General features: G+C 63.1%; 95 protein-coding genes (2 of these 95 running past the window's edge). 45 read left to right on the forward strand and 50 right to left on the reverse strand.

The annotated features are described in order from the left end of the window. From rodA to IGX34_RS01950, 5 genes are all read right to left on the reverse strand, one after another. On the reverse strand, positions 1-280 hold the beginning of the coding sequence (gene rodA, locus IGX34_RS01930) for a rod shape-determining protein RodA (RefSeq protein ID WP_192553968.1). It extends 836 nt beyond the left edge of the window; only the first 280 of its 1,116 coding nucleotides appear in the window; its start codon is at positions 278-280; its stop codon lies beyond the left edge, outside the window. Then, on the reverse strand, positions 277-2,301 hold the full coding sequence (mrdA, locus tag IGX34_RS01935; protein WP_192553969.1) for a penicillin-binding protein 2: 2,025 nt from the start codon (positions 2,299-2,301) through the stop codon (positions 277-279). Before mrdA ends, rodA begins: the two co-directional genes overlap by 4 nt. Positions 2,302-2,317: 16 nt before the next feature. Next, positions 2,318-2,806 (reverse strand): rod shape-determining protein MreD, encoded by a 489-nt coding sequence (mreD, locus tag IGX34_RS01940; protein ID WP_192553970.1) that lies wholly within the window; start codon positions 2,804-2,806, stop codon positions 2,318-2,320. Further along, complete coding sequence (mreC, locus tag IGX34_RS01945; RefSeq protein WP_192553971.1) at positions 2,803-3,792, reverse strand: rod shape-determining protein MreC; 990 nt, start codon at positions 3,790-3,792, stop codon at positions 2,803-2,805. Before mreC ends, mreD begins: the two co-directional genes overlap by 4 nt. 202 nt (positions 3,793-3,994) lie before the next feature. Continuing rightward, entirely contained in the window at positions 3,995-5,041 is a 1,047-nt protein-coding gene (locus IGX34_RS01950) for a rod shape-determining protein (protein WP_192553972.1), read from the reverse strand. A gap of 258 nt (positions 5,042-5,299) precedes the next feature. On the opposite strand from IGX34_RS01950, the gene IGX34_RS01955 reads away from it, so the two are divergent. The 4 genes from IGX34_RS01955 (at position 5,300) to fusA (ending at position 9,581) form a co-directional block, all read left to right on the forward strand. Further along, entirely contained in the window at positions 5,300-6,235 is a 936-nt protein-coding gene (locus IGX34_RS01955) for a carbohydrate kinase family protein (RefSeq protein ID WP_192553973.1), read from the forward strand. A gap of 20 nt (positions 6,236-6,255) precedes the next feature. Beyond that, positions 6,256-6,615, forward strand: a complete 360-nt coding sequence (locus tag IGX34_RS01960; protein ID WP_192553974.1) for a DUF1304 domain-containing protein — start codon at positions 6,256-6,258, stop codon at positions 6,613-6,615. A gap of 25 nt (positions 6,616-6,640) precedes the next feature. Next, positions 6,641-7,312, forward strand: a complete 672-nt coding sequence (locus IGX34_RS01965; protein ID WP_192553975.1) for a M24 family metallopeptidase — start codon at positions 6,641-6,643, stop codon at positions 7,310-7,312. A gap of 112 nt (positions 7,313-7,424) precedes the next feature. Beyond that, the gene (gene fusA, locus IGX34_RS01970) at positions 7,425-9,581 is read left to right on the forward strand and encodes an elongation factor G (RefSeq protein WP_192553976.1); all 2,157 of its coding nucleotides are present in this window, start codon (positions 7,425-7,427) and stop codon (positions 9,579-9,581) included. 146 nt (positions 9,582-9,727) lie between these two features. Here the strand turns inward: fusA and IGX34_RS01975 are convergent, their stop codons facing one another. Both IGX34_RS01975 and IGX34_RS01980 read right to left on the reverse strand, forming a co-directional pair. After that, positions 9,728-10,033 carry a type II toxin-antitoxin system RelE/ParE family toxin gene (locus IGX34_RS01975; RefSeq protein ID WP_192553977.1) on the reverse strand — a complete coding sequence of 102 codons (306 nt, stop codon included), beginning with the start codon at positions 10,031-10,033 and terminating at the stop codon, positions 9,728-9,730. Further along, entirely contained in the window at positions 10,021-10,278 is a 258-nt protein-coding gene (locus IGX34_RS01980) for a type II toxin-antitoxin system prevent-host-death family antitoxin (protein ID WP_192553978.1), read from the reverse strand. Before IGX34_RS01980 ends, IGX34_RS01975 begins: the two co-directional genes overlap by 13 nt. A gap of 140 nt (positions 10,279-10,418) precedes the next feature. On the opposite strand from IGX34_RS01980, the gene IGX34_RS01985 reads away from it, so the two are divergent. Continuing rightward, positions 10,419-12,020, forward strand: coding sequence for a peptide chain release factor 3 (locus IGX34_RS01985; RefSeq protein ID WP_192553979.1), 1,602 nt, complete (start codon positions 10,419-10,421; stop codon positions 12,018-12,020). Positions 12,021-12,119: 99 nt separating this feature from the next. Then, positions 12,120-13,025 (forward strand): CPBP family intramembrane glutamic endopeptidase, encoded by a 906-nt coding sequence (locus IGX34_RS01990; protein ID WP_192553980.1) that lies wholly within the window; start codon positions 12,120-12,122, stop codon positions 13,023-13,025. On the opposite strand, the gene IGX34_RS01995 is transcribed toward IGX34_RS01990, so the two are convergent. The 3 genes from IGX34_RS01995 to IGX34_RS02005 form a co-directional block, all read right to left on the reverse strand. Beyond that, positions 13,026-13,499 carry a hotdog fold domain-containing protein gene (locus tag IGX34_RS01995; RefSeq protein ID WP_192553981.1) on the reverse strand — a complete coding sequence of 158 codons (474 nt, stop codon included), beginning with the start codon at positions 13,497-13,499 and terminating at the stop codon, positions 13,026-13,028. 66 nt (positions 13,500-13,565) lie between these two features. Beyond that, positions 13,566-16,034, reverse strand: coding sequence for an acyl-CoA dehydrogenase (locus tag IGX34_RS02000; protein WP_192553982.1), 2,469 nt, complete (start codon positions 16,032-16,034; stop codon positions 13,566-13,568). Position 16,035: 1 nt separating this feature from the next. Beyond that, positions 16,036-16,941, reverse strand: a complete 906-nt coding sequence (locus IGX34_RS02005; RefSeq protein WP_192553983.1) for an alpha/beta fold hydrolase — start codon at positions 16,939-16,941, stop codon at positions 16,036-16,038. A 94-nt stretch (positions 16,942-17,035) separates the two neighbouring features. On the opposite strand from IGX34_RS02005, the gene IGX34_RS02010 reads away from it, so the two are divergent. From IGX34_RS02010 to IGX34_RS02030, 5 genes are all read left to right on the forward strand, one after another. After that, positions 17,036-17,614 (forward strand): TetR/AcrR family transcriptional regulator, encoded by a 579-nt coding sequence (locus tag IGX34_RS02010; RefSeq protein ID WP_192553984.1) that lies wholly within the window; start codon positions 17,036-17,038, stop codon positions 17,612-17,614. Between the two features lie 146 nt (positions 17,615-17,760). Further along, positions 17,761-19,539 (forward strand): phosphoenolpyruvate carboxykinase (GTP), encoded by a 1,779-nt coding sequence (locus IGX34_RS02015; protein WP_192553985.1) that lies wholly within the window; start codon positions 17,761-17,763, stop codon positions 19,537-19,539. Between the two features lie 102 nt (positions 19,540-19,641). Then, the gene (locus IGX34_RS02020; protein ID WP_225737139.1) at positions 19,642-20,193 is read left to right on the forward strand and encodes an RNA polymerase sigma factor; all 552 of its coding nucleotides are present in this window, start codon (positions 19,642-19,644) and stop codon (positions 20,191-20,193) included. Next, on the forward strand, positions 20,190-20,636 hold the full coding sequence (locus IGX34_RS02025) for a hypothetical protein (RefSeq protein ID WP_192553987.1): 447 nt from the start codon (positions 20,190-20,192) through the stop codon (positions 20,634-20,636). Before IGX34_RS02020 ends, IGX34_RS02025 begins: the two co-directional genes overlap by 4 nt. 21 nt (positions 20,637-20,657) lie before the next feature. After that, positions 20,658-21,566, forward strand: a complete 909-nt coding sequence (locus IGX34_RS02030) for a DUF4097 family beta strand repeat-containing protein (RefSeq protein WP_192553988.1) — start codon at positions 20,658-20,660, stop codon at positions 21,564-21,566. Positions 21,567-21,660: 94 nt separating this feature from the next. Here IGX34_RS02030 and IGX34_RS02035 read toward each other — a convergent pair whose 3' ends face one another. The 7 genes from IGX34_RS02035 to IGX34_RS02065 form a co-directional block, all read right to left on the reverse strand. Further along, positions 21,661-22,050, reverse strand: a complete 390-nt coding sequence (locus tag IGX34_RS02035) for a GtrA family protein (RefSeq protein ID WP_192553989.1) — start codon at positions 22,048-22,050, stop codon at positions 21,661-21,663. A 48-nt stretch (positions 22,051-22,098) separates the two neighbouring features. Next, positions 22,099-23,619: a hypothetical protein gene (locus IGX34_RS02040; protein ID WP_192553990.1), complete on the reverse strand. Its 1,521-nt coding sequence runs from the start codon at positions 23,617-23,619 to the stop codon at positions 22,099-22,101. A 166-nt stretch (positions 23,620-23,785) separates the two neighbouring features. Then, positions 23,786-24,574, reverse strand: a complete 789-nt coding sequence (gene rfbF, locus IGX34_RS02045; protein ID WP_192553991.1) for a glucose-1-phosphate cytidylyltransferase — start codon at positions 24,572-24,574, stop codon at positions 23,786-23,788. Between the two features lie 14 nt (positions 24,575-24,588). Further along, positions 24,589-25,551, reverse strand: a complete 963-nt coding sequence (locus tag IGX34_RS02050) for a glycosyltransferase family 2 protein (RefSeq protein WP_192553992.1) — start codon at positions 25,549-25,551, stop codon at positions 24,589-24,591. Then, positions 25,548-26,402, reverse strand: coding sequence for an NAD-dependent epimerase/dehydratase family protein (locus IGX34_RS02055; RefSeq protein WP_338015395.1), 855 nt, complete (start codon positions 26,400-26,402; stop codon positions 25,548-25,550). Before IGX34_RS02055 ends, IGX34_RS02050 begins: the two co-directional genes overlap by 4 nt. After that, complete coding sequence (rfbG, locus tag IGX34_RS02060; protein WP_192553994.1) at positions 26,399-27,478, reverse strand: CDP-glucose 4,6-dehydratase; 1,080 nt, start codon at positions 27,476-27,478, stop codon at positions 26,399-26,401. Before rfbG ends, IGX34_RS02055 begins: the two co-directional genes overlap by 4 nt. Before the next feature lie 210 nt (positions 27,479-27,688). Continuing rightward, a complete protein-coding gene (locus IGX34_RS02065; protein WP_192553995.1) occupies positions 27,689-28,570 on the reverse strand; it encodes a hypothetical protein in 882 nt (293 codons plus the stop codon). A 285-nt stretch (positions 28,571-28,855) separates the two neighbouring features. Here IGX34_RS02065 and IGX34_RS02070 point away from each other — a divergent pair, with 285 nt between their 5' ends. Further along, positions 28,856-31,744, forward strand: a complete 2,889-nt coding sequence (locus IGX34_RS02070; RefSeq protein WP_192553996.1) for a bifunctional diguanylate cyclase/phosphodiesterase — start codon at positions 28,856-28,858, stop codon at positions 31,742-31,744. Between the two features lie 40 nt (positions 31,745-31,784). Here IGX34_RS02070 and hslO read toward each other — a convergent pair whose 3' ends face one another. Continuing rightward, the gene (gene hslO, locus IGX34_RS02075; RefSeq protein WP_192553997.1) at positions 31,785-32,678 is read right to left on the reverse strand and encodes an Hsp33 family molecular chaperone HslO; all 894 of its coding nucleotides are present in this window, start codon (positions 32,676-32,678) and stop codon (positions 31,785-31,787) included. Between the two features lie 115 nt (positions 32,679-32,793). Here hslO and mtgA point away from each other — a divergent pair, with 115 nt between their 5' ends. From mtgA to IGX34_RS02090, 3 genes are all read left to right on the forward strand, one after another. Continuing rightward, positions 32,794-33,540 carry a monofunctional biosynthetic peptidoglycan transglycosylase gene (gene mtgA / locus IGX34_RS02080; protein WP_192553998.1) on the forward strand — a complete coding sequence of 249 codons (747 nt, stop codon included), beginning with the start codon at positions 32,794-32,796 and terminating at the stop codon, positions 33,538-33,540. Positions 33,541-33,607: 67 nt separating this feature from the next. Then, complete coding sequence (locus IGX34_RS02085) at positions 33,608-34,576, forward strand: glycosyltransferase family 2 protein (RefSeq protein ID WP_192553999.1); 969 nt, start codon at positions 33,608-33,610, stop codon at positions 34,574-34,576. A 44-nt stretch (positions 34,577-34,620) separates the two neighbouring features. Continuing rightward, complete coding sequence (locus IGX34_RS02090) at positions 34,621-35,049, forward strand: CBS domain-containing protein (protein ID WP_192554000.1); 429 nt, start codon at positions 34,621-34,623, stop codon at positions 35,047-35,049. Between the two features lie 19 nt (positions 35,050-35,068). Here the strand turns inward: IGX34_RS02090 and IGX34_RS02095 are convergent, their stop codons facing one another. Further along, the gene (locus tag IGX34_RS02095; RefSeq protein ID WP_192554493.1) at positions 35,069-36,328 is read right to left on the reverse strand and encodes an NTP/NDP exchange transporter; all 1,260 of its coding nucleotides are present in this window, start codon (positions 36,326-36,328) and stop codon (positions 35,069-35,071) included. 120 nt (positions 36,329-36,448) lie between these two features. Between IGX34_RS02095 and IGX34_RS02100 the strand changes: the two genes are divergently transcribed. Together IGX34_RS02100 and IGX34_RS02105 are read left to right on the forward strand one after the other, a co-directional pair. Continuing rightward, positions 36,449-38,071 (forward strand): GMC family oxidoreductase, encoded by a 1,623-nt coding sequence (locus tag IGX34_RS02100; RefSeq protein WP_192554001.1) that lies wholly within the window; start codon positions 36,449-36,451, stop codon positions 38,069-38,071. 131 nt (positions 38,072-38,202) lie between these two features. Next, the gene (locus IGX34_RS02105; RefSeq protein WP_192554002.1) at positions 38,203-39,516 is read left to right on the forward strand and encodes a serine hydrolase domain-containing protein; all 1,314 of its coding nucleotides are present in this window, start codon (positions 38,203-38,205) and stop codon (positions 39,514-39,516) included. A gap of 81 nt (positions 39,517-39,597) precedes the next feature. On the opposite strand, the gene IGX34_RS02110 is transcribed toward IGX34_RS02105, so the two are convergent. The 7 genes from IGX34_RS02110 to IGX34_RS02140 form a co-directional block, all read right to left on the reverse strand. Then, positions 39,598-40,656, reverse strand: a complete 1,059-nt coding sequence (locus IGX34_RS02110; RefSeq protein WP_192554003.1) for an energy transducer TonB — start codon at positions 40,654-40,656, stop codon at positions 39,598-39,600. A 316-nt stretch (positions 40,657-40,972) separates the two neighbouring features. Continuing rightward, on the reverse strand, positions 40,973-41,512 hold the full coding sequence (gene metJ, locus IGX34_RS22460) for a met regulon transcriptional regulator MetJ (RefSeq protein WP_192554004.1): 540 nt from the start codon (positions 41,510-41,512) through the stop codon (positions 40,973-40,975). A gap of 576 nt (positions 41,513-42,088) precedes the next feature. After that, the gene (gene gcvH, locus IGX34_RS02120; RefSeq protein WP_192554005.1) at positions 42,089-42,490 is read right to left on the reverse strand and encodes a glycine cleavage system protein GcvH; all 402 of its coding nucleotides are present in this window, start codon (positions 42,488-42,490) and stop codon (positions 42,089-42,091) included. A 156-nt stretch (positions 42,491-42,646) separates the two neighbouring features. Further along, a complete protein-coding gene (gcvT, locus tag IGX34_RS02125; protein ID WP_192554006.1) occupies positions 42,647-43,747 on the reverse strand; it encodes a glycine cleavage system aminomethyltransferase GcvT in 1,101 nt (366 codons plus the stop codon). Between the two features lie 93 nt (positions 43,748-43,840). Beyond that, a complete protein-coding gene (locus IGX34_RS02130) occupies positions 43,841-44,467 on the reverse strand; it encodes an alpha-ketoglutarate-dependent dioxygenase AlkB family protein (protein WP_192554007.1) in 627 nt (208 codons plus the stop codon). Continuing rightward, positions 44,448-45,035 carry a class I SAM-dependent methyltransferase gene (locus IGX34_RS02135; RefSeq protein ID WP_192554008.1) on the reverse strand — a complete coding sequence of 196 codons (588 nt, stop codon included), beginning with the start codon at positions 45,033-45,035 and terminating at the stop codon, positions 44,448-44,450. Before IGX34_RS02135 ends, IGX34_RS02130 begins: the two co-directional genes overlap by 20 nt. Before the next feature lie 82 nt (positions 45,036-45,117). Next, positions 45,118-46,515: an amidase gene (locus IGX34_RS02140; protein ID WP_192554009.1), complete on the reverse strand. Its 1,398-nt coding sequence runs from the start codon at positions 46,513-46,515 to the stop codon at positions 45,118-45,120. A gap of 179 nt (positions 46,516-46,694) precedes the next feature. On the opposite strand from IGX34_RS02140, the gene IGX34_RS02145 reads away from it, so the two are divergent. From IGX34_RS02145 to IGX34_RS02175, 7 genes are all read left to right on the forward strand, one after another. Beyond that, positions 46,695-48,311, forward strand: coding sequence for an electron transfer flavoprotein-ubiquinone oxidoreductase (locus IGX34_RS02145; protein ID WP_192554010.1), 1,617 nt, complete (start codon positions 46,695-46,697; stop codon positions 48,309-48,311). Then, positions 48,308-49,609 (forward strand): glycosyltransferase, encoded by a 1,302-nt coding sequence (locus tag IGX34_RS22405; protein WP_192554011.1) that lies wholly within the window; start codon positions 48,308-48,310, stop codon positions 49,607-49,609. The genes IGX34_RS02145 and IGX34_RS22405 overlap by 4 nt, the downstream gene beginning before the upstream one ends. Continuing rightward, positions 49,606-49,830 carry a hypothetical protein gene (locus tag IGX34_RS02155; protein ID WP_192554012.1) on the forward strand — a complete coding sequence of 75 codons (225 nt, stop codon included), beginning with the start codon at positions 49,606-49,608 and terminating at the stop codon, positions 49,828-49,830. Before IGX34_RS22405 ends, IGX34_RS02155 begins: the two co-directional genes overlap by 4 nt. Then, on the forward strand, positions 49,827-52,823 hold the full coding sequence (locus IGX34_RS02160; protein WP_192554013.1) for a glycosyltransferase family 4 protein: 2,997 nt from the start codon (positions 49,827-49,829) through the stop codon (positions 52,821-52,823). Before IGX34_RS02155 ends, IGX34_RS02160 begins: the two co-directional genes overlap by 4 nt. Before the next feature lie 106 nt (positions 52,824-52,929). Continuing rightward, positions 52,930-53,676: an electron transfer flavoprotein subunit beta/FixA family protein gene (locus tag IGX34_RS02165; protein WP_192554014.1), complete on the forward strand. Its 747-nt coding sequence runs from the start codon at positions 52,930-52,932 to the stop codon at positions 53,674-53,676. A gap of 27 nt (positions 53,677-53,703) precedes the next feature. After that, positions 53,704-54,648 (forward strand): electron transfer flavoprotein subunit alpha/FixB family protein, encoded by a 945-nt coding sequence (locus tag IGX34_RS02170; protein WP_192554015.1) that lies wholly within the window; start codon positions 53,704-53,706, stop codon positions 54,646-54,648. 203 nt (positions 54,649-54,851) lie between these two features. Then, positions 54,852-56,375 (forward strand): hypothetical protein, encoded by a 1,524-nt coding sequence (locus IGX34_RS02175; RefSeq protein WP_192554016.1) that lies wholly within the window; start codon positions 54,852-54,854, stop codon positions 56,373-56,375. 23 nt (positions 56,376-56,398) lie between these two features. On the opposite strand, the gene IGX34_RS02180 is transcribed toward IGX34_RS02175, so the two are convergent. The 3 genes from IGX34_RS02180 to cysD are packed head-to-tail and all read right to left on the reverse strand — an operon-like array spanning position 56,399 to position 60,359. Then, complete coding sequence (locus IGX34_RS02180) at positions 56,399-57,571, reverse strand: DegT/DnrJ/EryC1/StrS family aminotransferase (RefSeq protein ID WP_192554017.1); 1,173 nt, start codon at positions 57,569-57,571, stop codon at positions 56,399-56,401. A 26-nt stretch (positions 57,572-57,597) separates the two neighbouring features. Beyond that, positions 57,598-59,454 (reverse strand): sulfate adenylyltransferase subunit CysN, encoded by a 1,857-nt coding sequence (gene cysN, locus IGX34_RS02185; protein ID WP_192554018.1) that lies wholly within the window; start codon positions 59,452-59,454, stop codon positions 57,598-57,600. Next, a complete protein-coding gene (gene cysD, locus IGX34_RS02190) occupies positions 59,454-60,359 on the reverse strand; it encodes a sulfate adenylyltransferase subunit CysD (protein WP_238482133.1) in 906 nt (301 codons plus the stop codon). The genes cysN and cysD overlap by 1 nt, the downstream gene beginning before the upstream one ends. 294 nt (positions 60,360-60,653) lie before the next feature. Here cysD and IGX34_RS02195 point away from each other — a divergent pair, with 294 nt between their 5' ends. The 11 genes from IGX34_RS02195 to IGX34_RS02245 all read left to right on the forward strand — a co-directional run bounded on the left by IGX34_RS02195 (position 60,654) and on the right by IGX34_RS02245 (position 74,460). Further along, positions 60,654-61,976 carry a UDP-glucose dehydrogenase family protein gene (locus IGX34_RS02195; RefSeq protein WP_192554020.1) on the forward strand — a complete coding sequence of 441 codons (1,323 nt, stop codon included), beginning with the start codon at positions 60,654-60,656 and terminating at the stop codon, positions 61,974-61,976. Positions 61,977-61,992: 16 nt separating this feature from the next. Continuing rightward, the gene (locus tag IGX34_RS02200; protein ID WP_192554021.1) at positions 61,993-62,946 is read left to right on the forward strand and encodes a UDP-glucuronic acid decarboxylase family protein; all 954 of its coding nucleotides are present in this window, start codon (positions 61,993-61,995) and stop codon (positions 62,944-62,946) included. Continuing rightward, entirely contained in the window at positions 62,943-63,632 is a 690-nt protein-coding gene (locus tag IGX34_RS02205; RefSeq protein ID WP_192554022.1) for a glycosyltransferase family 2 protein, read from the forward strand. The genes IGX34_RS02200 and IGX34_RS02205 overlap by 4 nt, the downstream gene beginning before the upstream one ends. 128 nt (positions 63,633-63,760) lie before the next feature. Then, entirely contained in the window at positions 63,761-65,815 is a 2,055-nt protein-coding gene (locus IGX34_RS02210; RefSeq protein ID WP_192554023.1) for a hypothetical protein, read from the forward strand. A 502-nt stretch (positions 65,816-66,317) separates the two neighbouring features. Then, positions 66,318-67,742: a UbiA family prenyltransferase gene (locus IGX34_RS02215; RefSeq protein ID WP_192554024.1), complete on the forward strand. Its 1,425-nt coding sequence runs from the start codon at positions 66,318-66,320 to the stop codon at positions 67,740-67,742. Between the two features lies 1 nt (position 67,743). Next, complete coding sequence (locus IGX34_RS02220) at positions 67,744-69,042, forward strand: FAD-binding oxidoreductase (RefSeq protein WP_192554494.1); 1,299 nt, start codon at positions 67,744-67,746, stop codon at positions 69,040-69,042. A 14-nt stretch (positions 69,043-69,056) separates the two neighbouring features. Next, positions 69,057-69,800, forward strand: coding sequence for an SDR family NAD(P)-dependent oxidoreductase (locus IGX34_RS02225; RefSeq protein WP_225737141.1), 744 nt, complete (start codon positions 69,057-69,059; stop codon positions 69,798-69,800). Positions 69,801-69,841: 41 nt separating this feature from the next. Continuing rightward, positions 69,842-71,827 carry a hypothetical protein gene (locus tag IGX34_RS02230; protein ID WP_192554026.1) on the forward strand — a complete coding sequence of 662 codons (1,986 nt, stop codon included), beginning with the start codon at positions 69,842-69,844 and terminating at the stop codon, positions 71,825-71,827. After that, the gene (locus tag IGX34_RS02235) at positions 71,802-72,770 is read left to right on the forward strand and encodes an NAD-dependent epimerase/dehydratase family protein (protein WP_192554027.1); all 969 of its coding nucleotides are present in this window, start codon (positions 71,802-71,804) and stop codon (positions 72,768-72,770) included. Before IGX34_RS02230 ends, IGX34_RS02235 begins: the two co-directional genes overlap by 26 nt. Positions 72,771-72,772: 2 nt before the next feature. Further along, positions 72,773-74,059 carry an NAD(P)/FAD-dependent oxidoreductase gene (locus IGX34_RS02240; protein WP_192554028.1) on the forward strand — a complete coding sequence of 429 codons (1,287 nt, stop codon included), beginning with the start codon at positions 72,773-72,775 and terminating at the stop codon, positions 74,057-74,059. Further along, entirely contained in the window at positions 74,056-74,460 is a 405-nt protein-coding gene (locus tag IGX34_RS02245; protein WP_192554029.1) for a GtrA family protein, read from the forward strand. The genes IGX34_RS02240 and IGX34_RS02245 overlap by 4 nt, the downstream gene beginning before the upstream one ends. A 96-nt stretch (positions 74,461-74,556) precedes the next feature. On the opposite strand, the gene IGX34_RS02250 is transcribed toward IGX34_RS02245, so the two are convergent. The 13 genes from IGX34_RS02250 to IGX34_RS02310 all read right to left on the reverse strand — a co-directional run bounded on the left by IGX34_RS02250 (position 74,557) and on the right by IGX34_RS02310 (position 90,376). Continuing rightward, complete coding sequence (locus tag IGX34_RS02250; protein ID WP_192554030.1) at positions 74,557-75,861, reverse strand: glycosyltransferase family 4 protein; 1,305 nt, start codon at positions 75,859-75,861, stop codon at positions 74,557-74,559. Beyond that, positions 75,858-76,892: a glycosyltransferase gene (locus IGX34_RS02255; protein WP_192554031.1), complete on the reverse strand. Its 1,035-nt coding sequence runs from the start codon at positions 76,890-76,892 to the stop codon at positions 75,858-75,860. The genes IGX34_RS02250 and IGX34_RS02255 overlap by 4 nt, the downstream gene beginning before the upstream one ends. After that, positions 76,889-77,923, reverse strand: a complete 1,035-nt coding sequence (locus IGX34_RS02260; RefSeq protein WP_192554032.1) for a glycosyltransferase family 4 protein — start codon at positions 77,921-77,923, stop codon at positions 76,889-76,891. The genes IGX34_RS02255 and IGX34_RS02260 overlap by 4 nt, the downstream gene beginning before the upstream one ends. 3 nt (positions 77,924-77,926) lie before the next feature. Then, the gene (locus tag IGX34_RS02265) at positions 77,927-79,027 is read right to left on the reverse strand and encodes a DegT/DnrJ/EryC1/StrS family aminotransferase (RefSeq protein ID WP_192554033.1); all 1,101 of its coding nucleotides are present in this window, start codon (positions 79,025-79,027) and stop codon (positions 77,927-77,929) included. Positions 79,028-79,036: 9 nt separating this feature from the next. Beyond that, entirely contained in the window at positions 79,037-79,669 is a 633-nt protein-coding gene (locus tag IGX34_RS02270; RefSeq protein ID WP_192554034.1) for a NeuD/PglB/VioB family sugar acetyltransferase, read from the reverse strand. Between the two features lie 109 nt (positions 79,670-79,778). Next, positions 79,779-81,155, reverse strand: coding sequence for an FkbM family methyltransferase (locus IGX34_RS02275; RefSeq protein WP_192554035.1), 1,377 nt, complete (start codon positions 81,153-81,155; stop codon positions 79,779-79,781). Further along, on the reverse strand, positions 81,148-81,900 hold the full coding sequence (locus IGX34_RS02280) for an ABC transporter ATP-binding protein (protein ID WP_192554036.1): 753 nt from the start codon (positions 81,898-81,900) through the stop codon (positions 81,148-81,150). The genes IGX34_RS02275 and IGX34_RS02280 overlap by 8 nt, the downstream gene beginning before the upstream one ends. A 13-nt stretch (positions 81,901-81,913) precedes the next feature. Further along, on the reverse strand, positions 81,914-82,714 hold the full coding sequence (locus IGX34_RS02285; RefSeq protein WP_192554037.1) for an ABC transporter permease: 801 nt from the start codon (positions 82,712-82,714) through the stop codon (positions 81,914-81,916). A gap of 106 nt (positions 82,715-82,820) precedes the next feature. Further along, entirely contained in the window at positions 82,821-84,170 is a 1,350-nt protein-coding gene (locus tag IGX34_RS02290) for a phosphohexomutase domain-containing protein (protein WP_274380811.1), read from the reverse strand. Between the two features lie 303 nt (positions 84,171-84,473). After that, on the reverse strand, positions 84,474-85,379 hold the full coding sequence (locus tag IGX34_RS02295; RefSeq protein WP_192554039.1) for an NAD-dependent epimerase/dehydratase family protein: 906 nt from the start codon (positions 85,377-85,379) through the stop codon (positions 84,474-84,476). Position 85,380: 1 nt separating this feature from the next. Then, a complete protein-coding gene (gene gmd, locus IGX34_RS02300) occupies positions 85,381-86,415 on the reverse strand; it encodes a GDP-mannose 4,6-dehydratase (RefSeq protein WP_192554040.1) in 1,035 nt (344 codons plus the stop codon). 443 nt (positions 86,416-86,858) lie between these two features. Beyond that, entirely contained in the window at positions 86,859-89,195 is a 2,337-nt protein-coding gene (locus tag IGX34_RS02305; protein ID WP_192554041.1) for a glycosyltransferase family 4 protein, read from the reverse strand. A gap of 8 nt (positions 89,196-89,203) precedes the next feature. Further along, positions 89,204-90,376 carry a trans-sulfuration enzyme family protein gene (locus IGX34_RS02310; RefSeq protein ID WP_192554042.1) on the reverse strand — a complete coding sequence of 391 codons (1,173 nt, stop codon included), beginning with the start codon at positions 90,374-90,376 and terminating at the stop codon, positions 89,204-89,206. Between the two features lie 196 nt (positions 90,377-90,572). Between IGX34_RS02310 and IGX34_RS02315 the strand changes: the two genes are divergently transcribed. The 4 genes from IGX34_RS02315 to IGX34_RS02330 all read left to right on the forward strand — a co-directional run bounded on the left by IGX34_RS02315 (position 90,573) and on the right by IGX34_RS02330 (position 95,493). After that, positions 90,573-92,030, forward strand: coding sequence for a glycosyltransferase (locus IGX34_RS02315; RefSeq protein WP_192554043.1), 1,458 nt, complete (start codon positions 90,573-90,575; stop codon positions 92,028-92,030). A gap of 17 nt (positions 92,031-92,047) precedes the next feature. Continuing rightward, positions 92,048-93,364 (forward strand): glycosyltransferase, encoded by a 1,317-nt coding sequence (locus IGX34_RS02320; protein WP_192554044.1) that lies wholly within the window; start codon positions 92,048-92,050, stop codon positions 93,362-93,364. Beyond that, positions 93,361-94,557 (forward strand): acyltransferase family protein, encoded by a 1,197-nt coding sequence (locus IGX34_RS02325; RefSeq protein WP_192554045.1) that lies wholly within the window; start codon positions 93,361-93,363, stop codon positions 94,555-94,557. Before IGX34_RS02320 ends, IGX34_RS02325 begins: the two co-directional genes overlap by 4 nt. Positions 94,558-94,629: 72 nt before the next feature. After that, positions 94,630-95,493, forward strand: a complete 864-nt coding sequence (locus IGX34_RS02330; protein WP_192554046.1) for a class I SAM-dependent methyltransferase — start codon at positions 94,630-94,632, stop codon at positions 95,491-95,493. 41 nt (positions 95,494-95,534) lie between these two features. Here the strand turns inward: IGX34_RS02330 and IGX34_RS02335 are convergent, their stop codons facing one another. Both IGX34_RS02335 and IGX34_RS02340 read right to left on the reverse strand, forming a co-directional pair. Then, positions 95,535-99,269 carry a glycosyltransferase gene (locus tag IGX34_RS02335; protein ID WP_192554047.1) on the reverse strand — a complete coding sequence of 1,245 codons (3,735 nt, stop codon included), beginning with the start codon at positions 99,267-99,269 and terminating at the stop codon, positions 95,535-95,537. A 62-nt stretch (positions 99,270-99,331) separates the two neighbouring features. Next, positions 99,332-99,724: a hypothetical protein gene (locus IGX34_RS02340; protein ID WP_192554048.1), complete on the reverse strand. Its 393-nt coding sequence runs from the start codon at positions 99,722-99,724 to the stop codon at positions 99,332-99,334. 446 nt (positions 99,725-100,170) lie between these two features. Here IGX34_RS02340 and rfbB point away from each other — a divergent pair, with 446 nt between their 5' ends. The 6 genes from rfbB to IGX34_RS02370 all read left to right on the forward strand — a co-directional run bounded on the left by rfbB (position 100,171) and on the right by IGX34_RS02370 (position 106,996). After that, entirely contained in the window at positions 100,171-101,220 is a 1,050-nt protein-coding gene (gene rfbB / locus IGX34_RS02345) for a dTDP-glucose 4,6-dehydratase (RefSeq protein ID WP_192554049.1), read from the forward strand. Next, entirely contained in the window at positions 101,217-102,104 is an 888-nt protein-coding gene (rfbA, locus tag IGX34_RS02350; protein ID WP_192554050.1) for a glucose-1-phosphate thymidylyltransferase RfbA, read from the forward strand. Before rfbB ends, rfbA begins: the two co-directional genes overlap by 4 nt. Further along, positions 102,101-102,658 carry a dTDP-4-dehydrorhamnose 3,5-epimerase gene (gene rfbC, locus IGX34_RS02355; RefSeq protein WP_192554051.1) on the forward strand — a complete coding sequence of 186 codons (558 nt, stop codon included), beginning with the start codon at positions 102,101-102,103 and terminating at the stop codon, positions 102,656-102,658. The genes rfbA and rfbC overlap by 4 nt, the downstream gene beginning before the upstream one ends. After that, a complete protein-coding gene (rfbD, locus tag IGX34_RS02360) occupies positions 102,655-103,590 on the forward strand; it encodes a dTDP-4-dehydrorhamnose reductase (protein WP_192554052.1) in 936 nt (311 codons plus the stop codon). The genes rfbC and rfbD overlap by 4 nt, the downstream gene beginning before the upstream one ends. Before the next feature lie 2 nt (positions 103,591-103,592). Beyond that, positions 103,593-105,005, forward strand: a complete 1,413-nt coding sequence (locus IGX34_RS02365) for a mannose-1-phosphate guanylyltransferase/mannose-6-phosphate isomerase (RefSeq protein WP_192554053.1) — start codon at positions 103,593-103,595, stop codon at positions 105,003-105,005. A 614-nt stretch (positions 105,006-105,619) separates the two neighbouring features. Then, the gene (locus IGX34_RS02370; protein ID WP_192554054.1) at positions 105,620-106,996 is read left to right on the forward strand and encodes an outer membrane protein transport protein; all 1,377 of its coding nucleotides are present in this window, start codon (positions 105,620-105,622) and stop codon (positions 106,994-106,996) included. Between the two features lie 49 nt (positions 106,997-107,045). Here the strand turns inward: IGX34_RS02370 and IGX34_RS02375 are convergent, their stop codons facing one another. The 6 genes from IGX34_RS02375 to IGX34_RS02400 form a co-directional block, all read right to left on the reverse strand. Beyond that, positions 107,046-109,445 carry a TonB-dependent siderophore receptor gene (locus IGX34_RS02375; RefSeq protein ID WP_192554055.1) on the reverse strand — a complete coding sequence of 800 codons (2,400 nt, stop codon included), beginning with the start codon at positions 109,443-109,445 and terminating at the stop codon, positions 107,046-107,048. A gap of 115 nt (positions 109,446-109,560) precedes the next feature. Next, on the reverse strand, positions 109,561-110,565 hold the full coding sequence (locus IGX34_RS02380; RefSeq protein WP_192554056.1) for a FecR family protein: 1,005 nt from the start codon (positions 110,563-110,565) through the stop codon (positions 109,561-109,563). Continuing rightward, positions 110,565-111,095 (reverse strand): RNA polymerase sigma factor, encoded by a 531-nt coding sequence (locus IGX34_RS02385; RefSeq protein WP_192554057.1) that lies wholly within the window; start codon positions 111,093-111,095, stop codon positions 110,565-110,567. The genes IGX34_RS02380 and IGX34_RS02385 overlap by 1 nt, the downstream gene beginning before the upstream one ends. Positions 111,096-111,109: 14 nt before the next feature. Further along, positions 111,110-112,231 carry a VirK/YbjX family protein gene (locus IGX34_RS02390; RefSeq protein WP_192554058.1) on the reverse strand — a complete coding sequence of 374 codons (1,122 nt, stop codon included), beginning with the start codon at positions 112,229-112,231 and terminating at the stop codon, positions 111,110-111,112. Positions 112,232-112,328: 97 nt separating this feature from the next. Further along, positions 112,329-113,783: an efflux transporter outer membrane subunit gene (locus tag IGX34_RS02395; protein ID WP_225737145.1), complete on the reverse strand. Its 1,455-nt coding sequence runs from the start codon at positions 113,781-113,783 to the stop codon at positions 112,329-112,331. After that, positions 113,780-115,343, reverse strand: the 3' end of a protein-coding gene (locus IGX34_RS02400; RefSeq protein ID WP_192554059.1) for an efflux RND transporter permease subunit. 1,613 nt of this gene lie beyond the right edge of the window; 1,564 of the gene's 3,177 nt are visible here — the last part of the coding sequence; the start codon falls outside the window, past its right edge; its stop codon occupies positions 113,780-113,782. Before IGX34_RS02400 ends, IGX34_RS02395 begins: the two co-directional genes overlap by 4 nt.

The raw sequence follows: 115,343 nt of genomic DNA on the forward strand, positions 1-115,343 counted from the left end.
CCACCAGCAGCACGGTGCTGCCGGCATACAGCCACGGCGTCCAGTTGCGCAGCGTGGACGGCGGAATGCGCGACATCAGCATGATGAAAATGGCGCCCAGCAGGAAGCGCGCGGCCTGGCCGCCGACCAGCCCGACATTGGCTTCGCCCGCGCTGTACAGCGTGACCAGGCCGACGCCACTCAGCAGCAGCAGCGCGAAGGCCAGCGGCAGGTCGATGCGCGGACGCCGCCACAGGCGCCGCAGGAATCGATAAACGCGGGTGCGCCAGGTATCGATCATTGGTCGTTGTCTCCGGCACTGGAGCTGTCCGGCGCAGGCGCGTCGCCCTGCGGGGTGTCTTCCGGCATTACTTCGCTGGCGGTGGTGGAGGCCGCTGCGGGTGCCGCGGTCACACCGTTCTCGGGCAGCGGCGTGTCGGGCGGTACCGCGCCGCCCTGCGTGGCCAGCCAGGCGTCGAGAATCTTGCGCGCAATCGGACCGGCATCTTCCGCACCCCAGGCGCCCGCCTCCAGCACCACGGCGACGGCAATGCGCGGATTTTCGGCCGGCGTAAACACTTCGAACCAGGCGCGGTGGCGCGCCGCGAGATAGGCAGTATTGCGGTTCTCGTTATAGGCATCGCTGGTACGCGAGAAGCGTTCGGCAGTACCGCTCTTGCCAGCAAGGCGATAGGGGAAGCCGTCGCCCAGCCGGAATTTGAAACCGGTGGACAGCGGGTCGTTGCTGTAGATCACCAGTTGCATGCCTTCGTTTACCGCATCCCAGTCCTTCATGTTCTTGATCAGCGAAGGGCCGGCGGGCGGATTGGGCAGCGGCGACGGCGTATGGCCGACATCCGCGGTGGACATCACCACGCGCGGCGCATACGGCACGCCGCGACCGGCGAAGGTCGCCAGGGCATGCGCCAATTGCAGAGCGGTCACCGACCAATAACCCTGGCCGATACCTGCAATGACCGTTTCGCCGGGATACCAGGTGCGTTCCTTGGGCGAGTGCTTGGCCTTCCATGCGCGCGACGGCAGGATGCCGGATACCTCGCCCGGCAGGTCGATACCGCTGGGCCGCCCGAAGCCATAGCCACTCATGAACTCGCTGACGCGATCAATGCCCAGGTCCAGCGCGAGCTTGTAGAAGTAAGTGTTTACCGAGGCGTAGATCGCCTTGTAGAGATTCACCGTGCCGGCACCGTAGCGCTGGTCATCGCGGTAGCCGCGCGATTGCCCCGGAATGTAGAACACGCCGGTGGAAAGCACCGAGTCTTCCGGCCTGCGCACGCCATATTCCAGGCCGGCCAGGCCCATGAAGGGCTTCACGGTGGAGCCGGGCGGATAGCCCGCCTTCATCGCGCGATTGATCAGCGGTTTGTCGGGCGAAGTAATCAGCGATTTGTAATCGGCCGTGCTGATGCCGTTGACGAACAGGTTCGGATCGAACGAAGGCACGCTGACCATCGCCAGTACCTGGCCGTTGCGCGGATCGATCGCTACCGCCGCACCCGCACGGCCCTCGAACGCATCCTGGGCTGCTTTCTGCACGCGCGCATCGATGCTCAGATAGAGATTCTTGCCGGGAATCGGCGGATGCGTTTCCAGCACCTGCTGGATGCGTCCGTCGGCATTCACTTCATCGAGCTCGTAGCCGGGCGAGCCGTGCAGCATGTCCTCGTACGAGCGCTCAAGACCGATGCGCCCGATATGCGTGGTGCCCTTGTAGCGCTCCGGATCGAGGCTGTCCAAATCGTCCGCGTCGATGCGGCTGACGTAGCCCACCACATGTGCGAACAGCGATCCCAGCGGGTAGTAGCGGATGAGATACGGCACCACGTCCACGCCAGGGAAACGCCAGCGGCTGACGGCGAAGCGGGCGATATCGTCTTCGGTCAAGCGCATTTTCAACGGCACGCTGTCGAAGCGGCGGCTTTGCTTGAGCTGCTTGCGGAAGGCGTCCAAGTCATCCGGGTCCAGCGGCACCACCTTGCCGAGCTGGGCCAGCATCTGGTTCATGTTCTGCACCTGGTCCGGCCGCACTTCCAGCCGGAAGGCCGGCACGTTGTCGGCCAGCAGTACGCCGTTGCGGTCGTAGATCAGGCCGCGCGCGGGCGGAATGGCGCGCGGCTTGACGCTGTTGTTGACCGAGCGCAGGGCGAATTCATCGTGATGCAGCACCTGCAGGAACACATAGCGCCCGACCAGCGCGCACAAGCCCAGCAGGATCAGCGCAAAGCCGGCCAGCGCGCGACGGCGGAACAGTTCGCCTTCGCCGCGGGTATCCTTGAACTGGCGGCGGATCAGGCGCGGCATGGATGGGTCGCCGCACTCATTGCAACCTCAGCCGCATCCGCAGATCGTCCAGCAACAGGAACAGGAACGGCCACAGCAGCGCGCTCACAAACGGCGAGGCCCACCACAGCGCCGGCGGCGTGGACTCACCCGCGAACGCCCGCACGATCAGCAGCAGGAAACGATCGTTGACCAGCAGCGCCAGCACCGCCAGCGTCTGCTGCCACATCGGGAAAAAGCGCAGCCGCGAGCGGAAGCGCAGCGCGATAAAGGTGAGCACGCACAGACGCAGCGCCTGCTCGCCGAGCAGCACGCCGTTGAACATGTCGGCGCAGACGCCGATCACAAAGGCCAGGCCGAGCGTGACGCGCTGCTCGCCCGACTCCAGCGCCCAATACAGCAGCACCAGCGCTGGCCAGTACGGCTTGAACGGATCCAGCACGCTGGGCAGCGGGATCAGCATCAGCAGCAGCGCCCCAGCCAACGTGCCGACGAACCACCAGAATGACAGTCGCTGCCGGCTCATGTTTGCGGCACTCCCGCGGACGCCGCCGCGGCAGGCGAAACGGCACGCGGCGCCGCGGCGCTGCTGCCGGCTGGTGCAGGCGGGGGTGGCGCCTCGTCGGTCGGCGGGCCGGCCGGCGATGGCGGCGGCGGCGGCCCGGCCGGCTCGGCCAGGTCGTGCAGCACCAGCACTTCGTCGCTGCGGTCGAGATCGGCGCTGGGATTGGCGTGCGCTTCCAGGAACATGCCGCTGGGCGCCGGCCCCACGGTGGCGACTTCACCGACCGGGAAACCTTCCGGGAAACGGCCGCCCAAACCCGAGGTCAGCAGCTTGTCGCCGACATGGATATCGGCCGCCATCGGCACCGTGGGCAAGGTGAGCTGCTCGCCGTTGCGCGAACCGTAGGCGATCGTGCGCAGGCCCGTGCGCTCGACTACGACCGGCAGCGCATGATCCGGATCGGTCACCAGCATCACGGTGGCGGAGTTGGGCAGCACATCGATCACCTGCCCCATCACGCCGTGCGCATCGATCACCGGCTGGCCGGCCTTGACGCCATCGCGCGCGCCGAGGTTGATCATCATGCGATGGCGGAACGCACCCAGGTCGATGCCGATCACGCGCGCCATCTGCACATGCAGCTCCAGGCTGTGCTGGGTATCGAGCAATTCCTTCAGGCGCTGGTTCTGCTCGGCCACCGCGGCCATGCGGTTGAGCTTGGCATTGGCCAGCAGCAGATCTTCGCGCAGGCGCTGGTTCTGCTCCGTGAGCAAACGGCGATCGGCAAAGGCCACGCCCAGCGCATGCATGCCGTCGGCGGGCAGGCTGGCCAGGCGATACACCGGCTCGATCACGATCGCGGTGGCATAGCGCATGCGCCACAACCAGCCGTTGCGGTGATCGAGCACCATCAACACCATCGCGATGGCGAGATAGAAGATCAGCCGCAGGGTGCCGGCCGCGGTGCCGGCGAACAGGGGCGAGGATTCCTCGCGACTCAGTGGCATGCGGGCACTCCGCATGCCATGGGCGTCAGCACCCTCTTGCCCGCTGGCAGAGGGTCGGCGTGAGGGGGCAAGCTCGCGAAAAGCGTCACAGCGAATGCCTGTTTAGATGCGCTTCGAATGAACATGGACGCAAGCCCTGGCCCTTCACCCTGCCCTCTCCCCGCTGGGGAGAGGGAATTGTGTCCTCGCGTTGCGAGGACGCTCACTCTGGGGCGAAGAAATCGCTGCCGTGCTGGTCGATCAGCTCCAGCGCCTTGCCGCCGCCGCGCGCCACGCAGGTCAGCGGATCGTCCGCCACCTGCACGTGCAGACCGGTTTCTTCCGACAGCAGGCGATCCAGATCGCGCAGCAGGGCACCACCGCCGGTGAGCACGATGCCGCGCTCGGCCACGTCGGAGCACAGCTCCGGCGGCGTCTGTTCCAGCGCGGCCTTCACCGCCGCCACGATGCCGGCGAGCGGTTCGTGCAGGGCTTCCAGGATCTCGTTGGAGTTGACCGTGAACATGCGCGGCACGCCCTCGGCCAGGTTTCGGCCGGAGATTTCGATCTCCTTGACCTGGCTCTGCGGGAAGGCGCAGCCGATTTCCAGCTTGATGCGCTCGGCGGTCGATTCGCCGATCAGCGTGCCGTGGTTGCGGCGCACGTAGTTGATGATGGCTTCGTCGAAGCGGTCGCCGCCCACGCGCACGGACTGCGAGTAGACGATGCCGTTGAGCGAGATAACCGCCACTTCCGAGGTGCCGCCGCCGATGTCCAGCACCATCGAGCCGCGCGCCTCATGCACCGGAATGCCGGCGCCGATCGCAGCGGCCATCGGCTCTTCGATCAGGAACACGTCGCGGGCACCGGCGCCTTCGGCCGATTCCTTGATGGCGCGGCGCTCCACCTGGGTGGAACCGCAGGGTACGCAGACCAGCACGCGCGGGCTCGGGCGCAGCAGGCGCGAGCGATGCACCTGGCGGATGAAGTGCTGCAGCATCGCCTCGGTCATGGTGAAGTCGGCGATCACGCCGTCCTTCATCGGGCGAACCGTAGCGATATTGCCTGGCGTACGACCCAGCATGCGCTTGGCATCGCCGCCTACCGCGGCAACCGTGCGGGGACCGCCCGGTCCACGATCCTGACGGATGGCGACCACGGAAGGTTCGTTCAGGACGATGCCCTGGCCCCTGACATAGATAAGCGTATTGGCCGTGCCAAGGTCGATGGAAACATCGTTCGAAAACATTCCGCGAAACTTCTTGAACATGGGTCCGCCGCGTGTCGACTCTGGCTAAAAAGTAAGCGCGCCAGTCTAGTCAGCAAACCCCTTGTTCGCAAGGACAATCTCGTTAAGAAAGGCTTTGTTTTTGCTGGAAACGGCGTGTCAAAAATGAGGCGACCATGGGTCCCGGGCCGAGTCTGCCGGGCGGCTGCCTGTTTCCCGTACTGCTCCTACCAGCTACGATAATGTGTTTGCCGCCAGCGGCCCCGCCGCATTCAGCCAACCCATTGGGACCACTGCCACATGTCTGCCGTTATCTGCGGATCGCTTGCCTACGACACCATCATGGTCTTCCAGGACCAGTTCAAGAACCACATCATTCCGGACCAGGTGCACATCCTGAACGTGTCGTTCCTGGTGCCGCGCATGCGCCGCGAATTCGGCGGCTGCGCCGGCAACATCGCCTATAACCTCAAGCTGCTGGGCGGCGATCCGCTGCCGGTGGCCGCCGTGGGCCAGGATTTCGCGCCGTACCGCGAGCACTTGGAAAAATGCGGTATCCGCATGGACTGCATCCGCGTATTCGAGGACCAGTTCACGCCGCAGTGCTTCATCACCACCGACCTGGACAACAACCAGATCACCGCCTTCCATCCGGGCGCGATGTCCAGCGCGCATGCCAACCACGTGCGCAATATCCCCCAGATCAGCTTCGGCATCGTGGCGCCGGACGGCCGCGAGGCGATGCTGCAGCACGTGGACGAATTCGCCGCGCGCGGCGTGCCCTTCGTGTTCGACCCGGGCCAGGCGATGCCGCTGTTCAATGGCGACGAGTTCCGCGCCATGATCGAAAAATCCACCTATGTGATCGTCAACGACTACGAATCGCAGCTGCTGCAGCAGCGCACCGGCTGGAGCGCGGCGGACATTGCCTCGCGCGTGAAGGCCTATATCGTGACGCTCGGCCCGCGCGGCTCGCTGATCCACGCCGACGGCACCACCCATGAGATTCCGCCTGCGCGCGAGCGCCAGGTGGTCGATCCCACCGGCTGCGGCGACGCTTATCGCGCCGGCCTGATCTTCGGCATCATGAACGGCCTGGACTGGCCGACCATCGGCCGCATGGCCTCGCTGATGGGCGCGCTGAAGGTGGAACATCCCGGCACGCAGAACCAGCATTTCAGCTACGGCGAGTTCGCGGCCGCGTTCAAGGAACAGTTCGGCTACGCGCTGGCCTGAGCCGGCGCCAGGGGAGCAGCATGTCGATCCTCGTCAACATCGTGGTCGCGGTCATCGCGCTGATGCATGTGTGGTTCCTGGTCCTGGAGATGTTTCTCTGGGACAAGCCCACCGGCCGGCGCGCCTTCGGCCTCACTCCCGAATTCGCCACACAGAGCAAGGTGCTGGCCGCCAACCAGGGGCTGTACAACGGGTTCCTGGCCGCGGGGCTGATCTGGGGCATCCTGCTCGGCGGCCCCGAAGGCACCCACGTAAAGCTGTTTTTCCTGGCCTGCGTGCTGATTGCCGGCCTCTACGGCGGCTTCACCGCCACCCGCAAGGTGCTGTGGATCCAGGGCCTGCCTGCAGCAATTGGCCTGGCATTGGTGCTGCTGGGCTGAGCATGGCAACGCGGATGACGCCCCCGTGACGCAGCACGCCCGCGAAGCCGTCGGCAGCACGTTCGACCCGGCGCGCATGCAGCACGCGCGCCGCCAGAGCTGGGCTGCGCTGCAGGGCATCCGCCAGCGCATGCGGCCGGGCATCAGCGAGGACGAGGCCAAGGCCGAAGCGGCGAAAGTTTTTGCGGAACTGGGCATGGAGCGGCTGTGGCACCCGGTCATCATCCGGATCGGCCCCAATACCATCAAGACCTACCGCCAGCCCTCGGCCCCGGACGTGCGCCTGGGCCAGGACGACATCTATTTCATCGACCTGGGCCTGGTTTTCGATGGCCACGAGGGCGATGTGGGCGATACCTTCACGGTCGGCCATGCCCCGGCCCAGCAGGCCTGCGCCCAGGCGGCACGCGATCTGCACCGGGATGTGGCCGATGCGTGGCACACTCGCGGCCTGAGCGGCCAAGCCCTGTATAATTACGCCGATGCGCGTGCCGAAGCGATGGGATGGCGGTTCAACCACGCCATCAAGGGACATCGCGTCAGCGACTTCCCGCACGCCATACACAAGGGCGGCGACCTGGGTGATTTCGAGCACCGGCCTGGCGAAGGCCTGTGGATCCTCGAGATCCAGATCAGCCACCCGACCGAGCCCTTCGGCGCCTTCTACGAGGACCTGCTGATCCACGCAGCGTCCTGAATGCGCCAGACCGGACCGGACACGCTGGATACACATTGAAAACGTACGCTGCGGGCAGAACTCGCGTCCGCAATTATTTCGCCTAACGAACTTTAATCACGGAACCAAGACTGTGGCCCGCCAAAAACCCCTCAACCTCTATCGCAACATCGGCATCATTGCCCACATCGACGCCGGTAAGACCACCACCACCGAGCGCGTGCTGTATTACACGGGCAAGAAGCATCAGATCGTCGACGTGCATGACACCAAGGACGGCAAGGGCTCGACCACCACCGACTATCTCGAGCAGGAACGCAAGCGCGGCATCACCATTCAGTCCGCCGCTGTGTCCACCGAGTGGAAGGGTCACCAGATCAACGTGATCGACACCCCAGGCCACGTGGACTTCACCATCGAAGTGAACCGCAGCCTGCGCGTGCTCGACGGTGCCGTGGTGGTGTTCGACGGCGTGGCCGGCGTGGAACCGCAGACCGAAACCAACTGGCGCCTGGCCGACCAGTACAACGTGCCGCGCATGTGCTACATCAACAAGATGGACCGCATCGGCGCGAACTTCAAGCACGCCGTGGAAGGCATCAAGAACCGCCTCGGCGCCAACGCCGTGCTGTGCCAGATTCCGCTGGGCAGCCACGACGAATTCGTCGGCATGGTCGACCTGATCACCGGCCAGGGCTACATCTGGAAGGGTCACGACAAGGACAGCCAGTGGGACGTGGTACCGCTGGAAGAAGTTGCCAGCAAGGTGAACTTCACCTCCACCGCCGATCAGGAATGGGTCGCCAACCTCGCCCAGCTGCGCGATGAAACCATCGAAAAAGCACTGGAAATGGACGACGAAGCGTTCGACAAGCTGCTCAATGCCGGCGACGTCGAAACCTTCATCAAGAGCGGCGACTTCAGCATCGAGCTGCTCAAGAAGTGCATCCGCAAGGGTTGCGTGGAAGGCAAGCTGGTGCCGGTGTTCTGCGGCTCCTCCTACCGCAACAAGGGCGTGCAGCAGCTGCTCGACGGCGTGGTCGACTACATGCCCTACCCGGGCGAGAACGGCGGCATCGGCCTGGTGGACGAAGACGGCAATGTGGTTGGCGAACAGGGCGTCGTCGACGACGCACCGGCACGCGCACTGGCGTTCAAGGTGATCAACGACCAGTTCGGCACGCTCACCTTCTGCCGCATCTACTCCGGCGTGATCAAGAAGGGCGACACCCTGCAGAACGTCACCCGCGGCAAGAAAGAGCGCATCGGCCGCATCGTTGAAGTGCAGGCCAACGCCACCAAGGACATCGAAGAAGTGCGCGCCGGCGACATCTGCGCCTTCGTCTCGATGAAGGAAACCGAGACCGGCGACTCGCTCACCGATCCGGCCCATCCGGTGCTGCTGGAGCGCATGCGCTTCCCCGACCCGGTGATCAGCGTGGCAGTGGAACCGAAGAGCCGCAACGACATCGACAAGCTCTCCACCGCGCTCTACAAGATGGTGAAGGCCGATCCGTCGCTGCGCATGGAAGTGGACAAGGAAACCGGACAGACCGTGCTCAAGGGCATGGGCGAACTGCATCTGGAAATCACCATCGACCGCATGCGCACGGAACTGGGCGTGGAAGCCAACATGGGCAAGCCCAAGGTCAGCTTCCGCGAAGCCTTCGGCCAGACCGTCGAGCACACCTACACGCACAAGAAGCAGTCCGGCGGCTCGGGCCAGTTCGCCGAAGTGAAGATGATCTTCGAACCGGGTGAACCGGGCAGCGGCGTGGTGTTCTCCGACGAAATCGTCGGCGGCCGCGTGCCGCGCGAATACATCCCGGCGGTGGAACATGCCATCACGGTGGAATCGCGCCAGGGCCAGGTGGCCGGCTACGAAGTGCTGGATTTCAAGGCACGCCTGATCGACGGCAAGTACCACGACGTCGACTCCTCGGCGCTCGCCTTCGAAATCGCCGGCCGCGCCTGCTTCCGCGAAGCGCAGCGCATGTCCAAGCCCAAGCTGCTGGAGCCGGTGATGAAGCTGGAAGTGGTCACCGAAGCCGACTACCTCGGCGACGTGATCGGCGACATCAACCGTCGCCGCGGCTCGATCAGCGAGCAGGGCCAGAAGGGCACCAACGCCTTCGTGCAGGGCTTCGTGCCGCTGGCGGAAATGTTCGGCTACATCAACTTCCTGCGCTCGGCCACCAGCGGTCGCGGCACCTTCACCATGATCTTCGATCATTACGAAGAAGTGCCGGCGAGCATGGTCGCCAAGCTGATGGAGAAGGAAGCGAAGTAAGCCTTCGCCCGCCACTTGCAAGCCAAAGCCCGGGGAGCGATCCCCGGGCTTTTTTATGCCTTCCGGCGCCGCGTATCCCGGATTCCGGAGCCCGGCAAATACCCGCTGGCCGTATGTGGTTACGCCAACGAAGTGGTCGTTACGCCCTAAGGCTTGCCCCGTAATCGCGATTTCCGCAAAAGCCGCTCGCAGCGCATCACATAGAGAACGACCACCGCGTCTGCGTCGACACGGTAGAAGATCCTGCATGGAGGTTCGACTATTTGCCGATAGCGCGACCCCTTCAGCTCTGGCGGCCTGGACCCACTGACCGGATGATCCGCCAGTTGCGCAACATGCGCGAGAATGCGCTGGACGAGTTCACGTGCAGCCTGCGGGTTGTCCAGCGCGATGTAATCGGCGATTTCGTCGAGCTCGCTGAGCGCGGGCTCGGTCCAGATTATTTCAGCCATCGCTTCAGGCGTGTCCTTGCCTCTGCATGCGTCATGGTGCGCTGCTCCTCCAGCGCACGCTCGCCCCGCGCAATACCTTCCAGCATCCTCATGCGCTGCTGCATGGCATCGAATGACTCCACGTCAACAAGATATGCACTCGGCATGCCGTGCTGCGTGATCAGAATCGGTTCGCGGTCGCGCTCCAGTTCTGCCAGCAGCTCGGTGGCTTGTCGCTTCAGGGTGGTGACCAGTTCAGTGCGCATGAAGTGATACTAAAGTGCCACTATGGCCGGAGCAAGCCACCTCACAAGACCGGCGTCCAAGTGCGCGGAGCCTGTTCACTGGCACTGCCCGGGGGATAGCCACGTTACAATACGCGCTCCACGCTCCAGCCGATCCGCCCATGTCCGCCCATCTCCAAGAAACCCACCGCCGCCGCACCTTCGCCATCGTCAGCCACCCCGACGCGGGCAAGACCACGCTGACGGAAAAGCTGCTGCTGTTCGGCGGCGCGATCCAGATGGCCGGCTCCGTCAAGGGCCGCAAGGCCGCGCGCCATGCCACCTCGGACTGGATGGCGCTGGAAAAGGAGCGCGGCATCTCGGTGACCTCCTCGGTGATGCAGTTCCCCTACGAGGACAAGATCGTCAATCTGCTCGACACCCCAGGTCACGCGGACTTCTCCGAAGACACCTACCGCGTGCTGACCGCGGTGGACTCGGCGCTGATGGTGATCGACTGCGCCAAGGGTGTGGAAGAACGCACCATCAAGCTGATGGAAGTGTGCCGCCTGCGCGATACGCCGATCATGACCTTCATCAACAAGCTCGACCGCGAGGGCCGCTCGCCGATCGAACTGCTGGATGAAGTGGAATCGGTGCTGGGTATTGCCTGCGCGCCGCTGACCTGGCCGATCGGCATGGGCAAGCGCCTGAAGGGCGTATACCACCTGCTGCTGGACGAAGTGCATGTGTTCGAGGCGGGCAAGAATTTCACCCGCCAGGATTCGACCATCTTCAAAGGCCTGAATGCACCCGGCCTGGAAGCCGCGATCGGCGCCGAAGCATTGGGCGAGCTGCGCGACGAGCTGGAGCTGATCGTGGGCGCCTCGCATCCGTTCGATCTGGAGCAATACCTCGCCGGCAAGCTCACCCCGGTATTCTTCGGCTCGGCGGTCAATAACTTCGGCGTGCAACTGCTGCTGGACTTCTTCGTGGAGCATGCGCCTGCGCCGCGCTCGCGCAACACGCTCAACCGCGAGGTGAAGCCGGAAGAAGAAAAACTCACCGGCTTCGTGTTCAAGATCCAGGCGAACATGGATCCGGCGCACCGCGACCGCGTCGCCTTCATGCGCGTGTGCTCCGGCACCTATACCGCCGGCATGAAGATGGTGCAGACGCGCACCAACAAGGAAGTGCGCATCGCCAATGCACTGACCTTTATGGCCAGCGATCGCGAAATCGTGGAAAGCGCCTATCCGGGCGATGTGATCGGTCTGCACAACCACGGCACCATCAGCATCGGCGATACCTTTACCGAAGGCGAGGCGATCAGCTTCACCGGCATTCCCAACTTCGCGCCGGAGCTGTTCCGCCGCGCGCGCCTGCGCGATCCGTTGAAGATGAAGGCGCTGCAGAAGGGCTTGGTGCAGCTGTCCGAAGAAGGCGCCACCCAGTTCTTCCGCCCGCTGATGAGCAACGACCTGATCCTGGGCGCGGTCGGCGTTCTGCAGTTCGACGTAGTCGCCTATCGCCTGAAGGACGAATACGGTGTAGATGCCTCGTTCGAGCCGGTGGGCGTGGTTACCGCGCGCTGGATTCACTGCGACGACGAAAAGAAGCTGGAAGAATTCCGCGAGAAGAACATCATGAACCTCGGCATCGATGCTGCTGGCGAACTGGTCTATCTGGCGCCTTCACGCGTGAATCTGCAGCTGGCGCAGGAGCGCGCTCCGGCAGTGCGCTTCTCCGCCACGCGCGAGCACGCCGCCTCGATCGTGGTTTGATCCACGGCGCCGGCGGCCGTCCGGCGCGCGTGACCTCTGGCACTGCGATGGCGCATTGCGCCGCCCTAGCCTGCTGGTGAGCCGACCAGGGGAGTCCGCATGAGCCAGAGCATCGCTTTCACCACGCCATCCAATGCACCAGCCTGGCAGCGCTGGCTGGTGTTTTCGACGCTGGCGCGCATCGTGATCTTTGCCGCCCTGCTGCTCGGCATCGGTTATCTGATGCATGCGCTGTTGCCGATGACCGGCTGGACGGACAAGAGCGCCGCCCCGACCCTGCGCGCGCTGGCGCATCTGTTGCTGGAACTGGTGCCCAGCGTGGTCGGTTATCTGGTTCTGGTGAAACTGATCGAACGGCGCCGCATGCAGGAGTTTTCCGCGCGCAGCGTCGTCAGCGCCGGCATCCCCGCCTTCCTGGGCGGCTTCGTGCTGTTCAGCACCGTAGTGGGACTGCTGTGGCTGTTCGGCAGCTATCACGTGCTGGGGATCAACACCCAAGTGGACTGGCTGCCGGAGATCCTGGTCGACGGCGTGGCCGCCGGCATCGCCGAAGAGATCGTGACGCGCGGCGTACTGTTCCGTGCCGTCGAAGAGGGCATGGGCACCTGGTGGGCGCTGATCATTTCGGCGCTGTTTTTCGGCGCCGCGCATATCTTCAATCCCGGCGCCACGCTGTGGAGCTCGCTGGCGATCGCGATCGAAGCCGGCATCCTGCTCGCCCTGGTGTTCCACGTCACCCGCTCGCTATGGGCCTGCGTGGGGCTGCATGCGGCGTGGAATATCGCCCAGGGCACCATCTATGGCATCCCGGTCTCCGGCACGCATAGCGACGGCCTGCTGGTTTCCAGCCGCAGCGGCCCGGACTGGCTCAGCGGCGGTGGCTTCGGCGCCGAGGCGTCGGTGGTGGCGCTGGCAACCTGCAGCCTGGTGTCCGCGGCCTTGCTGCTGATTGCGTTGCGCCGCCGCAGCATCGTGGCGCCCAGCTGGCGCAGGAAGAACGCCTGATCAGTGTCGCGTGCGCGGCGACAGCCACATGGTGATGCGCGCACGAAATACTTCCTGTCCGGCGGCATCGCTGACACGCACCGTTACCGGCCACTCATAGCCGGCGGCGGATTCCACCGCCGCTGCGTCCGGCGTAGCAAGGGCATGCATGCTGCCGATGGCCTTGGCGAGATAATCGACCGACATGCCCTTCGGAATCCAGCGCATGCCCGGCGGCATGCTCGCCTCCGCCATCGTACCGGCACTGAGCTCGGCCAGATTGCATAGAGCGATCGCATGCACCGTGCCGAGGTGGTTATGCACGCGACGGCGATCGCGCATGCGCACTTCGCAGCGACCCGGCGCCAATACGACGAAACGCGGCGCAATGGTGGCGAAGTAAGGCGCACGCAAACACACGGCGCGCGAAAACAGCCAATGCCCCGCCGGCCAGCGCGTGATGCGCTGATACAAGGACAATAACGACGCACTCATCAGCCCCTCCTTGCGAAGACGGCGACCGAAGTCGCCGTCTTCCTCGTCAATCGCTTGTATGCGGACTTAGGCCGCGTCGGCCAACTTCTTCGGATCCTTGCGGGTCACCGCCGAACGCAGTTCTTCCGGATCGAAATCGTCCACCGAAATAAACTCGAACACGCCTTCGCGCACGCGCTTGAGCAGGGCCGCTTCGCTCGGATCGATCACGCCGGCCTTCACCGCCTCGTCCAGCTGGCCGAGGTAGTCGTGCGAGGTGAACTGGCCCGCCTTCTGCGCCTTGCCGAACTTGCGCTCGACCGGCTCGGCGGCGATCACGTCCGGCAGCAGCTTGTTCATGCGGCCCACGGTGTTGTTCTGCGTCGGCGTGAGATAGGTCCACTCCAGCAGGCGATCGCGCGCTTCGCCCGGCGCGGTAATGATGGCTGCAACGCGACGCCCCAGGCGATCGGACGGCGGCACTTCGCGGCGGCCGAACGGGAACACCAGCACATACAGCAGCCACGCGACCGGGCGCACCGGGAAGTTGCGGATGGCGCCATCCAGCGCCATCTGCGTACGCCACATGCATTCGTGGAAGGCCCAGGCCAGCAGCGGGCGATCCGCTTCCGGACGGCCGGTGTCTTCGTAGCGTTTGAGCATCGCACTGGCGATATACAGATAGCTCAGCACGTCGCCCAGGCGAGCGGAGAGTTTTTCCTTGAACTTCAGCTTGCCGCCGAGCACACCCATGAAAGTATCGGCGCACAGCGCCAACGCGGCCGAATAGCGATTGAGCTTGCGGTAGTAGCGGCGCGTATACGCATCGCCCGCGGCATCGCCGATGGTCGCCCCGGTGACGCCGAGCACGAAGCTGCGCACGGCGTTGGAAATGCCAAAGCCGATATGGCCGAATAGCGCGCGATCGAAGGTTTTCAGGCGCTCTTTGTAATCGGGAATGCTCAGCGCCTGCATTTCCTTCAGTACGTATGGATGGCAGCGGATCGCCCCCTGGCCGAAGATCATCAAGCTACGCGTCATGATGTTCGCGCCTTCCACCGTGATGGCGATCGGCACGCCCTGCCAGGCGCGGCCCGCGTAGTTCTTCGGGCCCAACTGCACGCCCTTGCCGCCATGCACATCCAGCGCATCGCCGGCGATGGTGCGGCCCCATTCGGTGGCGTGGTACTTGGCGATCGCCGACGGCACGGCCGGCTTCTCGCCGCGATCCACTGCCGCCGCCGTGGCGCGCGACAGGGCTGCGGTGGCGTAAGTGAGACCGCCGATGCGGGCCAACGCTTCCTCGACACCTTCGAAACGCGCCACCGCCAGGCCGAACTGCTTGCGCATGCGTGCATAGGCGCCGGTTGCCGCCACCGCCATGCGCACACCGCCGGTGGCATTGGACGGCAGCGAAATCGCGCGTCCCACCGACAGGCATTCCACCAGCATGCGCCAGCCGTGGCCGGCCATATGCGGGCCGCCGATCAGCGTGGACAGCGGCGCAAAAATATCCTTGCCGCGCACCGGGCCGTTCTGGAACGGAATATTCAACGGGAAGTGGCGACGGCCGATTTCCAGGCCAGGCGTGCTACGCGGCAGCAGCGCCAGCGTGATGCCCAGATCTTCCTTGTCGCCCAGCAGATGTTCCGGGTCGTACAGACGGAAGGCCAGGCCCACCACCGTCGCAATCGGCGCCAGCGTGATGTAGCGCTTGTCGAAGTTGAGCTTCATGCCGATGGTTTCCACCCCATCGACCACCTGCTTGCACACCACGCCGTAGTCGGGAATCGACGTGGCATCGGACCCCGCATACGGACCGGTCAGCGCGAAGCATGGAATCTCCTCGCCGACGGCCAGGCGCGGCAGGTAGAAGTTTTTCTGCTCGTCGCTGCCGTAATGCAGCAGCAGCTCGGCCGGACCGAGCGAGTTGGGCACCGCCACGGTGGAAGCTACCGTCGCCGACATGGTCGCCAGCTTCTGCAACACCGCCGAATGCGCCAGCGCCGAGAAACCCAGGCCGCCGTACTGCTTGGGAATGATCATGCCGAAGAATTTGTGCTTCTTGACGAAGTCCCACACTTCCGGCGGCAGGTCGGCCAGTTCGTGCGTGATCTGCCAGTCGTCGAGCATGCCGCACAGCTGTTCCACCGGGCCGTCCAGGAAGGCCTTTTCTTCCACGCTCAGTTCGGGCTTGGGCTGCTTGATCAGCTCATGCCAGTCCGGCTTGCCGGAGAACAGCTCGCCTTCGAAACCCACCGTGCCGGCTTCCAGCGCCGTCTGCTCGGTATCGGACAGCTTCGGCGTGACCTTGGCGAACATCTTCAGCAGCGGCGCGGTGATCTGCTTGCGCCGGAAATCGACCATCAGCAACGGCACCGCGACCAGCAATTCGAGGATCAGCAGGATCACCGTGGTGATCGGCGCCCCTAGCAGCAGGCCGACCACCAGCGTGACGGCGATCGTCACGATCGCCCACGTGCGCAGGCTGCTGCGGTGGTAAGCGCAGGCGCCGGTCGCAATCAGCGCCGCCAACACAGTCAGTAGTACGGACATCTCAACACCTCGTTGCGGGTTGCTTGATCGCCGCGCCGGCAACGGCATCGGCTGAACTCAGGCTTTGGAGAAAGCCTGCAATCTGGGCCGTGAATGCGTCGTTCGCATCGCCGGCCAGCATATGGGTGGCACCGGGTACTACGGCGTGCCGTGCATGCGGCACCAGGGCCAGGAATTCGTCGACCGTACGATGCGACACCACATCGCTGCGTTCGCCTGAGAGCAGCAGCACCGGCACCTCCACCTTGGCCGCGGCCTGCAGCAGGCGCGGCTGGTAGCGCTCGCTCTCGCCGATCAGGCTGCCGGCGAGCAAGGCCGGATCCCAGTGCCAGCGCAGCCGCCCATCCGCACCCTCGCGCAGGAGCGGGCGCAGTTGCTGCTCGCTCTTGCGCTCGCGCCGTTGCGGCAGGTACGCGGCAATCTGCTCGGCCGCTTCGGCATAGCTGGCGAAACCGTCCGGATGCGCTTGCATGAAAGCAAGAATGCGCTCCACGCCGGAGGTTTCCCAGCGCGGGGTGATATCCACGAGCACCAGCGCACGGAACGGCGTGGGGCGGATTTCACCCGCCGCGACCAGACCGAGCAGGCCACCCATCGAAGCGCCGATCAGAATTGGCGGCTCAGGCTGCGCCTGCGCCATGCCGAGCAGATCATCGACGAACTGCTGCATGTGATATTCGCCGCCCGGCACGCGGCCGCTTTCGCCATGGCCACGGCTGTCGAAACTGACGCAGCGGCAGCCCTGCGCCACCATGGTCGCTGCCGCGGTGTTCCAGGCTCCGCGCGTCTGGCCGAAACCGTGCGCAAACAGCAGGGTCGGGGCGCCGGAGGCGTGGCGCAGGTCTACCGCCAGCGTTAAACCATCGGCGGCGGTGTAGTCGGCTCGTACGGGCGGCGGCGATTCCATACGGGCGAGTATGGATTGCGTCCTGGGACGGCGTCAACCGGCCCGGGGCCGGGGGCCGCCACAGCTCAATCCCGGTCTGGGCTACCATACGGAAATGAATGTCCGCCAAAAACCTGAACGCACGCGCCTTTCCGCCGAAGACTGGGAAGATGCCGCCCTCAACCTGATTGCTGAGCAAGGTGTCGGCGCCCTGGCCGTCGAGGCTCTTGCCCGTCAGCTTGGCGTCACCAAAGGCAGCTTTTACTGGCACTTCCGCACCCGCGAGGCCCTGTTGCAGGCGGCGCTGGAGCGCTGGGAACAGTATGGCGAGCGCGAAATCATCAGCCAGATCGAGGCCATTCCCGATCCGCGCGAACGACTGCCGGAACTGTTCCGTCGGGTGGCGCACGAACTCCACCCGCACCGCGTTTACGCGGCACTGCTGAAGGCGCTGGACCACCCGCTGGTGGTCCCGGTGATGGCGCGCGTCTCCAAGCGGCGCACGGAATTCCTGCACACGGCCTACTCCGAGGCCGGCCTGGAAGCCGAGGAGGCGCTGAACCGCGCCCGCCTTACCTATGCCGCCTATGTCGGCTTTCTGCAGCTGAATTTCACGCTCGGCCTGCCACGCTTGTCGCATGAAGAGTTCGACGCCTACGTCGAACACATGATCGCCACTCTGATCCCCGCCTGAGGCCGCCAGGGCGCCCAGGCGGCGCCCGGCCAGATCCCCCCGCAAGCCCCAGCCGCATGCCGTTTGCTGCATGCCACCTTGCAATGCCAGTTTCCGTAACTTAGCGTCACTACTCCTTTTTGTGGGTAGACCAAGGCGAGGGAAACATGGCGAGCAAGCTGGATTCGCTCGAGCAATGGGTCCATGACGTGGCGGCTATGACCCGCCCCGCGACGATCCATTGGTGTGACGGTTCCGATACCGAATATCGGGCGCTGGTGCAGCAGATGCTGCAGAGCGGAGATCTGATCGAACTCAACCAGCAGACCCATCCGGGCTGCTACCTGCACCGCTCCAGCCCATCCGACGTGGCGCGCGTGGAGCACCTGACCTTCGTCTGCACCAGGGACGAAGCCGACGCAGGCCCGAACAACCATTGGATGGCCCCGGCCGAGGCGCACGCCAAAATGGATGCGCTGTTCGACGGCTGCATGGAAGGCCGCACCATGTATGTGATTCCTTACTGCATGGGGCCGATCGATTCGCCGCTGTCGCGCTGCGGCGTCGAAATCACCGACAGCCCCTACGTGGTGGCGAACATGCGCACCATGACCCGCATGGGTGCCGCGGCGCTGGCTCGCATCGAGCGCGAAGGCCGCTTCGTGAAGGGACTGCACTCCACTGGCGAGCTGGACCCGGAGCGCCGTTTCATCATGCATTTCCCGGAAGAGCTGAGCATCCGCTCCTACGGCTCCGGCTACGGCGGCAACGCCCTGCTGGGCAAGAAATGCCATGCCTTGCGCATCGCCAGCCACCAGGCGCGCAGCGAAGGCTGGCTGGCCGAGCACATGCTGATCGTCGGTATCGAGAATCCGCAGGGCCAGACCCACTACATCGCCGCGGCGTTCCCATCGGCCTGCGGCAAGACCAACCTGGCGATGCTGATTCCGCCAGAGGGCTATCGCAAGGAAGGCTGGCGGGTGTGGACAGTGGGCGACGATATCTGCTGGATGCGCCCCGGTGCGGATGGACGTCTATACGCCATCAACCCGGAAGCCGGCTTCTTCGGCGTAGCGCCGGGCACCAGCGACAGCAGCAATCCGAATGCGCTGGCCAGCATCGCGCGCGACACCATCTTCACCAACGTGGCAGTCACCGCCGACAACCAGCCGTGGTGGGAAGGTCTGCCCGGCACGCCGGTTACCGATTGGCAGGGGCGTCCCTACGATCCGGCCAATGGCCCGGCCGCCCATCCGAACTCACGTTTTACCGTCAGCGCCAGACAATGCCCAACCTGGTCGCCAAAGGCCGAAGACGCGCAGGGAGTGCCGATCAGCGCAATTGTGTTCGGCGGTCGCCGCCCTTCGCTGCTGCCGCTGGTGATGGAGGCTCGCGACTGGACCCATGGCGTGCTGATGGGTGCGGCGATGGGCTCGGAAACCACTGCGGCCGCCACCGGCGCCGTGGGTGTGCTGCGGCGCGATTCGATGGCCATGAAGCCGTTCTGCGGCTACCACTACGGCGATTACTTCACGCATTGGCTGTCGCTCGACCAACCCGGGGCCAAGCTGCCGAAGATCTTCCACGTGAACTGGTTCCGCAAGGGCAAGGACGGCAAGTTCATGTGGCCGGGCTTCGGCGAGAACCTGCGTGTGCTGGAATGGATGATCCAGCGCGTGGAGGGCAACGCGGCCGGCGTGCAGACACCGATCGGCACCCTGCCCGCGCAGGGCGAACTCAAGCTCGACGGACTGAACCTGCCGCGCGAAACGCTGGCTGAGCTGCTTGAGGTCGATACCGCCGGCTGGCAGACCGAACTGCACGCCATCGGCGAATACCTCGACAGCTTCGCCCCGCGCCTGCCCGCCCGCCTGCGGCAGGAGCAACAACGCGTCGCCCAGGCGCTCGAAACACCGGCCTCGCCGCGCAAAGCGGCCAACGCCTAAGGCAGCGCCGCGGGCCAGGCCCGCGGCGCTCTAAACCCTCCGGCCCCTGGCCGCATCCAAGCTGGCAAGATGATTGCTGCTTGCATCGCCAACGGAAGCGCCATGCCACCTGCGCTCGCTGCGGGACCCAACGACGATAAGGATGACGTGCGCGCTGCCGCAGCGGGCGACCGTAAGGCCTTCCAGCGCCTGTACCGCCAGCACGTGGGGCGTATTCATGGCGCCATGCTGCGACTGTCCGGCTACGATCATGCGCGTGCCGAAGATCTTACGCAGGATGCCTTCGTGCGCGCCTGGCAGAAGCTGGACAGCTTCCGTGAGCAGAGCGCCTTCGGCACCTGGCTTTACCGATTGGCGGTGAATGTGGCACTGATGGACATACGGGCGCGGGGCGCCGATCCGGTCGGCTATGTCGACGAAGAAAGCATCCCCGAGCCTGGCGAAACCCCGTTCTGTGCCGCCGAACGCGACGAACTGGAACGCGCAATCGGCAAGCTGCCGCCACGGGCTCGCGCAGTGCTGGTATTGCACGACGTGGAAGGCTGGCGCCATGAGGAAATCGCCGGCGAACTGGAAATGGCAGTAGGGTCGTCCAAGGCGCAACTGCATCGTGCACGTGGCTTGTTGCGCAAAGCGTTGGGAGAAGTGCGATGAACGAATTCGAATGGCTGCGCCAGATGCGCGACTTGAATCAGCCGGCCGCCCCGCGCAACGACTTGTGGGCGCGCATCGATGCCGCGCTCGACGCGCAGGTACCGGCTGAAGAAGCGGTAGTGATTCCCATCCGGCGTGCACGGCATGGCCGGGTCTGGGCGGTAGCCGCCAGCCTCGCCGCCACCTTCGCACTGGCCTGCGGCATCGTGTGGCACGCGCAGTCGATCCAGCCTGCCGCCACGCCTTCCATCGCTGCCAATACGCCGCCCTGGAAACCCAACGACCCGCGCCTGGCCGGCGCCGCCGTCGAATTGGATGCAGCGCGCATGGAATTGCAACAGGCCATCCAGCAAGCTCCCGATTCGCCCGCGCTGCAACGCTTGCTGCAGCGGACCGATGCCCAGCAGACCATGCTGCGCGAACTTGAAAAACATGCCGGCTGAAGCACCCAGGACACCATAACTATGAAAAACGCCCGCTATCTGCCGCTGTTGTACTGCCTGTGCTGGGGAGGACAGGCACTTGCCGACACCCCGCTCGATCTCAGTCATCCGGCGGCACCCACCGCACACATCGACATCACCAACGTCAAAGGCGAGGTCTCCATCACCGCCTGGAATCGCAACGAGGTGCATGTCAGCGGCCAGCTCGGCAACGGTGCCGAACCACTGACCATTGAGGGCAGCGAAAACAATCTGGTGATCAAGGTGCAGGCGCAAGGCCACGACGGCTGGCTTAACTGGGGCGGCGACAAGGCGATGTCTTCGTCCACGCTGGATATCAACGTGCCGCGCGGCGCATCGGTGAAGGTAAACGTGGTGAGCGCACCATTGAGCATCGACGGCATCGACGGCGGCGACATCGCGGTCAATTCAGTCAGCGGCCGCGTGCGCATCAATGCACAGACGCCGATGCTCGACGTGGTAACGGTGAGCGGCAACGTCGCTTTCTCCGGCCATGCCAGGCAGGCCAAGCTGCAGACGGTAAGCGGCGACATCCTGGCCCCTTCGCTGGGACAGTCGGTAGACCTGCAAACCGTATCCGGCCATATCCAGGCCAGCGGCGGCCCGTGGGATCACCTCGGCCTGAGCACCGTATCCGGCGATGTGCAATTGACCGGCGGCCTGGCCCCGAACGGCAACATCAGCATCGACAGCATGAGCGGCGACCTGCAGCTGCAATTCCCGGCCTCGCTGTCCAGCAATCTGCATGCGACCACCTTCAGCGGCGATCTGCGCAGCGACTTCGGTACGCCCACGCGCCCCGAACATGGACCGGGCAGCACGCTCGATACCGTCGCCGGTGGCGGCAACGGCAAGATCAGCGTCGAGACCTTCAGCGGGGACTTGAGAATTCGAAAAGGCAGCGATTGAGCGAAATCGCAATGGCTATGCGCCAGCATAGCCATCGAATTCCACGGCGCATGCTGTGACTTCGCTCCAGCTTGCGCCGCACCTCTTCGGGGTATTACTGCGCAGGTTTCGGGCGAAATACGAAAATACACGCCCCAATGAAACTGACGCCCGTATAGGCGGCCACACCAAACAACTGCGCCAGCCTGTGGTCAATGTGCAATACATCACGGGCCGTCAACATTACCCAGAGATTGACCGCATATGCGCCACCCGCGACGAGCACGAAGCGCACGAATTTAGCCACCGTGGGGCGGTCCTGTTCGAAGGTCCATTTATTGTTGACGAAGAAACTTACGCAGATTCCCACGGCATAGCCAACCGCATTGGACGCGACATCGCTCAGCCCGATCGCCATACACGAATAAATCAGCGTCAGGCCGACCGCCGTGTTCAACAATCCGGTCGCCAGGTATTTAAGAAACTTCAGGTAGATCTGCTGCATGGTCATGATATTCCGGCGGACTGCCGGGATATTCCGGAACTGGCCGGCCTATCCCGCTGCCACCACCTCCAGCGCCCCATCATTCCAGCGCGTGACAAGCACTCCTGCCTTCGGCCCGGACTTGAGCTCAGGCAGATCCTCGCATCGCGGCGTGGACGAAATCGGGAAACGTCGAGCGACCGGATCGATCCTGTCTACAGAAAGCGGCGTACAGATCGTGGCCTCTACCCCCTCGGTTCCCGACGCCCCCAAGGCCTGACTCAAAGTGTGCTGGTAAAGCGTGTAGACGTCACCCAGCTGCCCGGTCATGTCTTCAATGACCAGCGTTCGCGACTTGTGTGCTTTCACCACATTTAATGCCTGAGTTATCACATTTCGCTGCAATACGGCATCTTGCCGTACCGCGTTACCCAGGAAGCCGCAATTAATCAACAAAATCAAGACAACCATTGAACCGTTCACGGCGTTGACCGCCTGCATACGGCGCCGCGAAAAGAAGTTGAGCAGCGCAAAGGCAAGCAAAACTGCGCCCGCCGAAAGTGGGAACGTAATGCGCTGAGGATCGTTCAAATGCAACGCATCTACATAGACCAGACCGAGCAACGGCATCAATACCAGGCAGAGAAGCGCCAGCAGCATCACGCGCCATTGAAGCGAACGTTGCTCGAGTTTTTCCATCCCCGGCCAACACAGCATACCGATGGCGGCAAACAACAACGGCAATACTGTGGGCTGCTTGACGTAGCTGGTCACGACAACCGCCTTGACATGCGCAATGACCGCAGGAAGCGTGAACAGACTGCCCGAGCCGCTAGCGATATTTTCCTCGTACAGATCCGCGCCCAATACGTGGGAAATCACCAGCCAGTAGAGCCCGTAGACCACACCTCCCAACGCAATGGCCGCATACATCCGGACCATGGAATTGATCGTAGTAGCGAATGTTTCGGCCCGACCGTCGACGCCCTCGCCGCGCAGCGAGAGAATGGCAAATGGCGCAACCGCAATGCACAGGAACAAGCCCTGATACGTAGCCAGCAGGAGCAATACGCATAAGGCGCACATGGCGCCCCACCTTACCGACCAGCGTGGGTACAACCGAATAACGCAACCAAAGGCCAGAAAGAAAAAGACCGCCGACAATTGCGAAGGCGCGTAACGCCCAAGCCATGCACCATCCCATGGCACAAGTACTGCGGCCATCGTCGAAATTACCCAGCGGCCATGCCCGGTCAATAGCGGACTCACCGCCCAACGAGCCGCAAAGTAGCGCAATAGCAAAAACACCGCCGTTGCAGCCGCTACGCCAAGCCTCGGATGATGCCCGGCACCCAGCACCCATTGCGTTGCGTACGCAATGAGGTGCAGTGGGCGCATCGTGTGGAAAAAGCCCGTTGCAATATATCCGAGGCCATAATCGTGAAAAGCGAGTAGCAACCCCCACTCTTCAAGCAAAGGACCTACACAAGCAAAAGCGATCACCATGAGCACGCACAATGTCAGCAGCTCCAGCCGCAGCTGACTACGAACCTCGTCCGGTGACGCCGTCATCTTGTTTTCCTCTGCCACTTATATTTCCCCAACGATTTTTAACTCGACCCAATTCAGTGGAACGACTTGAATAATCGAGGCGCCCCAGCAACTCCCCAGCTTCAATTCCGCGACCTTGAATGCCGGCGGGCGAAACAGCACAGACTGGAGATCATGCATCGGCAGCTACGCCGCCTTACCAAGCTCAGACTTTTATCCTGTCAACGCTTTTCAGCCACGGCGCGTCACCGCTTTCCCAAAGCGCCTGCAATTCCCGCTTGTCGCGGAGCGTATCGCAAGGGCGCCAAAAGCCAGCGTGCTGATAGGCGGCAAGCTGCCCGTCTTTCGCCAGATTGGAAAGCGGCTCGCGCTCCCATGACATGGCATCACCTGCCACATAGTCGATGGCAGCAGCTTCAAGCACGAAAAACCCGCCATTGATCCAGCCGATTTCGTCCTGGGGCTTTTCCTCGAAACTCGAGACCAGCTTGCTTTCATTGATACTGAGTACGCCAAACCGCCCCGGAGGCTGCACGGCGCACACGGTGGCAAGCTTCCCGTGCTTGCGATGAAAGGCGATTTCGGCGCCCAGATCGACATCGGACAAGCCGTCGCCATAGGTCATGCAAAATGTTTCGTTGCCGAGATAAGGCGCTACACGCTTCAGCCTTCCGCCAGTCATCGTGTCGGCACCGGTGTCGACCAGCGTAATCCGCCAATCTTCCGATTGACTGTTCAACGTCTCATGTGAACCGGTGCGCAGATCGATGCGCATATCGGACATATGGCGGTAGTAGTTGAAGAAGAACTCCTTGATCACATAGCCCTTGTAGCCGAGGCAGATCACGAAATCGTTGATGCCGTGCGCCGCATACATCTTCATGATGTGCCACAGCAATGGCCGGCCGCCCACTTCAACCATCGGCTTGGGCCGGGCATCCGATTCTTCTGCAATACGCGTACCCAGTCCGCCGGCGAGAATAACTGCTTTCATGACGATTCCTGTTACTACAGTTTGAGGTCGCCAGGCTCAATATTGAGGCTCTGCTCGACGATGGCGATGGGGTCCGCTCGCAAGGTGCGGTAAATTCGCAGAATGTATTCCCCGATTATTCCCAGCAGAAATGCATTCAATCCGATGCCGAACAACAGCAGGAGCTGAATGCTGGTAAAGCCCCTGGGAAGATTGGGATCGATCAACCGTAAACCCACATAATAAATGGCGGCGGCACCGCTCAGAAAAAGAATGAGCACCCCTACGTAGGTCGCCAGGCGCAGCGGCACCGCAGAGTGATTGAACACCGCGGTCAGGCCAAGCCGCAGAAGCCGCACTACATTGAATTTGCTCTCGCCACCCGTGCGAGCATCTCTGTCGTAGACGATGCCGGTCTGCTCGAACCCCATTCCGGCAATCATGCCCCGCAGATAAGGAGTGGCCGAACGAGTGCGTGCAAGCGCATTGATGACTGCACGGTCGACGAGTCGAAAATCGCCAACATCCCGAGGAATGGAGTGTTCGCTGATCTTGTCGATAAACCAGTATCCGCATTTGCGGAACATGTTCAGCAATGCGCTTTCGGGCCGTTTTCTACGAATGCCGTATACAACCTTGTAACCCTGCTGCCAGAGCTCGAAAAACTGTTCGAGCAGCTCCGGCGGATCCTGCAAATCCGCGTCGACCTGCATGACAGCATCGCCACGCGTGTGCAGATAGTTGGCCAGGATCGAATTCTGGAAGCCAAAATTCCGCGAAAAGCGGATCGCCCTTACCCGCGAATCGCTTGCAGCAAGCCCGCGAATGATCGCCCAGGTACGATCTTCGGAATGGTTATCCGTAAAGACGAACTCAAGCTCGCAACGATCCGCCATGCGCTCAGCCAGAGCGCAAAGCCGCGCATACAACGTATCGAGGTTGCTTTCCTCGTTCAAAACGGGAATGGATATGGAAATGAGCGGCTTCTTGTTGGTCATGATCCGATCTTCCCGGCAGCCACCGCCCCGGATGTGCAGCAAGCGCACATATATTCGACAACCCCCTGAATCGCATCACGGAATTCAATCGTATCCAGCATCATCGTCGGCGCAAAGGTTTTGCCGTAATTTTCTTCGCTCGGTTCCGGCAACGCCCCTACGCGAAGCAAATGATTTTTTTCGAGCGCCCCAAATACTGCTTCAGCAAGCGCCCGCAAACTTACGGGCTTGCCGTGACTGAGGTTTGTCACACCGACCATCTCGGGCATCCCGGCAATTAAGCGGACGGCGCGCGCCTCGTCTTCAAAATGGTGATATTCGCGAAGCTGGCGCCCGGAGGTCATCCGGAACGGCTCATTGTTGCGGATGGCAGTCAGCATCTGCCCAAGGAACATGAACGGACTGGGCTGCCCACCGCCATAAAGCGTATGAATTTGCAGATGCAATACGGGCCATGCGGCACTGAGCGCCTCTTCAACGTATTCGCGGAGCCGCTTCTTGCTCTCGACATAGGCATTGCCTACATCCAGCAGGCTTTCCATGATGGTGCCGAAGGTCACTACCTTGATGCCAAGCCGGGCCGCGCCGTCTATCACGTTTCTAGGCAAGCGGTAGTTCACGCTCACCAACTCATCCGTCGCCAAACGGGGATCCAGCAAACCCGACGCAACAAAGACCGTAGCATCGGCGGCATGCGGACTGAAGTAACGGGCAATCCGATCTACCGCATTCGCTCCCGACCAGTCCGCGTAGACCGAACGCTGCAACGATATGATTTCCTGGTTGGCATACTGGCTTGCGATGGCCTGCCCCAGTCGCCCGCCTCCCCCGATCAAATAGTAGGTGCTCACTGGCTGCCCGCACGCCAGGCATTGATCTGGGCAAGCGATATGGCCTGTGCAGCAGCGGGATCTGCGTAATAGTCGCGATACCATCCGGCCGTTTCGCGCACAGCCTGTTCGGTATCCCACACCGGCAGCCATCCCAGCCGATTGCGTGCAAGGGAGCTGTCTAGCGCAAGCGCCTGGGCTTCCGGCAGCGGATTGTTCATGTATTCGAGTGCAGGACGTTTCCAGGACCCGCTCATGAGTTCGAGCACGTCGCGGACGGAATATTGCTTGATATCCTGCGGCCCTAGATTCCACGCTCTGGCGACGGCGCCCGGGTCGTCCGAAGCCAATCCGGCGAGAATCAGCAAATAGCCGTGCACCAGGGCAAGTACGTGCTGCCACGGCCGCGTGGCATCGGGATAGCGCAAGGTCAGCTCGCCGCCACCCACCACGGCACGGACAAAATCCGGAATCAGGCGATCTTCGGACCAGTCACCGCCACCGATGATGTTGCCGCCACGAGCGGTCGCGATCGCAGGGCCCTTTCCTTCCGACCACGGATAGGAAACGGCATAGCTTTGTATAACCATCTCGGCCGCAGCCTTCGATGCGCTATAGGGATCCTTGCCGCCCAGGGGATCATTCTCCCGATACGGCCAGGGCCACTCGTTGTTCTGATAAACCTTGTCTGTGGTGATGCAAAGCACCCCCTTGACGCTCTTCACCGAACGCGCCGCTTCCAGCACATGCGCCGTACCCTGCGCATTGACCATGAAAGTTCTTGCGGGCTCGCGATACGAACGCCGCACCAGAGGCTGCGCGGCAAGATGCAAGATCAGTTCGGGCTCAAAAGCCGATACGGCATGCCGCACGGCCTCATAGTCCGCCACGTCACCTAAAGTCGTTGCGGTATTTTTGGCCAGGCCGGTCGCCTCGAACATGGAGGGCGATGTCTCCGGCGGCAACGCGTAGCCGGCAATGTCCGCCCCGATCGAATGCAGCCAGAGGCAAGCCCAGCTTCCGGTAAAACCTGTGTGCCCTGTAACAAGAACCTTTTTGCCTGCCAGCAGGTTTTCAAAAGAAGCCATCTCGTCCATTCCAATGAATTCTTCAGCTCAAGCATGACCATTGAGCTTCATTCCGCAAAAGAAACATGCCCACTGCGGACCACCTGATGGCGGCCGTCGATCATGGCAAGCAACAGCTCCCAAGGCACGCTTTTCAGCAAATGCACCTGCCTGGGAAGGCGGAATTGTAATCCAGGTCAGCCCTGCGGGACGCGGGGTGTCTTATGCGGCACAGGGCCGTCAGAGGTCCTGATGATATTGAACGTAAGGCGTGCGCGACTGGTCGGGCTCAGGCGGCCCGGCCGGCGTATTGGTGCTATTGCCGGAAGACCACAGGTTCTGCGCACCGAAGCTCAGCGAACCCTGCCACGGCAGGCGCCAGGTGACGCCCAGATCGATGCTGTTCCAGCGACGATCGGTGGTAAAGCTGGACGGCAGCCCCACGCCCTGCTCGGGCTGCATGGTGCGGCCGATGATGCTGCCACTGACCGAGCCATGCTCGACGCCGAAACTCAGCGCTTTCTGATCCAGCGCATTGAGTCCAAGCAGATTGCCCGGCATCAGGCGGATGCGGCCCATGCTTGCGCCGAGCAATACGCCATTGTTGTTGTTCAACGCGAAACGGCCACGCGCATTGACCTGCGTGCTGCTATCGAAATCCGCCAGCCCGTTTACGCCGGTTACCGCGCCCGGCAATACACGCGGCAGGACCACCGCGCTATTGGGCATCTGGTCCTGCGCCACACTCAAGCCCAGGCTGTAGCGGCCGGTGTTGTAGGTGGCGCCGACTTCACTGCCGACAATACGCGGCTGGCTGACCCAGGAGCGCTGGGTTACGTCGGCCTGCGCGGTAACGTTCGGCGTGACGCTGTACTGCAGCCCGCTGGAACTGACCGTACCGCCCGAAAGCGGGTTGAACGACAGATTGGAGTTGTTCTGCGCGCCGGCCGTCGATGCATTTTGCGACTGCACCAGCAGCGAGCCCTGCGGCAGTTGCCCGGACTTGGCAAGCGCGGATTGCTGCAGCCACACCGGGTTGCCCTGCTGATCGCCGTCCAGCGTCTGCCCTGCCGCAAGAAGCGGCACGCAGAGCAGCGGCAATGTGAGCAACAGTCGGCGCATGAGATTGACAAGTGGTATTGCAGACCCAGCCGGCCCTCGATGGAGGGGCGGACTCCCGGGGGCAAGTTTACCCCATTTTACTTTTTACTAACACCCCGGAAAGATCTTTTTTCTATGCAGAATCTGCCAAAACCGTCGACTCGGCGCATACTTGCTGGCACGGTGAATGCATAGGGCTTTCAACCACTCCCAAGCGCTTCCCTGAAGCCCGGACGATGGCGACATGACACGACCAGCAAGCGATATAGTCATCTCCGATACAGCGTATGGACCCGCTCACTGGTCATGAGTTCAGTGCCTGACAGCCCCAATTTCACGTCCACTTCACCCGGAGCCATCCCGGCGGGGTTGCGTGACACCATGGAGCGGCTGTTCCGGGCGGTGGACCCCGGGAGCGTGCTGGAGACCTGCCAGTTGGCCCTGGACCACCTGGGTATCCGCGGCGAGCTGCGCTGGGTGCCGGCAGAGGCGGCCGACCAGCCCCTGCCCGGCCGCCTGAACCTGGCCAAGGATCCGCAGAGCCAGCAGACCCTGACCTTCCTCGGCGACCCGACCGGCATCAACGAGGCGGTCGGCGCGGAACTGAGCTGGCTGGGCCGGCTGGCCGGCACCCGCCTGCGCCAGCTGAGCGAGACCGGGCGCCTGTACGAGGCCATCTCTCGCCTGGCCATGGCCGAGCGGCTGCAGCGCGCCCTGTATGCCATCGCGGAGCTGGCTGGCACCGCGCACAACATGACCGAGATGATGCAGTCCCTGCACGCCATCGTCGGCATGCTGATGTATGCGGAAAATTTCTACATTTTTCTCTACGACGCGGCCACGGACAGCGTGCGCTTCCCGTACTACGTGGACACCGTCGACCAGAAGCCGCCCGCGCCGGAGGAAAATTATCCGCTGCAGGACATGCGCCACAGCCTGACCTGGAATCTGCTGCAGACCGGGCAGCCCATCATGGGTTCGGTGGAAGAACTGGCGCGACAGCTGGAAGGACGCTTCACCCTGGTCGGGCCGGCCTGCGAACACTGGCTGGGCGTGCCGCTCATGCGCGGCAATCAGGTCGTCGGCGGCATTGCAGTGCAGACCTATCGCACCGACACCCGCTACACCCGACACGATCGCGACCTGTTGAGCTATGTCGCCCAGCATATGCAGACCGCCCTGGAACGCCGCGAAGCGCATGCGGAGCTGGAGCGTCGCGTGGCCGATCGCACGGCTGCCCTGCGCGCCACCAATCGCGTGCTGCGCCAGCAAGTGCTGCAGCGGCAACGCGGCGAGCGCCTGCAATCGGCGTTGTTCCGCATCGCCGAACTGGCCAGCGCGCCGGAAAGCCAGCAGAACTTCTACGCTGCTGTACACCGCGTAGTGGGCGGACTGCTGTATGCGCGTAATTTCTATATCGCGCTGCTGGATGAAAGCGCCGAGAACATTACTTTTCCCTACTCGATCGACGAGATCGAACCCCCACGGGTAACCCGCCAGATCCGCAACGGCGCCACCGAGTACGTGCTCAAGCACGGCAAGCCGCTGCTGGCCGACCGCCAGACTTTCGAGCGCCTGGCCGCCAGCGGCGAATGCGCGCAGCTCGGCGCCAAGTCGGTGTGCTGGCTTGGCGTGCCGCTGGTATGGGATGACAAGGTGATGGGCGTGCTGGCGGTGCAGAGCTATTCGCCCAAGCATGTCTATGATACGCGCGACCAGGAATTGCTCACTTTCGTGAGCTATCACATCGCCAATGCGCTGCAGCGCAAGCAGACCAGCGAATCCTTGAAGCAGGCCTATGTGAATCTGGAGCGGCGCGTCACCGAGCGCACGCGTGCGCTGGCGCTGGCCAACCGCGATCTGCGCGAACAGATTGCCGAGCGTGAACGCGTGGAACGCCGGCTGATGTACGAAACCCTGCACGATTCCCTGACCGGACTGCCTAACCGCACACTGCTGCTGCAGCGGCTCGGCCAGGCGCTGCAGGCCTATCACGCCGATCCGCACCGCTTGTTCGCGGTGTTGTTCATCGATCTGGATCGCTTCAAGGTGATCAACGATTCGGTCGGCCATCTGATCGGCGACGATCTGCTGTTCCAGGCCGGCAGCCGCATCCGCGCCTGCCTGAAAACACGTGATCTGGTCGCGCGCCTGGGCGGTGACGAATTCGCAGTGCTGCTGGAAGGCATCAGCGAGCCAAGCAAGGCCAGCGTGGTCGCCGAACGCATCATTGCCGAACTGCACGTGCCGTTCCGGCTTGGCATCAAGGAAATCTTCACCTCGGCCTCGATCGGCATCGCCCTGCCCGGCCCGCATTACCAGCAGCCGGAAGAATTGCTGCGCGACGCTGACGCCGCCATGTACCGGGCCAAGGACGAGGGCCGGCATCGCGCCGCCGTATTCGATGACCGCCTGCGCCGCGAAGTGCTGTCGCTGCTGGAAATGGAAGGCGATCTGCGCCGTGCGCTCAGCCGCAACGAATTCGTGCCGTTCTACCAGCCGATCGTATGCCTCGACGATGGCCGCACCGTGGGCTACGAAGCCTTGCTGCGCTGGCGCCATCCCGATCGCGGCCTGCTATGCCCCGGCGATTTTCTGGCCGTGGCCGAAGAAAACGGCAGCGCGGAAAACATCGACTGGCAGATTTTCGAACAGGTGGCGTCGCAGGCCGGCGCACTCGCCGGCCCGGACGGTTTTGTCAGCCTGAACGTATCGGGCCGCCACTTCCGCCAGCCCGACCTGGACGATCGCCTGCTCGGCCTGCTGCGTGCGCATCGTGTCAATCCGCATTCGCTGCGTATCGAAGTGACCGAGCGCACGCTGCTGGAAAATCCGGCCCAGGTGAAGCGCATTCTCGACAACCTGCGCCAGCACGGCGTAGGCATCGCGCTGGACGACTTCGGCACCGGCTATTCCTCACTCAGCTATCTGCACCAGTATCCGATCGAAACGCTGAAGATCGACCGCAGCTTCATCACCGAGCTCGCCAATCCGGGCAGCCACAGCCAGCCGGTGGTTCGCGCCATCCAGGTGCTGGCCGATTCGCTGCAGATGCAGGTGATCGCCGAAGGCATCGAAGAAGAAGCCCAGCGCAAGACCTTGAGCAACATCGGCTGCCGCTTCGGCCAAGGCTTTTTGTTTGCCCGGGCGCAGGCCGCGGAAGTGTGGCTGGGCCGGGTAAGCGCGGTGAACTGATCGCCGCGCGGGGCGCCTGGGCCGAACCCAGGCGGCGCGTTTACTGCACGGTAGAGCTGCTGGTGGTGCCGCCGCTGAGCAGATGCTCGGCATCGACGCGGTCGAAGGTGTAGGTGCGCGCGCAAAATTCGCAGGTCACTTCGATGGTGCCATGCTGCGATTCCAGCGTCGCCTCGATTTCCTCGCGCCCCAGCGAGCGCAGCATGGCCTCCACGCGCTCACGCGAGCAGCTGCAGCCGAAGGCCAGCGGCCGGGGCTGGAACAGCCGTACGGTTTCTTCGTGGTAGAGGCGATACAGCAGTTGTTCGGGCGGCGTGGCCAGCAGCTCCTCGCTGCCCAGGGTCGCGGTGAGAAGCTCGATGCGCGGCCAGGCGTCGTCGTCCCGTACCGCATCGCGGCCGCCTTCGCCTGGCAGTTTCTGCAGCATCAGACCGACGGCGTGCTGATCGTTGGCCGCCAGCACGATGCGCGCCGGCAACTGTTCGGATTGCCGGAAGTAGTTCTCCAGCGAGCCAGCCAGTTCGGCATGGCCCAGGTCGACCAGGCCCTGATAGCGCTGACCGCGTTCGGCATGACCAATGGTGATGGCCATCACCGCGCTGGGCAGGTCCTTCAACGACAGCTGTTCGGGCAGCTCGCCGTTCCAGCGCGCAAGGCCGCGCAGGCGTCCGGTATCGGAGCATTCCGTGAACAGCAGGCGCAGCGCGCCCGCGCTCTTCAATTCGACCGACAGCGCCCCGTCCAGCTTGATGTTGCCGGTCAGCAGTGCACTGGCCGCCAACGACTGGCCCAGCAGCTCCTGCAGCGGCGCCGGGTATTCCGCCCGCCCGGCCACTTCGCGCCAGGCCGGCCCCAGCCGCACGATAACGCCCCGAACGCCGGCGCGCTCAAGCAAAAAGCGGTGCAACACATCTTCGACAAGCACGGTTTCCACGTGGATCACCTCGCAAAAGCTCAAGCGTGGGGAAATGGGGGCTCACCAGGGATCGGACAATGGTCGACAAGGGGCCAGCGCCTATAATCCGGCGGGCTTTTGCATACGGTGGGCCATGTCGCATCTTCCTCCATTCCGCCGCCTGCTGCGTTACGCCGGCATCGTGGTCCTGTCATGGATCGCCCTGAGCTGGTTCGTGGTGCTGGTGCTGCGCTTCGTGCCGCCCTGGACCTCGGCAGTGATGATGGAGCGCCAGCTCGCTGCGCTGCTCCACGGCGAAAAGGATTTTCACCTGCAGCATCGCTGGGTGCCGTGGTCGCGCATGTCGCCCTGGGTACCGCTGGCGATGGTGGCCGGGGAAGACCAGAAATTCCCGTTCCACCACGGCTTCGATTTTGATTCGATCCAGAACGCCATCGATGCCGCCGACGATGGCCGGCGCCTGCGCGGGGCCAGCACGATCAGCCAGCAGACGGCCAAGAACCTGTTCCTGTGGAACGGGCGCAGTTTCGTGCGCAAGGGGCTGGAGGCGTATTTCACGGTGCTGCTGGAAATCACCTGGCCGAAGCGCCGGATCCTGGAGGTATACGCCAACATCGCCCAGCTCGGTGACGGCATTTACGGGGTCGGCGCTGCCAGCGACGCGTTTTTCCGTCAGTCGCCGGCCCAGCTCGGACCGGCACAGGCCGCACGCCTGGCCGCGGTATTGCCCAGCCCGGATCGCTTCCATGTCGACCGCCCCAGCGCCTACGTCATGGAGCGCAGCCGCTGGATCGAGCAGCAGATGAGCCAGCTCGGCGGCCCGGCCTACCTGGACAGCACGCAAGCACCGCGCGATACCGCACGCGGACGCCGTCGCTGAAGCGCCGCATCTCGCCGCGGCCGCCGCACTTCGCTAGCATTCCGCGCACTCCTTTCGGATTCCTGGCATGCCGCGACTTACGGTAGTTGTTCCCGCCTACAACGAATCAGCCGTGCTGACGGCATTTCACGCGCGCCTGTCCAAGGTGCTCGATCAGCTGCCGCTGGCCTGCGACGTGATGTATGTGGACGACGGCAGCCGCGACGACACCTGGTCGATCATGCAGTCGCTGGCGGCGTCGGATCCGCGTGTCGGCACGCTGAAACTTTCGCGCAATTTCGGCAAGGAAGTGGCGCTCACGGCGGGGCTCGACCATGTGGATGCCGATGCCGCGGTGGTGATCGATGCCGACCTGCAGGATCCGCCCGAGCTGATTCCGCAACTGGTCGAGCAATGGCAGGCCGGCTACGACGTGGTATACGCCACGCGCAGCGCACGGGCCGGCGAAACCGGTCTCAAGCGTTTCACCGCCGCCGCGTTCTACCGCACCATGGAAATGATGTCGGACGTGGCGGTGCCGCGCGATACCGGTGACTTCCGGCTGCTTTCGCGCCGCGCGCTGGCCGCGCTCGGCCAGTTACGCGAGCGGCAGCGCTTTATGAAAGGCTTGTTCGCCTGGATCGGTTACCGCCAGACCTCGATCAAGTACATGCGCGATCCGCGCCTGGCCGGCGCCACCAAGTGGAATTACTGGCGCCTGACCCAGTTTGCGATCGAAGGCATCACCTCGTTTTCCAGCGCACCGTTGAAGCTGGCCACCTGGACCGGCCTGGCCGCGGCGGTGCTGGCGTTCCTGCTCGCGGTGAAAGTGCTGGTGAAGGCGCTGCTGCACGGCGATCCGGTGCCGGGCTATCCGAGCCTGATGGTGGTGGTGCTGTTCCTGGGCGGCATTCAGCTGCTGGCGATCGGCGTGATCGGCGAATACATCGGCCGCAACTACAACGAGAGCAAGCAGCGGCCGCTTTATTTCATCGAGGAAGAACACCGGCCCGGCGCCCGCACGCCGCTTCACACCGAAGCAACGTTGCAGGACTAAACTGTCCCCACGCGGCCATGCTGCGGCCGCTCGGGAGGTTTGGCATGCGTCAGGTCAAGCACTTGCTGGCAATTAAAGGCACCGACATCTTCGCGGTCGCGCCGGAAGCACCTGTACTGGAAGCAATCAAGCACATGGCCGAGCGATGTGTCGGCGCCTTGCTGGTGATCCGCGGCGAGCAACTGGTGGGCATCGTTTCCGAACGCGATTACGCGCGCAAAGTCATCCTGCAGGGACGTTCCTCCGCGCAAACCGCTGTATCGGAAATCATGAGCAGTCCGGTGCTTACGGTGGAGCCGGATACCGATGTATTCGACTGCATGCGCATGTGCACCGATAGCCGCGTGCGCCATCTGCCGGTGGTGCAGGACGGCCGCGTGCTCGGGGTCATTTCGATCGGCGACCTGGTCAAGGAAGTGATCAACGCGCAGGCCGAGCAGATCGACCAGCTGCAACGCTACATCGCCAGCTGAGCGAGCGCGGGACGGCGCCTCAGGCGAGGCTTGCGTTGCCGGTTCCCGCTTTCGGTCTGTCTTGCTCCGGCGCCAGGTCCGGCGCGCTGGCTGCCTGGCGTGCGATCCAGGCGGCGAGCGACGATGCCGCCACCCCGATCAAGGCAATGCTGCCCAGGCCGACACCCCATTTGCCCAGGCCGCTGACGCCGCTGGTGACTACCAGATCGCCGAAACGCCATACCGCCGTTTCCACGAAATTCTTGCCCTTGTAGCGCGTCTCGCGCGGCACCCGGGTATACAGCGCATCGCTGGCCGGCTTGGTCATGCCGTACATGAAACCGCGCGTGCCGATCATCATCAGCGCCAGTAGCGGCACGCTGTAGCCAAACAGCGATAGCTGCGCGTGGCCGCCGATCATCACCATTACCAGCAGGCCAAGATTCACCAGTTGCGGCAGCACCAGCGCCCAGCTCATGCCGCGACGTACCAGCAGCCAGCGCGACCAGGTCAGCTGCAACAGCGCGCCAAGCAGGTTCACGGCCAGATCGATGTGCGCGTAGAACGCGGTACGCACCGGCGCCGAAGTCAAATGGACCTTGGCGTAGTCGGCGACCAGCGCATAGGCCAGCGTGCCCACACCGTCGCCCAGCAGCATCAGGATCGCCATGTAGCGCAGGAACGGCCGCGACCATAGTTCCCTGATGCCGGCCCACAGCGAGCCGCCCACCGGCTGCTCCGCCGCACTGCCTTGCGCATGACTGGCCGACATCTGCAGCAGGAGCAGCAGCGCGATGCCGAGCATGACCGCCGAGACCAGCAGCAAGGGCGCCACGCCGATCAGCGCCACCAGCGAGCTGGTCAAAGCCGGGCCGAAGATCGCACCGGCCATGCCGCCGAGTGCAATCAGCGGAAATACCTCGCGCGCCCGGTGGCTGTCAAATACGTCCGCCATGAAGCTCCAGAACAGCGACACCACGAACAGGTTGAACACGCTGACCCAGATAAAGAACACCACGCCGAGTGCGCGCGCGCCGATGCGATCCTGCGCCAGGAACGCCGGTATGAAGGCGATCAGGCAGAGCATGAAGAAGCTGTAGCTCCAGCCCAGCAGGCGCCGGCGCCGGAACCGCGCCACCAGCGCGCCGAAAATCGGCGTCAGCACCAGCATGGCCAGGAAAGTCGCGGCATAGAACAGCGGCAGCTGGGCGGAACCCACCGCGCCGCCCAACTGGTCGCGTACGGGACGTACGATGTAATACGCCGTCAGCACGAAGAAAAACGCCAGCGCAGCCACCATGGGGGTGCTGTCTTTGCGTGCAGCGTCGGGGATTGGCAAGCTCACTGGCAGCTTCCAGCGTGGGGCGCGGCAAGACTAGCACGCGCCAGTTGCAGCGCAGCACAAAAACTCGGGGGTGACATGGAGTACGACTATGTGATCGTCGGCGCCGGCTCGGCCGGATGCGTACTGGCCCATCGCCTCAGCGCCGACCCCACCACACGCGTGCTGCTGCTCGAAGCCGGCGGCGCCGATTGGCATCCCCTGATCCATATGCCGGCCGGCATTGCGCGGCTGGCCAACAACCGCCAGTTGAATTGGAACTATCACACCGAACCGGAGGCAGCGCTGCAGGGACGCCGGCTGTGGTGGCCGCGTGGCAAGACCCTGGGCGGTTCCAGCTCGATCAATGCGATGTGCTACGTGCGCGGCGTGCCGGCGGACTACGACAGCTGGGCGGCCGCCACCGACGACGCGCGCTGGTCGTGGCCGCAGGTGCTGCCGTGGTTTCTGCACAGCGAAGACAATACGCGTGGCGCCAGCGCCTGGCATGCCAATGGCGGCCTGCTTGGTGTCGCCGACCTGCGTTATCACAATCCGCTTTCCGCGATGCTGATCGACGCCGGCGCCAGCGCAGGCTTCGGCCGCAACGCGGACTTCAACGGCCCAGACCAGGCCGGCTTCGGCTTTTATCAGGTCACCCAGCGCGACGGCGCCCGCTGCTCGACGGCGACTGCGTTCCTGCGTTGCGCACGCAAGCGCGCCAACCTGGAGGTACGCACGCACGCGCCGGTCGCGCGGATACGGATCGAGCGAGGACGCGCCACCGCGGTGGAGCTGCAGCACGCGCGCGGGCGCGAAATCATTCACGCCGGCGAGATCGTGCTTGCCGCCGGTGCGATCAACTCGCCGCAATTGCTGATGCTGTCCGGGATCGGGCCAGCCGATCATTTGCGCGAATCCGGCATTGCGCCACTGCTCGACCTGCCCGGCGTGGGCGAGAACCTGCACGATCATCTGGACATCTGCAGCCTGGTGAGCTGCACGCAGGACATCACCTACGACCACCTCAACGAACTGGCCGCGGGCTGGCGCTATCTGCGCCATCGCGACGGCCCGGGCACTTCCAACGTGGCCGAATCCGGCGGCTTCGTGCGCAGCCGGCTGGCCGAGAACGCGCGCTGCGACATCCAGTTCCACTTCGTACCGGCGCTGCTCGACGATCACGGCCGCCATCGCCTGCCGGGCATCGGCTACACCTTGCATGCCTGCTATCTGCATCCGCATAGCCGCGGCCGGCTGCGTTTGCGTACGGCCGATCCGATGGCGCCGATCGCCATCCATGCCCATTACCTCAGCGATCCGGCCGGCCATGATCTGGCGCGAATGATCGAAGCGGCAAAGCTCTCGCGCGAGATTCTCGCGCAGCCTGCCTTCGATCCGTATCGCGGCCGCCCGGTCTATCCGGAAACCGAGCCGCGCACGGATGGCGAGTGGGAGCAATTCATCCGGCGCAAGGCCGAGACCATTTATCACCCGGCCGGCACCTGCCGCATGGGCCGCGACGAGCGCGCCGTGGTGGATAGCGAGCTGCGCGTGCACGGCGTCGACGGCCTGCGGGTGGTGGACGCCTCGGTGATGCCCACGCTGCCCAGCGGCAATACCAATGCGCCCACCATCATGATCGCTGAACGGGCCGCGGCGCTGCTGCTGGCGCAGCACCAGCCTCCGGTCGGAACATTGGCCTCCACGGAAGGTCCATAGCACCCTGTGCGGACAGCGTTGTGAGCGGCTCCGAAGTACAGGACAATCGACCGTTCACTCCCATGGACGGTCTCCTCCCGCCAGCCACGTGAACCCGGGCAGGCCCCACGCCCCCAGTACCGCGGAGTCGCATGCAGTTTCGTAAGCTTTCTTTGCTGATCGCCGGCGTGCTCGGCATCACCGCCGCGCTGAGCGCCACACCCACGACATGTGCGGCGCCTGCGCCCGCCCATGGGCCGGCCACGGTGCACGACACCACCGATCTGGACAGCGCCACCAGCATTCCGCCGGAGCGCATCAAGAACGCGCTGGACGCCTATTCCCACTGGCTGGACGTGGTCGCCCAGCGCAACGAGGTGGCCGGCCTGGCCACGGCCGTGGTGGTGGACAACAAGGTGGCGTTCGAGCGCGAGATCGGCTACGCCGACGCTTCCACGCAAGCACCGATCACCGCCGATACGGTGTTCCGCCTCGCCTCGCTGTCCAAGGCCTTCGCCACCGCCGTGACCGGGCTGTTGATCGATGATGGCCGTTTCAGCTGGAACACCAAGCTGGCCGACGTACTGCCGTTCTTTCAGTTGAAAGATGCGCAGGCATCCGGCGAAGCCACGGTGAGGGACATCCTCGGACAGCGGCTCGGCCTGCCGCACAACACCTACGATGCGCTGCTGGAAGACAACGTCCCCTACGAGGAACTGGTGCGCCGGCTCGACGAAGTCACGCTCACCTGCAACGTCGGCGAGTGCTATGGCTACCAGAATGTCGCCTTCAGCCTGATCGGCGACCTGATCTATGCCGAGACCGGGGATTTTTTCTATCACCAGGTGGACAAGCGCCTGTTCTTTCCGCTCGGCATGAATTCGGCCAGCTATGGCCGCGACGCGCTGGAAAGCAGCAAGAGCTGGGCGCGCCCGCACCGCCCGCACGGCGCGCATGGCTGGATGTCGTTCGATCCCAAGGAAGCCTATTACCGCGTAGCACCGGCGGCGGGCGTCAACGCCAGCCTGCATGACATGGAGCAGTGGCTGATCGCGCAGATGGGCGGGCGCCCGGACGTGCTGCCGCAAACTCTGCTCGACTATCTGCATACGCCCGGCGTACCCACGCCCAGCGAAATGCATGCGGCGCCCTGGCGCCGTGCCCGGCTCACCTCAGCCAGCTATGCGCTGGGCTGGCGCGTGTTCACCTACGCCGGCGAAACGCTGATCTTCCATGCCGGCGAAGTGGAAGGCTATCGCACCATGATCGCCTTCTTTCCCAAGTACCACGTCGGTATGGTGTCGATGTGGAACTCGCCCGGCGCGATCGGCACCGACCTGATGCCGATGGTGTTCGACAGCATGCTGGGCCTGCCGCATGTGGACTGGGCCGGGGTGGAAGGCGATGCGCCCGCCAATCCGGCCACACCCGGCAGGCCGCATCACAAGCATCGTCGCCAGGGCTGATCCGCAGCGCAGCGGCATCGGCGGAAACGAAAAAGGCGCAGCCATCGCGGCTGCGCCTTTTTGCTTGAGCGACCCGCCCGCTTATTGCGAGCTGGAGAGCTTGAACTCGATCCGCTTCTGCTGCTGGGACGCTACCGCCGCACCGTCGTGCAGTGCTGGCGAGAACTTGGCGCGGCGCAGGGCATCGACAGCAGCGCTGTCGAACACATGGCGCGGCTCGGCGCTCACCACGCTGATATTGCTCACGCTGCCATCCACATTGACGGTGTACTGCACGTCCACCCAGCCTTCCTGGCTGTTGCGCAGCGCGGTCGACGGGTAGCGCGGGCGAATGGTGGAAATCGGAATCGCTTCGCGTGTATCGCCACCGCCGACGCTGGCACTGCCGGTGTTGGTGCTCGGCGCCGCGCTGGCCGACGCCACCCGCTCCTTGGCCGCCTCTTCTTCCTTGGCCTTCTCCTGCTGCGCCAGCAACGCGGCCTGTGCCGCTGCAGCCTTGTCGGCCGCCGCCTTCTGCACCGCCGCCTGATCGGCGGCAGCTTTGTCCGACGCGGCCTTCTGCGCGGCAAGATCGGCCAGACGCTGCTGGTCGAGCTGCTTCTGCTGCTCCTGGTCCAGCGTCTTGCGCTGCGCATCGAGCTTGGAGCGCAGGATGGTCAGCGTGTAATTGGTCGGATCCACCTTGGCCAGCAGATCGATCTCGCGCTGCGCTTCGTTGAAGTCGCGCTGGTTGATCACCTGCTCGACGTTGCTGGCCGCGAACGGAAAGGTTTCGCGCAGCGCATCGGCGGCGGTCTGGTTGCCGGGCTGCTTTTGCAGCACCTTCAGATAGAACTCGAAGGCATTGTTGCCGGCCGGGGAAATCACGCGCTGCTGGTTCATCGCCTTGCGGGCTTCGGCCAGCAGGTCATTGAGGCTGAGCGTTTCCACGTTCACCGGCGCGGCCGCCTGCGGCCCCTGCGTCACCGGCGTGGACGGATGACCGCCGCCATCGGTGCCCACGAGGTCCTCGTGCGGCTTGATGATGAAAATCCAGGACAGCACCGCCAGGCCCACGATGATGGCCAATACGGCAATGGTTACGGGCTTGACAGCCCCGCGCGCACGCGAGCGCGCATGACGACTATTTCGGGTATCCATGATCTCTCACTAACTGCGTGGCATCAGATACCCGCGCTTCCCCCCTGTTATCCAGGAGCGGCTACCCCAGTTCGCCGCGGCGCGGATGGGGGAAAGGTAACCCGATTGCAGCGGCACGGCAAATGCGCGGCGCTTCACGGTGCGGCGCCCCGGTTTGCGCTAACGCGCGGCAGGGCGAAGAAAGGGGCCGGGCAGTTTTTTACGGACCCCAAAATGAAGCGTCCCGGCCAGAAGCCGGGACGAAACGCTTTCGAGACACCTCCCCGCGCTGGGCGTCGCAGGGAGACAAATCGATTCAAGCTAGTTGTTGTTGTGCTTACTTCTTGGCTTTTGCAGTCTTGGTGGCCTTCACCACCTTGGCGGCAGCCGCGGTCTTGCGGGTAGCGCGCTTTGCGGTGCGCTTGCGGGCAGCCTTCTTGGTTGCAGTCTTCTTGGCAACGCGCTTGGCAGTCGCCTTCTTCGCGCCTACGCGCTTGGTGGCAGCCTTCTTGGCAGTCTTGCGCACAGTGCGCTTCTTGGCGGTGGCCTTCTTGGCGACCGGCCGCTTGGCGGCAGTCTTGCGGGTGGTCTTCTTGGCGGCTTTCTTAGCCGATTTCCTAACAGTTTTCTTGGCAGTGGCCATAGTTCGTCTCAGCTCCTCATCAGTTGGCAGTGGTTGCCCAGTAAAAGCATGTAGGAACGCCTCAACCAGCAAATCGCTGTTCGTGGCGTGCCTTAAATTGTTGACCTGTCGGTAAGTGCGCAGATCCGACAGCAGTCGCAGAACGTGCATTGGGATGGAAACAGTGATCTTTCTCACCGCGCCGGCTTTTTCGCCGTGATCTACGTATGGCTTTATGAATTTCGATGCCACCATTGGTGCCGTTCCCCGTTATATGGTGCGAAAGCTATTCCTGAACATTTCAACTGTCAATAAATTTTCGTCATGAAATCAATCTCTTCGATTCCGCCATCGGCTGAAGGACGACAGTTCCAAGGGTTAATTCCAATCACCAAAATGCATTTGGACAGCTAATTGATTGCGCATGGAAACGACTTTGCACATTGCCCGAAAAAGCCAAAAACAAGCTAAAAATTGTAATTTTTCTCATTCACGCTGATACATCCAATGCACCCGCGGCAGGCTTGCCGGCGCCGGCGACACAGCGCCTTTTCGGTCGTCCGAGGGAGGTCATCCGGAGCATGAACGAATTCGGACTGGAACCCGTCCCGGAACTGCCGAAATGTCTCCGCACACCCCCGAACACCCTCGTCGCTCACCCTGGATGCGTCGCCGGGCGGTACCGCGCCGGCGTGTTGCGAACACGTGCCTGGGATGTCTTGCCCGCGTCGATCGCACCATCCGTTCGTGCGATGCCGCGGAAACAGAACGTGCCGCGGAAACGCTGACGGCCGCCTAGGCGGCCGTCAGCGGAAGCAACCGATCGCGCGATCAGTCGTCTTCGTGCTCGATCAGCTCGGCGTAGTCGTCGGCGTTGAGCAGTTCGTCCAGTTCGGCACGGTCGCTGGCCTTGACCACGAACAGCCAACCTTCGCCGTAGGCGTCTTCATTGATCGTCTCGGGCTTGTCGCCGAGGATCTCGTTCACTTCCACCACCTCGCCCGATACCGGGGAATAGATGTCGGAAGCGGCCTTGACCGACTCGACCGTGGCGGCGCCGGTACCGGCCTGCACGCTGGCGCCGATCTCCGGCAGCTCCACGTAGACCAGGTCGCCCAGCTGCTCCTGTGCGTGGTTGGAGATACCCACGCGGATGAGGCCGTTGTCTTCGACACGGGCCCACTCGTGGGACTTGAGGAATTTCAGATCGCCGGGAATCTCGCTCGAGCTCATGGTCAGGTCCAGTCGTCGTTGGTTTCGATCAGGGTGGAGGCGTGGATTCTAACCGCTTCCGCGGCAGCTCCATACCCACAGCCGTGGGGACATTGCCAGGGACAGTTCCGCCCCGCCATGCACGTCGCAGACGGCATGGCAGGGACGGACAAACCGTCAGATACCTTCGCAGGGCTTGCCATCGCGCACGAAGGGAAACTTCACCTGGCGCACCGGCACTTCGCGGCCGCGGATATCCACGCGCAGTTCGACCGTCGCATCGGCAGGCACCCGCGCAAAAGCCACCGACTTGTTCAGTGTGGGCGCGAAGCCGCCCGAGAGAATTTCCCCCTCGCCGCGATCGGTCAGCACTTTCTGGCCGTGCCGCAGCACGCCCTTGTCGTCCAGCACCAGGCCGATCAGCACACGCGGCACGCCCGCCGCCTTCTGCTGTTCGAGCGCCTTGCGGCCGATGAAGTCGCGGCCTTCGTCCAGGGCAATGGTCCAGGCCAGGCCGGCTTCCCACGGCGTCACGTTTTCATCCATGTCCTGGCCATAGAGATTCATGCCGGCCTCCAGGCGCAGCGTGTCGCGCGCACCCAGTCCGCACGGCGCGACGCCGACCGCGGCCAGTTCCTTCCACAAGGTGACGGCCTGGTCTTGCGGCACCAGAATTTCGAAACCGTCCTCGCCGGTGTAGCCGGTGCGCGCGATGAACAACGGCACGCCATGCGGCCCCTGCGCCGCGGCTGCCGCGAAGCGCCTCAGCTTTTCGATGCGGGCACGATCCACTTCATGCAGCAGGCCGATCACCTTGGCGCGCGCATTCGGACCCTGCACGGCGACCATCGCGAAGTCCGGACGCTCCTGCACCGCCACGCCGAACGCCTGCGCCTGTTGCTCGATCCAGGCCAGGTCCTTGGCGCGGGTGGCGGCATTCACCACCAGGCGGAAGAATTCATCGCCCAGGAAATACACGATCAGGTCGTCGATCACCCCGCCCTGCTCGTTCAACATGCAGGTGTACAGCGCCTTGCCCTGCACCTTCAGCTTGTCGACGCTGTTGGCCAGCAGGTGGCGCAGGAAATCCCGCACCTTGGCGCCATGCAAATCCACCACCGTCATGTGCGACACGTCGAACATGCCCGCATCGCGGCGCACCACGTGGTGCTCTTCGAGCTGCGAGCCGTAGCTGATCGGCATGTCCCAGCCGCCAAAATCGACCATGCGGGCACCCAGCTCGCGGTGCGTGGCGTTTAGTACGGTCTTCTCGGTCATTGCATAGCCTGCGCGGGATAAGAAAGGGGAAGAAGCCCGGCATTATCCCCACGCTATCGCGGCAATCCAAGGTGCAGGGCGTCATGCCCGGCGTTACGCCGGCGTATGGATAAAGCGGAAAGTGAGATTTACGCGTGCGTCGGACAGGCCCGATGCCTTGGGCAGATCGTGCTGGTAGTTGCGCTGGGTATCACCCGCCATGCACAGCAGGCTGCCATGCGCCAAAGCCAGGCCCTGCGGCATCGCGCGCACGCCGCGCGGCGATTTGCGGCGCAGCCGGAAGCGGCGTTCCGCCCCCAGGCTCACCGAGGCAATCACCGGTTGCGGCCCCAGCTCCGCTTCGTCGTCGCTATGCCAGCCCATCGAGTCCTGGCCATTGCGATAGAGATTGGCCAGTACGCTGTTGAAGCGCGCGCCACAGGCATCCTCCACCCGCGCACGCAAGGAGCGCAGCGCATCGGTCCAGGGACGCGGCTCGAAACGGCTGCGCGAATACGTGTACACCGCACCGGCATCGCCGATCCAGCAGCTCAATCGTGGCGCATCGAGCTCACGCCCGAACATGTGCAGGCGATGGCGTTCCCAGGCAATTTCGTGCAGCAGCTGCGCGAGCAGCTCATCGGCCTCAGACGGATCCAGCCAGACAGCGGCGTAACGTACCTCGGCATCGCTCAGTGGCAGTGGCTGCCAGCCGCATGCCTCATCGGCCGTCACGAACATAGACGTATACGTTCGCCGGCGGCAGATTGCGCCACACCATGCCGACACGGCGGCAGTGCAATCCCAATTGCTGCTGCACCTCGGGATGCATCGGACTGCGCCAGCCGTAGGTGTACTGCACAAACACGCCACCCGGGCGCAGCACCGCCAGCGCGGCAGCCACGATGTCGCGTTGCAGGGCCGGCGGCATCGCCAGCAGCCCGAGGCTGCTGAGAATGGCATCGGCGCCAGCCGGCGCCAACACGCCCGTGCGTTGCGCCAGTTCGTTGACGTGACGCGCATCTGCGCACAACACCTGCGCCTGCGGGAAACGCCGCCGCAGGATGCCGTGCAAGGTCGCATTCATTTCCAGCACCAGCAGCTGGGCCGGCGAAACGCCGTGATGCAACAGGGCTTCGGTAATCACGCCGGTGCCGGCGCCAAGCTCGATCACGCAACGCGCATCGGTCGGCATGGCGGACACCATCATGCGTGCCAGCGGCCGTCCGGACGGCAGGATCGATGCCATCTGCAGCGGATGCTTGATCCACTCGCGAAAAAACGTGAGTTGTTGCGCATTGGCAGGCATGGGGACGGCGGCCTAGCTAGGTCTCCCCACTTTAGCGGGGCAGGTGTAACAAAATGTTGTCAGCCCCGATCCGCTCAGCCAATCAAGCCATTACGGGATATTCCGGTGCCGCATCGAGGATCGATGACCACACCGCGGCAAGCTCCAGCAGGCGCAGGTCCGAGCCGCGCGGCCCGACCAGTTGCAGGCCGAGCGGGAGACCGTCCGGCGTACGCCCCATCGGGATGCTCACCGCCGGACAGCCCGCCAGATTGGCAAAGCTGGTGAGATCGGCCTGCGAATCCGGCACCGGACCGTGCAGCGGAAAGGCAGCCTGTGGCGTGGTCGGCATCACCAGTACATCGATCTGCGCGAACAGCCGGCGCATTTTCAGCGCAGCGGCATCGAGCACCCGTTCGGCATCGGCGTAGTCAGCCGCCGACTTGTGCCTGGCATAAGCCAGCATGTCGCGAAATTTTGCCGATACCGGCCGCTCGGTATCGGCCAGCTGCGCGGCGAAAGTGCCGAGCATTTCCGCTTCCATCAGCAGCAGGCCGGCGCGGCGGCCGCGGGCGAAATGCCAGTCCTCGAAATCCACGCCGCGCGCTTCACCCAGCTCGTGCTTGAGCGTGGCCAGCGCCGCATCGAACACCTGCACCACCTCAGGCTGCACACCGATGGCAGGAAGCTGGGTCAACACGCCGCAACGCAGTTTGCCCGGCTCCCAGTCGGGCGGCGACAAGGCGACCCGGCGCCGGCGCGAGCGCGGATCGTCGGCGTCGTAGCCGGCCAGCACCTGCAGCAGCACGGTCAGATCGTCCACGCTGCGCGCGAGCAGGCCGACACTGTCCAGCCAGCGCGCCGCAGGCGTCATGCCGCGCGTGGAAATCTCCCCTTGCGTGGGCTTGAGCGCAAACACGCCGCAATAGCTTGCGGGAATGCGGATCGAGCCCAGCGTATCGGAGCCGATCGCGGCCACCGCCAATCCGGCCGCCACCGCCGCGGCCGCTCCACCGGACGAGCCACCCGCCGTATAGCCGTGCCGATGCGGGTTATGCGTCGGACCGAAATGCGGGTTGTCGGTGACGGCGCCCAGCGCGCCTTCATCCATATTGGTCTTGCCGGTCAATACCGCGCCCGATGCACGCAGGCGCGCAACCACGTGCGCATCCTGCCCGGCAGCGCGGCCCGCATCCGGCAGGCCGGCACGGGTGGGCCAGCCGGCAAGATCGAAATTGTCCTTCAGCGCAATCGGAATACCGTCCAGCCGGCCGATGACGCCTTCGCGCCGGCGATGCTCGGCCGAGCGCGCCTGGTCGCGCATCAAGGCCGGACTGAACTCCACATAGGCGTTGAGCTGCGGATTGAGGCGCTCGATCGCCTGCAGATACACCTCGGTGAGCGGCGCCGGCTGCACGCGGCCGGCGGCCAGCCAATGCAGCAGCTGGCACAGCGATGCGCGGCGCAGGTCGGTCTCGGCGATCGGCGGTAACGCGTTCATGCACTCTCCTGCACAGATCCGGCGCGATGATGTCCCAGGCCCGGCAACCACCCGCAAGCAGCTGCCTGTTTGCCGCGCCGTAGGCGAATCCGGAGAATACCGTCCGGGCCGGCGGCCGAACACCTCGCCGCAACACCCGGACCACGCCCTGCAGCCACCAGCCACACGACGGAGCCCCCATGACCGAACGCGAAACGATGGAATACGACGTTATCGTCGTTGGCGCGGGGCCGTCCGGGCTGTCGTTCGCCATCCGCCTCAAGCAGCTCAAGCCCGAGCTGAGCGTGTGCGTGATCGAGAAAGCCTCCACTATCGGCGCGCAGATCCTGTCCGGCGCGGTGATCGAGCCGCAGCCGCTGGACGCCTTGCTGCCCGGCTGGCGCAACAACCCGCCGCCGATCTGCGTGCCGGCAGCCGACGACGAATTCTGGATGCTCAGCAAGACCGGCGGCCGCAAGCTGCCGGTGCCGCCGGGCATGAAGAATCATGGCAACTTCATTGTTTCGCTGGGTGCGCTGTGCGCCTGGCTGGCGCCGCAGGCCGAAGCGCTGGGCGTGGATGTGTTCCCCGGCTTTGCCGCGGCCGACACTGTTTATAACGAAGACGGCTCGGTGGCCGGCGTGCGCATCGGCGACATGGGCGTGGCCAAGGATGGATCGCACAAGCCCGGCTACACCCAGGGCATCGACATCAAGGCCAAGGTCACCGTGCTGGCCGAAGGCGCGCGCGGCAGCCTTACCAAGCAACTGATCAAGCGCTTTGTGCTGGACCGGGACAGCGATCCGCAGGGCTACTCGATCGGCATCAAGGAATTGTGGCAGCTGCCGCCCGGCCGCGTTGCGCCCGGCAAGATCGTGCACAGCTTCGGCTGGCCGGCCGACAGCCACACCTACGGCGGCAGCTTCCTGTATCACCTGGACCAGGACCGCATTGCGCTCGGCTATGTGAGCGGACTCGACTACAGCGATCCGAATTACCAGCCGTGGGAAGCGTTCCAGCAATGGAAGAACCATCCGATGGTGAAGCCGCTGCTGGAAGGCGGCAGCATCGTCTCGGCCGGCGCGCGCGCGATCGTCACCGGCGGCTACCAGTCGCTGCCCAAGCTGGAAATGCCGGGCGCGCTGCTGATCGGCGACACCGCCGGCCTGCTCAACGTGCCCAAGATCAAGGGCACCCACCAGGCGATCAAGAGCGCCATGCTGGCGGCCGAGCACCTGGCCGCGAATGATCTCAATCCGGCCGGCTTTGACGGCAAGTTGCGCAGCTCGGAGGTCATGGCCGAGCTCAAGACGGTGCGCAATATCAAGCCCGGCTTCAAGAAGGGCCTGTGGTTGGGCATGTTCAACGCCGCCTGGGAAACCATCACCAAGGGCAAATCGCCCTGGACCTTGAAGAACAAGGCCGACTGGTCCTCGCTGCATAAACTCGGTGCGCAGGAAGAGCCCAAGCGCGATTACGTGCAACGCGAACTGCCTCCGCGCGATCGCCTGGCGGGCGTCTACTTCGCCGCCACCGAGCACGACGAAGACCAGCCGATCCATCTGCATGTTGCCGACACCTCGGTTTGCGTCAGCCAGTGCGCAGAGGAATACGGCAACCCCTGCACCCGCTTCTGCCCGGCCAGCGTCTACGAAATCGTCAACGAAGCCAAGCCCGACGGCAGCAGCGGCAAGCGCCTGCAGATCAACGCCGCCAACTGCGTCCACTGCAAGACCTGCGACATCAAAGATCCCTACCAGATCATCAACTGGGTCACGCCGGAAGGTGGCTCCGGCCCGAACTACCAGAATCTGTGAACCTCGATCTCGCCTGGCGCCTGGCGCGCCTGCATCAGCTGATCCGCCGCGCCTGGGGCAGCCTTGCGCTGCGCGGTTGGAAAGGCACGCTGCAGCGCGTGGCCGAATCGCTTCGTCCGCAACGCGATGATTCGTCAGCCGCGGCTTGGCCGGCTGCGCCCGATGCTTGGCAGCCCGGCGATGCCGGTCGGCGCCGCCGCATTCTGGCGGTGGATGCCATGGTGCCCAATCCGGCCCGCGATTCCGGTTCGCTGCGCCTGTGCATGCTGTTGCAGATCCTGCATCAGGACGGCTGGCACGTGGACCTGCTCGCCGACGATGGCCATGCCACTGCCGCCGACGCCGCGCAGTTGAGCGCGTATGGCATCCACCTGCATCGCAGCGGCGTGATGCCGTGGCTGCGCCAGCATGGGCAGACCCTGGATGCGGTGCTGCTGTGCCGATTGTCGGTGGCAGCGCAATATCTGTCGCCGAGCAAGCGGCTGGCGCCCAGGGCGATGCGCATCTTCGATACCGTCGACCTGCATTTCCTGCGCGAAAAGCGCGCGGCGGAAATATCCGGCAGCCGCCGCATGCAGCAGCAGTCGGCCGCTTCGCGGCGGCAGGAACTGGCGCTGATCGGCGAGAGCGATATCAGCTTCGTGGTCAGCCCGGTCGAGCTGGAACTGCTGCGTCAGGAGTTGCCGCACAGCCGGGTCGAGCTGGTCAGCAACATCCACGAGATTCATGGCCGCAGTACGCCGTTCGCCGGCCGGCGCGATCTATTGTTCGTCGGTGGCTTCGGCCATCCGCCCAACGAAGATGCGATGCGCTGGTTCGTGGCCGAGATCCTGCCCCTGCTGCGTGCACGCGATGCAAGCCTGTGCCTGCATATCGCCGGGGACATCGCCCCCGCGGCACAACGCAGCCTGTCTCAGCCCGGCGTGGAAATCCATGGCCGGGTCGACGACCTTTCAGCACTGATGAACCAATGCAAGGTCTCGGTGGCACCGCTGCGTTTCGGTGCCGGCGTCAAAGGCAAGGTCAATATGGCGATGAGCTACGGCCTGCCCGTAGTCGTTACGCCGATTGCCGCCGAAGGCATGCATCTGGTCGATGGTGAGGACGCCCTGATCGCCGATAGCGCCGCAGCCTTCGCAGCAGCGATATGGCGCGTCTACCACGACGAAGCATTGTGGCTGCGGCTCTCCGACAACGGCCTGAGCAGCGTCAAACGCCACTTTTCGCCTGAACTGGCGCGCGCCGCCCTGCACCGGGCGCTGCCGGCCGCCGCCGCAACGGAACCGCACGCCCCATGAAGCGCCTGCTCCATTTCGCCAAGCAATTCCTCTCCAGGCATCCCGGCCTGCGCCGCAAAATCGTCAATGCGATCTACCGCATACCGGCGCTCGACATGCGCCTGCGCGCCGTACTTGACCAGCGCGACGAAGCGGCCTGGGCCCGGATCGATCCAGCCGACCTGCCGGACGATGTGCGCACCGTCTGCATGCGCTTGCGCCAGCGCGTGGAACGCCGATGAAGCTGTTGCTGGATCTCCAGGGCGCGCAAAGCCAGAGCAGGCATCGCGGCATTGGGCGACATACGCTGGCACTCACCCGCGCATTTCTGACGCGTGCCGGCGCACATGACATTCGACTGCTGTTCAACGCGCGCTTCGGCGCACCCGCCGACACGCTGATCGCCACGTTGGGCAAGCATGCGCTGCCCGAACGCCGGATCATGCTCGACATGCCCGAAGGCATTCGCGCCCAGCCAGGCGGCAATACGTGGCTACGGCAGGCGGCGGCATGCACGATGCGGCACGCGATCGAGAACCTCGATGCGGACGCCGTCTGGTACAGCAGCCTGCTCGAAGGCTACAACGACGACGCGGTACTGCCGGATGCACCGCCTGCCGGCGTGGCCAGCATCGCCACCCTGTACGACGTGATCCCGCTGCACAATCCGGACGCCTATCTTGGGCATCCGCGTGTGCGCGAATGGTACGAGCAAAGCCTGCAGCTGCTGCGCCGCTGCGACCTGCTGCTGGCCAGTACCGAATGGGTTCGCCAGGACGCGATCGAACGCCTGCAGCTTGCGCCGGAACGCGTCGTCACTGTCGGTGCGGCCGTCGATGAAAGCTTCCGCGCACCCGCGCCGGATCCCGCCGCCAGCGAAGCGTTATACCGACGGCATGGCATTGTGCGTCCGTTCGTGCTCTACAGCGGCGGCTTCGACGAACGGAAAAATGTCGCGGCCTTGATCGAAGCATTCGCCGGACTGCCGGAAACACTTCTTCGCAGCCACCAACTGGTGATCGTCGGGCGTGCCAGCGATGACGAGAAAGCGCGACTGGACGACGCGGCACGCAAGGCCATGCTGCCGGCGGACACGATCATCTATACGGGCTTCGCGCCGGACCAGGAGTTGATCCGGCTGTATGCGGAATGCGCGCTGTTCGTTTTTCCTTCGCTGCTCGAAGGTTTCGGCCTGCCGCCGCTCGAAGCGATGGCCTGCGGCGCACCGGTGATTGCCAGCCATGCCGCCAGCCTGCCGGAAGTGATCGGCCGCGACGATGCGATGTTCGATCCCACTCGCGTGGACAGCATTACCGAAAGGATGGCCGCCGTGCTGGGCAATCCCGCGTTCGCCGCGGAACTTCGCCAGTACGCCCTGGTGCGGGCAGCGCAATTCAACTGGAATACGGTCGCCGGCCGGGTGCTGGACGCGATCCAGGATTGCATGCAACGGCGTACGCCGCGCGCGGCAACGTCCGCGCCCGCAACACCAGCACGCATTACCTGCGTACGTGCCGGCGACACGCCACTGCCAGGCTGGCTCGATGAACTTGCCGCAGAGGTCGTCACCCCGGCGAGTCTGCCCGCAGGCAGCGACACCCAGCAGCTGCTCTATCTGGCGGAAGCCGATACCGCGGCCCAGCTCGAGCCGCTTATGCAGATGCATCCCGGCGTAGTGCTGACGCAAGAGAAACTGCAGCAGGTGACGGCCGCGCCCGCAGCAGCTGTGTTGCAGGCGGCGTATGAAGCCGGCGGATATGCCGCTTTGCTGGCCATGCACAACGGCGGCACGCAGGCGACCGATCCGCGACTGATACCACTGCTCAAACACTCACTGGCCGTGCTGTGCACGGATCCCGCCATCGCGCAGCAGCTGCGTGACCAGGCCAGCGCCATCGCGCTGCCGCCGATCGCCGACTTGCCGGCAGATGGCGCCGCCACGATCTGCGCCGAGCGCGTGGCGCACGCCTATGCCACGCACCCGCTGGCACGCGAAGCGCAACTGTTCGATGCGATTGCAGCGATCGACGGCAAGCCCAATGAGCACGACCTGGCCGCCATCGCCGCCACCATCGTGGCGGCACGTGCCCCCGGGCCCATGCGCCGATGGCTGGTGGATGTCAGCAGCATCGCCGCGCAGGACATTCGCACCGGCGTGCAGCGAGTGGTCCGCAATACGCTGTTGCATTGGCTGAAAACGCCACCCGCCGGCGTGCGCATCGAACCGGTGCGCTTCAGCGGCGGCCGCTACCGCTATGCACGCGGCTACACGCTCGACCTGCTCGGCCTGACCGGCCTTGTGCTGCCGGACGAAGCGGCGGAGATCGCTGCCGGCGACAGCTTCGTCGGTCTCGACTGGGCGATGGATACCATCGCGCAAGCCGAGCCGCAGCTGCGCGACTGGCATCGCCGCGGCGCGAGCCTGCATTTCCTGGTGCACGACCTGCTGCCGATGGCGTTGCCGGACATGTTCCATCCTTACGCGCGCGGCCGCTTCGAAGACTGGCTGCAGCGCATCGCATGCATCGCCGACCAGCTGGTCTGCGTTTCGCGCGCCACCGCCAGCGACCTGCGTCGCTGGCTGGCTGCGCAGGCGCTCGATTACCAATTCGGCGCGGTACCCGTCATCAGCGCATCGCCGCTTGGCGTCGACGCCCTGCTCGGCCAAGGCACGGCAAACCTGCGCCAGCCATTGGCCACTGCCACGCAGACGCGTCCCACGCTGCTGATGGTGGGAACCATCGAACCGCGCAAGGGCTACGACCAGGCGCTGGAAGCCTGCGAAGCGCTGTGGAATGCCGGTGTCGATGTCAATCTGCTGATCGTCGGCAAGTTCGGCTGGCTGATGGAAACGTTTCGGACGAGCGCCGAGAGCCATGCCCAGCGTGGGCAGCGGCTGTTCTGGATCGACGATGCCGGCGATGCGGAGCTGGATGCGATCTATCGCGCAAGCACGCTGTTGCTGGCCGCCTCCTGGGGCGAAGGCTATGGCTTGCCGCTGATCGAGGCGGCGCGGCGCGGACTGCCGGTGATCGCCCGCGACATCCCCGTATTCCGTGAAGTGATGGGCGAACAGGCGCAGTACTTCACTGCACCGACGGCGGCCGAACTCGCGGCCGCATTGCGCCAGGCGCTGGCCTCGCCGCCGTCCGCCGCCGCCACCGTTGCCTGGCCGTCCTGGGCAGAGAGTGCGGCCGGCATGGCCCACACCGTTGCCGCGCTGCCGCGGGCCTGAAGCCGGCCCAACCATGCGCGTCCGCATGGTTGGGCCAATCCGGTTAGAATGCCCGTTTGCACAGCAATCCCATACGCCCGCGGGCGTCCGGTAGAAGGAAACGCAGATGAAGATTCTGGTCGGCTACAAGCGCGTGGTGGACTACAACGTCCGCATCCAGGTCAAACCCGACGGCACCGGCGTGGTGACCGACGGCGTGAAACTCTCGGCAAACCCTTTTGACGACATCGCGCTGGAAGAGGCATTGCGCCTGCGCGAGAAAGGCGTCGCCGAAGAAGTGGTGCTGGTGGGCATCGGCCCCGCCGACCTTACCGCGCATCTGCGCAACGGCCTGGCGATGGGCGCCAACCGCGCCATCCATGTGGTGACCGCCGATGCCGTGCAGCCGCTTACCGCCGCACGCACGCTGTTGAAGCTGGTGGAGAAGGAACAGCCGGGCCTGGTCATTCTGGGCAAGCAGGCCATCGATGATGACGCCAACCAGACCGGCCAGATGCTGGCCGCGCTGTGGGATCGTCCGCAGGCCACCTTTGCCGGCAAGGTCGAGATTGCCGGCGGCAAGGCCACCGTGACGCGCGAAGTCGACGCTGGCCTGGAAACGATCGAAGCCGAACTTCCCGCCGTGATCACCACCGACCTGCGCTTGAACGAGCCGCGCTTTATCAAGCTGCCGGACATCATGAAGGCCAAGTCCAAGCCGATCGACACGATCGAGTTTGCGTCGCTGGGCGTCGATACGCACGACCAGCTCAAGACCACCCACTACGCCGCACCAGCCAAGCGCAGCAAGGGCGTGATGGTGAAGGACGCGGCCGAACTGGTCGCCGCACTCAAGCAGAAAGGTCTGCTCTAAGCAGCCGCCTGGACGAAGGAGACACCCATGAGCAAGATCCTGGTTATCGCCGAACATCTGGACGGCAAGCTGAACCCCTCCACCGCCCGCGCCGTCAGCGCCGCCGTGGCAGTGAAACCCGAAGCCATCGATGTGCTGGTACTCAGCGACAAGGTCGACGCCATCGCCGCCGAAGCCGCCAAGATCGAGGGCGTCAGCCGCGTGCTTACCGTTGCGCGCAGCGAAAACGCACATCCGCTGGCCGCCGTACTGGCCCCGCAGATCGCCAAGGCCGCAGCCGGCTACAGCCACGTCTTCGCGCCCTCCACCACCTTCGGCAAGGACGTCGCACCGCGCGTCGCCGCCCTGCTGGGCGTCGCCCAGCTCAGCGATGTGATGAGCGTGGAAGGCAGCCATACCTTCAAGCGCCCGATCTACGCCGGCAACGCCATCATCACGGTGGAAGTCGATGCCGCGCATGCAGTAGTCGCCACCATCCGCACCGCCTCCTGGCCGGCCGCGGCGAGCGGCGCCGGCAACGCCGCCATCGAAGCGATCAACCTCGATGTGACGCTGCCCAGCCACACGCGCTTCGTCGAGCTCAAGCAGGGCAAGAGCGATCGTCCGGACCTGCAGAGCGCAGGCAAGGTCGTGTCGGGCGGCCGTGGCGTGGGCTCGAAGGAAAACTTCGAGATCATCTACAAGCTGGCCGACAAAATCGGCGCGGCCGTGGGTGCATCGCGCGCCGCGGTGGATGCCGGCTACGTACCCAACGAGCTGCAGGTGGGCCAGACCGGCAAAATCATCGCGCCGGAGCTGTATATGGCGATCGGCATTTCCGGCGCAATCCAGCATCTGACCGGCATCAAGGACGCCGGCACCATCGTGGCCATCAACAAGGACGCCGAAGCGCCGATCTTCGAGATCGCCGACATCGGCCTGGTCGGCGATCTGTTCAAGCTGATTCCCGAGCTGGAACAGGCGATCGGCTGATCTGCCTCCGTGCGCCGGGCCGAAACCCGGCGCACGACGCGCAAGCTTCACGCGGTCGGCACCCGCTGCTCCGAACGTGTTCGCGTTTACGCTACGGAAGGCGGTAGGCGTTAGCCCGAGGTCCGGGATACATCCGGCATCTGGCCGTAATCACGCATACCCTTTATTTTCGCAAACTCGTTTCCAGGCGCCCCATACCAAGCATGCATCGCGGACACCCGAGTCAGCCCGCCACCGCCGCCTCCGTTACCAGGGACATCAGCGCGTTCTGGCTGATCGCCATGGGCGTGCTCGCCGGCGTGGTGTTTCCCCTGACCAGTCTGCTCGCCGCCAAACAGAATGCCGACGGGATTCTGCCCGCGCTGATGTCCACCCAGAAATTGACCTGGTATTACTGGGACCAGGACCGCTTTCTCAATCTGCTCCCCGCACTGGCCTGGCCCATCCCGGACGTGGAATGGAATCTGCGCCTGCAAGTTTTCCTGCGCGCGTTTTTTTCCTTTCTGGCGCCGCTGGGCATTTTGTATTTTTTCAGTCAATCGCGGCGCTTGCTGATTCCCGCGGTTGCGCTGGCAAACTGCATCATGGGGCTGAGCTTTGCTTGGCCGGCCCTGTTCAATCTGTATGTGGAATGCAATCCGTTCGGCACCTCCATGACCTTGCTGGCACTGGCGCTGTTTACCCTGCGCCGCGGCGAGGGGCGAATCGGCTGGCTGCTTTTGTCAGTGTTGATCGGCACCGTGGCATACGCCACCAATATCGCGTTGCTGGCCATGTCCCTGCCGCTGATCGGCCTGAGCTGGGTAACCGGAACGCTGCCGCGCAAGCAGGCGTTTACGTTCCTGCTCATCAACATCGCCAGCATCGTGCTTGCCTACCTGCACTCTAAACACTTCGGCAGCGGCCTGACCCCGATCAACGAGCTGGCCATTTCCTGGGAAGCCATCAAGGCGGGCTATCAATCGGTTGCTGCCAACGTGTCGACGGCGGCGCTGCTGGTGCTGAGCGTATGCGCCATGGCGTGGGGGATCTATGCAAAAGCGCCGCATCGCTATGCCATCGTGTTGCTGGTGCTCGGCTCGGCCGCGCTGGTGGGGGTGCTCTCCTGCTCGATCTGGCCCCAAATAAACACCTATCACATCCGCTATTACATCGTCTTTCTTATCGCCATCGTGGCCGCAGACAGCTATCTCATCGTGCATGGCCTGCTCTCGCTGCGAAAGCTGCCTATTCCCGTGCTACCCGTAGCCGCGGGCCTGCTGTGCGTGGAAATCTTCATCGGCCTGCATGGCTTCTCCAGCAACTATTCCAAACTTGTCGACAATATGTGGCTGCCGCGCTCGCAGGCGGTGGCCCAAACCGCCCATGCGCAGCATGCGCAGCTGATCATCGGCGACTACTGGGAGGCATGGCCTGCCGCGTTCGAAGCGAATGCATTGTTCCCGCAGTGGAAAAACCGCTATGCGCAAACCTATGGCGCCAGCTGGCGGGCTGCCATATTGAGTGCGCGCATCCAGCGGATCGCCGGCCAGCATGGCATTCGCGCACTGTGCATGAAGAACGATCTGGCCTTCTGCCAGAGCATGACCACCATGGCCATGCATGTGCAGGCGACTATCGTGCCCGGCACGGTGCAGGACATCACCGTGGCCGGCGTTCCGATGCTGCTGATGAACGTGACCCTGGCGTCCTTCGATTCCCTGCGCACCACGCCCACGACACATTGAGCGGCCGGCAGCGGCTGGCGGCTTCAGCGGCCGAGTATGCGGCGCACCGCCGCTACGACCCGCTCCACGTCGCCGTCGGCCAGGGCCGGCGACAAGGGCAGGCTGACTGTTTCGCGCCCCAGTTTCAGCGCATGCGGCCATTGCTCCGGACGCCAGCCGAACCGCTCCTGATAATAGGGGTGCTCGGGAATGGACAGGTAATGCACACCCGTGCCGATGCGCGCGGCGTTCATCGCATCGAGGAACGGGTCCCGCTCGATGCCACAGCGCGCTGCATCCACCATCACGGTATACAAATGCCGGCCGTGGCGCGTGTCCGCCGCGGCCGCGGCCGGCAAGCCCAGCGGAAGCTCGGCCAGGGCCTGGTCGTAGCGCTGCCAGATCGCCTCGCGGCGCCGCCAATTCTGCTCGACCCGCGCAAGCTGATGCAGTCCTAGCGCCGCCTGCAGGTCCATCATGTTGTATTTGAAGCCGCACTCGACGACCTGGTAGTGCTTGTAGCCTTTGTCGCCGAAGCGATGCCAGGCGTCCTTGCTCATGCCGTGCAAGGCGAGGATGCGCGCACGCGCGACCTGCTCTTCGCTGCGGCCAAGGATCATGCCGCCCTCGCCGGTCACCACGTTCTTGGTGACATAGAAGCTGTAGCAACCGAAGTCGCCGAAGGTGCCCAGCGACTGGCCCTGGAACTGCGCCTCCACTGCATGCGCACAGTCCTCGATCACCACCAGATCGTGCTTGCGCGCAATCGCCATGATCCGGTCCATCTCGCACGGGCGCCCGGCGAAATGCACCGGCAGGATCGCCCGCGTGCGCGGCGTGATCGCCGCTTCGATGGCGGCCGGATCGATGTTCTGGGTCAGCGGATCGACATCCGCCAGCACCGGCACCAGCCCGGCATGCACGATCGCGTTGACGGTGGCGCAGAAGGTCAGCGGCGTGGTGATGACTTCCGCGCCCGGCTCGATACCTGCCGCCAGCATGCTCACGTGCAGCGCCGCCGTGCACGAATTGACGGCCGCCACGCGCGGCTCCTGCACACCGCGGAATGCGGCGAATTGCTGCTCGAACTGCGCCACCCGCGGCCCGGTGCCAAGCCAGCCGGAACGCAGGCAGGCGACCACTTCCTCGATCTCGGCCTCGCCGATCTGCGGCGCGCCGAACACCAGGAAAGGCAACGATTCGGATTCGGCACTCATAGGCGGCTTGATACACGCATGACGGCTCAGCCCTGCTCTTCCTGCAGCACGCAGGCCACCAGCCGTTCGACCATGGCTTCCAGCGTCAGATCCGGCGTGTGCAGGTGCATCTCCGCGGCCTGCGGTGCTTCATACGGCGAGTCGATGCCGGTGAAGTTGCTGATCTCGCCGGCGCGCACCTTGCGGTACAGCCCCTTCGGATCGCGGCGTTCGCATTCTTCCAGCGGCGTGTCGACGAACACTTCCACGAACTCGTACTCGTCGAACAAGCTGCGGGCGAATTCACGTTCGCTGCGGAACGGCGAGATCACGCACACCAGCACAATCAGGCCGGCATCCACCATCAGATGCGAAACCTCGGCGACACGGCGCACGTTTTCCACGCGCGCCTCCGGCGTAAAGCCGAGATCGCGGTTGAGGCCATGGCGCAGGTTGTCGCCGTCCAACAGATAGGTATGGCAGCCCAGCGCGCTCAGGCGCCGCTCCAGCAAGTTGGCGATGGTCGACTTGCCCGCGCCGGAAAGGCCGGTGAACCACAGGCAGCGCGGGCGCTGGCCCTTGCTGCGCGCGCGCAGGCGCTTGTCGATATCCAGCTGCTGCCAATGCACGTTGGAGGCGCGGTGCAAGGCGAAATCCAGCATGCCGCAGGCCACCGTGGCATGCGTTTGCCGGTCGACCAGGATAAAACCGCCCAGGGCGGGATTGGTCGCGAAGCTTTCGAAGGCCACCGGGTGATCGAGATCGAGATTGGTATAGCCGACCTCGTTCAATTCCAGGCGATGCGCCGCCAGCTTGGCCTGCGTGTTGACATCCACCTTGTGCTTGATCGAGGTGACGCGTGCATTCACCGTCTTGCTGCCGATCTTCAGCCAGTAGCCGCGATTGGGCAGCAGCGGTTCGTCGCCCATCCACAGCAGATGCGCGGCGAACTGGTCGGCTTCCGGGGCGGGGCGCGCGGCATCGGCAATCACATCGCCGCGGCTGGCATCGACTTCCCGATCCAGCGTCAGCGTCACCGCCTGGCCGGCCTGCGCCTGCGGCAGGTCGCCGTCTGCAGTAACGATGCGTGCAATGCGTGCGCGGTGCGTACCGGGCTGCACCACCACTTCATCACCCACCTTCACGTGACCGCCGCGGATCGTGCCCGCATAACCACGGAAGGACTGGTCCGGACGGCTCACCCACTGCACCGGCATGCGGAAATCCACTGCCTGCAGCGGGTCGACCTGTACGGTCTCGAGCAGCTCCAGCAGGCTCGGCCCCTGGTACCAGGGCATCTGCGCCGAATGCTGGCCGACGTTGTCGCCGTGCCGCGCCGCCACCGGCAAGGCATGCACGCTGGCGATGCCGAGCGCGCGCGCCAGCTCCGCATAAGCGTCGCGGATCGTCTCGTAGACGTTCTGGCTGTACTCGACCAGATCCATCTTGTTGACCGCCAGCACTACTTTGCGAATGCCCATCAAGGCGCAGATGTAAGTGTGCCGCCGCGTCTGCGGCAGCAGACCCTTGCGTGCATCGACCAGCACCACCGCCAGATCCGCGTGCGAGGCGCCGGTAGCCATATTGCGCGTGTACTGCTCGTGGCCGGGGCAATCGGCCACCACGAAACTGCGCCGCGCACTATGGAAATAGCGGTAGGCGACGTCGATGGTGATGCCCTGCTCGCGCTCCGCATCGAGCCCATCGGTGAGCAGCGAGAAATCCAGCACCGTTCCATCCGGATGCAGCCGCGCGCTGTCGCGGCGCAGGGCCTCGATCTGGTCGTCCGGCAGCATGCCGGCATCGAAGAGCAGCCGCCCGAGCAGGGTGCTCTTGCCGTCATCGACACTGCCGCAGGTGATGAAACGCAGCAGGCTGCGTGCAGGCGTAGGCATGTCAGCCATCAAAAATAACCTTCCAGCTTCTTGCGCTCCATCGATGCGGCCGGATCCTGATCGATCACCCGCCCCTGCCGCTCCGACGAGCGCGCGGCTTCCATCTCCGCAATGATCTCGTCCAGCGTCGCCGCCTGCGATTCGATCGCACCGGTCAGCGGATAGCAGCCCAACGTGCGGAAACGCACCATGCGCTGCTCGATGGTTTCGCCTGCGCGCAGTACAAAGCGATCGTCATCCACCATGATCAGCGCACCGTCGCGCGCCACCACCGGCCGCGGCTTGGCGTAATACAGCGGCACCACCGGAATGGCTTCACGCCGGATGTAGTGCCATACATCCATCTCGGTCCAGTTCGACAAAGGAAATACGCGCACGTTTTCGCCTTTGTGGATATGCGTGTTGTAGAGATGCCACAACTCCGGGCGCTGACGCTTGGGATCCCAGCGATGCTGCGCATTGCGGAAGGAAAACACGCGCTCCTTCGCGCGCGCCTTCTCCTCGTCGCGCCGTGCACCGCCGACGGCCGCGTCAAAACCGTATTTGTCTAGCGCCTGCTTGAGCGCCACGGTCTTCATCACATCGGTATGTACGGTAGCGCCGTGCACCAGCGGCGAGATGCCCTGGCGGACCCCGTCTTCATTGATATGCACCAGCAGGCGCAGATCGGGTGCTGCCCCTACCTCGTCGCGGAACGCGATCATCTCGCGGAATTTCCAAGTGGTATCCACGTGCAGCAGCGGAATCGGCGGCCGCCCCGGATAGAACGCCTTGCGCAGCAGATGCAGCAGTACCGAGGAATCCTTGCCGATCGAATAGAGCATCACCGGCCGCTGGAAGCTGGCCGCCACCTCGCGAAAGATATGGATGCTTTCGGCTTCAAGCTGGTCCAGGTGACCTGAAAATGAGCTCATCGGGCGGGGTGCTGAATGGTTGACAGTGAATTCTGCCATGACTGGCCGGCCCAGCAGTACGGCCGCCCCTCCCCGGGAGCATGGTTGGCCCAAGCGGACTACCCGTCCCGGCTATCCCTTACCGGTGCCGGCCGCGGCCGCCGCAGGAATTCCCGCCGGCGCCTCACGCCCCCTTCGCAGCGGCCGTCCCGTCCACAGAAATCTGCGAATATGGCATGATTAACAAGTATTTGTGCGGCCAGAGGGGCACGCTGCACATCTGTTGCGCAGCGTCATACAGCACCAGGGAATCAAATGAAAGTAACCGTAATTGGCTCAGGCTATGTTGGCTTGGTGACTGGCGCCTGCCTATCGGAAATGGGAAACGACGTCCTCTGCTTCGACGTCGACCACAGCAAGATCGCGCTGCTCAACAGCGGCGGCGTACCGATTCACGAGCCTGGCCTGGCCGAACTGATTCACCGCAACGTCGCCGCTGGGCGCCTGCGCTTCAGCACCGAGGCGGCCGCCGCGGCGGCTCATGGCGTACTGCAGTTCATCGCCGTCGGCACCCCGCCCGACGAAGACGGCTCGGCCGATCTCAAATATGTGCTGGCGGCGGCCAGGAGCATCGGCCAGCACATGAGCGAGTACAAGGTGGTGGTCGACAAGTCCACCGTGCCGGTCGGCACCGCCGACAAGGTGAGCGCAGCGATCGCCGACGAGCTGGCCCAGCGTGGCGTCGAGCTGCCCTTCACCGTGGTCTCGAACCCGGAGTTCCTCAAGGAAGGCGCGGCCATCGAGGATTTCATGAGTCCCGATCGTGTGGTGATCGGCTCGGAAGAACCGCGCGCGATCGAACTGATGCGCGCCCTGTATGCGCCCTACGTACGCAATCACGAACGCTTCCTGGTAATGAGCACGCGTTCGGCCGAGCTCACCAAATACGCCGCCAACTCGATGCTGGCCACGCGCATCAGCTTCATGAACGAGCTGGCGGAGCTGGCCGAGCACACCGGCGCGGATATCGAATCGGTCCGTCTGGGCATCGGTTCGGATTCGCGTATCGGCTATTCCTTCCTGTATGCCGGTTGCGGCTACGGCGGCTCCTGCTTCCCGAAGGACGTCAAGGCGCTGATCAAGACCGCCAGCGGCCATGGCCAGTCCCTGCGCGTGCTCAGCGCCGTCGAAGAAGTGAACAACCGGCAGAAGCATCTGTTGGCCAAGAAGGCCAAGGCCGCACTTGGCGGAACCTTGAGCGGCAAGCATTTCGCACTGTGGGGCCTGGCTTTCAAGCCCAACACCGACGATATGCGCGAAGCGGCCAGCCGCGAAATCATCGCCGACCTGCTGGCCGAGGGCGCCACCGTCACCGCTTACGACCCGGTCGCCATGGACGAAGCCCGGCGCATCTACCAGGATGAGCAGCGCATCAGCTTCAGCAACCATCCGCTCGCCGCCTGCCAGGACGCCGACGCCCTGCTGATCGCCACGGAGTGGAAGGAATTCCGCAATCCCGACTTCGACGCGATCAAGGACAAGCTGCGCCAGCCGATCATCATCGACGGCCGCAACTTGTACAGTCCCGCCGCGATCCGGCAGCAGGGCTTCACCTATCACTCCATCGGCCGCCATTGAGAACAACGCCACGGACATGAGCTATCAACAAGCCCCCAAAGTACTGGTCACCGGCGGCGCCGGCTTCCTCGGCTCTCATCTTTGCGACCGCCTGATCGCGCGCGGCGAAGACGTGCTGTGCGTGGACAACTTCTATACCGGCAGCAAGCGCAACGTCGACCAGCTGATCGATCATCATCGCTTCGAGCTGATGCGCCACGATGTGACCTTCCCGCTGTACGTGGAAGTGAACCGCATCTTCAACCTGGCCTGCCCGGCCTCGCCGATCCATTACCAGCACGATCCGGTGCAGACCACCAAGACCAGCGTGCATGGCGCGATCAACATGCTGGGCCTGGCCAAGCGGGTCGGCGCACGCATCCTGCAGGCCTCCACCAGCGAGGTCTACGGTGATCCGGAAGTGCATCCGCAGCAGGAAGGCTACTGGGGCCGCGTCAATCCGATCGGCATCCGCAGCTGCTATGACGAAGGCAAGCGCTGTGCCGAAACGTTGTTCTTCGATTACCGCCGCCAGCACAATCTCGAAATCAAGGTGGTGCGCATTTTCAACACCTACGGCCCGCGCATGCATCCGCATGATGGCCGCGTGGTGAGCAACTTCATCGTGCAGGCGCTGCAGGGCGAAGACATCACCATCTACGGCGACGGCAGCCAGACACGCAGCTTCTGCTACGTCGACGACCTGGTCGAAGCGATCCTGCGCACCATGGACACGCCGGCCGAATTCACCGGCCCGGTCAACATCGGCAATCCCGGCGAATTCACCATGATCGAACTCGCCGAGATGGTGCTGCGCCTCACCGGCAGCAAATCCAGGCTGGTGCGCCAGCCGTTGCCGCAGGACGATCCCAAACAACGCCAGCCGGACATCTCCCTCGCCAAGTCCGCTCTCGGCTGGGAGCCCAAGGTGTCGCTGGAAGATGGGCTCAAGGAAACCATCGCTTACTTCAAGAGGCTGCTGCAGGCATGAAGCTCTCCGTCATCATCCCTTGCTATAACGAGGAAAAGACGATTCGAACGATCGTGGACGCGGTGCGCGCCTCGCCCTACGAATCCAAGGAAATCATCGTCGTCGACGATTGCTCCCGCGACAACACGCGCGCCATTCTGAAGAGCGAGATCGCGCCGCTGGTGGACCAGATCCTCTATCACGAGGTGAACCAGGGCAAAGGCGCCGCCTTGCGCACCGGCATCCAGGCCGCCACGGGCGACATCGTGGTGATCCAGGACGCCGACCTGGAATACGACCCGAACGAATACCCGCTGCTGGTCGAGCCGATTCTCCACGACAAGGCCGATGTGGTGTTCGGCTCCCGCTTCATGGGCGGCCATCCGCATCGCGTGCTTTATTACTGGCATCGCCTGGGCAACGGCTTCCTCACGCTGCTGTCGAACATGTTCACCAATCTGGACCTCACCGACATGGAGACCTGCTACAAGGTTTTCCGTAGAGAGATCATCCAGGGCATTGCCATCGAGGAAAATCGCTTCGGCTTCGAGCCGGAGATCACCGCCAAGCTCGCCAAGACGCGCTGCCGCATCTACGAAGTGGGTATTTCCTACTACGGCCGCACGTACGAAGAAGGCAAGAAGATCGGCTGGAAGGACGGCTTCCGCGCGCTGTACTGCATCGTGAAGTACAACGTATTTCGATAAACGCCCCACCCCTGCGGTCGAGCCGGCGCGCCCTGCGCCCTCGACGCAGGAGGCGTAGCCGGCGCGCGGCGCCCTCCCTGGCAAACGCTTGCCGGCGCGCAACTGACCGGACAGCTTGAGGAATGAACATGGCGCACGTGAAAGCTACTGATCGATCCGGGTGGCTGCGCGCGTGGCCGGCTGTGCTGCTCGCCGCGGTAGGTATCTTCGGCTATCTGCTCAATACCACGCACTGGTTCACCATGGTTCCCGGTGACCTGGGCGATCCGCGCTTCAACAGCATCATCCTTGAGCACTTCTACCAATGGCTGCAGGGCAAGAGCGCCAGCCTCTGGTCGCCGGAATTTTTTTACCCCTATGCGGATGCGCTGGCGTTCAGCGACAACCATTTCGGTACGGCATGGATTTATAGCCTGGGGCGTTTTGCCGGGCTTTCGAGAGAAACCGGTTTTGATGCCTGGTTCTGCACCGGCTTTCTGCTGACCTATGTCTGCTCCGTCTATGCCGGACGAAAATTCGGATTCGGCTGGCCGGCAGCGGCTGCCGCCGCTTTCATATTTACCTTTTCGCCTGCCATGCTGGCGCAGGAATCTCACGCGCAACTTATTTACCGCTACGCGATTCCGCTGGCCGTACTGGAGCTTTGGCGCATCGTGGAACAGCGCCAGCGCGAGCGCCTGCCCTGGCTCGGGATCTGGATGGCCGTCCAGTTCTTCTGCTCCATCTATCTCGGCTTCTTCCTGACCATGCTGGTCGGCGCCATCACGGTCGCCAGCATCGCCATGTCCATGCCGCTGCGCCGGCCGTTTTGGGCGGAACCGGCCGAATCCAAACGCCCCCAGCAGATCGGCGCCAAGTTAGTGTCGGCGCTGCTCTGGCTAGGCCTCCTGCTGATGCTTGGGCAATATCACGCGGTCGCGAAGAAATATGGATTCCGCCACGACCCCGGCGAAATCCGCAACATGCTTCCGCACATTGGCAGTTATTTCATTGCGGACGGAACGAAAATCGACGCCTGGATGGGGCGTTGGGTAACCAACATTCCCATGCGCCATGAGCACCAGATGTTTTTTGGCCTGATCGCTTGCATCCTGGCTTTGATCGGTGTGCTGCTCGGCCGCCGAACCAAGCAGTGGTCCCGTCCCGTAAGCATCCTTGGCATTGCCTTGCTGCTGCTCATCGCCCTGACGCTCTCGGTGCACGGAATTTCGCTCTATCGCGTGGTGATGCGGATCCCCGGCTTCAATTCCATCCGCGCCGTTACCCGCATTTCGCTGGTGATGCTGCTGCCCGTGGCCTGGCTTGCGGCAACCGGCATCGAAACGCTGGCAGGCCGTTTTCCGCGTCTGCGGCTGCATGCGTTTCTGGCCATCGCGGTATTGCTCGCCATCGAGCTCGTCAGCTACACAACCATGCACGTTCCCAATGCCGAGTGGAGGGATCGCCTGAGCGCGCTCTACAGCGGCGCGAAGCCTGCGCCGACAACGCAACCGCCGATTATTTTTGCGCTCGAAACTTCACACGAATCCTATCGCCTCATCAACCGGGAACTGGACGGCATGATGCTGGCGCAGGATCTTGGCGCTCCGTCGGCCAATGGGTACTCCGGCAACCTGCCCAGGGATTTCGGCAGCGCCGACTCCTGCATGACCGGTGCATATCGCCTGATCAACGGCGCGGCCTTCCGGCACCTGCCGGCCACGGACGTGTCGAGCATGCTGCGCCGGCTTACCGTGCTGCCCGCCAGCTCCCAATGCCCTGATTTCTCGGCGCTGCAGGTTTATACGGGCCCGCTGCCGGACAACGTCTTCCAACAGGTCTCCCTCAGCGTGGTCGACCAAAAATCGGACGGCTCCGACTATCTCGTCACGGTCGAATTGAAAAATCGCAGCGATCACTATTTGCCTGCGCTATCGACTGACGACAAGCCCGTGCAATTTTCCTGGCAATTTGTCAGCAAAGGCCAGGTGCCCGATAGCGGCGCGTGGACACCCCGATCGCCACTGGCAGCCGACGTTGCTGCAGGCAGCGACTACCGGCAGATCCTGCGAGTCACGCCGCCCAAAGCCGCCGGGCAATACACGCTCGCCCTGACGCTGGTGCAGGACAAAGTCAGTTGGTTTCACGACAAGGGCATGCACATCGCAGTGGGCAACGCGCCCATCCAGGTGCCGAATCCCTGAGTGGGCGCTCCGGCGACCACCACATCTCTTGCGCAACGCCGCCCGCGCAGATCGCCTGACGTCAGCTCGGCCTTCTGTATTCGGATGCCTGTACCAAGCAACCGAATTTAGTTAAAAAAGACGGAGAAACAGGCTTTTACGCGCCTGTAGTCGACAAAGTCCGGATCTCCCTTTGGAGCACAAATTCCTGCGCCGGCGATGAAGCAACCCGCAGGAGACGAAAGATGTCGGAGAGGGTGCCCTGCCCTTCACATATGGATGCCCATCGCCAACTGCGCAGCAGCCGTGGCCATTCACGCCATCGCGACGCCGGGATGGCCTCCTGACGCCCTGGACGCAAGCACACTTGATTCGACGGCCACGGGTAGGACCGCGTCACGATTTTCTACGTCGAACTAGTCTATTTAGCCGCAAATAGCGGGTAAACTTACGAATGACGTGTTTTCTGCCGTCATGAACCTGTGTCTTTGCATTAAGTCCTGCGCAACTGAGGGGAAAACGCTTGACTTCACCGCCACTGGTCGTGGACCTCGACGGGACGCTGATCCATTCGGACATGCTGCACGAGTCCACCTTGAAAGTCCTTCGCGAAAGGCCTCTCGACGTGCTGCGCATTCCGTTCTGGCTGCTGCAGGGCAAGGCCGTTCTAAAAAGCCGCTTGGCTGAACGGATGGCGCTCGATCCCCACTTGCTTCCCTATAACGGCGCATTGCTTGAATGGCTTAAGCAGCAGCGCGCATCCGGGCGCAAGCTGGTGTTGTGCACAGCTTCCGACTCTCGAATAGCGCAGGTCATCGCCGATCACCTGGGCATCTTCGATGAAGTCATCGCCAGCGACGGAGCGACGAACCAGGCCGGACAGCAGAAGGCCGAAACCCTGCAAGCGCGCTTCGGCAAAACAGGCTTCGATTACGCCGGCAACTCGTCCGCCGACCTCAAAGTGTGGAAACACGCTCGCCACGGCATCGTGGTCAACGCATCCGCAGGCCTGGCCACGCAGGCAAAAGCTGTCTGCGAGATAGAACAGGTATTCCCCGCTCCATCGGCGGGGTTGAGCACTTGGAGCAGAGCTCTTCGCGTGCATCAGTGGATGAAGAACGTGCTGCTCTTCATGCCCTTGCTTGCCGCCCACCAGCTGACCAATGTGCAGGCATGGAAGGATCTACTGCTCGCCTTCATCGCGTTCAGTCTCTGTGCGTCATCTGTTTACATCTCCAACGACTTGCTCGACCTCGACAGCGATCGCCAGCATTTACGCAAACGCAAGCGTCCTTTTGCGTCCGGCACGCTTCCTGTCTTCCTGGGTGTGCTGGTTTCGCCGCTATTGCTGGCAGCAAGCCTGGTGCTGGCCGCGCAGATCGGCACGTCGTTCTTCCACTGGCTGCTACTGTATTTTGCGCTGACGCTCGCATACTCATTCGGCATCAAGCGCCTGATGCTGCTTGATTGCCTCACCCTCGCCATGCTGTACACGATCCGTATCGTGGCCGGCGCGGCAGCTGCAGGCCTGACACTTTCATTCTGGCTGCTGGCTTTTGCCGTATTCCTGTTCCTGTCCCTGGCGTTCCTGAAGCGCTATGCCGAACTGGAAAGCCAGTCATTGCAAGGCAATACCAAGGCGCACGGACGCGGCTATTACACCTCCGATGCGCCACTGCTCCAAACGCTTGGGGTCGCGGCCAGCTACGCATCCGTGCTGGTGCTCGCCCTCTATCTCAACAGCGAGGCGGTGACCAAGCTCTATCGCACCCCTGAGTTCGTGTGGGGCGCCGTGCCGATCATGGCGTTCTGGGTCAGCTGGATGTGGATGCAGGCGCATCGCGGCAATATGCATGACGATCCGGTGGTGTTTGCCCTCAAGGACAAGGCCAGCCTCGCCACCGGCGTCGCATTCGCCGCCGTACTTGCGCTGGGCGCGCTGGTCTGACGTGGCCAAGGTAGCGTCCTGGGGAAGACTGCACTCGTGTCAGCACGAGCTGCACGTGCTATCCGACCGGGTCCCGATCGAGCAGCAGCTCCATGCAGACAAACCCGGCCTGGCCTTTGGTCGGGGGCGCAGCTATGGCGATGTCTGCCTCAATCCCGACGGCGTGCTCTGGCTTACTTCCGGGCTGGACAAATTCATCCACTTTGACGAAGCCAGCGGGATGCTTCGCTGCGAAAGCGGCGTGAGCCTGCGCGATATCCAGCGCGTATTCGTACCCCGCGGCTGGATGCTGCCCGTATCGCCCGGTACGCAGCTGGTTTCCGTCGGCGGCGCCATCGCCAACGATGTACACGGCAAGAATCACCACGTGCACGGATCGTTCGGCGACCATGTACACCGCATCGTGCTCAAGCGAACGGATGGCAGCTCGCTGGAATGTGCTCCGCATCTTCAGCCGGATTGGTTCCGGGCGACGGTCGGCGGTCTCGGTCTGACCGGTGTGATCAGCGAAGCGGATATCCAGCTGCGCCGGGTCGAGGGGCCGTGGCTGGATGCCGAGACCATTCCGTTCCAACGCGTGGATGAATTCTTCCCGCTCGCCGATGCCTCCGAAGCGGAATTCGAATACACCGTCGCGTGGATCGACTGCACCTCGGGCGAGGCCGGGCGCGGCCTGCTTATGCGGGCGAACCATAATTCGGACACATCCTGGCCGGTCACACACAAAGCGCCTCGAACGATGCCGCTGGTACCGCCCGTTTCCCTGGTCAATGCGCTGTCGCTGAAGCCGTTCAACGCGCTTTACTACCACTCCAACCGGATGCGGGATGCGCGCGCGCATGTTTTTTTTGAGCGCTTCTTCTATCCACTCGACAACCTGCTCGAATGGAATCGCATGTACGGCCCGCGCGGCTTCTACCAGTATCAAAGCGTGGTTCCGCGCGCAGCGGGCGCCGACGCCACCAAGGAAATGCTGCGCCAGATCGCCAAGTCAGGCGAGGGTTCATTCCTCGCCGTGCTGAAGACATTCGGCGCCCGCGCACCCCTGGGCATGCTCAGCTTCCCCATGCCGGGGGTCACGCTGGCACTCGATTTCCCGAATCGCGGCACCAAGACCCACGCCTTGTTCGAACGGCTCGATGCGGTGGTGCGCGAAGCCGGCGGCCGCCTGTATCCGGCCAAGGACGCGCGCATGCCGCGGCAGCTTTTCGAAGCAGGCTATGCGCAGCTAGGAACGTTCCTGCCATTTCGCGATCCGGGCATCAGCTCGGCCATGTCGCGCAGGTTATTGGGATCATGACCAGGAAAGAAAACATGAAACGCATTGTGATCGTGGGCGCGACCTCGGCCATCGCCGAACATTGCGCCCGATGCTGGCTTGAAACGGGGCCGGCCGACATGCTCCTGCTCGGCCGCGATGTACCTCGGCTGGAACGCGTTGCTGCCGACCTGAAAGCGCGCAGCCCGGACTCCTCGCTGCAGACTGCGCAAGCCGATTTTCTCTCGCCGGACGATATCCAGGCATGGGCAGCGCGTGCTTACGGGGCAGGCCCCGTGGACATCGTGCTGATTGCGCATGGCACGCTGCCCGATCAACCGCAATGCCAGGCAGATCTTGCCGCGAGCAACACGGCCATGGCGATCAACGGCATATCACCGGTACTGTTTGCCGAGGCCTTTGCGGGACGCATGCAGCAGGCCGATCACGGCACCTTGATCATCATCGGCTCCGTCGCGGGCGATCGCGGACGAAAGTCCAATTACGTCTACGGCGCCGCCAAGGGACTGGTCACTCGCTATGCGCAGGGCCTGCAGCATCGGCTGGCTGCTTCCCAGGTCCGCGTGGTGTTGGTAAAGCCGGGCCCGACGGATACGCCGATGACGGCGCATCTGAAGGAAGCCGGCACAGGCCTGGCCAAGGTCGAGGACGTCGCTCGCGCGATTGTTTCCGGCGCGCAGAAGGGCAGCCGCACGGTCTATGCCCCGGGCAAGTGGGGTTTGATCATGATGATCATCCGGCATTTGCCGTTCAGTGTTTTCAAGAAGCTCAATATCTAAATATCTGGAGCGTCGCGGTAGAGCGTCGACGGAGAAATAAAGTGAAACAAGCAAGGACAAATCCAAATACGCCGCCGCGCTGGTTGGAGCTCGCCCTCTTTGCACTGGTTGCAGTGCTGTTGATCTGCTCCAACTGGACGCTTATCGATCGCGTCAATTTTGAAATGGGCGACTTGGCCGCCAACAGCGTGCTGATCCAGGACGCGAAATCGTTCCATCTGTTTACGGGCAACTATTCCCGCACAGGCATGAATCATCCCGGGCCTGCCATTCTGGATGCGTTGGCGCTGGGAGAGGTCATTTTCTATGACTTGCTGCACGTCGTCCCTTCCGCCTTTTCCGGGCAATTGGTTGCGGTAGCGCTGTACAACGCGTTCTGGATCACCCTGCTGTATCGCCTGCTTTACCGAGGCAGCCAGTCGATCGCCGGGGCAGCCATCGGGCTCGCCACCTTCCTGATCATCACCGCGCTGAACGATCGCCAGTTTTTCAACGGCATCTGGTTTCCGCACCTTTACTACTTCCCGTTCGCCGTCTTTATTTTTGCAACGGTGCGCTTGATCGATGGGTGCACCGACTCACTATTTTCCTTCGCCTTGAGCTTGGGCTTTGTCACCAACGGCCATGTATCTTTTGTGGCCATCACCGCTATCATCCTGCTGCTCGCCATCGGATTTAACTATCTGCTTTACGCCAAGGCGGATGCGGACAGATTGATTCTCAGCAAAGCCTTCTTTATCAAGCACGGCCGTGTAATCGCTTTGTCGGCGGGCTTGGCGCTCTCCTTCTTCGTTCCGCTGCTTATCGAAACAGTTATCGATTATCCGGGCCCGGTAAGCGATTACATAGCCTTCAGTGGCGGTCACCAGCCCAATAGCGTGGCCAGTGCGCTCAAGTACATCGCCCAGTATTGGGGTGGACTGCCTCCCATGTTGTTTGCTGCTCTCGTGCTGGCCTTCCTATGGGCCTGGCGCCCGGCCGATGCGGTGGCTTTGCCGTATCGCGCGGCAATAGCCACGGTGATCAGTGCCACCTTGGCTGCGTTGTTCTACGCCAAGGAGGGCATTGATCTGTTGCAATATATCTATATCGGCCTGTTCTATTACGCCGTTCCCGGGTTGCTTGCAGCGTTCGTGGCTGCATTGGCCTACGGCCTGTCCAAGGCGAAGTACAAAGCCATACTGGCACTGCTTGCCGCGGCGGCAAGCATGCTCATCATGTACAAAGTGTCTGCACTGCCCATAGGGTACGCCCGGACATATCACGACAACAGCGTGCCGACCCTTTACGCGAAGTTGAAGGCGGAAGAAAAGAACGGCCCATTGGTCTTGAACCTCTCCATGGGTGATGACTGGGGACCCGTCTGGACCCATATCTCTGGCTTGCAGGCCTATACCAAGCGGGCCGGCGACAAGCTGTTCTGCATCAACAAAGGTTGGAACATCCTGTTCACCAAAGCCGCCCGCTGCACGCTGGAAGAGTTGGCCCGAGATCATTCCACGCTCGCCGTGATGAAGACGCCGACGACCCCGCCGCAGGATCTCAAATTCGTCGCGACGAGCATGGGCATATCGTTCTATCAAACGGAAGTCCGAAGCATCGCCGACAAAGGCATGGTGCCTGTTCTCGCCAACCGCCCGCTGTATGACGGCACCATCTTGACCGCTGGCTGGTCAGCGACCGAGACTGACATGGTATGGTCCGAGGGCAAGAAAGCCACCTTGCTCATCCCGGTCAACCCGGGTTTCTCCGGTAATATATTGCTGGACCTCTCAGCGTTTCTACCGAATCCGCAATATAAGCAATCCATTACCGTCACGTCCGCCGACGCCAACGGCCTCGCGTTTCAATTCAACGCTGAAGACAGCCGCAAGATCATAGCCATCCCGGTCAAGAACGCAGGCAACAACGGGGTGGCAATCGAGATCAGCATCGCCACGCCCATCTCGCCCAAAGTCGCAGGCCTATCCGACGACCCCAGGATGCTGGGCGTGTCGCTATATGGCATCGAAGCACGGAGCAACTGATTTGAGCACGGCACAAAAAATCGTTCTCCCCGGCGGCGCAGGCCTGGTCGGCCAGAATCTTGTCGCCCGGCTCAAGGACAGGGGCTACCGCAACATCGTGGTGCTCGACAAACATCACGATAATCTGGCGGTGCTCAAGCGCATCCAGCCGGATATCGTCGCCGAATACGCCGATCTTGCCGAACCCGGCGAGTGGCAGCGGCACATCGCAGACGCCGATGTGGTGGTGATGCTGCAGGCGCAGATCGGCGGCAACTACTACCAGGAGTTTGAGCGCAACAATCTCGACTCCACCCGCAACGTGCTGGCCGCCATGGACGGACAGCACCGTCCTTACCTGGTTCACATCAGCTCTTCGGTGGTCGAATCCGTGGCGGACGACTTTTACACCAATACCAAGAAAGCGCAGGAACAGATCGTTCTCGACAGCGGCATTCCGTGCCCGATACTGCGCCCCACCCTGATGTTCGGCTGGTTCGACCGCAAACACTTGGGCTGGCTGTCCCGCTTTATGCAAAAGGTGCCGGTATTCCCGATCCCGGGGCATGGCCGCTATATGCGCCAGCCGCTCTATGTCGGCGACTTCTGCAACGTGATCATCAGCTGCATCGAAAATCGCGCGCAGTCGGGCATCTTCAATATTTCCGGCCATGAAAAAGTCGACTACATCGACATCATCCGCCAGATCAAGAAAGCCACTTCGGCCAAAGCCATCATCGTCAAGATCCCCTATCCGATTTTCAAGGTTCTGCTTTGGGTGTGGGCGCTTTTCGACAAGAACCCACCGTTTACCGTCCAGCAACTCGCGGCCCTGATCGCCAAAGACGAGTTCGAAGTCATCGACTGGCCCGGCATCTTCGGCGTCAAATCGACGCCATTCGCAGCGGCGGTCGAGGAGACATTCAATGATCCTCGCTATAGCCAAGTGACATTGGAGTTTTGAGCATGACGCAGCGCATTGCCGTATTGGGCGCCGGACCGATGGGACTTGCAGTGGCCTACGAACTGGCCCGCTCCGGTCACCAGCCGGTGGTGTTCGAGGCCGACGATCGCGTGGGCGGCATGACCGCGCCATTCGATTTCGCAGGCCTGACCATCGAGCGCTACTACCATTTCCATTGCATTTCCGATCATGCCTTTCTCAAGGTCCTGGACGAACTCGGCTTGAATGACCGCATGCATTGGACGGAAACCAAGATGGGCTACTGGTATCGCGGCATCTTGCAGCCGTGGGGGAATCCGCTTGCGCTATTGAAGTTCCGCGGCTTGGGCCTCACCGCAAAAGTCCGTTATGGTCTGCACGCCTTCCTTGCCACCAAGCGCAAGAACTGGAAGCCGCTGGACAACGTTGAAGCTACCGGCTGGATCAAACGCTGGGTTGGCGCAGAAGCCTATGAAGTACTTTGGCGCCGCCTTTTCGATTACAAATTTTACGACTACGCCTCGCACCTCTCCGCAGCCTGGATATGGAGCCGCATTCGTCGCATCGGCCGCTCGCGCTACAGCTTGTTCCGCGAAAAGCTCGGCTATCTGGATGGCGGATCCGACACGCTGTTGCAAGCGCTGCGTGTGGATATCGAAAAACACGGCGGCAAGATTCATTTGAAATCCCCTGTCGGCAAGGTGGTGATCGAGGACGGCAAGGTCCGCGGTGTGGAAGTGGCAGGCCAGTTGCAGGAATTCGACAAGGTCATCAGCACCGCGCCGCTACCCTACGTGCCCCGGCTCATGCCCGATCTTCCGCCGGACATCCTCGCCAAATTTTCGTCGATCAAGAACGTGGCGGTGGTGTGCGTCATCGTCAAGCTGCGACGCCAGCTCACCGAGAACTTCTGGCTCAATACCAACGATCCGGACATGGACATACCGGGCCTGGTCGAATACACCAACCTGCGCCCGCTGGACCAGCATATTGTCTATGTTCCCTTCTACATGCCTGGCGAGCATCCCAAGTTTGCGGAGCCCGATCAGGTGTTTCTGGACAAAGTCCGGCGCTATCTCAAGAAAATCAATCCGTCGCTGCAGGATGAGGATTTCATCGATCTGCGCGCCAGTCGCTATCGCTATGCCCAGCCGGTGTGTGGGCCGAATTTCCTCGCTCAGCTGCCGCCTGCAAAATTGCCGATCGACGGTTTGTGGGTAGCCGATACGTCCTATTACTACCCGGAAGATCGCGGGATCTCCGAAAGTATCGACTTCGGTCGGGCCATGGCACGGGATGCCGTGGCGTGATCAAGCAGTTTATGTCGCGCCAGTTCCTTGGCTTCCTGCTGACCGGCGGCATCGCTGCCGCCATCAACTTCGGCAGCCGCATTCTCTATAACCGCTATATGGATTTTTCGAACGCGGTGATCCTGGCGTATATCACCGGCATGATCACAGCGTTTATCCTGGCAAGGCTGTTCGTGTTCCGGCAGACACAGCAGCCACTCCATCGTTCTGCGCTGTTCTTCACCCTGGTCAACGTGGCAGCGGCCGCGCAGACCTGGCTGATCAGCATGGGCTTGTTCTACTACGTGCTGCCGGCGCTGGGCGTGGTGTCGTACAGCAAGGATATCGCCCACGCCATCGGCGTTGCCACGCCGGTGGTCACCAGCTATCTCGGCCACAAGCGCTGGTCGTTTCGGGAATGACCTCGGCGTCCTGTTGAACTTACCAGCCACGGCGATTCAATCGAGAACCCATCCACATCGTCATGTCGCGATGCTCTTGCGAACATCGCAACCCGATCAGGCGTTCTTCCGCTCAAACAACTGCAACGGCTTCAGCATGTCATTTATGTCGATGTCGCCGACCGCGCCCCAGGAGCTAAGCAGCCTGGAAAAATGACGCCCAGCATCGACGACCGGCATGGCTATAACAGCCAGCGTGCCCATATCGATGATCTGCTCGGCGTAGTTGCGCACGGTAAAGGTAGCCAACGCCCAATCCTGGCTGCTCTTTCCCAGTCCGCGCCGCAGTTCGCCATCAGCGACCAGCCGTTCCAACGCGCCGATAAGGCTGCTGATTTCGTTGAACGGGTCGACCTTGAGCACGCAGTCATCCGGCAATCCGCTGTAAAAGCCGGTGTCGGTAACGATCACTGCCTTGCCGTGAATCATCGCCTCGACCGCAGAGCCCGAGGCAGCTTCCAGGCTCGGCCAGCGCAGGCAGCAAAGCACATCCGCCTCGTCCAGCTTCTGATGCAGCGCCGCGGTATCCACTTCGCCATAAATGCAAAGGCGCACGCCAACACTTCTGGCCAGCGAAGCCAGCTCATACGCCACGCGCGGCTGGATCGGACCGACCAGCTTGTAACTGACACGCCCGCGCAACAGCGGGCTCAAGCCAATGGCGCGGATAACGCTATCGACGCGCTTATTGGCGTTGACATAGCCAATGGTAAGCACTTCCACCAGGTCGTCGGCGGGAACTCGACCGTGTTCGTTCCTGTCTTGCGGCATCTGGCCAAAATAGGCCAAGGGCACCACTTTGACCGGACCGGCGCAGCCCTGCTCCACTCGGGAAACGCCCCATTCGCTGTGTGTAATCACGCCCGAAGCCATCGCGCAGACCCATTCCGTCATCGGCATGGATGCACGCGTTTCCTCGATGAATGTCGCGCGTTCCGATGCCGCGAAGAATGACGCCGGAGCATCCGGCCCGTACCAGCGCTCCAGTGCCTCGCGTGCGGCCGGTGCGTTTTCCTGCGCCCAATCCCGGAACAAATTGGCCACGTAGAAATCATGCAGGCAGACAACGCCCCGCACTCGTGCCAGCCAAGCCAGGCAACCCCGGTGGAACGGGAAGTTGTCGCCGATTTGATAAACCACCAAGTCGGCATCTTTCAGCAGGTCATACACCGCGTCTTCATCGGTCCAGCGAACCGGGACCACGCCAAAATCGCTGGGGCGCTCGGCGAAAAAACTCTCGTCTTCGCTTCGCACCACCGAAACACGGTGGCCGGCTTGAATCAGATCCTTCGCGACACAGCTCACCATGCGGGCAATGGCGGAAGCTCGTTCAAGCACCGGCGTAAATAGCACGATATTCATTGCAGCAAAGTCTCCACGGTCTGCGCCCAGTTAACACCCAAGCTGGAACACAGCTCGCGTCCTGCTTCGCCGAAGCCCTTGGTCCTATCCTGCTGACGCCAGATGGACGACATCGCTTCTCCCAATGCCGACGCTTCCGGGGCAACCACCCGGCCAGTCTGCTGCTCCCTCGCAAATCTGAGCACGCCGCCGCTGTCGTTTGTGCTGATCAGCGCCTTGCCGGCGATGGCCGCCTCCATGGCAACGTAGCCGTGCTCTTCGTCATAGGGCAAATAAGCGACCGCCCGCGCACCGTTGACGTAATCCGCATAGCGCTTGCGCGGCAGAAAACCGAAATCGAGATGGACGCGGTCCTGCAGGCCAAGCCGCTCCACCAGCTCACGCAGGCGCTCGCCGTCTTGCGGTGTATCAGGCGGCCCGCCGACCACCAGCTTCACATCGCTGTCGGTGTGCTGCAGAGCCTCGATCAGCAGATGCTGGCGCTTCATACCATTGATACGGCCACCGGCAAAAATGTAATCACCGCTCGCACCCCCGGTAAACAACTCCGGATCGTTTACGGGCGGGATAAGCACAGAGGAATCGAACCCGTTATAACGAGCCAGCCGCTCCTTGGTCACCTCCGAAATGCAGAAGATGCGCCGGCTTTCCTGGAACGTCTCGTTGTCGGCGTTGCGGATCAGGTCGCGTATCGCCTGTCCATCAGGACGATCCACAAGATCGCTTTGCCCGGCGTCATACAGATCGTAAGCCTGGCGGTACTGATGAATGACCCACAAGGTCTTATGCGGATGGCGAATCAAATAGGCCGGAAACTTGAGCGCAATGACCCGGTCCGCATTGAACAATTCCAACGCACGCGCCAACAGCATCTGCGACGGGATGCGCGACGACGGATTCCATTGAAAAGGAACGCGCAGCACTTCCGATTCGTGTCCGGCCTTGATCAGGTTTCGTTGCAGGTGAAGAGCCAGCTCTTCGGCCCCACCCCAGACAAAGGGCGCCATATTGTTGACAACGAGAACCTTCACGCCAATAACCTCTTCACTACGTGATCCCAGGAAATGCCGAGTTCGGCCAAGCGCTTGTTGGCCTCGATCCCCATCAGGCGAACTTGTTCGCGTTCCCTGTAGAGTCGATCCATGGCCACGGCCACGGCGCGCGGATCCGGATCCGCGATCAGGCCATTGACCCCTTCCTTGACGAATTCCAGCACTCCGCCGGAATCGCTGGTCGTCAGGATCGCCTTGCTGGCGTGGCTGGCCTCGAGGGTGGGATATCCATAGGAATCTTCATCCACCGGAACATAAGCGGCAGCCAGGCAGTCCGCCAATATCTCGACTTTCTCTTCTTCGCTGATCCAGCGGTCTTCCAGTATCACGCGATCCGCCACGCCATCGGCCTGGATAATTCCACGCAGATGATCCGGATAGGCAGAGCTGTAGCTGCTGCCGCACAGCCGCAGGCGAACCGGCGTGGTGGTGTGCTTCATCGCTTCGACCAGCAGGTGCTGTCGCTTGTGATGCTCCAGGCGACTGACGTAGACGATCTCGTCGTTGAAACTGCGGCAATGGAAGCGCTCGGAATCGATCACCGGCGGATACAGAACTTCGCTATCGATGTTGTTGTACTTGATCAGGCGATCGGAGACCACCCGCGAATTGGTGTAGATATGCTTCGCTTCGGCCAGCGCCGCGTTGTCCGCGGCAAACAGCGCCTTGCGGATGCCCTTGTGATACATGTCTTCCGGAAAATGGCGATATTCGCTGTCCCAAAGATCATAGAAAGACCGTATATGATGGATAAACCATACGACCTTGTTGGGATGCGAAATCAGGTGCGACTGCGGCCGAAAGCAGATGACGCGGTCGGCGCTGCTCAGATCCACCCAGCGGAAGGCCATCATCTGCTGGAACAGCAGGTCGGGAGCGTCGTATTCCGGCAGGTAAACGATCTCGACCTCGTGCCCCTCTTTCTTGAGGGCCACGCTCAGCCAGTCGACAATGTGCCGGGCCCCGCCGTTGACGAACGGGGCCATGGTGGAAAACAGAGCAATACGCATGATTCAGGCGAGCGCAGCGGCGAGGCTGTCGGCAATTCGGTTGACGTCTTCGCGAGTCAGATCCTGGTGCGTCGGCAAATTGATGCCACGCTGCGACCACTCGTCGGCGACCGGGTAAGTGCTCGGTTCAAGATAAGGAGGCATGACGTGCATCGGATAAAACACCGGGCGCGTTTCGATGCCCTGCTCGTCGAGATGCCTCATGACCGCATCGCGCCGCTCGCCGTCGCCTTCGCGCAGGAAGATGTTGTACATCCAATAGACTTCCTTGGCCCAGTCCTTCTTCACCGGCAATACGATCTTGCCCTCGAGGCCCGCAAGGGCTTCGTTGTACCAGCCGGCCAGGCGCTCGCGCTCCGCCAGCGCGTTATCGACGTTTTCCATCTGCGCGAGGCCAATCGCCGCCTGGATGTTGGTCATGCGGTAGTTGTAGCCGATCACCGGGAACCAGTAGCGGCGCTGCGGGTCCATGCCCTGGCCGCGGAACAGGCGCAGCTTGGCCGCCAGCTCGTCGTCGTTGGTCGTGATCATGCCGCCTTCGCCGGTGGTCACGATCTTGTTGCCGAAGAAACTGAAAGTGGCGCAGGTTCCCAAGCCGCCGACACGCCGGCCGCGAACTTCCGCACCGTGCGCTTCGGCGGCGTCCTCCAGCACCCACAAGCCGTGACGGGCGGCAATCTCGTTTATCGCGTCCATATCGGCCGGATGGCCGTATAGATGGACCGGAATGATTCCGCGCGTCTTGGGCGTGATCTTCGCTTCAATCGCAGCAGGATCGATATTCATCGTATCGGCGCATACGTCGACGAGCACCGGCTTGGCAAAGCAGTAGCGCACTGCGTTGGCCGTTGCAATGTAGGTTACCGTCGGCACGATCACTTCGTCATCGGGCTGCAAGCCCATCGCCACCAGCGCCAGATGCAGCGCGGTAGTGCCGTTGTTGGCGGCAATCGCGTGTCGCACGCCGCAGAATTCGGCGAATTTCTGCTCGAAGGCGGTAATGTATTTGCCGTTGGAGGATATCCAGTTGGTATCCAGGCAATCGAGCACATAGTTACGCTCATTGCCGGCAAGCTTGGGTTGCGCCACTGAAATACGTTTCATGCTGTTCCTTCACACAGTCTTAATGACTTTCGCCGGCACGCCTACTGCAGTGCTGCGCGCGGGAATATCGGAAATTACGACGCCGCCTGCTCCAACTGTAACACCGCCACCAATTGACACTTCGGGAATAACTTTGCTACCGATGCCGAGAAAACTGCCTGCACCAACGCTTACGTTGCCGGCCAATGCAGACTGCGGCGCGATATGAACAGCCTGCCCGATTCGGCAATCGTGATCGATCGTCGCGCCGGTATTGATAATCGCCAAATCTTCGATGACCGCTTCGGCGTTGATCACCGCTCCGGCCATGACGGCAATGCCGTTGCCTAGTTTCGCGCTGCGCGAAATTTCGGCGCGGGGGCTGATCGCATTCACCAGGCGATAGCCCAGGCCCGTGGCCTTGGCAGCCAGACGCATGCGCAGCGCATTGGAGCCGATGGCGATGAATACCTCTTCGTATCCCTGATCGCGCAGCTGCACCAGCTGTTCGTCGCCGATGATGATCGGTATGCCTGCACAGGTCGACACGTCAGACGCATCATTCCCGATGCAATAGGCCACCTCTCGCCCCATCGACAACAGCAGCTCGACACAGACTTTTGCGTGTCCTCCTGCTCCCAGCACTACGACGCCCTTATCCATATCTTGCTCCCCAGCTCCGAGGTGTTCTGTCGCCCTGTGCCTTCACATCCTCGGCGCTCACCATCACTCGCCATTCCCGAGGCAACCCTTGCGTAATCAAACCCTGCGACTACTGATCCAGAAAATGACGTGAGTTCGCGCGTGCAAACAGGAGATTCGTGGAGTAAACCAGCTGAAGCTCTTCCAGCGAGCACTGCTCCAGCACGCCCGTCACATCGTTGACCACCCGCCAGGCGAAGCCCAACGCCATAAAAGCGGCGATCCAGTCGGATGCGTTATGTCCCACCGCCTGCAAATGGGAGGGGCCAAATTCAACGATCAAGGCGATATCCGGATTGTTCTGGATGGTTTGCGTGGCGGTAGCCAGCACCTCCAGCTCCGCGCCCTCTACATCGATCTTGATCAGTGCCACCTTGCCGCGATTGCCCACAACATCGTCGACTTTGACCAGAGGAACCTCGACGCTGCTCTGATCCTCACCGGATCCGATGATGTGCTTGAACAAGGAATGGTGACCGCTCACGCGCCCCAAATAGAGCGCCCGGGAACCGGACTGCGTGGAGACAGCGGCCTGGTGAATTTCAATCGTGTCCGCAAATCCGTTAAGCAGCGCCGATTTGCTCAATAGGCGAGCGCTGTCGGGAAAAGGTTCAAAGGCAATAATCTTGCCCTTGCCCTGCATGCTCCGGGCTGCGGCAATCGTATGGACGCCTATATTGGCGCCTACATCGACAAAGATGTCGCCGGGCTTGAGCAGGCGCTGGATCAGCAGCCTGGTGCCTCGCTCCAGATCGCCCATGTCGATCAGTGCAGTAAGTACCGCCGGATCCTTGGCGCCCTGGCACATGATATAGCCGGCCTCGGTTTTTACGAGTACGTCGCCACCGCCGCAGTTCACCGCAAATCGACGCGCCGAGACATTGGCAAGCGTTTCCAGTCGCTGCAATTGCTCGGCCAATTGCGCCAGCTGCGCCGTCGGCAAACGCGCCTCTTCGTTGATGGCGCGGCGGATATTTCTTTCCAGAAAATCCTTCGTAAATTGCAGTTCCTGCAACAGCTCCAGCGCATACTTCGATTGTTCGCGCTGTGCTTCCGACAATTCGATCCTGAGAACATCCAGTCCCCAGGTCAGGTCGGTCATTCTCTTTTCCAGCGCCGCCAGCCGCACAGACTGGCCATCGAAGTACTGCACGCGAAGGCCATCGACGAAAAACGCGCGCACCCTGTGTGCCACCGGCCGAACAAACGGCCGGCATAACCTGTACACAACCACCGCGATCTTGCGCAGGACTGATTTCACCGCCTGCCTGAAGCTCGAACCTGCACGGCCCGCTCCTGCATGCGCATCGCTTTCGGGCGGCTGGCTGGCCGCTTGCGCAACGCCGTCTTCAAGGCCCTGCGCTGGCTGCTCGGGTACGCGTCGCTCCTCGGCTCGCGGCGCGAACACGGCCTTGAGGTCGACTCCCGTGCGATGCTCTTTATTCATGCGCTCCACCGAAATAGGCACCAAGCGTTTCTTTGGGCGGTCCGTCCATGCGGACCTGGCCGTGTTCAAGCCAGATAACCCGATTGCAGGTATTTTCGATCAGCGTGCGCGAATGGCTGGCGAGCACCAGGATATGCGTCGACTGGACGATCTCCGACATCCGCGTCTCGGCCTTGTGCTTGAAGTTCTCGTCGCCCACCGACAGCCACTCGTCCATAAGCAGGATTTCCGGCCGCAATATCGTGGACACGGAGAACGCCAGGCGCAGATGCATACCGGTGGAATACGTTCTCACCGGCATGTCGATAAAGTCGCCGAGTTCGGCAAACGCAATGATCTCGTCCAGGCGCCGCGTCACCTCACCACGCTTGAGGCCGAGCAAGCCACCGCGCAGATAGATATTTTCGCGCCCCGTAGCCTCGCCATTGATGCCCAGGGAAATATCCAGCAGCGAACCTACCTCACCTTCGATTTTCGCCTGCCCGGTCGACGGCTCATAGACGCCGCTGAGCAGCCGGAGCAAGGTGCTCTTGCCCGCGCCGTTGTGGCCGACCAGACCGACGCGATCGCCGTTACGGAAGGTGAAAGTCAGATTTTCCAGCGCGCGTACGACCACGCGGCCTTGCTCGTCGGCACCCAACTGCCCACCCGTCGCCGCACGCATCAAGCTCTTCTTCAACGAGCGGCCGCTGGCGTTGTAGATGGGAAAATCAACGCTGACGTCATGAAATTCTACGATTGCCATGCTTCAGCTCCGCTTACAGCCAGTAGGCCACGCGGCGCTTGTAGCGCCCGTACAAGGCCAGCGCCGCGATCCAGCCCACCACGCACAGGCCCAGCGACACACCCCAGTCGGCTTGTGAGGGCAACTGGTTCAGCAGCGGCGTACGCACGATCGACAGCAGGTGATAGAGCGGATTCAGGTCGAGCAGATAGGAACCGGCGTGCCGGGAAATGCTCGACGGCATCCACATGATGGGCGTCAGGTAGAACAGCACCTGCAGCAGGCTGGCGACGATCTGCGACAAATCCCGGTAGCGCGAGCACAAGACACCGAGCAGCAGCGCCACCCAGGTCAGATTGGCCACGGCCAGCAGGAACCCCGGAATGGCCAGCAAGGCCAACCAACCGATCGGACGGCCGACGGCCAGCAGCACCAGCGGGAAAATCACGATGTTGTGCGCGAGGATCAAGGTGTTTCGCCACACCATGCGCAATACGTGTACGAACAGGGGAATCGGTAGCTGCTTGATGATGCTGTCGGCCGCAATGAAGCAGTCGCAACCCTCCAGCACGATGCTGGACATGAAGGCCCACAAGATCATGCCGGCCGCGAGGAACGGCAGAAACTCGGTCAACGGCGACTTGAAGATCTGTCCGAATACCAGACCGATCGTGCCGATCATCACGCCCATGCTGATCGTCAGCCAGAACGGCCCGAGCACCGAGCGGCGATACCGCTGGCGCACGTCCTGCCAGCCGAGCATGCCGACGAGATGAATACGGCGTACTGCCGCTACGATGTCTCCGACCGCAGTCGCCACTATTTGCTTTTGCATCGATACCAACCAATTCTTTAGAAAGCTGTTCTTCAATTGAGCGCCGAGGCACGAACGCCTCGGTGCAAACTTCGCATGCGCCTTATGCGCATGCGAAACAGACCGCTTATTGATCCAGAATCAAATCCCTCAGATGCGCGGTACGCGCCTCCATCAGAGCCTGATCCGCCCGCGACTCGACGTTGAGGCGCAGCAAGGGTTCGGTATTCGAGCCGCGCAGGTTGAAGCGCCAATCGGCGAATTCCATGCTGACCCCGTCCGTCTTGTCCACGGCGAGTGCGTCGTTCACGAAATGCTGCACAACGCGCTCGATCGTCGCGCGCGTGTCCTCGACGCGGAAATTGATCTCGCCGCTGCACGGATAAGCCTGCATGCGCGCCTCGACCATCTCGGCCAGGGAAACGCCTGTGCGGCTGATGCGCTCGGCGATCAACAGCCAGGGAATCATCCCCGAATCGCAATAGGCAAAATCACGGAAGTAATGGTGGGCGCTCATTTCCCCGCCATAGACGGCGTCTTCAGCGCGCATGCGCTCTTTGATGAACGCATGCCCGGTCTTGCTCATCACCGGCACGCCGCCGGCTTGCTGCACCATCTCGACGGTATTCCAGGTGAGTCGCGGGTCGTGGATAACCTTCGCACCGGGCTGCTTTTCGACCAGCTGGGCGGCCAGCAGGCCGACCAGGTAGTAACCCTCGATAAAACGTCCGCTGGCGTCGAAGAAAAAGCAGCGGTCGAAATCGCCATCCCATGCAATGCCCAGATCGGCTTGATGGGTGCGCACGGCATCTGCCGTGGCTGCGCGGTTTTCCGGCAGCAGCGGATTGGGAATGCCGTTCGGGAAGCTCCCGTCAGGTTCGCAATGCACGCGCACGAATTCGAACGGCAGGTGGCGCGCCAGCTCCTCGATCACCAGGCCGGCGCCGCCGTTGCCGGCATTGACGACGATCTTCAAGGGCCGCAGCGATGCCGGGTCGATATAGCTCAACAGATGCTGGATATAGGCGGACTTGTCGGCGTCCAGCTGGTTACCGCCATGCGCGGAAACTTTGTCGAAATGGCCGGCTTCCACCCGCTCCTGGATATCGTTCAGGCCGCTGTCGCCGCTGATCGGCTTCGCGCCTGCGCGAACCAGCTTCATGCCGTTGTAATCCATCGGATTGTGGCTGGCCGTGACCATGATGCCGCCATCCACGCCGCGGTGAGCGGTCTGAAAATACACTTCTTCGGTACCGCATAGTCCGATATCGATAACACTTGCACCGACATCGTTGAGCCCGCGGGTAACCGCCGCGGCCAAAGCCGGACTGTCGCGGCGGACGTCATAGCCGACCACGACCGTGCGCGCACCGATCACTTCCCCGTAGGCACAACCGATCCGGTAAGCCAGATCTTCATTGAGCTCGTCGGGAATCCGGCCGCGGATGTCGTATGCCTTGAAACACTTAAGCATCAGAGTGCTCTCTCCATGGAAGTACTGCCGAGGGCTTCTATTCGGGAGAATATCCAGCCCTGGACCCTCCGATTATATAGGTGCATGGACGGCCTCAGCAGGAATAGGCAGCCAGGACGGCCCTCCGTGCACCGCAAGTTCTAACGGGCCGGAAAAGCACCCGGTTCAAGCCTCGCTACCGCACTGCAAAGCCAGGATCTGCTCAGCGCAAGGCCGGGGCAAGCCTGCGGGCAGCCAAGGATGAAGCTCATGGCACTGCTGCCGAGCGCTCCAGCCCCCGCTCCATCTTTAGCCGCCGAGCTTCTTTTACGCCGAAGCGCGATCGCCCTCGTACATCCACGACAAGGTATCGCTCAGGGGAATGCTCGGCACGAATCCGATCGCGTCCATCAGCGCGCGATTGGATCCCACCAGGCGCCGCACATCGTCCTTGCGGACGAAGGCGGGGTTTACTTTGACGTCGATGCGATAGCCCGCAATGACCGCCATCGTCTCGAGGATTTCGTCCAGCGTGTGGCCCACGCCGCTGCATATGTTGAGCACCGAACCGATCGGCCGGGTCTCCACCAATTTGCGGTATACCCGGGCGACATCGCGGACATCGGCAAAGTCCCTGAACACATTGGTGTTGCCGAGCTCGATCGAAGACTCCGCGCGGCGAAAATGCGCGACGATTTTCGGCAGCAGGAACTGGGCCGGCTGCCCCACACCGGTGTAATTGAACGGACGGGTGATCACGATAGGCAGCTGGGACCGCCACAGGCTGGCCATGTACTCCATGGCTAGCTTGCTCACTGCGTAATCGTTGGTCGGTGCGGGAAGCGTGTCTTCGGTAACCGGCTCGACGGTGGCGTTGCCGTAGACGTTGGCGCTGCTGGCCAGCACGACCATCGACGGCGGCGTAGCCAGCGCGGCGAGCGCCTCCAGCAGGTTGCGCGTCCCCGTCACATTCACCCGGTAGATCTCATCCACGTCGCCATGCGCGACAAATGAAATGCCGGCCAGGTGCAGCACAACGTCCGGACTGATCGAGGCGACGGCGTCGCGCAGCGCCTGACGGTCGAGCACGTCGGCCTGCACATCTTCGCGTCCACCCTGCCCGTTTCCGTGCGAGAGGCCGATGACCTGATAGCCAGCAGCCTCCAGTTCCGAAACGACGTATCTTCCCGTGAATCCGTTCGCACCAGTGATCAACGCGCGCGGCCGCGGCATCTTAGAACGACGCTCCACGCTCGTTGCGCTGGAGGTCGGCGGCCACCATCGTCTGACACAGCTCTTCCAGGCTCATTTCGGCGCGCCAGCCCAGCTTTTGCTGTGCCTTGCCCGCATCGCCGATCAGCAAGTCGACTTCGGCCGGACGGTGGAAGCGGGGATTCACACGCACGAGCTCACGGCCGCTGGCCGCATCGAAACCCTGTTCCTTGTCGCCGGAGCCCTTCCACGACAGATCGATGCCGATCGCCTTGAAGGCCATGCTGACGAAATCGCGCACCGTTTCGGTACGGCCGGTGGCAAGCACGTAGGTATCGGGCTCATCCACCTGCAGCATGCGCCACATGCCTTCCACGTATTCCTTGGCAAAACCCCAGTCGCGCTTGGCGTCCAGATTGCCCAGCTCCAGCACATCGAGTTTGCCGAGCTGGATCTTGGCCACCGAGTCGGTGATCTTGCGCGTGACGAATTCGCGTCCGCGCAGCGGCGACTCGTGATTGAACAGGATGCCGCTGGCGCCAAAAATGTCGTACGACTCGCGATAGTTGACCGTCATCCAGTGCGCGTAGAGCTTGGCGACACCGTAGGGGCTGCGCGGGTAGAACGGCGTGGATTCGGACTGCGGCACCGCCTGCACCTTGCCGAACATCTCCGACGTCGAGGCCTGGTAGAAGCGGATTTTCTTGTTGATGGTGCGGATCGCTTCCAGCATGTGCACCGCGCCGATGCCGGTGATATGGCCGGTGGTGATGGGCTGGTCGAAAGACACGCCGACGAAGCTCTGCGCGGCGAGGTTGTAGACCTCCTGCGCCTCCGTGGCCTCCAGCAGGCGGATGCTCGAACCCAGGTCGGTCAGATCGTATTCGACAAGATGCAGATCCGGATGCTTGTCGATGCCTAGCTCTTCGATGCGCCAGAAGTTGACCGAGCTGGTGCGGCGATAGGTGCCGTAGACCCGGTAACCCTTGTCGAGCAGGAGCTGTGCGAGATAGGCGCCATCTTGGCCCGAAATGCCTGTAATTAGAGCAGTTTTCATTTAGTACATCTCAACCATGAGTAGCTAAAAGGATGTTGTTATTCGAAGCCGAGCCAGGCCCTGGCTCGATGCGGTGCCGGCTGTGCGACCGGCTGATGGCGGTGTCTTGCGCACCGGCCTGGCACCGGATGACCCGGTTCTGTGCCCCTGCCGACGGGCTCATCCATGCCGTTGCCCATCGCACGGCCTGGGGCGATCTTGCCCATGGCCGATCACCCATCACAGCCGGGTTCAGTCGGACGATAGCTATATCCGGCGTCACGCAAGTCCCCATATCGCGGCTGGCGCCACCCCGAAAGTGTGTAGGGTGTAACGGTCGGCCCTAAGACGCAAGAGCGACCCCTGAATCAATCGCTACCACCGCCGCCGGAAGCCGCCGCACAGCACCGATCGGGCATATTCCCTTTACTTTTCAGGGTGGATATGTTTGCCAGGCCGGCAATCTACCCAGGCATATTCCAGCTATGCAGATCGTGCCGGCCGGCCAGCGCCTCGCCCAGCGCCTGCGCACTTTGCGCCCAGGTGAGGGTCAGCACCCGCCCAGGCGACGGCAGCTCGCCGCGCTCCCGGGCCGCCAACGCCACGGCAATGCTGTCGGCCAACGCGGCGGGGCTGTCGTCCTGGAAATACAGCGCGCCGTCGCCAGCCACCTCTCTGAATACCGGGATATCCCTTACCAACAGCGGCACGCCGCGATGTGCCGCCTCGATCAAGGGCAAGCCGAAGCCCTCGCCGAACGAGGTCGCCAGCAATAGCGCGGCATCCCGGTAAACAAGCTCCAGCCCGGCATCGCTGATGCCCTGGAACCAATACAGCCGGCGCCCCTGCTCGGCATGCCCGGCCAGCCGGCCGGCCAGGGCATCCACGCGCCAGCCGCGCTTGCCGACCACCACCAGCACCGCCTCCGAGCCGTTCGACCACAGTTGCTCGAATGCCCTCAGCGCCACCTCGTGGCCTTTGCGCGGCTCGACCGTTCCCACCATCAACACCAGCGGCCGCCCGGCGATCGCCGCCAGGCTGCGCGCAACGGCGGCATCGGTGCCGCCCATCGCCATGCCGGCGTCGAGGTCGGCGCCCAGGTGGAAATAGCCGATCTGCAACGAACCCGCCCTGGCCGGCCGCGTCGCCTCGAGCCAGTCGCGGTATTCCACGGCAACTGCCCTGGAGATGGCGATGATGCGATCGGAAACCTCGGCGATCGCCCGATACCAGCGCTGCATGTCCGGCGCCAGCCCGGGCGGAAACCAATCCGGATACAAGGCCGGAAGCAGATCGTAGAGCACGAACTGGATCGATACGCCGCGTTCGCGCAAGGCCCGGAAATAGTCCAGCCGCGCCGGCACGATATGCGCGCAAAGGTCCAGGCCAAGGAAGATATCCCCCGCCGACATGTCCACTTCGGCATCCACGCCGGGGGCCTGCTCGAAACCAAGAAACTCTGTCGCAAATTGCCGCGCATACCGATAACCGTTGCCGGCCGGATCCGCATACACCGGCTCCACGCGCAAAACATCGGGTGCTGCGTCCAGCAACTGCGCCAACACATTGCGCACCACCCGCTGCACGCCGCTTTTTGCATCGGTGCCGGACAAGGTGGAAACATCCACCAGCAATTGGGTCTGCTCGCCGCCCAGGGGATACTTTTCAGCCAGTGCCCGCGCCGTTTGCAACCAATGCGCTTCGTCTGGCGGCACGCTGTTCGCACCCAGCACTTGCGCCGCCAGCTGCCGCCTCGGGCTGGAACGCACCAGGCTTTCTATGGCTTGTGCATAGGCAAGGGCGACCTGCTTCGTATCGTGCAGCACTTCAGTGCCGCGACTTTCTTGCCGCTGCAGCGCCACCACCTGCACGCGAGAGGCAAGCTGCGGACCGTACCAATCGGCAATCAGGTCCTTGTCCGCATGAGCATGGACTACCACCCCTTCTGCGTCGGCGAGGATCCGCCAGCTGCAAGGATATTTCGCGGCCACGTCGCGCTCGTTTTCGGCGCGCTGGCGCTCGATCAAGGCCGGATAGCCGTGCGATTCGTAGAGCGCGCGCCACCAGATCCGTGGATGCTCGCCGCTGGATTCCAGCTGACGAAGAACATCCCCCCAATGGCATCGCTCCAGCACGACAAGCCCTGGAATCTCTTCCAGCAAGGCCAACATGCGCAGGTACAAGGTGGCATCAGCTACGTGGTAGACCACGCGATCGTAGTCTGCCGCACATGCGCGAAAGGACTCGATATCGAGCCGCCGCACTGCCAGGTTACCGACTGGCTCACTGTCGTCGCTGATCAGATCGACGTCGTAGCTGTCGGCCAGCAGCGATAGCAGCTCCATGCCTGTGGCGGCCTGGGCGTCAGCCGCGGCCAGCGAAGTAATCAAGGCCAGACGCAAGCGCGGCGTAGCGGCCGACATGGACTCGGCCGCCAGCGCGTTCACTGTGTACGGCGGCGCTTGTGCAACCTCGCCGCCAGTGCCTGCGCGCTGTTTCAACAAGCGAAACGCTTCGCTTGCCGTGCGCGATAAACCGTCGCTGCTCCGCAACGACGCCAGATGGATCATCGTGGCGGTCGGCGTGACTTCGCTGAGCGACACTCCCGACACCAGCGCGATCATCCGCCGCTTCAGGCCGGGATGCAGGTCCAGCAAGCGGCCTGTCACACCTCTCACTGCAGGCTGCTGCAGCGCGTACCGCCCCACGGATACGGAGGCGGTGCGCAGCGTTTCCTTGGTCATCGCCAGCAGCCGCGATACAGCAAGGCGTATGCGCGAATGGCGCAGAGATGAAGCCATTGGCTAGATCAGCTATTGCCCAGGGCGAACGCCAGCTCGTCGCGCAAGTCGGCAATATCCTCCACACCGACCGACAGGCGGATCAAACCGTCGCTGATGCCCAGCCGCTTGCGGTTCGCGACCGGTACGGAAGCGTGGGTCATGATCGCCGGATGCTCGATCAGGCTTTCGACGCCGCCCAGCGATTCGGCCAGTGCAAACAGCTCGCAACGCTCCAGCATGCGCCGGGCCTTTTTCAGGCCGCCCTTGACCTCGGCACTGATGATGCCGCCGAAACCGTCCATCTGGCGCCGCGCCAACGCATGCTGCGGGTGGGATTTCAGCCCCGGATAAATCACGCGCTCCACCGCCGGATGCCGGTCCAGCCAGCGCGCCAGTTCCAGCGCACTTTCGCAATGCGCGCGCATGCGCAGGTGCAGGGTCTTCAGGCCGCGCATGGCCAGGAACGCATCGAACGGGCCGGCAATGGCGCCGACCGAGTTCTGCAGGAAAGCCATTTGTTCGGCCATTTCCTTGCTGCCGGCCACCACGATGCCGCCCACCATGTCGGAGTGCCCGTTCAAATACTTGGTCGCCGAATGCAGCACCAGATCGGCGCCGTGTTCCAGCGGGCGCTGCAGGATCGGCGAGCAGAAGGTGTTGTCGACCACCAGGATCAGCCCATGCTTTTTGGCAAAGCGCGCCACCTTGGCCAGGTCGACCAGCTTGAGCATGGGATTGGTCGGCGTCTCGGCCCAGATCATGCGCGTATTGGGCTTGAGCGCAGCCTTCAGCGCATCGGCATCGTTGAGATCGATGAAGCTGAAATCGAGTCCGGCCGAACGGCGGCGCACACGCTCGAACAAGCGGTAGCTGCCACCGTACAAGTCATCCATCGCGATCACATGGCTGCCGCTGTCGAGCAGGTCGAGCACCGTCGCCGCGGCGGCGAGGCCGGAGCCGAAGGCAAATCCCGCCACCCCGCCTTCCAGGTCAGCGACACAGCCTTCATATGCCATGCGTGTAGGATTCTGCGTGCGGGAGTATTCGTAGCCCTTGTGGCGCCCGGGACTTTCCTGCACGTACGTGGACGTCGCATAGATGGGCGTCATGATCGCGCCCGTAGTGGGATCGGGGTGCTGGCCGGCATGGATGGCACGAGTACCCAAGCCGTGCGGCCGATTCTTTTTCGTTATACCCATGTTAACTAGTGTCCTGGACCGGGTGACGATATGTCTAAAACCTGTCATCTTACGCCCCCACCTGAATGAAAAATACGCCCGCAGGAAGCCAGCAGCGCGATACCGGCGTGCACCGGAAGCACGGGGGAACCGGGATCGCAGTGAAGTAAGCACGCGGTGGCGGCCGCTTGCGGGCGGCCTGGGGGACAGCACAGCAATGAAATTTCTCCTGTACGCAAATTCAAATAAAACCAATATCGGGGAACAGCTAGGCACAGCGGATTACAGTTACTTCTTCTTGCTGCGTGCCTTTGCGACCGTGCTGGAGGACTTGGGAGAAGTCATTCCAGTTTCAAATATTTCAAACGTTGATGCCCTGTACCAGCGTTACCGGGCGCAAGGCGAAGCCTGCGTGCTGTTGTCGTTTGCCCCGCCGCACAAGACCACTCTCGACCTGGCCTGCCCGATCGTGCCGGTGTTCGCCTGGGAATATCCGGAGATTCCGGAGCGGCTCGAAGAAGAATCCTGGCAGGACGATCCCCGGCACGACTGGCGCCTGCCGCTCGGCCTCGCGGGCAGAGCCATCTGCCTGTCGACGCATACTGCCGAAGCCGTGCGCCGCAGCCTCGGCCGCAATTATCCGATCGCCGCCATTCCGTCGCCGCTGCCCAGGGCTACCAGTGCGCTGGCCGCGGACGGCGACCCGTTGCGTGGCGGCGGTGCGGTGTTGCGCTTCAATGCCGTGGTGGTCGACAGCCGCCTGATGGGACTGAGCGCCGACGGCATCATCGATCCAACTACCGAAGACGAAACGCCACTGGGTCCGCACGACCTGGAACTGCTGCCCGACTATCCGCACATCCGCACGCCGGATGCACCGTTGACCGGCCTGCCGGTGCAGTTTCCAGCCGAACCGGCCGACAGCGGATATGCGCCGCCCGTGGACTGCTGCTGGGATCTCCCCCCACGCAGCAACGTGCGCCTCGACTTCCACGGCCTCGTCTACACCAGCGTGCTCACGCCGTCGGCGGGCCGGAAGAATTGGGAAGACCTGGTCACCGCCTTCTGCTGGGCATTCCGCGACAACGAAGACGCCACCCTGCTGCTGAAGCTGACCGGCACCGACCTCACGCACAACCATCATCAGCTGCTGATGATGTTGACCAAGCTGTCGCCGCTCAAATGCCGTGTCGTGGCAATTTACGGCTACTTGTCGGACCGCGACTACGAGGCGCTGGCCGAAGTAAGCACCTATTACGTCAACGCCTCGCTGTGCGAAGGACTGTGCCTGCCGCTGGTGGAATTCCTCAACCGCGGCATTCCGGCCATTGCTCCGGACAACACGGCGATGGCCGACTACATCCACGAGGACATCGCATTCGTCCTAAAAAGTCATCCCGGTACTCCCACGGTGTGGCCGCATGGCGATCATCAGATCAATCGCACCACCTACTGCCAACTTGACTGGGGATCGCTGGTGGAAGCATTTCGGCAGAGCTACGAGGTGGCCTACTGCCAGCCCGATCGCTATCGCGACATGGCGGCACAGGCTTCGCAGGTCATCCAGGATTACTGCGGCCACCAGGTCGTAAGGGCATCGCTCGGCGAATTCTTCCGCATTGCAGCTTTCGAGCAGGACTGCGATGCGGGCATGCTGGCCGCAACGTCGAGCTGACCGGGCTGATCGCGCCGATGAAACTAATCATTCATACCAGCACGCCGGAACAGGATCTGGCCAAGTCGCTCGGCAAGCCGGAATACAGCTACCGGTTCGTGGTCAAGGAATTCCGGCCGCTGCTGGAACAGCTGGGCACCGTGATCGAGGTCGCCGATCCCGAAAACGACGTCGACCCGATCTATGCGCAGTGCGCGGCGCGCGGCGAAGCCTGCGTATTCCTGTGCTTCCTGCCGCCGTGCAAGACACCCATCTCGCTCGAATGCCCCACCGTACCGGTGTTTGCCTGGGAATTCGAAGTGCTGCCGAACGAAGCGTTTTGCGGCAAGCCCAGGAACGATTGGCGGCGCGTGCTGAAGCGGCTCGGTGCCGCCCTCACCCACTCCAGCTACACCGTGGCGCGCACCCGCGCCGAAATGGGCGAGGATTTCCTGATCGAAAGCATCCCCGCCCCGCTCTGGGACCGGATGCAAAGCGTGCGCCGTGCCAGCCAGCCGCCGCGCGTGCTGCGCGCCAAGGGGCTGGTGATCGACAGCACGCGCACGGACCTGCACGCCTATCGCAAGGAAACCTTGCAAGCGGCGTTACCCGATACCTTGCCGTTGCCAGCGAATACGCACTCCTACGATGAGCAGATCGACCTGGAAGGGATTGTCTACACGGCTATCTTCAATCCCGGCGATGCGCGCAAGAACTGGCTCAAGATGATCTGCGCCTTCTGCGAGGCCTTCCGCGACACGCGCGATGCAACGCTGCTGATCAAGCTGACCCATCACAATCCCGCGGCAATCATTCCCAACATGCTGGAAGCCATCTACACGATGGGGCCGGTGCGGTGCCGCATCTTGTTTGTGCATGCCTACCTGGACGACGACGAATACATCTCGCTGCTGCTCAACAGCACCTATGCGGTGAGCGTATCCACCGGCGAGGGGCAGTGCCTGCCATTGATGGAATACATGTCGGCCGGTATCCCTGCGATCTCCTGCCGGCACACCTCGATGGGCGACTACATCAACGAGGAATGCGCGTTCGTGGTGGATTCGAGCCTGGAGCCCGGCGCCTGGCCGCACGATCAGCGCCAGGCTTTGCGCACCATGCGCCAGCGCGTGCATCACCAATCGCTGGTGCACGCCTATCGCAAGAGTTATCACGTGGCCAAGCATGAGGCGGATGTCTACGCCGCCATGAGCGAGGCTGCCGTGCGATCGCTTAAGAACTACTGCTCCATCGCCGTGGTGCAGCCAAGACTGGAACGCTTTCTCGAACTATGCGCGCCGGAACAGAGCCTGCCGCAGCCCGCGCTCAGCATGAGCGCGGCAAGCCAGTTGTGAAGGCGAAGCAGCAAAACACAGATATTGAATGTCTGCGTGCCGTGGCCGTGCTGGGCGTGGCCTTCCATCATATGCAGGGCAACTTGTTTCATCCCGGGCTACCCCAACTGCAGGGCTTCCTGCAGCATTTCAGCTATTGGTTCGGGGTTGATCTGTTCCTGGCCATTTCCGGCTATGTCATCGGCAGAAGTCTGCTGCCGCAGTTGCGGAGCCCTGGCGAACGCCTGCCGCAGCAATGGACGGTAGTGATGGCGTTCTGGATCCGCCGCGCCTGGCGCCTGCTGCCGTCCGCGTGGCTGTGGCTTGCGATCATCCTGGGCGCCACGGTGCTGACCAACCGCAGCGGCGCGTTCGGCAGCCTGCATGCCAACCTGATGGCGTCGCTGGCCGGGGTACTGAACGTGGCGAACCTGCGCTTCGCCGACGCCTTCTTCCGCTACGAATATGGCACGAGCTTCGTCTATTGGAGCCTGTCGCTGGAAGAACAGTTCTATCTGCTGCTGCCGCTGCTGGTGCTGTGCCTGCGGCGGCGAATCGATCTGCTGATGATTGCGCTGGTCGTCATGCAATTCTTGCTGTTCCGCACGCCGTTGTGGATGGCCCTGCGCACCGACGCGATCGCCCTGGGCGTATTGCTTTCGATGGCGGAATCGAGCATCGCCTACGCCAGGGCTGAGCCTGCATTCCTACTGCGACTGGGCGCGCTGCGCGTCATCATGCCGATGGCATTGCTGACGCTGCTGGCCATGCTGGCTGCGCCTGCGCTGCAGGATCTGCAGTGGCGCATCAGCGCCATCGCCGCGATCTCGGCCGCGCTGGTCTGGTTGGCATCCTACGACAAGGATTACCTGCTGCCGGCCGGACGGTTGAAGCAGTTGCTTACGTGGATCGGCCATCGATCGTATGCCATCTACCTGATCCACATACCGGCGTATTTCTTCCTGCGCGAAGTGGCATTCCGTGCCGACCTGGCGGTAACTGCCCCGCTGCATGCCCTCGCTTGGGCCGCCACGGGCGTGGCACTGACGCTCGCGCTCGCCGACTTGAACTACCGCTTCCTGGAGCAGCCGCTGCGCCGCCACGGGCGGGCGGTTGCCGATCGCTACCTGAGCCGTCGCGGCGTGCATCGCGCTAAGGCCACTACTGCACCGCCGGACCTGGTGCTCCCCGTCTCGGCCGAGGGCACGCCCTGATGCCGGGTCGCCATACCGTCCTTGCCCGCCAGCGCGCGCCAATCAACACCAAGTACTAGCCGGAGTTACTGCATGTCCACCCTGACCAGGAAGCTTTTGCGATATCTGCCGGCGGTACAGCGTCGTACCCGTGACATCGCGGAAAGCCCTGCTCCCGCTCCGATTGCAGAAGAGCCCGCGGCGCCGCAACCCAACTCCGCCGACCTGGGTCTGTTCGACTCGGTGCTCAGCGGCTGGTACCAGAACGACACCAACGAAGTGTTTCGAGGCATTCCGATCGGCGCCGACGACGTGGTCGTCGATGTCGGCTGCGGCAACGGCGGCAGCGGCCTGTTCTGCGCCAAGCGCGGCGCCAAGGTAATCGCCATCGATATCGATCCGCAGGTGATTGCCGACACCCGCACGCGGCTGGAAGGCAATGCACCCGGCGGTTTCGAGGCCTATGTCAGCGATGCCAATCCTTTGCCGCTGGCGGATGGCATCGCGACGCGCGTGCTATGCACCGAAGTGCTGGAGCACGTGGACGATCCCTACCAGGTCATGCGCGAGCTGTATCGGATCGGCAAGCCCGGTGCGCGCTATCTGCTGACCGCACCCGACGCCCTGCAGGAACACTTGCAGGAGCGCGTTGCGCCACCGGTCTATTTCCAGAAGCCCAACCACATCCGCATCATCGAGCGCGAAGCATTTGTCGCCATGGCCGAACGTGCCGGCCTGGTGGTGGAAGACCGCGCCTATTACGGCTTTTTCTGGTCGATCTGGATGGCGCTGTTCTGGTCGTGCAAAGTGGATCTCGGCAGCCCCAATCATCCAGTTCTCAACCACTGGACCCAGGCGTGGGGCGCCTTGCTTTCCACGGACGAGGGCAAGGAGCTCAAGCACAAGCTCGATGCATTCATGCCCAAGAGCCAGGTGCTGGTCGCGCGCAAGCCGTAAGCACCACGGCGCCGCCAACGCGGCACCGTGACATGCTTAGATCAGGCCGGTTGCCAGGGTTCCACCCATTGCTGATGCATGACCTGTTCGATCAGGCCGCATAGCTGCGCCGTGGTCGCCTCCCATGACAAGGACGTGGACGACGGCAACTGATTGACCGGACGCGGCTGCTGCAGCACAGCGCGCACGACGGCGACCAGGCTGTCGACGTCGTTGCCATCGAAATAATCCGCCCGGCCCTCGGACACTTCACGGAACACCGGAATGTCGCGGGCAATCACCGGCAAACCTCGCCGTGCCGCTTCCACCAGCGGCAGGCCGAAGCCCTCGCCTTCGGACGCCGCCACCAGCGCACGCGAAATCCCGTAAAGCTGTTCGAGATATTCGTCGCTGGCCTGCTCGATCCAGACCAGGCGCGCATCGGCGCGCGTACCCGCACGCAGACGCTCGGCCAATGCCTCCGACATCCAGCCCACGCGCCCGACAATCACCAGATTGGCAGACACGCCTGCCGCCCATAGCCGCTCGAAGGCATCCAGCACCAAGGCATGGCCCTTGCGCGGCTCGATGGTGCCGACCATCAGAAAGCTCGGCGTTTCCTGCAGGCGGGCCAGCGTGCGCGATGCATCTTTGGGCAGGCCCATGGTCGGGCGGGTCGAAACCGGATCGTTGCCAGGATAGAAATAACCCAGTGCGAGCGGTGCCTTTCGCTGCGGCGGCTGTTGGCGATACCAGTCCCGCAGGTCTTCGACCACGGCTTTTGAAATACCGATCAGGCCATCCGCATAGCGCCCGATGCACTGCAGCCATTGCGCGTGCATGGGGCCGATGAAATCCGGAAAGCGGTGCGGCATCCGCACCGGCAGCAGGTCGTAGACGACGAACAGCATGCGCACCCCGCGGGCGCGCCAGGCATCGAGCAGTTCGGTGTTCGCGGGCAGCAGGTCGGCAACCCAGTCGAGCCCGAGCAGGATGTCGCCAGCCTGCGGATGCACTTCCTCGTCCACTTTGCCGATGGAGGGATGTTCCATGATGTGCAGCGCGTAAGACAGCGCCTGCACGTAGCGCCCTTCCACCAGCCGCACGGGCTCCACCCGCCACGGCAGGGAGTCGGCCGCCAGCAGCTGTGCCAGCACCCCGCGCACGACGCGCTCGATGCCGGTATGCAGCTTGCTCGACGAAGTAGCCGTGACATCGACGAACAAACGCGGACGATCCAGGCGCGGCCGATTCCGGAGCATCAGATCGCCGGCAGCCTGGCGCAGGCGATTGCCCTGCGCCGGATTGGCGCCGTTGCGCTCCAGCGCCAGCAGCGCAGCGCCGTCCAGCGCCTCCGGCGTGTGTCGCGCGAAACGCTCGATGGCGTCCCGGTAACGCTCCGCGGCAATGCCAGGATGATGGCGGCGCTCCAGCCATTCGGCCGAGGACGCAACCAGACGCTGGCGCAGCGCCGCATCGTTGCGCAATGCCTCCAGCGCCGAGACCAGTTCGTCGTCGCTGAATGCGTCGGCCATTTTCAGCAGCACGTCGTCCGGCAATTCCGTCACCGAGCCATGCGCATTGGCGATCAGCGGCACGCCTTGCGCGAGCGCGTCGAAGATTGCGGCCGACGTTTCGCCGCGGGTCGACGTGCGCAACTGCACGGCGGCATCCGATGCCGCGAGATAATCGACATAACGATCGGCCTCGACGAAACCGGTGATCTTGATACGCGACGCGGATGCGGCGCCATTGATGGTCTGCAGCATCGCTTTGCCGTAATCGGCACCGTCGTTTTCGCCCACAAAAACCAGGTGGCAATGCGGATCGTCCGCCAGCGAAGAACGCAGCCATGCCTGCAACAACCGGTGATTGAGCTTGGTAGGCGCGAGCATGCCGAAACTGCACACCACAAAATCGTCCTGGCCGATGCCCAGGAAGGATCTGGCAACCCGGCGATCCGCATGGGTCCGTGATTTCGGAAACGGCACTACCTGGAACTTGGCGGTCGCGCGCGGGCCGTAGTGCTGCCTGGCCAGCTCCATCGCGTGATGCGAATGCACCAGCACGCCCTGGGCATGCTCCAGCACATCCAGGTTCATCGGATACGTATCCATGGTCGAAATGCGCCCGCGGCGCAAATCGTGCAGAAGTGCCGGATACCCGTGATGCGCGAACAACACCTGCTTGAAACCGGCATCATCGCCCTTGGTCGCCGCCATCCAGTTGCGCAGCGCACCGAGATAGGAATCGTGCAGCACTACCACGCCGGGCCGGCGCCGCATCAAGTCGAACATGGCCGCGTGCACGGGCGAGTTGCCCATGTGATAAAGCACGCGGGCAGCCGAATCGGCCGACTCACGCAACCATTCAATAGAACGGAACGGGAAATTGGCCTGCACCCAGGGATCGATCGTTTCCGGCTGGTCGGCCACCACATCGATGTCGTAGTGGACGGCCAGGTCGCGCAGCAATTTCGCGCTGTAATCGGCAATGCCCGAACGGGCGGGCGGCAGCGGCGAGACATAGATCAGGCGCGGCCGAAGCTGGCGCACCAGCGGCACGCTGCTCGAACGCCCGGCCACGTGTTGCTCGATCGCCGCCAGCGCCTTGCGTGCGCTTTGCGCCCACGAAAATTTTTTCGCCTGCACCGGCGCATGCCGCCGCAGCTGCTCGCGAAAGCCGGCATCGCTCAGCACCTGCTGCAGCTTGTCCGTCATCGAGCTGATGCTGCGCGGCGTGAACAGCGCATCCTGGCAGCCAATCACTTCCGGCAGGCTGGCGGTATTGGAACCGATCACCGCTGCGCCGCAGGCCATCGCTTCCAGTGCCGGCAAGCCGAAGCCCTCATGCAGAGACGGCGTAACGAACGCCTCGCAATTGGAATACAGCAGCACCAGCTCGGTGTCGTCGATGTCGCCGGTGAAAATCACCTGCGTTTCACCCAGGCCAAGGCGCTGCAACGAAGCCAGCAGGCCGCGCTTGATTTCAGCATCGCAGCGGCCGGCCAGCACCAGCGGATGACCATCGCGCAGCGCTGCGGGCAGATTCGCATAAGCCGCGAGCAAGCCATCGACGTTCTTGTGCGGATCGTAGCCGCCGACGTAAAGCAAAAAGTCGCGGCCGATGCCGTACTGCTGACGCCAGCGCGCCCAGGTGGCTTCGTCGGCCTGCATCGGCGCGAAGTTGCCGTTTACCGCGGCGGACACCGCCGCAACCCGATCGGGCCTGACGTCGAGCAGATCGATGACTTCGCGGCGCGAGGATTCGGAAATCGCCAGCAGCAGTCCACAGCGCTTGAGCAGACTCAGGCGCCGGTAGTACCACCACCGGTAACGCGGATCGTGCAGATACCGTTCGGGATGAACCAGCGGAATCAGGTCATACAAGGTCGCCACGTGACGATGATCGTCCAGGCCCATGCCCAGGGCGGCGGTGGAATCGTCGCCCCAACCTTCGAACATGCTGCTGTGCCAGATGCAGTCCGCTTCGATGCGCTCGAGAAAACTGGCATGCGCCGCTTCCGCCGCCAGCATCCGCTCATGGTTTTGCGGTACGTAGCCGGCGATATCCGCCGGCAATTCGTTGATCAGGATGCGATCCCGCGGTACCAGGTCTGCGAATTCACCGATCAGGTCCAGCGCCGCTTCGCCATGCCGGCCATTCAGGGCCAGCCACAGCTCGTGCCGTTCGGCCGCTTCGGCGGCAAACGCACGTGCCATGGCAAAACTGTAGCGTCCTATACCCCGGTAACGACTGTTGGACTGGGCTCCCTGGAGATCCAGGACGATCTTCATCAAATTCCCTCGGCAGCGGTGTGCCAGTAACCGCGCATCTGACTAAATGGATTTCGCGACGCTTAGGGCGTCGGCTGCGAAGCGTTGACGCTGGCGCGCAGGCGATTGCCCAGGCCCGGGAACAGCCGTGCCAGCCTGCGTGCAAGCGGCCTTGCCAACGGCAGCCGCAAAGCGACACGCAGCATGGCGCGAATCAGCCCCTTCGCGCGCTGCGGCAACGCCAATATCCAGCGACGCAGTGCGCCACGCGCACGTGCGCGCGCCGTGCGCAATTCGTCCAGCTCGCGCTCCAGTGCCTGGATTTGACGCAGGCGCTCTTCGCTTTGCTGCAACAAGGTCCGGTAATTGGCCTGGAAATAATCCAGCCGGTCGCGGGCCACGGCAATGTCGTGCTCCACTTCCGTCAGCCGGCTCAGGCGGCGTTCGGCCAGGGCACGCCAATCGATGGCCACCACCTCGTTTTGCGGGATGAGGCCAGCATCAAGCCCTTTCGGTCTTGAATAATTCGCATCCGTCAGATTTGACTTGATCGTCATTGCCAGGCTCGCTGTATTTGTCCCCGCACAGCTCCCGGATTTTAACGGAGAGAGCGTGCCCTCAAGAAATTATCGGCCAAACAGTAGCCGCGTGGGTAGCAACCGAGCGTAAACGCAGGCGCGATGGGGAGCAACGACCATACCCTGCCGTTCCGACCCCGCGACCTGCATCCCGCCGCGCCATTATGGGCTGCCGTGCCTGCGGCGGCCCCTGGCGCCACATGGCCTGCCGTGACAATGAGGCGCCGGACGTCTCAACCCTGGCTCAGCGGCGCGGCGACCCGGCATGCCGCCTCGATTCAGGGACTACATGGTCTTCTTTTGGTCTGCGTATGACAAAATGACCGTTCACCTCGGAGTTCCGCATGAAAGTACTGCTCGTTACCGGCGGTGCCGGCTTCATAGGGGCCAATTTTGTGCTGCAGGCCCTGGCCGACGGGCTCACCGTCGTGAATGTCGACAAGCTCACCTACGCCGGCAATCTGGATACGCTCGAAGCGGCTGGCGGCAATCCGCGGCATATCTTCGTTCAAGGCGATATCGGCGACCGCGCACTGATCAGTGCCCTGCTGGCCGAACACCAGCCGCAAGGCGTGGTGAATTTTGCCGCCGAATCCCATGTCGACCGCTCCATCGACGGGCCGGCAGCCTTCATCCAGACCAATGTCGTGGGCACGCTGGGCCTGCTCGAAGCCTGCCGCGACTACTGGCGCGGACTCGACCCCGCCACACGCGATCATTTCCGCTTTCTGCATGTATCCACCGACGAGGTGTATGGATCGCTCGGCGCCGAAGGCAAGTTTCGCGAAACCACGCCCTACGCGCCGAACTCGCCGTATTCGGCCTCCAAGGCGGCCTCGGACCATCTGGTCCGCGCCTTTCACCACACTTACGGCCTGCCGACGCTCACCACCAATTGCTCCAACAATTACGGCCCGTATCAATTCCCCGAAAAATTGATTCCGTTGGTAATCCAGAAGGCGCTGTCGCGCGAGCCGCTGCCGGTGTACGGCGATGGCATGAACGTTCGCGACTGGCTCTACGTCGGCGACCATTGCAGCGCTATCCGGCAGGTGCTGCAGGCCGGCAGGATCGGCGAAACCTACAACGTGGGCGGCAATGCCGAGCGCTCCAATATCGAGGTGGTCAAGACCATCTGCGCCCTGCTTGACGTACGCCGTCCGCTGCAAGATGGCGCCAGGCACGAGTCGCTGATCACCTTTGTCAAAGACCGCCCCGGCCACGATCGCCGCTACGCCATCGACGCCGGCAAATTGCACTGCGAACTGGGCTGGCAGCCGCAGCAAAGCTTCGAAAGCGGCATTGCGCGCACGGTCGACTGGTATCTGTCGAACCAGCCCTGGGTACAACGCATCCTCGACGGCAGCTATCGCATGGAGCGCCTGGGCGTATGAACAAGCGCAAGGGCATCATTCTCGCCGGCGGCTCAGGCACCCGCCTTTATCCGATCACGCAGGCAGTCAGCAAACAGCTGTTGCCGATCTACGACAAGCCGATGGTGTTCTATCCCTTGGCAGTGCTGATGCTGGCGGGCATCCGCGAAATCCTGGTGATCAACACGCCGCATGAGCAGGAGCTGTTTCAGCGCCTGCTCGGCGACGGTTCGCAATGGGGCATCGATATTCATTATGCGGTGCAACCGTCCCCGGACGGACTGGCGCAAGCGTTTCTGATCGGCCGCGAATTTGTCGGCAACGATCCGAGCTGCCTGGTGCTGGGGGACAATATTTTCTACGGCGTGGGCCTCACCGAGCGCCTCAAGCGCGCCGCCAGCCGCGAGCATGGCGCCAGCATTTTCGGCTACCGCGTAAAAGATCCGGAACGTTATGGCGTAGCGGAGTTCGACGCCACCGGCCGCGTCATCGGTATCGAAGAAAAGCCCAAGCAGCCCAAATCGCAGTACGCAGTCACCGGCCTGTATTTCTACGATCAGCGCGTGTGCGATTTCGCCGCCCAACTGAAGCCCTCGCCACGCGGCGAACTGGAAATCACCGATCTCAATCGCTGCTATCTGGAAGACGGTTCGCTGCACCTGGAACAACTGGGCCGCGGTTACGCCTGGCTGGACACCGGCACGCACGAATCGCTGATGGAAGCGGGCAACTACATCCAGACCATCGAGAACCGGCAAGGCCTCAAAGTGTGCTGCCCCGAGGAAATCGCCTACCTCAACGGCTGGATCGATGCCGAGCAGGTCACGCGCCTGGCCGCCCCGTTGATGAAGACCGGTTATGGCCAATACCTCGTCCAGATGATTCGCAACGAGATTCCCCGATGAAAGTGCTTGAAACGTCGTTGCCCGACGTGCTCGTGATCGAACCGCAGGTATTCAAGGATCCGCGCGGTTTTTTTTACGAAAGTCACAACGAAGGCAAGTTCGCCAAGGCCGGCATCCATGCCAAGTTCGTGCAGACCAACGTGTCGCGTTCGGCCAGGGGCGTGCTGCGCGGGCTGCATTATCAGTGGCCCAGCCCGCAAGGAAAACTGGTGAGCGTGCTGGAGGGCGAGGTCTACGACGTCGCCGTCGATATCCGCCGCGGCTCGCCCACTTTCGGCCAATGGGCCGCGGTGATGCTGACCGGTGACAACCATCGCCACCTGTGGATCCCGGAAGGATTCGCGCACGGCTTTTGCGTGCTTTCCGAAAGCGCCACCTTCACCTATCAGTGCACCGCGCTGTATGAGCCGACCGCCGACGCCTCCATCGCCTGGAACGATGCGGACATCGGCGTGGACTGGCCGGTGAGCGAACCCATGATTTCCGACAAAGATGCCAAGGCGCCGATGCTCGCCGACGTGCCGGCAGATCGCCTGCCGTCGTTCAACGCATGAAGATCCTGCTGCTGGGTGCCAACGGGCAGCTGGGCCGCAGCTTCATCGAGCACGGCGGCCTGGCCAGGCAAGGCTCACTGATCGCAGCAACCCGCGACGGCCTTCGCTTCGACGGCGCCGAAGCAGAGACGGCCGACCTGTCGCAGCCGGAATCGCTGCAGCCGATGCTCGATCGCCATCGCCCCGACATCATCGTCAACACGGCCGCCTATACCGCTGTGGATCGCGCCGAAAGCGAAGAGGCGCTGGCGACGCGAATCAATGGCGACGCGGTAGGCGTACTCGGCACCTGGGCCGCCGCCAACCAGGTGCTGGTGGTGCACTATTCCACCGACTACGTGTTCAACGGGCGTGGCACCACGCCGTATGCACCCGACGCGCCGACGGAACCGCTTGGAGCCTATGGCCGCAGCAAACTGGCCGGCGAGCAGGCGCTGGCAGCCAGCGGCGCCGCGCATTTGCTGTTGCGCACTGCGTGGGTATACGCGCCGCACGGCAACAACTTTCTGCGCACCATGCTGCGGCTAGGCGCCGAGCGCGAGCAGCTCAAGGTGGTGGCCGATCAGCAGGGCAGCCCGACCGATACCCGCCTGATCGTCGACGCCACGCTGGCCGCGCTGAGCAGCTGGCAGCAGGCCGACGCCGGCCGGCGCCGTGAGCTCAGCGGCACCTACCATCTGGTCGCCAGCGGCCACACCAGCTGGCACGGCTTTGCCAGCGCCATCATGCAGGAAGCCAAGGCCCGCGGCCTGCTGGCCCGGGTGCCGGAAATCACCCCGATCAGCACTCGCCAATTCCCCACCCCGGCGCAGCGTCCGGGCTGGTCCGTACTGGACAATTCCGGCTTCCAGCGGCAATTCGGCTATCCTTTGCCGGCTTGGCAGCAGGGTCTGCGCCACGTCATCGAAACACTCTACGGATTGGTCCCATAAACATGTTGATCCCTCTTATTCTCAGCGGCGGCAGCGGTACGCGCCTTTGGCCCGTGTCGCGCCGGAACCTGCCTAAGCAGTTCCTTTCCCTGAGCGGCGACGGCACGCTGTTCCAGCAGACCGTCAGCCGTACCCAGCATCTGCCCGACGTGGCGGCGCCGATCGTGGTCGCCAGCGAGGACCATCGCTTCCTGGCCGCCGACCAGCTGCTGGAAATCCGCACCGAAGGCGCCTCGATCGTGCTGGAGCCGATGCCGCGCAATACCGCGCCGGCGATCGCCCTGGGCGCCCTCAAAGCGATCGAGCGCGATCCGCAGGCCTTGCTGCTGGTGCTGCCCGCCGACCACCTGATCGGCGACACGAAAAGCTTTACCGACGCCGTGCAGCAGGCCCTGCCCGCCGCGCAGGACGGCTGGCTGGTGACCTTCGGCATCCGGCCGGACCGTCCCGAGACCGGCTTCGGCTATATCCGCCGGGCCGAGTCGATCGGCGGCGAAGCCTTCCGCGTGGCGCAGTTCGTGGAAAAGCCGGACCAGCCCACCGCCCAGACCTACCTGGACAACGGCGGCTACGACTGGAACTCCGGCATGTTCCTGTTCAAGGCTGCGCGCTACCTGGAAGAACTGGGCCAGCACGCGCCGGACATGCTGGCGGCCGTGCGCGCCGCCTACGCAACCAAGCAAGGCGACCTGGATTTCATGCGCGTGGACGCCGAGGCGTTCGCCAAGGTGCCGGACAATTCCATCGACTATGCCGTGATGGAGAAAACTTCCCGCGCGGCCGTGATCCCGGTGAGCTGCGCATGGAGCGATATCGGCTCATGGTCGGCGCTGTGGCTGTCCGGCCAGCACGACGAGCAAGGCAATCAGCGCGAAGGCGACACGCTGGCGGTGAACACCCGCAATTCGCTGCTGCGCTCGCATGACCGGCACATGATCGCCACGGTCGGCGTGGACGACCTGATCGTGGTCAGCACGCCCGACGCCACCTTGGTGGCCCACCGCGATGCCGCGCAGGACGTGAAGAAAGTGGTCGACCAGCTCAAGGCATCGGGCCGCACCGAACACTCCTTCCACCGCGTGGTGCATCGCCCGTGGGGCAGCTACGACTCGCTCGAAGCGGGCGGCCGTTTCCAGGTCAAGCGCATCGTGGTGAAGCCCGGCGCCAGCCTGAGCCTGCAGAAGCACCATCATCGCGCCGAGCACTGGATCGTGGTCTCCGGCACTGCCGAAGTCACCTGCGACGACAAGGTGTTCCTGATGGCGGAAAACCAGAGCACCTACATCCCGCTGGGCAGCGTCCATCGCCTGCGCAATCCGGGCAAGGTGCCGCTGGAACTGATCGAAGTGCAGTCCGGCAGTTATCTGGGCGAAGACGATATCGTCCGCTTCGACGACGTCTACGGACGCGCCTGAGCGCATTGCAAAAGCAATAGCCGGATGTGCCGCACACATGGCACATCCGGTTGCGCGTTGCCCGGCAACGCGGCAGATGCAAGCCATGTCGCTTGCTCCGCAACAGATACCCGCATCACGTATGTGCATCAGGGCATCCCCTGATGCCAAGCCGCCATTGCCCATCGGCATGGATACGGTTTTGAGTTGGCAGTAACCATCCGGGTCAGCCGACACCCGCCCCTTGCTCCGCCACCCTCTGCCGCAGCCTGCGCGGCATGGACCCGGTCCGATTCGGACCTGCTCGGCACCGGCCGTTCACCCGCCGTTATTCCAAGACTTGGCCCAAAGCAGGGCGGCGCAGCCGGTCGCGCACCGCCGACCATTCCCGAGAATGCCTCCGTGCGCATCGCGAGCACCACACCAGTCAATGCCTTGCATGCAAAAACGCCATGTGCGTTTGCAGCGAAGAAATGCCCTACAAAACCAAAGCAAACGGCTGACTGTTTCTGCCGCTCGTAATGATAAGGTGAAGGCCTGCGTGGGCTCCGAAAGCGAATTTGCACATTTTGCTCACGCAATTTACAGAAACTTTGCGTCGTCCCCGCCCTACGCCGTCAGAGGAGAAAAACAACGTGAATCATCATGCCAAGACTGACAAGTTTCGCTACGGTGGCTGCGCCGCCCTCGCCTTAGCCGTGGCAGCTGTCTTCGCTGTTCCCACGTCCGCCCATGCAGGCGCATTCCAGCTTCCTACCGATAACGCCGCCGGCTGGGCACGTGCCAATGCCGGTGGCTCGCTGTTCCCGGACGATCCCACCGCGGCGTACAACAACCCGGCCGCCATGGCGTTTTTCAGCGGCCCGGTGATGCAGGCGACGGCCACCATGATCCGCCCCTCGGCACAGTTCAACGGCACTGCCCAGGATGTCGCCGGCAATCCGGTCTCCGGCAGCAATCCGAACGGCTTCGACAAATTCGTTCCCTTCCCGAATCTTGCCTGGGTCGCGCCGGTCAACGACTGGTTTGCCCTGGGTGGCGCCTTGACCGTACCGTTCGGTCTTGAGAGCGAATACAACCCGAATTGGGAGGGTCGCTACTTCGGCACTCGCACCGATGTGCAATCGGTAGCAGTGAGCCTGTCGGCGGCGTTCAAGCTCAATGACCGCTTCTCTGCCGGTGTCGGCATTCTTGGCCAGCGCACCAAGGCGCAGCTCAATACCGTGATCGACACCACCGGCGCCGCGCAGGCGCTGTTCCATCTGCCGCTGCAGCCGCAAACGGCAGACGAACAGCTCAACGTCGACGTGAAGCGCAAATTCTCCTTCGGCTATTTCCTCGGCTTCGAATTCAAACCCACCGATCAGGACAGCCTGGGCTTCAACTACCACTCGCGCGTGAAGAACACGCTCAGCGGCAACTACGCGCTATACGGTGGCGCCGAAGGCAAGACGCTGCTGCAGCTGGCACCTACGCTGGATCCCAGCCTGCCGTCGATCAATCCGAACGGAGCCTCGGCCAGCGCACGCTTCGACACCCCGGCATTCGCCAGCATCGACTGGCTGCATGTCTTCAACGATCGCTTCACGCTTGCTGCCACCACCAAGTGGACGCAGTGGTCGACCTTCAAGGATCTGGTGCTGATGTCCGAGGGCCAGCAGCTGCTTTCGCTGCCGGAGCAGTACAAGGACAGCTACCTGTTCTCGGTCGGCGGCGACTACAAGCTGACCGATCAGTGGACCTTGCGCGGCGGCGTCGGCTACGACGAAACGCCTACGGTGATCCTCAGCCGCGATCCGCGCGTGCCGGATGGCGCCCGCAAGCTGCTTGGCATCGGCGTCGGCTACAAATACAGCCAGCACATGAGCTTCGATCTGGGTTACCAGCATCAGTTCGTCAGCAATACGCCGGTGCACCTGGTCAACCAGCCGGTACTGGGCGGCGGCACGATGAATGGCTATTTCGCCGATGCCGGCGATGTAGTGAGCATCAGCGGCACGTATCACTTCTAAGCCGCATGCGATGGCTTCCGCTTCAGCTGCTGGAGCGGGAGCCGTCGACTCAGAACGTGTAGGTGCCGCTTACCAGATACGTACGATGGTTGCGCACCGGTACGAAGGTCTCGTCGAACTGCGGACCGTACAGCGTGCGATCGAGCAGATTCTTCACACCCACGGTCACGGTCCAGCGCGGTGCGCGATAGAACACGTTCGCCGATACGCTGGCCTGGCCTGGAATCGCAATATACGCACTGCCATCCGAAAGCTGTCCCAGGCTGTTGCTGCGCGCCAGCACGCCGCCGGCAACGCCGAATCCCCGCAGCGACCCATTCTGGAAGGTGTAGCTGGTCCACAGGTTGAAACGCTGCCGCGACGCACCCAGCGGTGACGAGCCGTCGTCGTTATGGATGACAGCATTGGTAAAGGCTGCGCTGAGATCCCAGCCCGGTGCGATCTGTCCGTTGAATTCCACTTCCAGCCCCTTGTTGGATTGCCCGGGGCCAGGCTCGAAATAGTAAGGCGGCTGCAGCGAAATCAGATCGGCGCTGTTGTTGAGCATGATGCGGTAGGCCGCCACAGTCAGGCGCGCATGATTGTCGAACAGATCGAATTTCGCGCCCAACTCGATCTGCCGCGACAAAGCCGGCGGCAGCGGATGGTTGTTCTTGCCCAGGCCGGTATCGGGCTGGAAACCGTTGGAAGTATTGGCGTAGATCGCAATATCCGGCGACAGCTTGTACACGACGCCGTAGTTGGGCACCCACTGCACGCGATGCTGGGTGAAGGGATTGCCATCCGCATCGTAGCCCTGCAATTCATAGCCGGTACGCCGCCAGGCCAGCAGCACCTGCCAATGCGAGCCGAACGTAATCTGGTCCTGCAGGAACAAGCCAGTCTCCGTGGTCCACGGACTGCCGGAAAAATAGCCGTCGGCGTAATCGCTGCTGGAAAGCGCCGATTGCGCCGGCATCAACGGGCCGCCACTGAAGATGTTGTAGGGCATGCCGTCGCCTTCATTGTTGAAAGCGTAGTGGCCATCGCCAAGCTGGATGCGCGAATAGTCGAAGCCCAGCACCAGCGAATGCTGCATCCAACTGTTGCCAAAGGATGCCGTCACGTCGTTCTGCAGCACGTAGTACGCATCGGTGGTGCTGTAGCGCAAGGCATTGGCGGTGACATCGCCGGTCGGCGCGATGCCGTCCATCAGCCAATACTGCGAATTGATCGATTCGCGCACATACTGGGCGCGGCTGCGAAACGAAAAAATGGAGTTGAAGCGATGCTCCAGCAGGTAATAGAGCCGCCGCGTTTCAATTGAGGTGTAGTCGTTGGGATTGTCCAGCAACACGCCGAACGGCGAAGAAGACACCACCGTGTCACGCAGTAGCAGGGCGTGATCCGGAATCGGCGTGTGGTTCATCATCCAGGACACGCCGGCGATGAAGGTAGTGTTGGACGTGGTCCAGCCGATCGACGGCGCCATATAGCGATCACGATGACCGCGCATGCCTTGTGCGGTGTGGTCGGCGACATCGCCATTGGCCACTAGCCGATAGCTCAGTGAGCCGCTGTTGTTCAATGCCCCCGCCAGATCCACCCCCACCTGTTTTTCGCCATGCGGACCGATGGCGAAAGTAAGCAGATGCACCGGCTCGGGCTGCGGCTTCTTCAACACCACATCGATCAGTCCGCCGAAGTTGTTATAGGCGGAGGTGTCGCCAAGAATGGCCTCCGGCCCCTTCAGCACCTCGACCCGCTCCACCCCGATCATCGGCGGAAAATCGCCGATGCCCAGGATGTTGTTGGGCATGCCGTCGGTCATGCCGTTGCCGGTGGTGAAGCCGCGCACGTCGAAGATCGGCAAGCCGCTGGAGCCGTCGACGTATTGCGCACCGGCGATGTTCTGGATCGCCTCGGCGATGGTCCGCACCTGTTCGGACTGCAGCAGCCCCTGCGTGACCACGCCCACCGATTGCGGTACATCGAGCGGATCGGCCACGGTGCGCGCGGGGCCGCTGCTGACATCGGCCATAAAACCTTCGTCCTTGCCCACCAGGCCGATGGCCTGGATCGGCGTCAGCAAGATCGCACTCTGCGCATTGGCCGTCTGCTTGCCGGCCGGCGCAACTGCCGTACCAGGCTTGACCACCACCGTGCGCGCATCCGCGAAGCTGAAGACCATGCCGGTGCCTTGCAACAGCTGCTGCAACGCCGCCTGGGCGCTGAGCACGCCGTTGACGCCCGGTGAGCGCAGGGGCGCCACCGTCTGCCCAGCCGTCAGCACCTGCACGTTGGCCTGCTTGCCAAACGCGATCAACGCGGAGGAAAGCGGCTGGGCAGGAATAGCGAAGCGCGTGCCGACCGGTTGCTCTGCCGCATAGCCTGGCGTCGGGCCAAAGCTGCAAACGGCAAATATCCATGTCAGGCAGCCGTAAGCGGGCAGCCAGGCAAACCGGCTCATGTCATGCACATCAGCTCCATGCGGGAGTGAGGAGTCTGACATGCGGCGCAGCGGTTTTCACGCCTCTGCGTAGGCTTTTTCCCACAAATTTGAGGCTTTTGAACTACAGGCCGGCTTACCGGCGGACAGCGTTTTTTGCATCAGAAAGGATCACCTGGTCGGCAGCCTTGTTGACGCGCAAAGGAAAAACCTGCGGCAGCGCGCCAAGCCAGCCGTCGATGGCATCGGTACGGATGCTGCCGGTATAGCTGAGCTTGTCCAGGTCCGAATCGGCGATATACAGCGGACGGTTGCTGTAGCGGTTGAGATTGGCCACCACCACGCTCAGCGGTTCGTCGATGAATTCCAGCCGGTCATTGCGCCATGCCGTGGCCTGCTCGGGCGCGATACTGCCCACCGTCATGCTCGACATGGCCGGGTCGTACGACACCAGCTGGCCGGCGGAAACCTGCAGGCTGCCGCGCCGGGCCTCGCCCGGCCGCTGACTGAGGTCGGCAATCTCCACGCGCCCCTGGGTCACCGCAATGGTCACCCGCTCGCCGGTGCGGCGAACATCGAACGCGGTACCGATATCGCGTACCGAAATCGCCCCCGCCCCCACCACGAATGGACGGCTGGGTTCATGTACGACCTGGAAGAAGGCCTCGCCATTGCGCAACTCGATACGGCGCTGTTGCCGGCTGAATTGGGCCGTCATGGTCGAGGAAGCGCCGAGCGCCACCTGGGTGCCATCCGGCAAGGTGATATCGCGGTTCTGGGCAATGGCGCTGTTGTAGACCTGCGTGGTGGTGCCGGGCGCGAAGTGCGCCCAGCCCATGTAACCGGCGCTGCCCAGCACCATCGCTGCCAGCGAAGCCGCCGCAGTCCACGGCAGCCAACGGCGCGATGGCGCAGCAGGCCGCATGAAAGCGCGCACCAGGCTGCGATGCGTAACGGTGTCGAGCGAGCGCAGGCTCGCAGCGAATTCGTTGATGCGCTCAAAGGTGGCCAGGTGACGGGGATCTTCAAGCGTCCATGTCAGCCATTGGTCGACCGTCTCGTCGGTCGCATCCGGGGCGCGCAAACGCACCCACCAGTCGGCGGCGACGTGCAGGATATCGTCGGGGTTGGTCTTGGCCATTACGGCATCTCCTTCTCGTCCATCCACGCGCGGCAATGTGCCAGCGCGTTGGCGACGTGGTAGCGCACCATGCGCTCGCTGAGGTTCATGGTCTGCGCGACGACAGCAAAGTCGCGTCCTTCGATCACGTGCATCACAAATGCCTGGCTGGCCTTGGCCGGCAACTCGCGCAAGGCATTGCGCAAGCCGGCCACCTGCTCCACCGCGATGGCGTGATGCACCGGCGTGGTTTCGCCCTCGGCTTCATCGCCCGGCTGGGCCGCGGCAAAATCACTGCGTACCTTGCGCTTGCGCAAGCGGTCGATGGCCAGGTTGCCGGCGACCTTGAACAAATAGCTGCGCAGCGAGCCGACCTCTTCCCGGTTGTCCATGGTCAGCACGCGCAGGTACGCCTCCTGGGCGACTTCCTGCGCATCGGAAAGCGAGCTCAACCGGCACTGCAGGAAGGCGACCAGGGCGCGGTTATGCTCGCGGAAAAGCCGCTCGATCTCATCCACGTGCACGGTCAGTGTCACTGTGCTCATAGCCATGATGGCCGGTGTCTCTAGCTTACCCAAGACGTTTCAGCCCGGCGTTTCCGCGGTGTCCAGCCGGTATCCGGGCCGGCCTGTGCCAGCAATTCCGGTAGCGGAGGAACGGGCTGCTCCAAGGCATTGGCCAGCAATCGCTCGGCCTGCTGCCGCAGGGCCTCGCGCCGGCGAAAGGCAGAACGATGATGGCTGGCTACCTCGGCTTCGGACTTGTGGATCTGGCTTGGCGGCAAGGCGAACCAGCCTTCCGCGGTCAGCTCGCCATGCTGTTCCGTCCAGAACGCATCGTAGTCGGAATACAGCGGGCGGCCGCTGCGCCGCAGCGGATGCGCCTCGTTGCTGATCGCCAGCAAGCGCCGGATGCCGTAGTGCCGAGCAAATGCATACACCAGCGACAACATCAGCTGCTTGGGCCGCATGCCATGCAGATTGCGGGTGAGTTCGCGCACCAGCTCCTTGGCATGCTCGCCACGCGGCCCCTGCAGGCAGCCGATCACGATGGCCGGCGTTTCGTCCGAAACGCTGAATACCACGCTGTAGAGCGGATCTTCGTTGACGTCGCAAAGCTGCAGGCAGAGCTCCCCTTCGCAGCCCTTGAAAATCGGCGGCCGCAGGCACAGGGTCAAGAGGGAGCCGTCCTTGGCCGTCAGGCTTCCCAAACTGGCATGGCCCAGCACATAGACGAGTTCGAACAAGCCGCTCGGCAGATGCGTCAGGGCAAAACGGTAGTGTTGCTGCAACTGCTGCAGACGCTGGCGCCGGCCCCAATGCGCGTTGACGTAGCGATGCATATGACGCTCCAGCAGGCGCGGGTCGCGCTGCCGGTACGTGCGCATCAACGGATTGGCGTCGAGGAAGGACAGGAAGCGGTCATGCTGCAGCGGCATGCAAATGCTGCGCGCCAGATACTTGAGCGCGGTGACGCTGCGCCGGTACCACGGACCGCTCCAGTCGCCGCGATCGCGCAGCGAAGCCAGCAGCCGCGCCGGCATGCTGTCGCGTATAGCCTCGACCAGGCCCGTGTGCAAATTCGCGGCGGCCGGCCGGTCAGCGCCCGGTACATACGCAACGGGCGCAAGAAGCGCTTCGATACCGATGCCCAGAACACCGGCAGGAGGATGGTTTGGCTTGTTCAAGGCATGCGCCCCAGGAGACGTTCAACTGTGCTCCTAAGACGTTTGGGCCCCGGGATTTTGAAATGGGATGCCGCCCCGGACAAATGCCTGGGCCAAATCAGTCCTTGCGTGCCGTTGCCGGGGGTGTGCCCATCGCCTGAAACAGGGCCGCCGTATCCGCCATACGCGCCGCCCGGGCCTGGATTTCGGTCAGCCTCGCGCTTTGCAGGTGCTGCTCGGTAAGCACGGTTTCCGGATAGGAGACCGCGCCCAGCCGATAGCGTGCACCGGTATCGCCGAAGGCCTGCTCGGCGGTTGCCGCCTGCCTGCTGGCTGCCTGCAGGGTCAGCGCGTCCTGGTCCAGCGCGGTCAAGGTATCGGCCACGTTCTGGAAGGCGTTGAGCACGGCTTGCCGGTATTGCGCCAAGGCAGCGTTGTAACTGGCGATCGCCGCCCGGCGCTGTGCCATCAAGGCGCCACCGTGGAAGATCGGCTGGGTCAGGCCCGCACCCACACTCCAGATCGAGCCGGCGCCGGTGAACAGGCTCGCGGGCTTGAAGCCCGCCGTACCCAGCGAGGCGGAGAGCGAGATATGCGGGAACAGATTGGCCGTAGCCACACCCACCTGCGCCGACGCCGCATGTACCGAGGCCTCGGCCGCGAGCACGTCGGGCCGCTGCTGCAGCAGTTCGGATGGCACGCTGACCGGCACGTCGAGCGGCAGCTGCAGCTCTGCCAGCGACAGGCTGGCCGGCGCCTGATCCGGGGTACGCCCCATCAGCACTGCCAAGCCATGCCGTGCACGCATGGCTTGCGCACGCAGGCCGGGGATCGAGGTATCGATGCTCTCCGCCTGCTGTTGCACGGATAACAAATCATCGCGCGACGCGGCGCCGAGCTGGTACGCATGCTCGGTCAGCGCGGCCTGCTGATGCGCCAGCGCAGACAGCCGTTCGCTGGTGCTCAGCTGTTCGCTCAGCGACGCGGCATTGATTGCCGCAATCACGATGTTCGCAGCCAGGGCACGCTTGGCCGCATCGAACTCGTAGGACTGCTGATCCACCTGCGCCGCGGTCTGCTCGATGCCATGACGGGTCGCGCCGAACAGGTCGAAGTTGTAGCTCAGCGAAAGCTGGCCGGCATAGACATCGTAAAGATTGGTCGGCGGACCGAAGTCAGGAAAGCCCAGCGCACGCTGCCGGCTGCTTTGCGCCTGCCCGTCCAGGGTCGGCAGCATATTGGCGCCGACCTGTGCACGCAGCAGTTGATGCGCGGCCTCCAGCGAGTGCTGCGTGGCGGCCAGCGATGGATTGTTGCGCAGGCCTTCGTCGACCCAGGCGTCCAAGGTATCGCTGCCATAGCGGCGCCACCATTCCGGCACGGCACGTGCGCCAAGGCTGAAATGCTGCGACACGCCATCAGCCTGGGCACTTTGCGCGGGTGTCGGCTGCACCGCATAGTGCGACGGCGAAGGCGGTGCCGGTGGTTTGGCCGGCGGTGCAAAGGCACAACCGGTCAAGGCCGCCGCGGTGGCAAGAGCGAAGATCGAACGATGCATCACGGGCGCCTTCATACGATCACCTCCGGCTCACTGGCCGCTTCATCGGCGCGTACGCGGAACCACGCCGCATACAGCGCCGGCAGATAGAACAGCGTCAGCACCGTCGCCACCGTAATGCCGCCCATCAGGGCGGTGGCCATCGGCCCGAAGAAGTTGCTGCGCAATAGCGGGATCAGCGCCAGCACCGCGGCCGCCGCGGTCAGCGTGATGGGACGGAAACGCCGCACGGTGGCGCCGATGATCGCTTCCCAGCGCGGATGTCCGGCATGGATGTCCTGCTCGATCTGGTCTACCAGGATCACCGAGTTGCGCATGATGATGCCGAACATGGCGATCGTGCCGAGCATCGCCACGAAGCCGAACGGCTGATGGAACAGCAACAGCGCGGTGATCACGCCGATCAGGCCCAGCGGCGCGGTCAGCACCACCATGAAGGTGCGGCCGATACTTTGCAGCTGGATCATCAGCAAGGTAAGCACGGCGATCATCATCAGTGGCATCTGCGCATTGATCGATCCTTGCGCCTTGCCGTTCTGCTCCACCGAACCGCCTACTTCGACGCGATAGCCCACCGGCAGATGGCTGCGAATCGTGGCGAGTTTGGCGTCGATTGCATTGGTCACGTCCAGGCCCTGCGCACCGTGCAGGGTGTCCGATTGCACGGTGATCGACGGCTGCCGGTCGCGCTCCCAGATCACGCCGTACTCCAGTCCATAACTGACATGGCCCAGCTGCGCCAGCGGAATCGCCGTACCGCTGGGTGACGGAATCGCCAGCCGCTCGATCTGATCCGGATGCACGCGATCGCCGCCGGTGCTGCGCAGATCCACCGCGATCAGTTTGTCGCGCTCGCGATACTGGGTGACCGTGGTGCCGGACAGGCTCATCGCCAGGAAATTGGCGATGTCCTGCGAACTGATGCCGAGCTGGCGCGCCTTGATCTGATCGACCTCGAAGCGCACCGAGCGTTCGGCCGGCTCGTCCCAGTCGAATTGCACATTGGTGGTATTGGCATCGGCACGCATCACCACCGCCACTTGCTCGGCGATGCCGCGCACGGTGGCAATATCGTCGCCGTCCACGCGGAACTGCACCGGAAAACCTACCGGCGGCCCGTTTTCAAGGCGGCTGACGCGACTGCGCACGGCGGTGAAGTCGCGCTTGAGCTCACCATCCAGATACGCCGCCAGTTGCTCGCGCTGCTTGACGTCCTTGGCGGTAATCACGAACTGCGCAAAGTTGGGCTGGGCCAGTTGTTGATCCAGCGGCAGATAGAAGCGCGGCGCGCCGCTGCCGACGAAGCTGACGTAATTGGCGATTTCCTTGCGACCCTGGATGGCCGCTTCGAAGCGCTTGGTTTCGCGCAAGGTCGCGGCAAACGAGGCACCCTCCGGCAAGCGCAGGTCCACCAGCAGCTCCGAACGGTCGGAGCTGGGGAAGAACTGTTTCGGCACCAGCCCGAAGCCGGCCAGCGCAATCACAAACAGCACTACCGTGGAGGCCAGCACCAGCCAACGGTTGCGCAGGCAGAAATCCAGCCAGCCGCGGAAGCGGCGATAAAACACCGTGTCG

It is taken from the genome of Dyella acidiphila, assembly GCF_014863405.1.
In the GTDB taxonomy this organism is placed as follows: domain Bacteria; phylum Pseudomonadota; class Gammaproteobacteria; order Xanthomonadales; family Rhodanobacteraceae; genus Dyella_B; species Dyella_B acidiphila.

What these genes read in the sequence shown, in the direction of transcription:
- IGX34_RS02305 (WP_192554041.1), bottom strand. Translation starts at nt 89,195, where the DNA reads ATGGCTTCATCTCTGCGCCATTCGCGCATACGCCTTGCTGTATCGCGG.
- IGX34_RS02130 (WP_192554007.1), bottom strand. Translation starts at nt 44,467, where the DNA reads ATGTTCGTGACGGCCGATGAGGCATGCGGCTGGCAGCCACTGCCACTG.
- mreD (WP_192553970.1), bottom strand. Translation starts at nt 2,806, where the DNA reads ATGAGCCGGCAGCGACTGTCATTCTGGTGGTTCGTCGGCACGTTGGCT.
- IGX34_RS02280 (WP_192554036.1), bottom strand. Translation starts at nt 81,900, where the DNA reads ATGGCAATCGTAGAATTTCATGACGTCAGCGTTGATTTTCCCATCTAC.
- IGX34_RS02160 (WP_192554013.1), top strand. Translation starts at nt 49,827, where the DNA reads ATGAAGCTGTTGCTGGATCTCCAGGGCGCGCAAAGCCAGAGCAGGCAT.
- IGX34_RS02205 (WP_192554022.1), top strand. Translation starts at nt 62,943, where the DNA reads ATGAAGCTCTCCGTCATCATCCCTTGCTATAACGAGGAAAAGACGATT.
- IGX34_RS02140 (WP_192554009.1), bottom strand. Translation starts at nt 46,515, where the DNA reads ATGAACGCGTTACCGCCGATCGCCGAGACCGACCTGCGCCGCGCATCG.
- IGX34_RS02180 (WP_192554017.1), bottom strand. Translation starts at nt 57,571, where the DNA reads ATGAGTGCCGAATCCGAATCGTTGCCTTTCCTGGTGTTCGGCGCGCCG.
- IGX34_RS02195 (WP_192554020.1), top strand. Translation starts at nt 60,654, where the DNA reads ATGAAAGTAACCGTAATTGGCTCAGGCTATGTTGGCTTGGTGACTGGC.
- IGX34_RS02320 (WP_192554044.1), top strand. Translation starts at nt 92,048, where the DNA reads ATGAAACTAATCATTCATACCAGCACGCCGGAACAGGATCTGGCCAAG.
- rfbC (WP_192554051.1), top strand. Translation starts at nt 102,101, where the DNA reads ATGAAAGTGCTTGAAACGTCGTTGCCCGACGTGCTCGTGATCGAACCG.
- IGX34_RS02395 (WP_225737145.1), bottom strand. Translation starts at nt 113,783, where the DNA reads ATGAAGGCGCCCGTGATGCATCGTTCGATCTTCGCTCTTGCCACCGCG.
- IGX34_RS02155 (WP_192554012.1), top strand. Translation starts at nt 49,606, where the DNA reads ATGAAGCGCCTGCTCCATTTCGCCAAGCAATTCCTCTCCAGGCATCCC.
- IGX34_RS02310 (WP_192554042.1), bottom strand. Translation starts at nt 90,376, where the DNA reads ATGGGTATAACGAAAAAGAATCGGCCGCACGGCTTGGGTACTCGTGCC.
- mrdA (WP_192553969.1), bottom strand. Translation starts at nt 2,301, where the DNA reads ATGCCGCGCCTGATCCGCCGCCAGTTCAAGGATACCCGCGGCGAAGGC.
- IGX34_RS02285 (WP_192554037.1), bottom strand. Translation starts at nt 82,714, where the DNA reads ATGCAAAAGCAAATAGTGGCGACTGCGGTCGGAGACATCGTAGCGGCA.
- IGX34_RS02375 (WP_192554055.1), bottom strand. Translation starts at nt 109,445, where the DNA reads ATGAGCCGGTTTGCCTGGCTGCCCGCTTACGGCTGCCTGACATGGATA.
- IGX34_RS02235 (WP_192554027.1), top strand. Translation starts at nt 71,802, where the DNA reads ATGGCATCGAAGCACGGAGCAACTGATTTGAGCACGGCACAAAAAATC.
- IGX34_RS02100 (WP_192554001.1), top strand. Translation starts at nt 36,449, where the DNA reads ATGGAGTACGACTATGTGATCGTCGGCGCCGGCTCGGCCGGATGCGTA.
- IGX34_RS02380 (WP_192554056.1), bottom strand. Translation starts at nt 110,565, where the DNA reads ATGGCCAAGACCAACCCCGACGATATCCTGCACGTCGCCGCCGACTGG.
- IGX34_RS02070 (WP_192553996.1), top strand. Translation starts at nt 28,856, where the DNA reads ATGAGTTCAGTGCCTGACAGCCCCAATTTCACGTCCACTTCACCCGGA.
- IGX34_RS02085 (WP_192553999.1), top strand. Translation starts at nt 33,608, where the DNA reads ATGCCGCGACTTACGGTAGTTGTTCCCGCCTACAACGAATCAGCCGTG.
- IGX34_RS02065 (WP_192553995.1), bottom strand. Translation starts at nt 28,570, where the DNA reads ATGCGCCGACTGTTGCTCACATTGCCGCTGCTCTGCGTGCCGCTTCTT.
- IGX34_RS02030 (WP_192553988.1), top strand. Translation starts at nt 20,658, where the DNA reads ATGAAAAACGCCCGCTATCTGCCGCTGTTGTACTGCCTGTGCTGGGGA.
- rfbF (WP_192553991.1), bottom strand. Translation starts at nt 24,574, where the DNA reads ATGAAAGCAGTTATTCTCGCCGGCGGACTGGGTACGCGTATTGCAGAA.
- cysD (WP_238482133.1), bottom strand. Translation starts at nt 60,359, where the DNA reads ATGAGCTCATTTTCAGGTCACCTGGACCAGCTTGAAGCCGAAAGCATC.
- metJ (WP_192554004.1), bottom strand. Translation starts at nt 41,512, where the DNA reads ATGGTGGCATCGAAATTCATAAAGCCATACGTAGATCACGGCGAAAAA.
- IGX34_RS02295 (WP_192554039.1), bottom strand. Translation starts at nt 85,379, where the DNA reads ATGCCGCGGCCGCGCGCGTTGATCACTGGTGCGAACGGATTCACGGGA.
- rfbG (WP_192553994.1), bottom strand. Translation starts at nt 27,478, where the DNA reads ATGGACGAGATGGCTTCTTTTGAAAACCTGCTGGCAGGCAAAAAGGTT.
- IGX34_RS01960 (WP_192553974.1), top strand. Translation starts at nt 6,256, where the DNA reads ATGTCGATCCTCGTCAACATCGTGGTCGCGGTCATCGCGCTGATGCAT.
- IGX34_RS01985 (WP_192553979.1), top strand. Translation starts at nt 10,419, where the DNA reads ATGTCCGCCCATCTCCAAGAAACCCACCGCCGCCGCACCTTCGCCATC.
- IGX34_RS02110 (WP_192554003.1), bottom strand. Translation starts at nt 40,656, where the DNA reads ATGGATACCCGAAATAGTCGTCATGCGCGCTCGCGTGCGCGCGGGGCT.
- IGX34_RS01975 (WP_192553977.1), bottom strand. Translation starts at nt 10,033, where the DNA reads ATGGCTGAAATAATCTGGACCGAGCCCGCGCTCAGCGAGCTCGACGAA.
- IGX34_RS02020 (WP_225737139.1), top strand. Translation starts at nt 19,642, where the DNA reads ATGCCACCTGCGCTCGCTGCGGGACCCAACGACGATAAGGATGACGTG.
- IGX34_RS02210 (WP_192554023.1), top strand. Translation starts at nt 63,761, where the DNA reads ATGGCGCACGTGAAAGCTACTGATCGATCCGGGTGGCTGCGCGCGTGG.
- IGX34_RS02225 (WP_225737141.1), top strand. Translation starts at nt 69,057, where the DNA reads ATGAAACGCATTGTGATCGTGGGCGCGACCTCGGCCATCGCCGAACAT.
- IGX34_RS02015 (WP_192553985.1), top strand. Translation starts at nt 17,761, where the DNA reads ATGGCGAGCAAGCTGGATTCGCTCGAGCAATGGGTCCATGACGTGGCG.
- IGX34_RS02095 (WP_192554493.1), bottom strand. Translation starts at nt 36,328, where the DNA reads ATGGTGGCTGCGCTGGCGTTTTTCTTCGTGCTGACGGCGTATTACATC.
- IGX34_RS02145 (WP_192554010.1), top strand. Translation starts at nt 46,695, where the DNA reads ATGACCGAACGCGAAACGATGGAATACGACGTTATCGTCGTTGGCGCG.
- IGX34_RS02175 (WP_192554016.1), top strand. Translation starts at nt 54,852, where the DNA reads ATGCATCGCGGACACCCGAGTCAGCCCGCCACCGCCGCCTCCGTTACC.
- IGX34_RS02005 (WP_192553983.1), bottom strand. Translation starts at nt 16,941, where the DNA reads ATGGAATCGCCGCCGCCCGTACGAGCCGACTACACCGCCGCCGATGGT.
- IGX34_RS02365 (WP_192554053.1), top strand. Translation starts at nt 103,593, where the DNA reads ATGTTGATCCCTCTTATTCTCAGCGGCGGCAGCGGTACGCGCCTTTGG.
- rfbB (WP_192554049.1), top strand. Translation starts at nt 100,171, where the DNA reads ATGAAAGTACTGCTCGTTACCGGCGGTGCCGGCTTCATAGGGGCCAAT.
- IGX34_RS01950 (WP_192553972.1), bottom strand. Translation starts at nt 5,041, where the DNA reads ATGTTCAAGAAGTTTCGCGGAATGTTTTCGAACGATGTTTCCATCGAC.
- gmd (WP_192554040.1), bottom strand. Translation starts at nt 86,415, where the DNA reads ATGAAAACTGCTCTAATTACAGGCATTTCGGGCCAAGATGGCGCCTAT.
- IGX34_RS01980 (WP_192553978.1), bottom strand. Translation starts at nt 10,278, where the DNA reads ATGCGCACTGAACTGGTCACCACCCTGAAGCGACAAGCCACCGAGCTG.
- IGX34_RS01955 (WP_192553973.1), top strand. Translation starts at nt 5,300, where the DNA reads ATGTCTGCCGTTATCTGCGGATCGCTTGCCTACGACACCATCATGGTC.
- mreC (WP_192553971.1), bottom strand. Translation starts at nt 3,792, where the DNA reads ATGCCACTGAGTCGCGAGGAATCCTCGCCCCTGTTCGCCGGCACCGCG.
- gcvT (WP_192554006.1), bottom strand. Translation starts at nt 43,747, where the DNA reads ATGACCGAGAAGACCGTACTAAACGCCACGCACCGCGAGCTGGGTGCC.
- IGX34_RS02170 (WP_192554015.1), top strand. Translation starts at nt 53,704, where the DNA reads ATGAGCAAGATCCTGGTTATCGCCGAACATCTGGACGGCAAGCTGAAC.
- rfbA (WP_192554050.1), top strand. Translation starts at nt 101,217, where the DNA reads ATGAACAAGCGCAAGGGCATCATTCTCGCCGGCGGCTCAGGCACCCGC.
- IGX34_RS02135 (WP_192554008.1), bottom strand. Translation starts at nt 45,035, where the DNA reads ATGCCTGCCAATGCGCAACAACTCACGTTTTTTCGCGAGTGGATCAAG.
- IGX34_RS02250 (WP_192554030.1), bottom strand. Translation starts at nt 75,861, where the DNA reads ATGAATATCGTGCTATTTACGCCGGTGCTTGAACGAGCTTCCGCCATT.
- IGX34_RS02010 (WP_192553984.1), top strand. Translation starts at nt 17,036, where the DNA reads ATGAATGTCCGCCAAAAACCTGAACGCACGCGCCTTTCCGCCGAAGAC.
- IGX34_RS02050 (WP_192553992.1), bottom strand. Translation starts at nt 25,551, where the DNA reads ATGACCAACAAGAAGCCGCTCATTTCCATATCCATTCCCGTTTTGAAC.
- IGX34_RS02315 (WP_192554043.1), top strand. Translation starts at nt 90,573, where the DNA reads ATGAAATTTCTCCTGTACGCAAATTCAAATAAAACCAATATCGGGGAA.
- IGX34_RS02200 (WP_192554021.1), top strand. Translation starts at nt 61,993, where the DNA reads ATGAGCTATCAACAAGCCCCCAAAGTACTGGTCACCGGCGGCGCCGGC.
- IGX34_RS01990 (WP_192553980.1), top strand. Translation starts at nt 12,120, where the DNA reads ATGAGCCAGAGCATCGCTTTCACCACGCCATCCAATGCACCAGCCTGG.
- cysN (WP_192554018.1), bottom strand. Translation starts at nt 59,454, where the DNA reads ATGGCTGACATGCCTACGCCTGCACGCAGCCTGCTGCGTTTCATCACC.
- rfbD (WP_192554052.1), top strand. Translation starts at nt 102,655, where the DNA reads ATGAAGATCCTGCTGCTGGGTGCCAACGGGCAGCTGGGCCGCAGCTTC.
- IGX34_RS02275 (WP_192554035.1), bottom strand. Translation starts at nt 81,155, where the DNA reads ATGAATAAAGAGCATCGCACGGGAGTCGACCTCAAGGCCGTGTTCGCG.
- IGX34_RS02025 (WP_192553987.1), top strand. Translation starts at nt 20,190, where the DNA reads ATGAACGAATTCGAATGGCTGCGCCAGATGCGCGACTTGAATCAGCCG.
- IGX34_RS02105 (WP_192554002.1), top strand. Translation starts at nt 38,203, where the DNA reads ATGCAGTTTCGTAAGCTTTCTTTGCTGATCGCCGGCGTGCTCGGCATC.
- IGX34_RS02385 (WP_192554057.1), bottom strand. Translation starts at nt 111,095, where the DNA reads ATGGCTATGAGCACAGTGACACTGACCGTGCACGTGGATGAGATCGAG.
- IGX34_RS02000 (WP_192553982.1), bottom strand. Translation starts at nt 16,034, where the DNA reads ATGTCCGTACTACTGACTGTGTTGGCGGCGCTGATTGCGACCGGCGCC.
- IGX34_RS02090 (WP_192554000.1), top strand. Translation starts at nt 34,621, where the DNA reads ATGCGTCAGGTCAAGCACTTGCTGGCAATTAAAGGCACCGACATCTTC.
- IGX34_RS02035 (WP_192553989.1), bottom strand. Translation starts at nt 22,050, where the DNA reads ATGCAGCAGATCTACCTGAAGTTTCTTAAATACCTGGCGACCGGATTG.
- IGX34_RS02260 (WP_192554032.1), bottom strand. Translation starts at nt 77,923, where the DNA reads ATGCGTATTGCTCTGTTTTCCACCATGGCCCCGTTCGTCAACGGCGGG.
- IGX34_RS02240 (WP_192554028.1), top strand. Translation starts at nt 72,773, where the DNA reads ATGACGCAGCGCATTGCCGTATTGGGCGCCGGACCGATGGGACTTGCA.
- gcvH (WP_192554005.1), bottom strand. Translation starts at nt 42,490, where the DNA reads ATGAGCTCGAGCGAGATTCCCGGCGATCTGAAATTCCTCAAGTCCCAC.
- mtgA (WP_192553998.1), top strand. Translation starts at nt 32,794, where the DNA reads ATGTCGCATCTTCCTCCATTCCGCCGCCTGCTGCGTTACGCCGGCATC.
- IGX34_RS02270 (WP_192554034.1), bottom strand. Translation starts at nt 79,669, where the DNA reads ATGGATAAGGGCGTCGTAGTGCTGGGAGCAGGAGGACACGCAAAAGTC.
- IGX34_RS02265 (WP_192554033.1), bottom strand. Translation starts at nt 79,027, where the DNA reads ATGAAACGTATTTCAGTGGCGCAACCCAAGCTTGCCGGCAATGAGCGT.
- IGX34_RS02335 (WP_192554047.1), bottom strand. Translation starts at nt 99,269, where the DNA reads ATGAAGATCGTCCTGGATCTCCAGGGAGCCCAGTCCAACAGTCGTTAC.
- IGX34_RS02165 (WP_192554014.1), top strand. Translation starts at nt 52,930, where the DNA reads ATGAAGATTCTGGTCGGCTACAAGCGCGTGGTGGACTACAACGTCCGC.
- IGX34_RS01995 (WP_192553981.1), bottom strand. Translation starts at nt 13,499, where the DNA reads ATGAGTGCGTCGTTATTGTCCTTGTATCAGCGCATCACGCGCTGGCCG.
- IGX34_RS02330 (WP_192554046.1), top strand. Translation starts at nt 94,630, where the DNA reads ATGTCCACCCTGACCAGGAAGCTTTTGCGATATCTGCCGGCGGTACAG.